This is a genomic window from Paracoccus simplex, assembly GCF_042648325.1.
GTDB classification, from domain to species: domain Bacteria; phylum Pseudomonadota; class Alphaproteobacteria; order Rhodobacterales; family Rhodobacteraceae; genus Paracoccus; species Paracoccus simplex.
The window spans coordinates 1-111,575 of record NZ_JBHRXE010000004.1 but is presented as its reverse complement, the minus strand read 5'-3'; the positions used below and the strand labels follow the sequence as shown (position 1 = coordinate 111,575).

104 protein-coding genes, 1 pseudogene and 1 riboswitch (1 of these 106 running past the window's edge) are annotated in these 111,575 nt (G+C 69.1%); of the genes and pseudogenes, 62 read left to right on the top strand and 43 right to left on the bottom strand.

The annotated features are described in order from the left end of the window. Window positions 1-804, top strand: the 3' portion of a protein-coding gene (locus ACFOMP_RS01575) for a siderophore-interacting protein (RefSeq protein ID WP_379027644.1). Its footprint begins 174 nt before the window's first position; 804 of the gene's 978 nt are visible here — the last part of the coding sequence; its start codon lies off the left edge, out of view; its stop codon occupies window positions 802-804. A 3-nt stretch (window positions 805-807) separates the two neighbouring features. Here ACFOMP_RS01575 and ACFOMP_RS01570 read toward each other — a convergent pair whose 3' ends face one another. Next, window positions 808-1,995: a multidrug effflux MFS transporter gene (locus ACFOMP_RS01570; RefSeq protein WP_379027643.1), complete on the bottom strand. Its 1,188-nt coding sequence runs from the start codon at window positions 1,993-1,995 to the stop codon at window positions 808-810. 357 nt (window positions 1,996-2,352) lie between these two features. Between ACFOMP_RS01570 and ACFOMP_RS01565 the strand changes: the two genes are divergently transcribed. The 5 genes from ACFOMP_RS01565 to ACFOMP_RS01545 all read left to right on the top strand — a co-directional run bounded on the left by ACFOMP_RS01565 (window position 2,353) and on the right by ACFOMP_RS01545 (window position 5,678). Next, window positions 2,353-3,057: a FadR/GntR family transcriptional regulator gene (locus ACFOMP_RS01565; RefSeq protein ID WP_379027642.1), complete on the top strand. Its 705-nt coding sequence runs from the start codon at window positions 2,353-2,355 to the stop codon at window positions 3,055-3,057. Between the two features lie 225 nt (window positions 3,058-3,282). Continuing rightward, window positions 3,283-3,507 (top strand): hypothetical protein, encoded by a 225-nt coding sequence (locus ACFOMP_RS01560; protein WP_379027641.1) that lies wholly within the window; start codon window positions 3,283-3,285, stop codon window positions 3,505-3,507. Beyond that, window positions 3,507-3,662: a hypothetical protein gene (locus ACFOMP_RS01555; protein ID WP_379027640.1), complete on the top strand. Its 156-nt coding sequence runs from the start codon at window positions 3,507-3,509 to the stop codon at window positions 3,660-3,662. Before ACFOMP_RS01560 ends, ACFOMP_RS01555 begins: the two co-directional genes overlap by 1 nt. Further along, window positions 3,659-4,594: an asparaginase gene (locus ACFOMP_RS01550; RefSeq protein WP_379027639.1), complete on the top strand. Its 936-nt coding sequence runs from the start codon at window positions 3,659-3,661 to the stop codon at window positions 4,592-4,594. Before ACFOMP_RS01555 ends, ACFOMP_RS01550 begins: the two co-directional genes overlap by 4 nt. A 130-nt stretch (window positions 4,595-4,724) precedes the next feature. Continuing rightward, window positions 4,725-5,678 (top strand): LysR family transcriptional regulator, encoded by a 954-nt coding sequence (locus tag ACFOMP_RS01545; RefSeq protein WP_379027638.1) that lies wholly within the window; start codon window positions 4,725-4,727, stop codon window positions 5,676-5,678. 8 nt (window positions 5,679-5,686) lie between these two features. Here the strand turns inward: ACFOMP_RS01545 and ACFOMP_RS01540 are convergent, their stop codons facing one another. Beyond that, complete coding sequence (locus ACFOMP_RS01540; protein WP_379027637.1) at window positions 5,687-7,075, bottom strand: L-cystine transporter; 1,389 nt, start codon at window positions 7,073-7,075, stop codon at window positions 5,687-5,689. A gap of 328 nt (window positions 7,076-7,403) precedes the next feature. Between ACFOMP_RS01540 and ACFOMP_RS01535 the strand changes: the two genes are divergently transcribed. The 4 genes from ACFOMP_RS01535 to ACFOMP_RS01520 all read left to right on the top strand — a co-directional run bounded on the left by ACFOMP_RS01535 (window position 7,404) and on the right by ACFOMP_RS01520 (window position 11,311). Further along, window positions 7,404-8,642, top strand: coding sequence for an MFS transporter (locus tag ACFOMP_RS01535; RefSeq protein ID WP_379027636.1), 1,239 nt, complete (start codon window positions 7,404-7,406; stop codon window positions 8,640-8,642). Window positions 8,643-8,674: 32 nt separating this feature from the next. Beyond that, a complete protein-coding gene (locus tag ACFOMP_RS01530; RefSeq protein WP_289896216.1) occupies window positions 8,675-9,100 on the top strand; it encodes a GlcG/HbpS family heme-binding protein in 426 nt (141 codons plus the stop codon). Window positions 9,101-9,260: 160 nt separating this feature from the next. Further along, window positions 9,261-9,998 (top strand): TSUP family transporter, encoded by a 738-nt coding sequence (locus tag ACFOMP_RS01525; RefSeq protein WP_379027635.1) that lies wholly within the window; start codon window positions 9,261-9,263, stop codon window positions 9,996-9,998. A gap of 68 nt (window positions 9,999-10,066) precedes the next feature. Further along, on the top strand, window positions 10,067-11,311 hold the full coding sequence (locus ACFOMP_RS01520; protein ID WP_379027634.1) for an Hsp70 family protein: 1,245 nt from the start codon (window positions 10,067-10,069) through the stop codon (window positions 11,309-11,311). On the opposite strand, the gene ACFOMP_RS01515 is transcribed toward ACFOMP_RS01520, so the two are convergent. Both ACFOMP_RS01515 and ACFOMP_RS01510 read right to left on the bottom strand, forming a co-directional pair. Then, the gene (locus ACFOMP_RS01515; RefSeq protein WP_379027633.1) at window positions 11,308-13,440 is read right to left on the bottom strand and encodes a DEAD/DEAH box helicase; all 2,133 of its coding nucleotides are present in this window, start codon (window positions 13,438-13,440) and stop codon (window positions 11,308-11,310) included. The two genes, ACFOMP_RS01520 and ACFOMP_RS01515, sit on opposite strands and share 4 nt — an antisense overlap. Before the next feature lie 297 nt (window positions 13,441-13,737). Beyond that, complete coding sequence (locus tag ACFOMP_RS01510; protein ID WP_379027632.1) at window positions 13,738-14,634, bottom strand: LysR family transcriptional regulator; 897 nt, start codon at window positions 14,632-14,634, stop codon at window positions 13,738-13,740. Window positions 14,635-14,815: 181 nt separating this feature from the next. Between ACFOMP_RS01510 and ACFOMP_RS01505 the strand changes: the two genes are divergently transcribed. After that, window positions 14,816-16,135 (top strand): C4-dicarboxylate transporter DctA, encoded by a 1,320-nt coding sequence (locus ACFOMP_RS01505; RefSeq protein ID WP_289896221.1) that lies wholly within the window; start codon window positions 14,816-14,818, stop codon window positions 16,133-16,135. 103 nt (window positions 16,136-16,238) lie between these two features. Here ACFOMP_RS01505 and ACFOMP_RS01500 read toward each other — a convergent pair whose 3' ends face one another. Next, entirely contained in the window at window positions 16,239-17,141 is a 903-nt protein-coding gene (locus ACFOMP_RS01500; protein WP_379027631.1) for a LysR substrate-binding domain-containing protein, read from the bottom strand. Window positions 17,142-17,243: 102 nt separating this feature from the next. Here ACFOMP_RS01500 and ACFOMP_RS01495 point away from each other — a divergent pair, with 102 nt between their 5' ends. The 6 genes from ACFOMP_RS01495 (at window position 17,244) to nrdF (ending at window position 23,593) form a co-directional block, all read left to right on the top strand. Then, entirely contained in the window at window positions 17,244-18,263 is a 1,020-nt protein-coding gene (locus tag ACFOMP_RS01495) for a YeiH family protein (RefSeq protein ID WP_379027630.1), read from the top strand. Between the two features lie 67 nt (window positions 18,264-18,330). Beyond that, the gene (locus tag ACFOMP_RS01490; RefSeq protein WP_379027629.1) at window positions 18,331-19,161 is read left to right on the top strand and encodes a DUF6635 family protein; all 831 of its coding nucleotides are present in this window, start codon (window positions 18,331-18,333) and stop codon (window positions 19,159-19,161) included. 344 nt (window positions 19,162-19,505) lie between these two features. After that, a riboswitch (cobalamin riboswitch) is annotated at window positions 19,506-19,690 on the top strand. A 91-nt stretch (window positions 19,691-19,781) separates the two neighbouring features. Continuing rightward, a complete protein-coding gene (gene nrdH / locus ACFOMP_RS01485; protein ID WP_019352382.1) occupies window positions 19,782-20,003 on the top strand; it encodes a glutaredoxin-like protein NrdH in 222 nt (73 codons plus the stop codon). A 26-nt stretch (window positions 20,004-20,029) separates the two neighbouring features. Further along, the gene (gene nrdI, locus ACFOMP_RS01480; protein WP_379027684.1) at window positions 20,030-20,437 is read left to right on the top strand and encodes a class Ib ribonucleoside-diphosphate reductase assembly flavoprotein NrdI; all 408 of its coding nucleotides are present in this window, start codon (window positions 20,030-20,032) and stop codon (window positions 20,435-20,437) included. Then, window positions 20,419-22,545, top strand: coding sequence for a class 1b ribonucleoside-diphosphate reductase subunit alpha (gene nrdE, locus ACFOMP_RS01475; RefSeq protein WP_379027628.1), 2,127 nt, complete (start codon window positions 20,419-20,421; stop codon window positions 22,543-22,545). The genes nrdI and nrdE overlap by 19 nt, the downstream gene beginning before the upstream one ends. 76 nt (window positions 22,546-22,621) lie before the next feature. Beyond that, window positions 22,622-23,593 (top strand): class 1b ribonucleoside-diphosphate reductase subunit beta, encoded by a 972-nt coding sequence (gene nrdF, locus ACFOMP_RS01470; RefSeq protein ID WP_289896227.1) that lies wholly within the window; start codon window positions 22,622-22,624, stop codon window positions 23,591-23,593. Here nrdF and ligD read toward each other — a convergent pair. Both ligD and cbbR read right to left on the bottom strand, forming a co-directional pair. Next, window positions 23,547-24,509, bottom strand: coding sequence for a non-homologous end-joining DNA ligase (gene ligD / locus ACFOMP_RS01465; RefSeq protein ID WP_379027627.1), 963 nt, complete (start codon window positions 24,507-24,509; stop codon window positions 23,547-23,549). The two genes, nrdF and ligD, sit on opposite strands and share 47 nt — an antisense overlap. A gap of 48 nt (window positions 24,510-24,557) precedes the next feature. Continuing rightward, on the bottom strand, window positions 24,558-25,487 hold the full coding sequence (cbbR, locus tag ACFOMP_RS01460) for a LysR family regulator CbbR (protein WP_379027626.1): 930 nt from the start codon (window positions 25,485-25,487) through the stop codon (window positions 24,558-24,560). Between the two features lie 99 nt (window positions 25,488-25,586). Between cbbR and ACFOMP_RS01455 the strand changes: the two genes are divergently transcribed. The 7 genes and pseudogenes from ACFOMP_RS01455 to ACFOMP_RS01425 all read left to right on the top strand — a co-directional run bounded on the left by ACFOMP_RS01455 (window position 25,587) and on the right by ACFOMP_RS01425 (window position 32,985). Then, a complete protein-coding gene (locus tag ACFOMP_RS01455) occupies window positions 25,587-26,579 on the top strand; it encodes a class 1 fructose-bisphosphatase (RefSeq protein WP_379027625.1) in 993 nt (330 codons plus the stop codon). A 21-nt stretch (window positions 26,580-26,600) separates the two neighbouring features. Next, a complete protein-coding gene (locus ACFOMP_RS01450) occupies window positions 26,601-27,473 on the top strand; it encodes a phosphoribulokinase (RefSeq protein ID WP_379027624.1) in 873 nt (290 codons plus the stop codon). A 25-nt stretch (window positions 27,474-27,498) separates the two neighbouring features. Continuing rightward, window positions 27,499-28,851: pseudogene (locus ACFOMP_RS01445) on the top strand (1-deoxy-D-xylulose-5-phosphate synthase N-terminal domain-containing protein); the annotation flags it as partial. An 86-nt stretch (window positions 28,852-28,937) separates the two neighbouring features. Next, entirely contained in the window at window positions 28,938-30,401 is a 1,464-nt protein-coding gene (locus ACFOMP_RS01440; protein WP_289896232.1) for a form I ribulose bisphosphate carboxylase large subunit, read from the top strand. 12 nt (window positions 30,402-30,413) lie between these two features. Continuing rightward, window positions 30,414-30,803: a ribulose bisphosphate carboxylase small subunit gene (locus ACFOMP_RS01435; protein ID WP_289896233.1), complete on the top strand. Its 390-nt coding sequence runs from the start codon at window positions 30,414-30,416 to the stop codon at window positions 30,801-30,803. An 86-nt stretch (window positions 30,804-30,889) separates the two neighbouring features. Then, window positions 30,890-31,804, top strand: coding sequence for a CbbX protein (gene cbbX / locus ACFOMP_RS01430; RefSeq protein WP_289896234.1), 915 nt, complete (start codon window positions 30,890-30,892; stop codon window positions 31,802-31,804). 62 nt (window positions 31,805-31,866) lie between these two features. Continuing rightward, window positions 31,867-32,985 carry an NAD(P)/FAD-dependent oxidoreductase gene (locus ACFOMP_RS01425; protein ID WP_379027623.1) on the top strand — a complete coding sequence of 373 codons (1,119 nt, stop codon included), beginning with the start codon at window positions 31,867-31,869 and terminating at the stop codon, window positions 32,983-32,985. Window positions 32,986-32,988: 3 nt separating this feature from the next. Here the strand turns inward: ACFOMP_RS01425 and ACFOMP_RS01420 are convergent, their stop codons facing one another. After that, entirely contained in the window at window positions 32,989-34,293 is a 1,305-nt protein-coding gene (locus ACFOMP_RS01420) for an NAD(P)/FAD-dependent oxidoreductase (protein WP_379027622.1), read from the bottom strand. Next, a complete protein-coding gene (locus ACFOMP_RS01415; RefSeq protein WP_379027683.1) occupies window positions 34,293-35,333 on the bottom strand; it encodes a glutamine synthetase family protein in 1,041 nt (346 codons plus the stop codon). The genes ACFOMP_RS01420 and ACFOMP_RS01415 overlap by 1 nt, the downstream gene beginning before the upstream one ends. A 439-nt stretch (window positions 35,334-35,772) precedes the next feature. On the opposite strand from ACFOMP_RS01415, the gene ACFOMP_RS01410 reads away from it, so the two are divergent. Together ACFOMP_RS01410 and ACFOMP_RS01405 are read left to right on the top strand one after the other, a co-directional pair. After that, window positions 35,773-36,462 (top strand): GntR family transcriptional regulator, encoded by a 690-nt coding sequence (locus ACFOMP_RS01410; RefSeq protein WP_379027621.1) that lies wholly within the window; start codon window positions 35,773-35,775, stop codon window positions 36,460-36,462. Window positions 36,463-36,584: 122 nt separating this feature from the next. After that, window positions 36,585-37,016, top strand: coding sequence for a hypothetical protein (locus ACFOMP_RS01405; RefSeq protein WP_289896239.1), 432 nt, complete (start codon window positions 36,585-36,587; stop codon window positions 37,014-37,016). 43 nt (window positions 37,017-37,059) lie between these two features. Here the strand turns inward: ACFOMP_RS01405 and ACFOMP_RS01400 are convergent, their stop codons facing one another. Then, complete coding sequence (locus ACFOMP_RS01400) at window positions 37,060-37,992, bottom strand: Hint domain-containing protein (protein WP_379027620.1); 933 nt, start codon at window positions 37,990-37,992, stop codon at window positions 37,060-37,062. Window positions 37,993-38,184: 192 nt separating this feature from the next. Then, entirely contained in the window at window positions 38,185-39,282 is a 1,098-nt protein-coding gene (gene ychF, locus ACFOMP_RS01395; RefSeq protein WP_289896241.1) for a redox-regulated ATPase YchF, read from the bottom strand. A gap of 124 nt (window positions 39,283-39,406) precedes the next feature. Here ychF and trpA point away from each other — a divergent pair, with 124 nt between their 5' ends. The 4 genes from trpA to ACFOMP_RS01375 all read left to right on the top strand — a co-directional run bounded on the left by trpA (window position 39,407) and on the right by ACFOMP_RS01375 (window position 43,321). After that, window positions 39,407-40,204: a tryptophan synthase subunit alpha gene (gene trpA, locus ACFOMP_RS01390; protein ID WP_379027619.1), complete on the top strand. Its 798-nt coding sequence runs from the start codon at window positions 39,407-39,409 to the stop codon at window positions 40,202-40,204. A gap of 113 nt (window positions 40,205-40,317) precedes the next feature. Then, the gene (locus tag ACFOMP_RS01385) at window positions 40,318-40,935 is read left to right on the top strand and encodes a glutathione S-transferase family protein (protein WP_379027618.1); all 618 of its coding nucleotides are present in this window, start codon (window positions 40,318-40,320) and stop codon (window positions 40,933-40,935) included. An 11-nt stretch (window positions 40,936-40,946) separates the two neighbouring features. Next, window positions 40,947-42,476, top strand: coding sequence for a VOC family protein (locus tag ACFOMP_RS01380; RefSeq protein ID WP_379027617.1), 1,530 nt, complete (start codon window positions 40,947-40,949; stop codon window positions 42,474-42,476). Between the two features lie 251 nt (window positions 42,477-42,727). Beyond that, complete coding sequence (locus ACFOMP_RS01375; protein WP_289896245.1) at window positions 42,728-43,321, top strand: NADPH-dependent FMN reductase; 594 nt, start codon at window positions 42,728-42,730, stop codon at window positions 43,319-43,321. A gap of 201 nt (window positions 43,322-43,522) precedes the next feature. Here ACFOMP_RS01375 and ACFOMP_RS01370 read toward each other — a convergent pair whose 3' ends face one another. Further along, window positions 43,523-44,467, bottom strand: a complete 945-nt coding sequence (locus ACFOMP_RS01370) for a ring-cleaving dioxygenase (RefSeq protein ID WP_379027616.1) — start codon at window positions 44,465-44,467, stop codon at window positions 43,523-43,525. A 120-nt stretch (window positions 44,468-44,587) separates the two neighbouring features. Between ACFOMP_RS01370 and ACFOMP_RS01365 the strand changes: the two genes are divergently transcribed. The 3 genes from ACFOMP_RS01365 to ACFOMP_RS01355 all read left to right on the top strand — a co-directional run bounded on the left by ACFOMP_RS01365 (window position 44,588) and on the right by ACFOMP_RS01355 (window position 48,460). Then, on the top strand, window positions 44,588-45,562 hold the full coding sequence (locus ACFOMP_RS01365) for a LysR family transcriptional regulator (RefSeq protein ID WP_289896247.1): 975 nt from the start codon (window positions 44,588-44,590) through the stop codon (window positions 45,560-45,562). After that, window positions 45,559-46,593, top strand: coding sequence for an LLM class flavin-dependent oxidoreductase (locus ACFOMP_RS01360; protein ID WP_379027615.1), 1,035 nt, complete (start codon window positions 45,559-45,561; stop codon window positions 46,591-46,593). Before ACFOMP_RS01365 ends, ACFOMP_RS01360 begins: the two co-directional genes overlap by 4 nt. Before the next feature lie 88 nt (window positions 46,594-46,681). Continuing rightward, window positions 46,682-48,460, top strand: coding sequence for a monovalent cation:proton antiporter-2 (CPA2) family protein (locus ACFOMP_RS01355; protein WP_379027614.1), 1,779 nt, complete (start codon window positions 46,682-46,684; stop codon window positions 48,458-48,460). Here the strand turns inward: ACFOMP_RS01355 and ACFOMP_RS01350 are convergent. Genes ACFOMP_RS01350 through ACFOMP_RS01340 form a run of 3 tightly spaced genes read right to left on the bottom strand, consistent with a single transcriptional unit; the run spans window position 48,457 to window position 51,310 of the window. Further along, entirely contained in the window at window positions 48,457-49,032 is a 576-nt protein-coding gene (locus ACFOMP_RS01350) for a HutD/Ves family protein (RefSeq protein ID WP_379027613.1), read from the bottom strand. The two genes, ACFOMP_RS01355 and ACFOMP_RS01350, sit on opposite strands and share 4 nt — an antisense overlap. Beyond that, a complete protein-coding gene (locus tag ACFOMP_RS01345) occupies window positions 49,029-49,733 on the bottom strand; it encodes a response regulator (RefSeq protein ID WP_379027612.1) in 705 nt (234 codons plus the stop codon). The genes ACFOMP_RS01350 and ACFOMP_RS01345 overlap by 4 nt, the downstream gene beginning before the upstream one ends. Continuing rightward, window positions 49,730-51,310 (bottom strand): DUF4118 domain-containing protein, encoded by a 1,581-nt coding sequence (locus ACFOMP_RS01340; RefSeq protein ID WP_379027611.1) that lies wholly within the window; start codon window positions 51,308-51,310, stop codon window positions 49,730-49,732. The genes ACFOMP_RS01345 and ACFOMP_RS01340 overlap by 4 nt, the downstream gene beginning before the upstream one ends. 113 nt (window positions 51,311-51,423) lie before the next feature. Between ACFOMP_RS01340 and ACFOMP_RS01335 the strand changes: the two genes are divergently transcribed. Beyond that, the gene (locus ACFOMP_RS01335; RefSeq protein ID WP_379027610.1) at window positions 51,424-53,325 is read left to right on the top strand and encodes a potassium transporter Kup; all 1,902 of its coding nucleotides are present in this window, start codon (window positions 51,424-51,426) and stop codon (window positions 53,323-53,325) included. A 27-nt stretch (window positions 53,326-53,352) separates the two neighbouring features. On the opposite strand, the gene ACFOMP_RS01330 is transcribed toward ACFOMP_RS01335, so the two are convergent. The 5 genes from ACFOMP_RS01330 to ACFOMP_RS01310 form a co-directional block, all read right to left on the bottom strand. Continuing rightward, window positions 53,353-55,122 carry an acetyl/propionyl/methylcrotonyl-CoA carboxylase subunit alpha gene (locus ACFOMP_RS01330; protein WP_379027609.1) on the bottom strand — a complete coding sequence of 590 codons (1,770 nt, stop codon included), beginning with the start codon at window positions 55,120-55,122 and terminating at the stop codon, window positions 53,353-53,355. Then, window positions 55,119-56,672, bottom strand: a complete 1,554-nt coding sequence (locus ACFOMP_RS01325; protein WP_379027608.1) for a 5-oxoprolinase subunit B/C family protein — start codon at window positions 56,670-56,672, stop codon at window positions 55,119-55,121. Before ACFOMP_RS01325 ends, ACFOMP_RS01330 begins: the two co-directional genes overlap by 4 nt. A 2-nt stretch (window positions 56,673-56,674) precedes the next feature. Beyond that, window positions 56,675-57,466 (bottom strand): putative hydro-lyase, encoded by a 792-nt coding sequence (locus ACFOMP_RS01320; protein WP_379027607.1) that lies wholly within the window; start codon window positions 57,464-57,466, stop codon window positions 56,675-56,677. Next, entirely contained in the window at window positions 57,463-58,236 is a 774-nt protein-coding gene (locus ACFOMP_RS01315; RefSeq protein ID WP_379027606.1) for a LamB/YcsF family protein, read from the bottom strand. Before ACFOMP_RS01315 ends, ACFOMP_RS01320 begins: the two co-directional genes overlap by 4 nt. Before the next feature lie 69 nt (window positions 58,237-58,305). After that, entirely contained in the window at window positions 58,306-59,541 is a 1,236-nt protein-coding gene (locus ACFOMP_RS01310) for an NRAMP family divalent metal transporter (protein WP_289896258.1), read from the bottom strand. 302 nt (window positions 59,542-59,843) lie between these two features. Between ACFOMP_RS01310 and ACFOMP_RS01305 the strand changes: the two genes are divergently transcribed. The 4 genes from ACFOMP_RS01305 to ACFOMP_RS01290 all read left to right on the top strand — a co-directional run bounded on the left by ACFOMP_RS01305 (window position 59,844) and on the right by ACFOMP_RS01290 (window position 64,967). Continuing rightward, window positions 59,844-60,524, top strand: coding sequence for a GntR family transcriptional regulator (locus tag ACFOMP_RS01305; RefSeq protein WP_289896259.1), 681 nt, complete (start codon window positions 59,844-59,846; stop codon window positions 60,522-60,524). A 104-nt stretch (window positions 60,525-60,628) separates the two neighbouring features. Further along, window positions 60,629-61,813 (top strand): HPP family protein, encoded by a 1,185-nt coding sequence (locus ACFOMP_RS01300; protein WP_379027605.1) that lies wholly within the window; start codon window positions 60,629-60,631, stop codon window positions 61,811-61,813. A 97-nt stretch (window positions 61,814-61,910) separates the two neighbouring features. After that, complete coding sequence (locus ACFOMP_RS01295) at window positions 61,911-62,873, top strand: glycosyltransferase family 2 protein (protein ID WP_379027604.1); 963 nt, start codon at window positions 61,911-61,913, stop codon at window positions 62,871-62,873. A gap of 9 nt (window positions 62,874-62,882) precedes the next feature. Next, window positions 62,883-64,967: an NAD-dependent epimerase/dehydratase family protein gene (locus tag ACFOMP_RS01290; protein WP_379027603.1), complete on the top strand. Its 2,085-nt coding sequence runs from the start codon at window positions 62,883-62,885 to the stop codon at window positions 64,965-64,967. On the opposite strand, the gene ACFOMP_RS01285 is transcribed toward ACFOMP_RS01290, so the two are convergent. The 3 genes from ACFOMP_RS01285 to ACFOMP_RS01275 all read right to left on the bottom strand — a co-directional run bounded on the left by ACFOMP_RS01285 (window position 64,968) and on the right by ACFOMP_RS01275 (window position 67,739). Next, window positions 64,968-65,480 (bottom strand): AmiS/UreI family transporter, encoded by a 513-nt coding sequence (locus ACFOMP_RS01285; RefSeq protein ID WP_289896263.1) that lies wholly within the window; start codon window positions 65,478-65,480, stop codon window positions 64,968-64,970. A gap of 136 nt (window positions 65,481-65,616) precedes the next feature. Continuing rightward, on the bottom strand, window positions 65,617-66,552 hold the full coding sequence (locus ACFOMP_RS01280) for a hypothetical protein (protein ID WP_289896264.1): 936 nt from the start codon (window positions 66,550-66,552) through the stop codon (window positions 65,617-65,619). Between the two features lie 89 nt (window positions 66,553-66,641). Beyond that, window positions 66,642-67,739: a DUF475 domain-containing protein gene (locus ACFOMP_RS01275; RefSeq protein WP_289896265.1), complete on the bottom strand. Its 1,098-nt coding sequence runs from the start codon at window positions 67,737-67,739 to the stop codon at window positions 66,642-66,644. A 266-nt stretch (window positions 67,740-68,005) separates the two neighbouring features. Between ACFOMP_RS01275 and ACFOMP_RS01270 the strand changes: the two genes are divergently transcribed. After that, window positions 68,006-69,022 (top strand): glycosyltransferase, encoded by a 1,017-nt coding sequence (locus ACFOMP_RS01270; protein WP_379027602.1) that lies wholly within the window; start codon window positions 68,006-68,008, stop codon window positions 69,020-69,022. Window positions 69,023-69,035: 13 nt separating this feature from the next. Here ACFOMP_RS01270 and ACFOMP_RS01265 read toward each other — a convergent pair whose 3' ends face one another. Genes ACFOMP_RS01265 through ACFOMP_RS01235 form a run of 7 tightly spaced genes read right to left on the bottom strand, consistent with a single transcriptional unit; the run spans window position 69,036 to window position 77,278 of the window. Continuing rightward, a complete protein-coding gene (locus ACFOMP_RS01265) occupies window positions 69,036-69,923 on the bottom strand; it encodes an alpha/beta hydrolase fold domain-containing protein (protein ID WP_379027601.1) in 888 nt (295 codons plus the stop codon). Beyond that, complete coding sequence (locus ACFOMP_RS01260; RefSeq protein WP_379027600.1) at window positions 69,920-71,536, bottom strand: ABC transporter ATP-binding protein; 1,617 nt, start codon at window positions 71,534-71,536, stop codon at window positions 69,920-69,922. The genes ACFOMP_RS01265 and ACFOMP_RS01260 overlap by 4 nt, the downstream gene beginning before the upstream one ends. Window positions 71,537-71,539: 3 nt before the next feature. Continuing rightward, a complete protein-coding gene (locus ACFOMP_RS01255; protein WP_379027599.1) occupies window positions 71,540-72,358 on the bottom strand; it encodes an ABC transporter permease in 819 nt (272 codons plus the stop codon). A 4-nt stretch (window positions 72,359-72,362) separates the two neighbouring features. Beyond that, on the bottom strand, window positions 72,363-73,340 hold the full coding sequence (locus tag ACFOMP_RS01250; RefSeq protein ID WP_379027598.1) for an ABC transporter permease: 978 nt from the start codon (window positions 73,338-73,340) through the stop codon (window positions 72,363-72,365). Next, window positions 73,337-74,791, bottom strand: coding sequence for a carnitine 3-dehydrogenase (locus tag ACFOMP_RS01245; protein ID WP_379027597.1), 1,455 nt, complete (start codon window positions 74,789-74,791; stop codon window positions 73,337-73,339). Before ACFOMP_RS01245 ends, ACFOMP_RS01250 begins: the two co-directional genes overlap by 4 nt. Beyond that, a complete protein-coding gene (locus ACFOMP_RS01240; protein WP_379027596.1) occupies window positions 74,788-76,347 on the bottom strand; it encodes an ABC transporter substrate-binding protein in 1,560 nt (519 codons plus the stop codon). Before ACFOMP_RS01240 ends, ACFOMP_RS01245 begins: the two co-directional genes overlap by 4 nt. 43 nt (window positions 76,348-76,390) lie before the next feature. Further along, window positions 76,391-77,278 (bottom strand): BKACE family enzyme, encoded by an 888-nt coding sequence (locus tag ACFOMP_RS01235; RefSeq protein ID WP_379027595.1) that lies wholly within the window; start codon window positions 77,276-77,278, stop codon window positions 76,391-76,393. 87 nt (window positions 77,279-77,365) lie between these two features. Here ACFOMP_RS01235 and ACFOMP_RS01230 point away from each other — a divergent pair, with 87 nt between their 5' ends. After that, window positions 77,366-78,319 carry a GlxA family transcriptional regulator gene (locus ACFOMP_RS01230; protein WP_289896274.1) on the top strand — a complete coding sequence of 318 codons (954 nt, stop codon included), beginning with the start codon at window positions 77,366-77,368 and terminating at the stop codon, window positions 78,317-78,319. A 4-nt stretch (window positions 78,320-78,323) separates the two neighbouring features. Here the strand turns inward: ACFOMP_RS01230 and ACFOMP_RS01225 are convergent, their stop codons facing one another. After that, window positions 78,324-78,584 carry a hypothetical protein gene (locus tag ACFOMP_RS01225; protein WP_379027594.1) on the bottom strand — a complete coding sequence of 87 codons (261 nt, stop codon included), beginning with the start codon at window positions 78,582-78,584 and terminating at the stop codon, window positions 78,324-78,326. Window positions 78,585-78,687: 103 nt separating this feature from the next. On the opposite strand from ACFOMP_RS01225, the gene ACFOMP_RS01220 reads away from it, so the two are divergent. Then, entirely contained in the window at window positions 78,688-79,572 is an 885-nt protein-coding gene (locus ACFOMP_RS01220) for a LysR substrate-binding domain-containing protein (RefSeq protein ID WP_379027593.1), read from the top strand. Here the strand turns inward: ACFOMP_RS01220 and ACFOMP_RS01215 are convergent. Further along, window positions 79,569-80,033, bottom strand: coding sequence for a PACE efflux transporter (locus ACFOMP_RS01215; protein WP_379027592.1), 465 nt, complete (start codon window positions 80,031-80,033; stop codon window positions 79,569-79,571). The genes ACFOMP_RS01220 and ACFOMP_RS01215 overlap by 4 nt on opposite strands. Before the next feature lie 83 nt (window positions 80,034-80,116). Here ACFOMP_RS01215 and ACFOMP_RS01210 point away from each other — a divergent pair, with 83 nt between their 5' ends. After that, window positions 80,117-81,022, top strand: a complete 906-nt coding sequence (locus tag ACFOMP_RS01210) for a LysR family transcriptional regulator (protein ID WP_289896278.1) — start codon at window positions 80,117-80,119, stop codon at window positions 81,020-81,022. Between the two features lie 33 nt (window positions 81,023-81,055). Here the strand turns inward: ACFOMP_RS01210 and tkt are convergent, their stop codons facing one another. After that, the gene (tkt, locus tag ACFOMP_RS01205) at window positions 81,056-83,098 is read right to left on the bottom strand and encodes a transketolase (protein ID WP_379027591.1); all 2,043 of its coding nucleotides are present in this window, start codon (window positions 83,096-83,098) and stop codon (window positions 81,056-81,058) included. 150 nt (window positions 83,099-83,248) lie between these two features. On the opposite strand from tkt, the gene ACFOMP_RS01200 reads away from it, so the two are divergent. From ACFOMP_RS01200 to fba, 5 genes are read left to right on the top strand one after another with little or no spacing between them, the layout of a single operon-like run. Continuing rightward, window positions 83,249-84,022 (top strand): DeoR/GlpR family DNA-binding transcription regulator, encoded by a 774-nt coding sequence (locus ACFOMP_RS01200; protein WP_379027590.1) that lies wholly within the window; start codon window positions 83,249-83,251, stop codon window positions 84,020-84,022. A 9-nt stretch (window positions 84,023-84,031) separates the two neighbouring features. After that, window positions 84,032-84,805, top strand: coding sequence for a triose-phosphate isomerase (locus tag ACFOMP_RS01195; protein ID WP_379027589.1), 774 nt, complete (start codon window positions 84,032-84,034; stop codon window positions 84,803-84,805). Next, window positions 84,802-85,266 carry a D-erythrulose-4-phosphate isomerase gene (gene derI, locus ACFOMP_RS01190; RefSeq protein WP_379027588.1) on the top strand — a complete coding sequence of 155 codons (465 nt, stop codon included), beginning with the start codon at window positions 84,802-84,804 and terminating at the stop codon, window positions 85,264-85,266. The genes ACFOMP_RS01195 and derI overlap by 4 nt, the downstream gene beginning before the upstream one ends. Before the next feature lie 21 nt (window positions 85,267-85,287). Further along, complete coding sequence (locus ACFOMP_RS01185) at window positions 85,288-86,265, top strand: class 1 fructose-bisphosphatase (RefSeq protein WP_379027587.1); 978 nt, start codon at window positions 85,288-85,290, stop codon at window positions 86,263-86,265. Between the two features lie 6 nt (window positions 86,266-86,271). Beyond that, window positions 86,272-87,312, top strand: coding sequence for a class II fructose-bisphosphate aldolase (gene fba, locus ACFOMP_RS01180; RefSeq protein ID WP_289896284.1), 1,041 nt, complete (start codon window positions 86,272-86,274; stop codon window positions 87,310-87,312). A 75-nt stretch (window positions 87,313-87,387) separates the two neighbouring features. On the opposite strand, the gene ACFOMP_RS01175 is transcribed toward fba, so the two are convergent. The 4 genes from ACFOMP_RS01175 to ACFOMP_RS01160 all read right to left on the bottom strand — a co-directional run bounded on the left by ACFOMP_RS01175 (window position 87,388) and on the right by ACFOMP_RS01160 (window position 92,430). Then, window positions 87,388-88,320, bottom strand: coding sequence for a sugar-binding transcriptional regulator (locus ACFOMP_RS01175; protein WP_379027586.1), 933 nt, complete (start codon window positions 88,318-88,320; stop codon window positions 87,388-87,390). Between the two features lie 88 nt (window positions 88,321-88,408). Then, on the bottom strand, window positions 88,409-89,341 hold the full coding sequence (locus ACFOMP_RS01170) for a sugar phosphate isomerase/epimerase family protein (protein ID WP_379027585.1): 933 nt from the start codon (window positions 89,339-89,341) through the stop codon (window positions 88,409-88,411). A 7-nt stretch (window positions 89,342-89,348) separates the two neighbouring features. Then, on the bottom strand, window positions 89,349-90,866 hold the full coding sequence (locus ACFOMP_RS01165; RefSeq protein ID WP_379027584.1) for a glycerol-3-phosphate dehydrogenase: 1,518 nt from the start codon (window positions 90,864-90,866) through the stop codon (window positions 89,349-89,351). A 1-nt stretch (window position 90,867) separates the two neighbouring features. Beyond that, window positions 90,868-92,430, bottom strand: coding sequence for an FGGY-family carbohydrate kinase (locus tag ACFOMP_RS01160; RefSeq protein WP_379027583.1), 1,563 nt, complete (start codon window positions 92,428-92,430; stop codon window positions 90,868-90,870). 385 nt (window positions 92,431-92,815) lie between these two features. Here ACFOMP_RS01160 and ACFOMP_RS01155 point away from each other — a divergent pair, with 385 nt between their 5' ends. The 7 genes from ACFOMP_RS01155 to ACFOMP_RS01125 all read left to right on the top strand — a co-directional run bounded on the left by ACFOMP_RS01155 (window position 92,816) and on the right by ACFOMP_RS01125 (window position 100,833). Beyond that, entirely contained in the window at window positions 92,816-93,481 is a 666-nt protein-coding gene (locus ACFOMP_RS01155) for a DUF2291 family protein (RefSeq protein ID WP_379027582.1), read from the top strand. After that, window positions 93,478-95,010 carry a sugar ABC transporter ATP-binding protein gene (locus ACFOMP_RS01150; protein WP_289896290.1) on the top strand — a complete coding sequence of 511 codons (1,533 nt, stop codon included), beginning with the start codon at window positions 93,478-93,480 and terminating at the stop codon, window positions 95,008-95,010. Before ACFOMP_RS01155 ends, ACFOMP_RS01150 begins: the two co-directional genes overlap by 4 nt. A 25-nt stretch (window positions 95,011-95,035) precedes the next feature. Further along, window positions 95,036-96,076, top strand: a complete 1,041-nt coding sequence (locus ACFOMP_RS01145; RefSeq protein ID WP_379027581.1) for an ABC transporter permease — start codon at window positions 95,036-95,038, stop codon at window positions 96,074-96,076. A gap of 87 nt (window positions 96,077-96,163) precedes the next feature. After that, window positions 96,164-97,111, top strand: coding sequence for a D-ribose ABC transporter substrate-binding protein (locus tag ACFOMP_RS01140; RefSeq protein ID WP_289896292.1), 948 nt, complete (start codon window positions 96,164-96,166; stop codon window positions 97,109-97,111). Between the two features lie 106 nt (window positions 97,112-97,217). Further along, window positions 97,218-98,741, top strand: coding sequence for an FGGY-family carbohydrate kinase (locus tag ACFOMP_RS01135; protein ID WP_379027580.1), 1,524 nt, complete (start codon window positions 97,218-97,220; stop codon window positions 98,739-98,741). A 3-nt stretch (window positions 98,742-98,744) separates the two neighbouring features. Further along, window positions 98,745-100,454, top strand: a complete 1,710-nt coding sequence (locus tag ACFOMP_RS01130) for a glycerol-3-phosphate dehydrogenase/oxidase (RefSeq protein WP_379027579.1) — start codon at window positions 98,745-98,747, stop codon at window positions 100,452-100,454. Then, complete coding sequence (locus ACFOMP_RS01125; RefSeq protein ID WP_379027578.1) at window positions 100,441-100,833, top strand: DUF4186 domain-containing protein; 393 nt, start codon at window positions 100,441-100,443, stop codon at window positions 100,831-100,833. Before ACFOMP_RS01130 ends, ACFOMP_RS01125 begins: the two co-directional genes overlap by 14 nt. A gap of 7 nt (window positions 100,834-100,840) precedes the next feature. Here the strand turns inward: ACFOMP_RS01125 and ACFOMP_RS01120 are convergent, their stop codons facing one another. Then, entirely contained in the window at window positions 100,841-101,737 is an 897-nt protein-coding gene (locus tag ACFOMP_RS01120; protein WP_379027577.1) for a bestrophin family protein, read from the bottom strand. A 76-nt stretch (window positions 101,738-101,813) separates the two neighbouring features. Beyond that, entirely contained in the window at window positions 101,814-102,617 is an 804-nt protein-coding gene (locus ACFOMP_RS01115) for a nitrilase-related carbon-nitrogen hydrolase (RefSeq protein WP_379027576.1), read from the bottom strand. A gap of 89 nt (window positions 102,618-102,706) precedes the next feature. Between ACFOMP_RS01115 and ACFOMP_RS01110 the strand changes: the two genes are divergently transcribed. From ACFOMP_RS01110 to ACFOMP_RS01080, 7 genes are all read left to right on the top strand, one after another. Continuing rightward, on the top strand, window positions 102,707-104,359 hold the full coding sequence (locus ACFOMP_RS01110) for a flavin monoamine oxidase family protein (protein ID WP_379027575.1): 1,653 nt from the start codon (window positions 102,707-102,709) through the stop codon (window positions 104,357-104,359). A gap of 225 nt (window positions 104,360-104,584) precedes the next feature. Next, complete coding sequence (locus ACFOMP_RS01105) at window positions 104,585-104,836, top strand: hypothetical protein (RefSeq protein ID WP_289896299.1); 252 nt, start codon at window positions 104,585-104,587, stop codon at window positions 104,834-104,836. Between the two features lie 188 nt (window positions 104,837-105,024). Further along, window positions 105,025-105,498 (top strand): sigma-70 family RNA polymerase sigma factor, encoded by a 474-nt coding sequence (locus tag ACFOMP_RS01100; RefSeq protein ID WP_289896300.1) that lies wholly within the window; start codon window positions 105,025-105,027, stop codon window positions 105,496-105,498. Window positions 105,499-105,975: 477 nt separating this feature from the next. Further along, entirely contained in the window at window positions 105,976-106,329 is a 354-nt protein-coding gene (locus ACFOMP_RS01095; RefSeq protein WP_379027574.1) for a hypothetical protein, read from the top strand. Next, on the top strand, window positions 106,329-106,691 hold the full coding sequence (locus tag ACFOMP_RS01090; protein WP_379027573.1) for a hypothetical protein: 363 nt from the start codon (window positions 106,329-106,331) through the stop codon (window positions 106,689-106,691). The genes ACFOMP_RS01095 and ACFOMP_RS01090 overlap by 1 nt, the downstream gene beginning before the upstream one ends. Further along, window positions 106,688-107,545 (top strand): glucose 1-dehydrogenase, encoded by an 858-nt coding sequence (locus ACFOMP_RS01085; RefSeq protein ID WP_379027572.1) that lies wholly within the window; start codon window positions 106,688-106,690, stop codon window positions 107,543-107,545. The genes ACFOMP_RS01090 and ACFOMP_RS01085 overlap by 4 nt, the downstream gene beginning before the upstream one ends. Window positions 107,546-107,562: 17 nt before the next feature. Next, the gene (locus tag ACFOMP_RS01080) at window positions 107,563-107,784 is read left to right on the top strand and encodes a hypothetical protein (RefSeq protein ID WP_379027571.1); all 222 of its coding nucleotides are present in this window, start codon (window positions 107,563-107,565) and stop codon (window positions 107,782-107,784) included. Window positions 107,785-107,837: 53 nt separating this feature from the next. Here the strand turns inward: ACFOMP_RS01080 and ACFOMP_RS01075 are convergent, their stop codons facing one another. The 4 genes from ACFOMP_RS01075 to ACFOMP_RS01060 all read right to left on the bottom strand — a co-directional run bounded on the left by ACFOMP_RS01075 (window position 107,838) and on the right by ACFOMP_RS01060 (window position 110,365). Next, a complete protein-coding gene (locus ACFOMP_RS01075; RefSeq protein WP_289896304.1) occupies window positions 107,838-108,020 on the bottom strand; it encodes a DUF3008 family protein in 183 nt (60 codons plus the stop codon). 48 nt (window positions 108,021-108,068) lie between these two features. After that, window positions 108,069-108,275 carry a hypothetical protein gene (locus tag ACFOMP_RS01070; RefSeq protein WP_289896305.1) on the bottom strand — a complete coding sequence of 69 codons (207 nt, stop codon included), beginning with the start codon at window positions 108,273-108,275 and terminating at the stop codon, window positions 108,069-108,071. 58 nt (window positions 108,276-108,333) lie between these two features. Next, on the bottom strand, window positions 108,334-108,630 hold the full coding sequence (locus ACFOMP_RS01065; RefSeq protein WP_379027570.1) for a PRC-barrel domain-containing protein: 297 nt from the start codon (window positions 108,628-108,630) through the stop codon (window positions 108,334-108,336). Window positions 108,631-108,736: 106 nt separating this feature from the next. Further along, on the bottom strand, window positions 108,737-110,365 hold the full coding sequence (locus tag ACFOMP_RS01060) for an acyl-CoA dehydrogenase family protein (protein ID WP_379027569.1): 1,629 nt from the start codon (window positions 110,363-110,365) through the stop codon (window positions 108,737-108,739). A gap of 164 nt (window positions 110,366-110,529) precedes the next feature. Between ACFOMP_RS01060 and ACFOMP_RS01055 the strand changes: the two genes are divergently transcribed. After that, window positions 110,530-111,492 carry an AAA family ATPase gene (locus ACFOMP_RS01055; RefSeq protein WP_379027568.1) on the top strand — a complete coding sequence of 321 codons (963 nt, stop codon included), beginning with the start codon at window positions 110,530-110,532 and terminating at the stop codon, window positions 111,490-111,492. The last annotated feature ends 83 nt before the right edge of the window (window positions 111,493-111,575 follow it).

Sequence of the window (111,575 nt, the reverse complement as noted above, 5' to 3'; positions counted from 1 at the left end):
TCGGCGCGGCTGGAACTCAGCGCCCCCGAGAAGCGGCTGATCGGCACCTTGCAGGACACCGCCACCACGCTGCTGGACAGCCTCGGCGTCGCGGTGCGCTGGGACCGGGTGGACGAGGGGGCGCTGGCCCCCGGCCTGTCGCTGCTGCGCGTGGCGCGGATCTGGCAGCGCACGCCCGGCTTCATCCGCGTGCGCCTGGCGGGCGAGGAAGCGGCCCGCTTCGGCCAGGGCGGGTTGCATTTCCGGCTGCTGCTGCCGCCGCCCGGCCGTGCGCCGCAATGGCCGCGCGTCGCCGCGAACGGCCGCACGCTCTGGCCCGAGGGCGAGGATGCGCCGCATCGCGCCGTCTATACCACCGCCGCGCAGCAGGCGGACTGGCTGGAATTCGACATCTTCCGCCATGCCGGCAGCCCCACCTGCGACTGGGCCGACCGCGCCCGCCCGGGCGAGACGGCGGGGATCATCGGCCCCGGCGGCGGCGGTTGCCCCGAAGCCTCGCGGCTGTGGCTGTTCGGAGACGAGACCGCCTTGCCCGCCATTGCCCGGACCCTGACCGAGGCGCCGGGCGAGGTCCGCGCCGTCCTGCGCTGCGCGCCCGAGGACATGGCCGATCTGGCGCCTGATCCGCGCGTGCGCCGCTGCGACGACCTGCTGGCGGCGCTGGACGGCGCCGATTTCGGCGCCCCCGAGGATCGCCATGTCTGGTTCGCCGGCCCCGCCGCCGAGGCGCGCGAGGCACGGCGGCGGCTGGTCGCCCGCGGTCTGGGCAAGCGCGAATTCACCGCCGCCGCCTATTGGGGCTAGCCCTCAGGCCAAGCGCAGGCGCGGCAACGACGCCGCCGCCGCAGTCCAGGCCAGCACCGCGCAAAGCGCGATGGCCGGCACCATGCTGGCGGCGGTGTTGTCAAGGAACGGCCCGGTCACCGCGATCATCAGCCCGCCGGTCAGCATCTGGATCGTGCCGCCCAGCGACGAGGCAAGCCCGGCGATGTCGGGATGCGGGTCCAGCGACATGACCATGGCCGTCGGCATGACCAACCCCAGGCAGGCATTGGCCAGGAACAGCCCGGCGATCACCACCGCCAGCGCATCGAAACCGGCGGCCACCACCAGCGACAGCAGCAGCGCCAGCCCGGCAAAGCCGGTGATCGCCAGCGAGATCACCCGCTCCATCCCGAAGCGCTCGGCCAGCCGGCCGGCGAATTGCGAGGCCGAGAAGAAGCCGATCGCATTCACCGCGAAGGCCAGCGAGAAGCCGGTGGGGCTAAGCCCGTATTGCCGGGTATAGACGAAGCTCGCCGAGGCCAGGAAGACGAAGAAGCTGGCCATGCCGAAGCCGCCGATCATCGTCAGCCCCAGGAAGCGCCGGTCCGAAAGCAGCCGGCGGGCCCCGGCCAGCATGGCCCCGACCCGCACCGGCCGGCGGTTGTCGGCATCCAGCGTCTCGGGCAGCACGAACAGGATCAGCGCCAGGCTCAGCAAGGCCGCGCCGGCCAGCACCGCGAAGATTTCGCGCCAACTGCCCCAGGCCATCACCGCCGAGCCGGTCAGCGGCGCCAGCATCGGCGAGACCGAGATCACGATCATGATCGCCGCCATCATCTTCGCCGCCGCCGGGCCGGTGGCCATGTCGCGGATCACCGCGCGCGGCACCACCATCAGCGTCGCGGCGCCCAGGCCCTGCACGGCGCGGGCGGCGATCAGCCAGCCGATGGTCGGCGCCAGGCTTGCCGCCACGGTGGCGGCCAGGAAGATGCCGACGCCGATCACCAGCGGCTTCTTGCGGCCGACCGCATCCGACATCGGGCCATAGATCATCTGGGCGATGCCGAAGACGATGAAATACGAGGTGAGCGTCAGCGCCGCTCCGGCCTCGGTGGTGCCCAGGTCGCTGGCCACCTGCGGCAGCGCGGGCAGATACATGTCGATCGCGAAAGGACCGACGGCGGAAAGCAGGCCAAGCAGCAGGGCCATGCGGAACAAGGGATCACGCATCGGGAAACCTGTCAGATTTTAAGATATGAAAAAAGCGGACGCAGAATCGCGCCAAAAGCTGTTCACCGCCGCCGGGCGCTGCATGCCATGGCCCGCGGACAAGCGCAAGCGCCTTCGCGCCGGCTGGTTGATAAATGTTTGACCAGCCGGATCGGGTCTTTGCCGGGGCCGGGGCGCGGCGCATGCTGGCGGGGATTGCAGGATTCTGTCGCGGAGCACGCCGATGAGGATCTACCACCTTCTCTTCATGGCGCAGATCGCCGGGCTTGTCGGGCTGATCGGTGCCGCTGTCATTTATTGGTAACAGTTTCCCAAGGGCCCGCTTGACAGGTCCGCCTGACATGTAACATTGGCGCCATGAACAAAGTGGCTGATTGGTTGTCCAACAAGAGCCCGGTCAGTCGGAAAAACGCCGCCGAGACGGTGTTCGAGGATCTGCGAGGCGCGATACTTGCCGGCAATTTGCCGGTGGGTATCCGTTTGCCGTCCGAAGCCAAGCTGGCCGAGCGCTATGGCGTCAGTCGGCCGATCATCCGCGAAGCCATGCGCTCGCTGCAGACGCTGGGGCTGACCCGCAGCCGCAGCGGCAGCGGCAGTTTCGTCATTTCCGACCGGCAGACGCCCGAATTGGCCTATGGCAGCTATTCGGCGCGCGAACTGATCGAGGCCCGCCCCTTCATCGAGATCCCCGCCGCCGGCTGGGCGGCACTGCGGCGCAGCCCGGACCAGCTGGCCCGGTTGACGCAGCTTTGCGACAGCATGGAACGGCAGGAGGACGCGCTGAAATGGGTGCGGCTGGATTCCGACTTCCATTGCCTGATCGCCGAAGCGGCCGAGAACACCGTCTTCCTTCGCGTCGTCACCGACTCGCGCGAGGCGCTGATGCGCCAGTCCGAACTGGTGAACCTGATGGCCGATCGGCGCGTGACCTCGAATCACGAGCATCGCGCCATCGCCGAGGCGATCGCCGCCGGCTCGGAAGCCGAGGCCCAGGTCGCCATGCGCAAGCACCTGAACGAGGTCGAGCTGGCGATGACCTGGATCATCAACCAACACGGCTGATTTCAGCCGGCGGTATTTCTTTCCGCTTATCCAAGATCTTGCAGACCATCTTTCGCGCTTTTTGGGGCGCGCGCCCGCCACTGCCGGCCTCTGCCTCGGCAAAGATCCTTGACGCCGCCGCGCCCCAAACCCTAAACGCAAAATCTGTCATACAGCCTTTCAGATAATCCGATCATTGCGCCGATGGCAGGAGGCGGCCGCGGCGCGATTCGGGGCGGAGGAGCCATGTCCCATCAAACCACCCCTGCCGAAGGCCGGGCGCTCGGCAAGAAGGCGTGCGGCTATCACCAGGATCTCAAGCCGCGGCAGGTCCAGGTGATCGCCATCGGCACCGGGCTTTTCCCGGGCGCGGGCGGCCGGCTGGCCAGCGCCGGACCGGCGCTGGCTCGGCATCATCACCGCCCACCGGCATCGCCACCCCGGCCCTTCTGCTGGGCGTGGTGGTGCTGATGGCTCTCGACCATCCGATCGGCACCTGGACCGTCGCCTCTTTGCTGGTGATCGTGCCCGCGCTGGTGATAGGGTGGCATCTTGCGCGCGACCGCATCCACGGCGCCGCGCAGCAGCTTGAGGAGGAGATCGCAGACATGCAGGGCGCGTCGTGACCGTCATTGCCGAAAAGCCGCTGGTGGCCGTGCTGGCCACCGGAGGCACCATCGCCAGCAGCCGCGGCGCCGACGGCTCTGCCAGTCCCAGCCTCAGCGGCCAGGACCTGCTGGGCCTGCTGCCTCCCGTGGCCGTCGAGCTGCGCCCGCAGGAGCTGCTGGCGCGCGATTCGGCCAGCCTGACGCTGGCCGACATGCAGCGCATCAGCGATGCGGTCGGCGCGCAGCTTGCGGATCCGCGGCTGGCCGGCATCGTGGTGCTGCACGGCACCGACGCGATGGAGGAAACCGCCCTGTTGGTGCAGCTTCAGCATCTGCCGTCCAAGCCCGTGGTCTTCACCGGCGCGCAATTCGCCTCGGATCACCCGCGATCCGACGGGATCGCCAACCTGGCGCTGGCGCTCGACAAGGTGCTGCAGGGCGGGGCCGGCGTGACCGTGGCCTTCGGCAGCCGGCAATTCCCGGTCTGGGGGCTCTACAAGTTCGCGACGGACTCGGCGGATGCCTTTCGCTGCGTGGCGCATGAAGGCATGGGGCCGTGTCGCACCCTGCCCGCCCCGGTCGCCGGGCTGAGGGTCGATATCGTCGCCGCCCATCCCGGCAGCGACGGCGTGCATCTGGATGCCAGCATCGCCGCCGGCGCCCGCGGCATCGTGGTCTCGGCGCTGGGGTCGGGCAACGCCTCGCCCGAGCTGGTCGCGGCCATCGCCCGCGCCCGCGCCCGCGGCATCACCGTGGTGGTGTCGAGCCGCGTCCCCGAGGGCATCCTGGCGCCGATCTATGGCGGCGGCGGCGGCGGTCACGACATGAAGCGCGCCGGTGCCATTCATGCCCGGCTGCTGCGGCCCGGTCAGGCCCGCATCCTGCTGGCCGCCATGCTGGCTAACGGCCGCCCCGAGGAAGAAATCGCCGCGATATTCGAGAAAACATAGTTTTCTTCTGAACTTACAAGAAGAACATCCACGTTTTCTAGGGCAATGTCCTTGCCTTTGGCAAGGGTCTGGCCTTTGCGTGGCATAATGATAAAGTCACCCGATCCGCAATCTGCATATCGTCGGTGACATGTCCCTGCCTCCCGCCCGCCTGATGCTGAAACCCGCCCAGCTGCGCCTGATCCAGCAGATCGCGGAGCATGGCCAGCTACAACTCGCGGCCGAGACGGTGGGTATGACCCAGCCGGCCGCCTCGCGCATGCTGGCCGAGATCGAGAACCAGGTCGGCGCCCAGCTGTTCCTGCGCCAGCCCAAGGGGATGGAGCCGACCGAGATCGGCCGCGCCGTCCTGCGCCGCGCCCGCGTCATCCTGCGCGAGATGTTCAGCATGGCCGCCGATGTGCGCGCCCTGCGCGAAGGGTTCGGCGGCTCGCTGCGGGTCGGCGCGGTGACCGGCCCGGCGGTGGGCTATCTGGTGACCGCCATCCGCGAGATCAAGCAGACGGCGCCGGACGCCGACATCACCGTGGACGTCATGCCCTCGCGCGAGTTGCTGGGCCATCTGGCCGCTGGAGAGATGGATTTCGTGCTGGCCCGCATCCTGCCGGAATTCGACAGCCAGGACTTCAACATCCTGCCGATGCGGGACGAGAAAGTGTCCTTTCTGGTGCGGTCAAGCCATCCGCTCTGCCGCTCCTCCTCGGTCACGCTGACCGAGCTGGCCGGGCAGGAATGGGTGATGCAAAGCCGTGGCGCCCCGATCCGCGAGGCGGCGCTGGCGGCCTTTGCCGATGTCGGCCTGGCCGAGCCCCGCAACATCGTCAACAGCCCCTCGCTTCTGCTGACCATCGCCTATCTGGCGCAATGCGACGCGGTGGCCCCGATGTCCGAGGAGGTGGCCGAACTCTTGATCCGGCCGCCGGTCGGGGCCGGTTTCGCGGTGCTGCAAGTCCCGCACGAGATCCGCGTCTCGCCTTATTACCTGCTCGACCTCAAGCGCCGGCCGCTGTCGCCGCTGGCGATGCGGCTGCGCGAGAAGCTGGTCGCCCTCTCGCGCAGCCCGGTCCGCGAGGCCCATGCCTGACCCGCGGGTCAGGCGTTCTGCAGCTCGCCCGCCTCGCTGTTCTGCAGGACGGACTTGTCGGTCTGTCCCAGCAATTGCGAGGTGACGGTGCCGGCGGTCATCGCACCCGAGACGTTCAGCGCCGTGCGGCCCATGTCGATCAGCGGCTCGACCGAGATCAGCAGCGCCACCAGCGTCACCGGCAGGCCCATGGCCGGCAGCACGATCAGCGCCGCCATGGTCGCGCCGCCGCCGACCCCGGCCACCCCGGCCGAGGACAGGGTGACGATGGCCAGCAGCGTGATGATCCAGCCCGGATCGGTCGGGTTGATGCCCACGGTCGGCGCCACCATCACCGCCAGCATCGCCGGATAAAGCCCGGCGCAGCCGTTCTGCCCGATCGTGGCCCCGAACGAGGCCGAGAAGCTGGCGATGGTCTGCGGGATGCCCAGCCGGCGGGTCTGGATCTCGACGTTCAGCGGAATGGTCGCGGCGCTGGAGCGGCTGGAGAAGGCGAAGCTGAGCGCCGGGATGATCTTCTTGAAGAACAGCAGCGGATTCACCCCGGTCAGGGTCAGCAACACGCCATGCACCACGAACATGATCGCCAGGCCGATATACGAGGCGATGACGAACTTGCCGAGATTCAGGATGTCGGCCGCGTTCGAGGTCGCCGCCATCTTGGTCATCAGCGCCATGACGCCGTAAGGGGTCAGCGCCATGATCAGCCGCACGAGCTGGCTGATCCAGCCCTGCAGCACGTCGATCAGGGCCAGCAGGCTGCGGCCCCGTTCCTCGTCGCGGCGCACCAGCCGGATCGCGGCGACGCCCAGGAAGGCCGCGAAGATCACCACCGAGATGATCGAGGTCGGGTTGGCCCCGGTCAGGTCGGCGAAGGGGTTCTTGGGAATGAAGGACAGGATCAGCTGCGGCACGGTCAGGTCGGCGACCTTGGGCGCATAGTTGCTTTCCAGCGCCGTCAGCCGCGCCGTCTCGGCGGCGCCCTGGGCCAGACCCTCGGCGGTCAGGTTGAAGATCAGCGACATGACCACGCCCACGAAGGCCGCGATCAGCGTGGTGAACAGCAGCGTGCCCAGCGTCAGCACCGAGATCCGCCCCAGCGCCGAGGCGTCGTGCAGCCGCGCCACGGCGCTGAGGATCGCCGCGAAGACCAGCGGCATGACCACCATCTGCAGAAGCTGCACATAGCCGTTTCCGACGATGTTGATCCAGTTGATCGTGGTCTGCAGCGCCTCGGATTCCAGGCCGTAGACCAGTTGCAGCCCGATCCCGAACACGGTGCCCAGGATCAGGCCGATGAAGACCCGCACCGACAGCGACAGCTGGCCGCCTTGCAGGCGGACCAGGGCGACGATCAGGGCGGCGAATATCGCAAGGTTGATGAGAACGGATACCATCGCGCATCTCCGGCAATTTCAGATTGTTCCGTTAAGCCATAATGCACGCCCGGCGTATAGCAGGGACCGGACAAGACCTGTGCAGCATCACGGGGTTCTGCCGATAAAGGAAGTCCCATCACCCGTCGCAAGCGCCGCAATGCCGGTATGCAGGCTCGATATCTCAGGAAATATTGCGACTGTATGCGGATATTGTCGATTATCAGCCCGGACCCGCCGGGCTATCGTTCCGCAGGATCGCATCACCGGGCAGGTTTCGCAATCAACCTCCGGCTTCGCAACAGCCCCATGGCGCCCGGCCGATCCGCGAGAAGGAGCGACAGGACCAGTGACTGCCAACAAGGCGAAACCCGCGGCCGATCCGCGGCCCTGGATGCTTGCGGTCGTGGCGCTGGTCGGCCTGGCGCTGCGCCCCTTCCTGACCGGGCTCGGCCCGGTGACGGGTCCGGTCGCGGCCGATACTGGCCTTTCCCTGCAGGGCCTGTCGCTGCTGACCCTGCTGCCGATCCTGCTGATGGGCGCCGGCGCCTTCTTCGGGCCGGGCCTGCAGGCGCGGCTGGGCGCAAAGCGCGCCACGGTCGCGGCGCTGCTGGTGCTGGCCCTGGGCTCGGCCCTGCGGCTGGTCGCGCATTCGGCGGCCCAGATGCTGGGTTCGGCCGTGCTGCTGGGGCTTGGCGCGGCGGCGGTGCAGGCGGTGTTTCCCGCCGTCATCAAGCGCGAGTTCCCGCGCCGCGTCAGCCTGGCGATGGGGCTTTATGCCTCGATGATGATGGGCGGCGGCGCCTTCGGCGCCCAGGCCGCGCCGCTGGTCGCCGGCTGGAGCGGCAGCTGGCGCCTGGCGCTGGGCTGGCTGGCTCTGCCCGCGGCGCTGACGGCCTTGCTGGTCGCCCTTGTCCTGCCTCGCGAACAGGGCGCTGGCCGCAGCGGCGGCCTGGCCTTGCGGGGCTGGCTGGGTCGGCCGCGGGTCTGGTTGCTGATGGCCTGTTTCGGCCTGATCAATGGCGGCTATTCCTCGTCGGTGGCATGGCTCGCGCCGGCCTTCCGCGACCTGGGCTGGACGGCCGGCGCCAGCGGCGGGCTACTGGCGCTGCTGGCCGTGGGCCAGGCAATCTCGGCCCTGCTGACGCCGGTGCTCGCCAGCCGCGGCAGCGACCGGCGGCCCTGGCTGCTGGGTTGCCTTGCCCTGCAGGCCCTGGGCTTCGCCCTGCTGGCGCTGCGCCCCGAGGCCGCCCCGCATCTGACCGCCTTCCTGCTGGGCGCGGGGCTTGGCGGCTGCTTCTCGCTGATGATGGTGGTGGCGCTGGACCACCTGCCCGACCCGGTCGAAGCCGGCGCCCTTGCCGCGCTGATGCAAGGCGGCGGCTTCCTGCTGGCGGCCCTGCCGCCCTGGCTGCTGGCGGCGCTGCATGACCAAACCGGCAGCTTCGCCGCCGGGTGGGAACTGCATCTGGGGGCGGTGCTGCTGGTCGGCCTGCTGGCCCTGCGCCTGTCGCCGCAAAGCTACCGGTCCGCGCTGGGTCGCGCCGCCGCGCCTGCGCCGCTGCCCGGCCGCGCCCCGGCGGAATGAACGCCTGCGCAAGATTTTCAAAGGAGGAACCCATGCTCACTATCACCCGACTGGACCAGGCGGACGCCCGCCTGCTGATCGCCGGCGCCGAGACCCATGCGCACGGGATCGGCGTGCCCATGTGCATCGCCGTCACCGACGAAAGCGGGCAGCTGCTGGCCTTTTCGCGCATGGATGGCGGCAAGGTGACCTCGGCGACCATTGCCGTCGACAAGGCCTTCACCGCCGCCGCGGCGCGCAAGGCCACGCATGAATACGGCGCCGCCAGCCAGCCGGGCGCACCGGCCTGGGGGATTTCCTCGGCCATCGGCGGGCGGCTGATGGTGGTGGGCGGCGGCCTGCCGGTCGAGCATGACGGCCACATCGTCGGCGGCATCGGCGTCTCGTCCGGCACGCCGGCGCAGGATCAGGCGGTGGCGCAGGCCGGCATCGACCATTGGCGGGCGCACCGCGCCTGACCCTTGGGCAAGGGACGGGCGATCTCGTCCGTTCCCGTCATGCCACACCCGGCGGGGCACCGGCCGGGGCCGGTCTGGACGCCAAGCGACGCGCCGGATAAGGCGGGCGCATTCCCCTGCCATCATGGCGCGGGGGCGCCTCACCTGCCTGCAAGAGATCATGCTGCTCTGGTTCCTGCCCATCGCCGCGGCCGTCTTCGGCGCAGCCATCCTGCGCGGCCTGACCGGCTTCGGCTTCGCCTTGGCGGCGGTGCCGCTGATGTCGCTGATCATCCAGCCGCGCGTGGCGGTGGCCAGCGCCATCCTGCTGCAGGTGATGATCGGCTTTCGCGACCTCATGCACCTGCATGGCAGCTATGATCGCGCGGCGGTGCTGCGGCTGTCGCTGGGCTCGCTACTGGGCATGCCCTTCGGCATCGCGGCGCTGGCGCTGTTCGACCCCGATGCCGGGCGGCTTGCCATCGCCGCGATCTCGCTGGCCGGGCTGGGCATGATGCTGCGCCAGCCGCACCGCCATCTGGCGCCCGGCCCCGGCATGACCTTGGCGGCCGGGGCGCTGTCGGGCCTGTTCGGCAGCCTCGCCGCCATGCCCGGCCCGCCCACCGTGGCCTATTTCGTCGCCAGCGGCACCCCGGCTGCGCGGGCCAGGGCCTCGATGATGATCTTCTTCTTCGCCTCGGCGCTGATCACCCTGCCGGGGCTGGCGGTCGCGGGGGCGGTGGATCTGCGCACGCTGGGGCTCAGCCTGGCGCTGCTGCCGCTGCTGGTCTCGGGCACCTGGGTCGGCGGGCAGCTGTTCCGCCGCCTCGACCCGCGGCATTATCGCGGGCTGGCGCTGGGAGTCATGGCGCTGTCGGCCGGGCTTGCCGGGGCGCGGGCGCTGGCCGGGCTGTTCTGACCCCCGGCTTGCGCTGCAACGCCGGACAGGCTATCCGCCCGGGCTTTGCGGAAACAGGGCGCAGGAAAATGCAAAACGACATGCTCGCCATCGACTTCGGAACCTCGAACTCGGCCGCGGCGATCCTGCAGGACGGCCGGCCGCGGCGCATCGCCATCGAGCCGGGGGCCGAAACCCTGCCCACCGCCGTGTTCTTCCCGGCCCGCAGCGGCGCCATGCGCATCGGCGCGGCGGCGGCCGAGGCGCTGATCGCGGGCGACGAAGGCCGCTACATGCGGGCGCTGAAAAGCGTGCTCGGAACCGGGCTTTTCCACGAATCGCGGCTGATCGCCGGCAAGCGCCGCACCTTGGCGGAAATCGTCGCCGCCTTTCTCGCCACGCTGCGCGAACGGGCCGAGGCGACGACCGGCCGCCGTTTCCGCCGCGCGCTTTCCGGCCGGCCGGTGCATTTCCACTCGAACGATCCGGCCCGCGACGCGCAGGCCAAGGCTGACCTGCGCGACTGCTATCTGGCGGCGGGTTTCGACGAGGTCGCCTTCCTGCCCGAGCCCGAGGCGGCGGCGCTGGCCAGCCATGGCCTTGGCCGGGCGGACGAGATCGGGTTGATCGTCGATATCGGCGGCGGCACCTCGGATTTCTCGGCCTTCCGCAGCCGCGGCGACAGGCTGGACATCCTCGCCAATCACGGCATCCGGCTGGGCGGCACGGATTTCGACCAGCAGGTCTCGCTGAACCATGCCATGCCGGCGCTGGGTCATGGCGGCGAACTGCGCCGCGCCATGGGGTCGGGGCTGCTTCCGGTGCCGAATGCGATCTATGTCGATCTGGCGACCTGGGCCAAGATCCCCTTCCTCTACGTGCCCGAGACGCGGCGCATGGCCGCCGAGATGGCCCGCATGGCGGTAGACCGCGCCGCCATGGACCGCCTTGTCGCGGTGCTAGACGAGGAACTGGGCCATGAACTGGCCTTCGCGGTCGAGCGCGGCAAGATCGCCGCCAATGCCGGCGAGGGCGCGCGCATCGCCATGGGCTTCGTCGAGCCGGGGCTGGCGCCGGCGATCTCGCCCGCCGCGCTCGACGCGGCGCTGGCGGGCCATCGCGCCGAACTCCACGAAGCCGCCGCCGAGACGCTGCGGCTGGCGGGCATCGCGCCGGCCCAGGTCGGCAGCGTCATCCTGGTCGGCGGCTCCAGCCTGATGGGCCTGGTCGCCGACGAAGCGCTGCGGCTCTGCCCCGGGGCGCAGTTGCTGCGCGCCGGGGCCTTCACCGCCGTGGTGGACGGGCTGGCGCTGGCAACGGCAACGAGGCGCTAGCGCTTGCCCGGCTTCGGCCCGGCGCGGAACGGCTTGTCGCCGCCCTTGCCCTGGAAGCCGCCGGCCGCCTTGTGCGACTTGAAACCCGCGGCGCGTTTCGGCCGCGCCTCGGCACCCTCGCCCCGGCCCGACCGGTCGTCGCGCGCCACGCCATGCGACTTGAAGCCCGCCGATTTCAGGCCCGCCCGCGGGCTTGGCTTGGGGGTGGTCTTCTGCGCCTGCTTCTTCTCGCTGCTCCAGCGGGCCTTGCGCGGGGCTTCCGCCGCTTCGGTTTCCGGCGCGTACTCGCCGCGGTCGCGGCCGCGATCGGCAGCGGCAGCGGTCCGGGCGGCGCGCGGCCTCACCGCGTCGGGGTCCAGCAAGGCCGGACGCCGGGCCGGCTTGGGCCGATCCTCGGCGCGCGGCTCCAGCGGCTCGGGCCGCGCGGCATGCGGCGCCTGGCCGCGATGCGGCTTCTTCTCGCGGGCGGGATGCGCCGCGCCTGCCGTTTCACCGTTTTCCAAATACCCATGGCGCACCGGCTTCCGGTCGCGCGGCGCGGGTGCGTCGAAGACCGGTTCGCCCTCGATCCGGCGCATGGTCAGGCCGGGTTCCAGCTCGATCCGCTCGCCGAAATTCGGCGCGGCGGCGGCGGCGATCTGCACGAAGGTCTGCTCGGTCTTGACCCGGATCGCGCCGATGGCATCGCGGGTGATGTTGCCCGCCTCGCAGATCTTGGGCAGCAGCCAGCGCGCCTCGGCCCGGCCGGAATGGCCGACCGAGAGCAGGAACCAGACCGCCGGCCCGAACTCGCCGCGTTCGCGCGGCGCAGCAGGCGCAGGGCCCACGCTTTCCGACAGCTCCTCGGGCGCCGGGCGCCCCTCGCGCCACAGCCGCAAGAAGGCTGCGGCGACCCGCTCGGCGCCAAACCGGTCAAGCAGCGCGGCGGCCAGCCCCGCCTCCTCGCCCGGCGCCTCGGCCAGCGCCGGATGCTCCAGCATCCGCTCGTCGTCGCGGGCCTGCACCTCATCGGCCGAAGGCGCCTTGCCCCAGTCCGCGACCAGCTTGGCGCGCTGCAACAGCCGCTGCGCCCGCTTGTATTCCGAGGACGGCACGATCAGCACCGAAGTGCCCTTGGCCCCGGCCCGGCCGGTGCGGCCGGAACGGTGCAGCAGCGTGTCGGGATTGGTGGGCAGGTCGGCATGGATCACCAGCTCCAGCCCCGGCAGGTCGATGCCGCGCGCCGCCACGTCGGTGGCGATGCAGACCCGCGCCCGACCGTCGCGCAGCGCCTGCAGGGCATGGCTGCGCTCTTGCTGGGACAGCTCGCCCGACAGCGCCACCGCCTTGAAGCCGCGATTGCCCATGCGCGCCAGCAGGTGGTTCACATTGGCCCGGGTCTTGCAGAAGATGATGGCCCGGCTGGCCTCGTAATAGCGCAGGGTGTTGAAAATCGCGTGCTCGCGGTCGCGGGTGGTCACCGACAGGGCGCGATATTCGATGTCGCCATGCTGGCGCGCCTCGCCCATGGCCTGGATGCGCAGCGCATCACGCTGGAAATCGCGGGCCAGCGCCTCGATGGCCGGCGGCACGGTGGCCGAGAACAGCAGCGTGCGGCGCTCGGCCGGCGCGCTGCCCAGGATGAATTCCAGATCCTCGCGGAAGCCCAGGTCCAGCATCTCGTCCGCCTCGTCCAGCACGCAGGCGCGCAAGGCGGTCAGATCCAGCGAGCCGCGCTCGATATGGTCGCGCAGCCGGCCGGGGGTGCCGACGACGATATGCGCCCCGCGCTCCAGCGCCCGGCGCTCGGTGCGGTAGTCCATGCCGCCGACGCAGGTGGCGATGCGCACGCCCGCCTGCTCGTAAAGCCAGCCCAGCTCGCGCGCCACCTGCAGCGCCAGTTCGCGGGTCGGCGCGATGGCCAGCGCCAGCGGCTGCCCGGCCTCGGGCAGGCCGTCGCCGTCCAGGATGTCGGCGGCCATGGCCAGGCCGAAGGCCACGGTCTTGCCCGAGCCGGTCTGGGCCGAGACCAGCACATCGCGGCCCCGCGCCTCGGGGGCCAGCGCGGCCTCTTGCACGGAAGTCAGGCTGGCATAGCCCTTGGCCGCCAGCGCCGCGGCCAGAGGCGCGGCAATATCATGTTCGTTCATTTTCTTCGCCAGAAAGGGGATGCGGGGCATCCGGGTGAAGGCACCATTCCCCTTTGCGGCCGGGCCCTCCCAACGGCCCGCCGGCCCGGAACGCGGAGCCAAGCCGCCCGCCTATCCTGTCCCGGTCCACAAGTCAAAGCCAAACTAGGACCGCATCAGCTGATCCGCGGTCCAGCCGCGCCGCCGCGCATTGGCCAGGCGGTTCATCTGCGCCCGCTGGCGCAACATTCGCAGCATCTGGGTCATCCGGCCCCTCCGGGCGCGATGATGCCGCCGCGCGCCCGCCGGGTCGAACCCTCAGCGCACCGGCCCGGCCGGATCGTGGCCCAGACTGCGGCGGATCTCGGCCAGGAACAGTTGCAACGCCGGGGCCGGGTCACGGTGGTGATAGACGATATAGACCTCGGAAACCGGCGGGTCGGGGCGAAGCGGCAGAAAGGTCAGCGGCCCGGCCGTCAGCTTGGCGATGCCCGCCGGCACGATGCTGACCCCGAAGCCCGCCACGATCAGGCTGGGGATCGACTGCGCGTCCACCACCTGCTGCGAGACCCGCGGCCGATAGCCCGAGGCGACGATGCAGGCCATGACATAGGCGGCGAAATCCGAACTGTCCGGGCGCAGCACCACGTGCTGATCCTCGCGCAGGTCGTCGATCGAGACGCAGGTGCGCCCGGCCAGCCGGTGATCGCTGCGCACCAGCGCCACCATCTCCTCGCGCCAGCCGTATTCATGGGCCAGTTCCGCGTCGCGCGGCACCGAGCGGTTGAAGCTGACATCCGTGCGTCGGCTCAGCACCTCGGTCAGCTGCGCGGCCGGGGTCTGTTCGTGGACGCGCAGGGTGATTCGCGGGTGCAGCCGGGCGAAACGCGCCAGAAGCTCGGCAAGGCCGCCGCGCAGGATCGAACCGGTGGCGCCGATTTCCAGCAGACCGTCCTGGCCCTGCTGGATTTCGCGGATCTCGTGCAGGCTGCGTTCATACTGGTCGAGCATGTTGCGCGCCCGCGGCAGGAACAGCGTCCCCGCCCGGGTCAGCGCCACCCTGCGGCTGGTGCGGCTGATGAGCTCGGCGCCGACCTCACGCTCAAGTGTCTGGATTTGCGTGCTCAGCGGCGGCTGCGACATGTTCAGCCGCCGGGCGGCGCGGGTGAAGTTCAGCTCCTCGGCCAGGACGACGAAGCAGCGAAGCTGGCGCATTCTCATAGCATCACCGTATAGGTCAGCGGCAAATCAATATTAGACACCGATATGCCATTGGCCACAATCTTCGGCATGAAGGGCCAGCCGCGACCGCGCGCCGCCGATGCGGGAGGAGACGCATCGCCAGACCGCCAGGCCGCGACCCGGCCCTTCCGTCACAGGGAGGAACGGAAAACACATGCCGAATTGGTCCAGGTCCTTGTTTGGACAGGTTTGCGTCGCGCTGGTGCTGGGGGTGATCGCCGGCTTCTTCGCGCCCGAATTCGCCGCCAAGATGAAACCGCTGGGGGACGGGTTCATCAAGCTGATCAAGATGCTGATCCCCGTCATCGTGTTCTGCGTCGTGGTGCATGGCATCGCCGGCGCGGGCGACCTGAAAAAGGTCGGCAAGGTCGGCATCCGCGCCATCATCTATTTCGAGATCATCACCACCATCGCCCTGGCGCTTGGCATCGCCATCGCCTATCTGTTCGGGCCCGGCCACGGCATGAACATCGACGTGAGCCAGCTCGACGCCTCGGCACTGTCGGCCTATGTCGACCGCGCGCATGAGGTCAGCAGCGGCGGCACCGTCGAGTTCCTGATGAAGCTGATCCCGACCACGATGATCAGCGGCTTCGCCCAGGGCGACGTGCTGCAGGTGCTGCTGGTCGCGATCCTGTTCGGCTGCGCCCTGTCGCTGGTGGGCGAGCGCGGCAAGCCGCTGCTGCACATGATCGAGCTGACGGGGGACGTCACCTTCAAGATCATGGGCTTCATCGTCCGGCTGGCGCCGCTGGGTGTCTTTGGCGCCATCGCCTTCACCGTCGGGCAATACGGCATCGGCTCGCTGGCGCAGCTGGGCTCGCTGGTCGCGTTGTTCTACGTCACCATCGCCATCTTCGTCTTCGTGGTGCTGGGCTTCGTGATGCGGCTGGCCGGCTTCAGCATCTTCAAGCTGCTGCGCTACCTGCGCACCGAGATCAGCATCGTCGCCGGCACCGCCTCGAGCGATTCGGTGCTGCCGCAGACCATGCGCAAGCTCGAGCATCTGGGCATCAAGGACTCGACCGTGGGCCTGGTGGTGCCGACGGGCTATTCCTTCAATCTCGACGCCTTCTCGATCTATCTGACACTGGCGGCGGTGTTCATCGCCCAGGCGACCAACACGCCGCTGTCCACCATGGACCTGCTGGCCATCCTGGGCGTGGCGCTGGTGACGTCCAAGGGCGCGCATGGGGTGCCGGGCTCGGCCATTGTGATCCTGGCCGCAACGCTGGCCGCGATCCCGGCCATTCCCGCCATCGGCCTGGTGCTGGTGCTGTCGGTGGACTGGTTCATGGGCATCGCCCGGGCGCTGGGGAACTACCTGGGCAATTGCGTCGCCACCGTGGTCGTCGCCTCCTGGGTGGGGGACATCGACCGCGACCGCGCCCGGCGCATCCTTGACGGCGAGGACATGCCGGCGCTGGACGTGCTGCAGCAGGACGCCCCGCTGTCGCAGCCCCAGCACGGCTGACGAAGTCGCCTCGCGGGGCGGCCGGTTCTGCGCGACAGCGCCGGCCGGCCCCGCCGAGAAGACGGCCTGCGCCTTCCCTCCCGGTGGCGCAGGTCTTTTCGCGTCAGGGCAGTCCGGCCGCGAAGCCTTCGTCGGTCAGGATGCCGATCAGCGCCTGCACCGCCCGCGTGCGATAGCGCCGCGGATTGGTCAGCAGCGAGAAGGGCCGCTCGGCCCCGTCCAGCGGCAGGGTGCGGATCCAGCCCGAGGCGGCCGGCCGCGCCACCGCGCGCTGCGACAGCGCCGCCAGGCACTGGCTGGCGGCCACGGCGCCCAGCACCGCCTCGTTCGAGGGCAATTCCAGCGCCACCGGCAGCGCGGCCACGGAAAGCCCCTGCCCGCCCAGCCAGGCCTCGAATTCCGAGCGCGTGCCCGAGCCCGGCTCGCGCAACACCCAGCTTTGCGCGGCCAGCGCGGCCGGCGGCGGCGCGTCGCGCCCGACCCAGGGATGCCCGGCGCCCATGACCAGCACCAGCCGGTCGCGCGCCACCACCTGCCGGTGCAGCTCGCCATGCGCCACCGCCCCCTCGACCAGCCCCAGATCGGCGCCGCCCTCCTGCACCGCATCGGCGACCTGGGTGGTGTTGCTGACCGTCAGGCGCAGTTCGATCCCCGGATGCATCTCGCGCAGCGCCACCAGCCGCGGCGGCAGCCAGTAGCTGGCGACGGTCTGGCTGGCATGGACCCGCAAGCGCCCGCGCGGCTCGCGCGCCAGATCCTCCAGCACCATCTCGGCGGTCTCGGCGCGGTCCAGCACGGCGCGGGCCTCGGCCATGAAGGCCTCGCCCGTCTCGGTCAGCACGATGCGCCGCCCCACCCGGTCGAAGAACCGCACGCCATGCCGCGCCTCGAGCGCCGAGACAGCGGCGCTGACCGCCGATTGCGTCAGGTTCAGCGCCTCGGCCGCGCGGGTGACATGCTGGCGCTCGGCCACGGCCAGGAAGATGCGGAGCTGTTCCAGGGTCATGCGCCATTCATAAGAAAAATCGAACGATATGGCAAATACAATGCGATGGATTGAACGTCATATCAGGATCATGTTCCGCATCACAGACAAAGGAGCGAAACCATGTCCTCGACCGATCAGGGCCAGCAAAATTCCCCTGCCATCACCGGCTGGCTGGGCGCCATCCTGCCGGGGCTGGGACTGACCTTCGCCATCGCCGTGGCGGCGACGGCGGTGCAGCGGGTCTCGGGCATCCCGGCGCTCAGCCCGCTGGTGGTGGCGATGGTGCTGGGCATGATGCTGCGCAACCTGCTGGGCACGCCCGCAGCGGCGCGACCGGGCATCGCCTTTTCGCTGCGCCGGGTGCTGCGCTTTGCCATCGTGCTGCTGGGCTTCCAACTGACGCTGGAACAGCTGCGCGCGGTCGGCCTGCCGGGGCTGGCGGTGATCTCGATGACGCTGGCCGCCACCTTCGTCTTTACCAAATGGGCCGGGCGGGCGCTGGGGGTCGAGGCGCGGCTGGCCGAGCTGATCGCGGCCGGCACCTCGGTCTGCGGCGCCTCGGCGGTGATCGCCACCAATACCGTCACCCGCGGCTCGGACGAGGACGTGGCCTATGCCATCGCCTGCGTGACGGTCTTCGGCTCGCTCTCGATGCTGGCCATGCCGGTGCTGGGCGAAATGCTGGCGATGGGCCCGGCGCATTACGGCATCTGGGTCGGCGCGACAGTGCACGAGGTGGCGCAGGTGGTCGGCACCGGTTTCCAGCACGGTGCCGAGGCCGGGCAGGCCGCCACCGTCGCCAAGCTCAGCCGGGTCATCATGCTGGCGCCGCTGATCCTGGTGCTGGGCGCGCTGGCCCGGCGGCGCGGCGGCGAGGCGCATGGCGCGGCGCCGACCCCCTGGTTCGTGCTGGGCTTCGTCGCGGTCGTGCTGCTGAACAGCGCCCTGCCGCTGCCCGAAGCGCTGCAGGCCGAGGTCGTCCGCCTGACCGCCTTCCTGCTGACCATGGCGCTGGCCGCGATGGGGCTGGAGACCGACATCCGCAAGCTGCGCGCCAAGGGCATCCGGCCGCTGGCGCTTGGCGCGCTGGCCTGGCTGTTCATCTCGACCCTGGGCCTGGGGCTGGTGACGCTGATCTGAGTCTTCGGCATTGAGCGGCCCGGCCGCGATGCCTAGATTGGGCGCGATCCTTCGAGGGACCGCGCCCATGGCCTTGCAGCCCGCCGACACCCGCCCGCTGACCCGGCGCGAGACCGAGGTCCGCCGCTTCGTCCGCGCCCGCTATGGTCTGCGCGGCACGCTGGCGCTGCATCGCCATGCCCTTGGCCCCGACCTGCTGCGCGCGCCGGTCAACGTCATGCTGTCGCCGCTGTTCCTGCTGGTGCGGCTGGTCGCGCCGCTGTTGCGGCGCATCGGGCTGGTCCGGGCCGGCGACTGGCTGGCGCGCCGGCAGATCTTCCTGACCTCCGACGTGGCGCAGCGGATCGAGGCGGATCTGGCCGGCTTCATCGGCGACCTGGCGGAACAGGACCTGGCCCCCAGGGCGCCGCCCGAGACCGTGGCCCGCGCCGTCTCGGACTATGCCGAGACCCGCAACGCGGTCTCCGAGATCACCACCTCGCTGCTGGTTCTGCTTTCGGGGCTTCTGCTGTTCCACCGCGCCACGCCCGGGGTGATCTCGCTGGCCGGGCCGATCGCGCAGCTGCGGGCGCAGACGCAGGCGGTCGAGGATTTCGCGCTGGGAAGCTGGGCCGGGCGCATGTGGTATGGCGCCTTCCCGCGCGAGCTGTCCACCGTCGAGGTGGTGCTGACCGGCGTGGTTCTGGCCATGCTCGCCTCGGTCCTGACCACCTTTGCCGGGCTGGTCGCCGATCCGGTGCAGACGATGACCGGCACCCATCGCCGCCGCATCATGCGGCTGCTGCAGCGGCTGGACCGCGCCGGCACCGCGCCGGCGCTGGAGCGCGAGCATCTTCTGGCGCGGCTGGGCGACCTGTCGGATGCGGCGATCAGCCTGTGGCGCAGCTTCCGGGGCTAGGTCTTGCAGATCGAATTGCCGCCGCCATCCGCCAGCATGGCGCTGCCGGCCACAAAGCTGGCGTGATCCGCGCGACGCGATCCCGCAACCGTTTCTCGCGCCGAGCAGCAAGGCCCAGCCGCGGCCCTGACGCGCTGGAGGCTCCGGCGTCGATGATGGTCTTGTCTTGCAGCGGCATAGGTCGTCCCTGCCGGCGATCGGCCCGGAATCCGGCGGGACAATCTCCGCCCGGAGCCCCGTTTCTTGCCGCCGAAACCCCAGGCCGGGAATCCGGTCTCTACCAGATATTTGGGGATACTTCGCCTTTCCCACTAGATATGGATTGACCGGCCCTTCCGGCCATGGCTTATTGGCGGGGTCATGGTCAACCCGGAGCGATCCGGGGGACGAAGAGGGAAGCCGGTGCGAATCCGGCACTGCCCCCGCAGCTGTAAGCGGAGAGCGACGCTGGAGCACCACTGGGCAACCGGGAAGGCCAGCCGAGCCGAGACCTGCGAGTCAGAAGACCTGCCATGACGCGACAGGACGAAACCGCGCGGCGGGCGCGGGCCGGACCGGTTCGGAGGGGCGCTGCCTTCGGCCGCGGCCTGCCTTTGCCGCGACCATGAAGGAGCAGAGGCATGACCATCACCGTTTATTCCAAGCCCGCCTGCGTGCAATGCACCGCCACCACCCGCGCCCTGGACGCGCGCGGCCTGGATTATCACCTGGTCGACCTGACCGAGGATGACGCGGCGATGGAACTGGTCACCTCGCTGGGTTATCGTCAGGCGCCGGTCGTCGTCGCCGGCGAGGCGCATTGGGCCGGTTTCCGCCCCGACATGATCGGCCGGCTGTCGTAAGGACCTTGGACGGGTCCGGGGTCAGGCTGGTCTATTATTCCTCGGCCTCGGGGAACACGGCGCGTTTCGTGGCGCGGCTCGGCTGGCCGGCCGGGCGCATCCCGCTCTCGCCCCGCGACGCGATGCCGGCGCCCGTCCTGCCCTATGTGCTGATCTGCCCGACCTATGCCGACGGTACGGGTCGGGGCGCGGTGCCGAAACAGGTGATCCGCTTTCTCAACGACCCGGGCCGCCGGGGGCTGCTGCGCGGCGTCATCGCCGCCGGCAACCGGAATTTCGGCGCCACCTATGCCTTGGCCGGTCGGGTGATTTCTGACAAGTGCAACGTTCCCGTGCTGTATCGATTCGAGCTGGCGGGGACTGATCTGGACATTTCCCGCGTTCGGGCGGGGCTGCATGAATTCTGGGGGACGGAATGCTTGACGATGGCGTAAAGGCCGAGCTGGACTATCACGCGCTGAACGCGATGCTGAACCTTTACGACGGCGAGGGGAAGATCCGCTTCGACGCCGACCGCAAGGCCGCGCGGCAGTATTTCCTGCAGCACGTCAATCAGAACACCGTCTTCTTCCACAACCTCGACGAGAAGCTGCGCTATCTGGTCGATGAGGGCTATTACGAGCCCGAGGTGCTGGACCAGTATTCCAAGAACTTTCAGCGCGCGATCTGGGATGCCGCCTATCAGAAGAAGTTCCGTTTCCCGACCTTCCTGGGCGCGTTCAAATATTACACCAGCTACACGCTGAAGACCCGCGACGGCCAGCGCTACCTGGAACGCTACGAGGACCGCGTGGTCATGGTCGCCCTGACACTGGCGCGCGGCGACGAGGGCCTCGCCATGCGGTTCATGGATGAAATGCTCTCCGGCCGTTTCCAGCCGGCGACGCCCACGTTCCTCAATGCCGGCAAGAAATCGCGCGGCGAGCTGATCTCGTGCTTCCTGCTGCGGCTTGAAGACAACATGGAGAGTATCGGCCGCTCGATCAACTCGGCGCTGCAGCTGTCGAAACGCGGCGGCGGCGTGGCGCTGATGCTGACCAACCTGCGCGAGGCCGGGGCGCCGATCAAGGGCATCGAGAGCCAGTCCTCGGGCGTCATCCCGGTGATGAAGCTCCTGGAGGATTCGTTCAGCTATGCCAACCAGCTGGGCGCGCGGCAGGGCGCCGGCGCCGTCTATCTGAACGCGCATCACCCCGACATCCTGCGCTTCCTCGACACCAAGCGCGAGAATGCCGACGAGAAGATCCGCATCAAGACGCTGAGCCTGGGCGTGGTGATCCCCGACGTGACCTTCGAACTGGCCAAGAAGAACGCCGACATGTACCTGTTTTCGCCGCACGACGTCGAGCGGGTCTATGGCATGCCCTTCTCGGAAATTTCGGTCACCGAGAAATATGCCGAGATGGTCGACGACAAACGCATCAGGAAGAAGAAGATCAACGCGCGAGAGTTCTTCCAGACCATCGCCGAGATCCAGTTCGAAAGCGGCTATCCCTATATCATGTTCGAGGACACGGTGAACCGCGCCAATCCCGTGCATGGCCGCATCAGCATGTCGAACCTGTGCAGCGAGATCCTGCAGGTGAACGAGGCGAGCGCGTTCAACGAGGATCTGAGCTATGCACACTTGGGCACTGATATTTCGTGCAATCTCGGCTCGCTGAACATCGCCGCGACCATGGACGGGCCGGATTTCGGCGCCACGGTCGAGGCGGCGATCCGGGCGCTGACCGCGGTGTCGGAAATGTCCTCGATCGACTCGGTCCCCTCGATCCGCCGCGGCAATGACGAGGCGCATGCCGTCGGTCTTGGCCAGATGAACCTGCACGGCTTCCTTGCCCGCGAGCGCATTCATTACGGCAGCCCCGAGGGTGTCGAGTTCACCAGCGTTTATTTCGCCGCCGTCGCCTATCACGCCATCCGGGCCTCGAACCTGCTGGCGCAGGAAAAGGGCCGGACCTTCAAGGATTTCGAGAAGTCGAACTATGCCGACGGCTCGTTCTTCGACACATATACCGAGCGCGACTGGCTGCCGGTCTCGGCCGATGTCGTGCGGGTGTTCGAGGGCATCACCCTGCCCACGCGTGAGGATTGGGCGGCGCTGAAGCAATCGGTGATGCAGCACGGGCTTTACAACCGCAATCTGCAGGCGGTGCCGCCCACCGGCTCGATCAGCTATATCAACAACTCGACCAGCTCGATCCACCCGATCGTGGCCAAGATCGAGATCCGCAAGGAAGGCAAGATCGGCCGGGTCTATTATCCCGCCGCCTTCATGTCGAACGAGAACATCGACTATTACCGCGACGCCTATGAGATCGGCCCCGAAGCGATCATCGACACCTATGCCGCCGCGACCGAACATGTCGACCAGGGCCTGTCGCTGACGCTGTTCTTCCCGGCCGAGGCGACGACGCGCGACATCAACCGCGCCCAGATCTACGCCTGGAAAAAGGGCATCAAGACGATCTATTACATCCGGCTGCGCCAGACCGCGCTGGAAGGCACCGAGGTGCAGGGCTGCGTGTCCTGCACGCTGTGACCGGCCTTGGCGGTGGGGGCTGTCCGCCCCCACGCCCCCGAGGGTATTTGAGAAACGATGAAAAGGGGTTCTTCGGATGAAGGATCAGGCCATGCGCACGCCCCTGCGGGCGATCAACTGGAACCGGCTGGAGGACGAGAAGGATCTGGAGGTCTGGAACCGGCTGACCGTCAACTTCTGGCTGCCCGAGAAGGTGCCGCTGTCGAATGACGTGCAGAGCTGGGCGACGCTGCGGCCGGCCGAGCGCGCGCTGACCATCCGGGTGTTCACCGGGCTGACGCTTCTGGACACGATCCAGAACACCGTCGGCGCGCCCTCGATGATGCCCGATGCGCTGACCCCGCATGAGGAGGCGGTGCTGTCGAACATCAGCTTCATGGAGGCGGTCCATGCGCGGTCCTACAGCTCGATCTTCTCGACGCTGTGCCTGACCAAGGAGGTCGACGAGGCCTTCCGCTGGGCCGAGGAGAACCCGCATCTGCAGGCCAAGGCCCGGACCATCGTCGAGAAATACCAGGCCGGCAGCGATCCCTTGAAGCGCAAGATCGCCTCGGTCTTTCTGGAGAGCTTCCTGTTCTATTCCGGCTTCTACCTGCCGATGTACTGGTCGAGCCGCGCCAAGCTGACCAATACCGCCGACCTGATCCGGCTGATCATCCGCGATGAGGCGGTGCATGGCTATTACATCGGCTACAAGTACCAGCGCGGGCTGGAGAAGCTGAGCGCCGAAAAGCAGCAGGAGCTGAAGGATTTCGCCTTTTCGCTGATCTTCGATCTCTACGACATCGAGGCGAAATACACCGCCGAGCTTTACGACGATATCGGCCTGACCGAGGACGTGAAGGCCTTCCTGCATTACAATGCCAACAAGGCGCTGCAGAACCTGGGCTACGAGGCGCTGTTCCCGCCCGCCGCCTGCGAGGTCAATCCGGCGATCATGGCGGCGCTGTCGCCCGACAGCGAAAACCACGACTTTTTCAGCGGCTCGGGATCGTCCTATGTCATCGGCAAGGCGGTCGCGACCGAGGACGAGGACTGGAACTTCTGACGCCTCGCCCCAGGCCGGCGGCCCGGCTCCGGTCGTCCAGTGCCGCGACGGTCCGGACGGTCAGCGCTTGCGGCGGCGGCGGTTCCAGATCGCCCCAGCCGCGCTCCAACGCCGCCTCGGGGCCAAAAACCGAGGCGCGGGGGATGCTTTCCAGTTCCTGCCAGGTCACCGGGCAGGCCACCGGCGCCCCCGGCCGGGCGCGGATCGAGAAGGGCGCGATGGCGGTGGCGCCGCGTTCGTTCCGCAGCCAGTCGATGAAGATCCGGCCGCTGCGCCCGGCCTTGGCCATGCCGGCGGTGAAGCGCTCGGGTTGCCGCCCGGCGGCCAGAACCGCCACACCGCGGGCGAAGTGCTTCAGCCGGTCCCAGCCCAGGATGCGGCGCAGCGGCACCACCAGGTGGATGCCCTTGCCGCCGGTCAGCAGCGGCCACGCGGCCAGCCCCAGATCCGCGAGCAGGTCGCGCAGGTCCAGCGCCGCACCGCGCACCGCGGCGAAGTCCAGCGCCTCGTCGGGATCGAGGTCCAGCACCAGCCGGTCGGGCCGGTCCAGCCGATCGCGATGCGCCGCCCAGAAGTGGAACTCGACGCTGCCCATCTGCACCGCGCCGACGATGCCGGCGGCGTCGGTGACATAGGCATAGGGCGCCGCGGCGCCGTCGCTTTCGGTGATCTCGACCGTCTTCACCGCCTTGGGGAAGCCCTTGCCGGGGTGTTTCTGGAAGAATCGCTCGCCGGTCATGCCCTCGGGCAGGCGCAGAAGCGACAGGGGACGGTCGGCCATCTCGCGCAGCATCGGTCCGGCCACCGCCTGGTAGTAACGCGCCAGATCCGCCTTGGTCAGGCGCGGCTGATCGAAGATCACCCGCTTGCCGCTGCTGACGGGGATTCCGGCGATCCGGATCGCATCCTGGGCCATGCTTCCCTCCTGGCGGGTCAACGCCGCCGGGCCGGGTCGGTTCACCGCTCAGTCGTCGAGGCGCGGCAGGAAGCCGCCTTGCTGGGCCAGGATATGGCCATGCACGCGCTGCCCGGCCGGGGACAGCACCATGTCTTCGCGCTTGAGCAGGAACCAGCTGCGCTGGATCGGCAGGCCGATGGCCCTGATCGCCACCAGCCGCCCCGAGCGCAGTTCCTCGGTCACGGTATGCTGCGAGATCAGCGCGATGCCGAGCCCGGCGATCACCGCCTGCTTGATGGTTTCGTTGGTGCCCATCTCGACCATGCGCCAGGGCGTGCCGTCGCCGATGCGGTCCAGGAAGCGCGTCATCAGGATCCGGGTGCCCGAGCCCGGCTCGCGCGCCAGAAAGGTCTCGGCCAGCAGGTCCTGGGGCATGACCGGGTCGGCCGAGACCAGCGGATGGTCTGGCGGCGCCACGATGATATGCGGATGCGGGCCGACCGGCTCGGCCTGCACGGCCGGGTTGCGCGGCGGCCGGCCCATGATCGCCAGGTCCAGGGCCCGCGACTGCAGCCACTGGATCACGCTGTCGCGGTTGCCGATGCGCAGCGTCACCTCGACCTCGGGCAGCGCCCGGCGCAGCGCGGCCACCAGTCGCGGGGCAAAATATTTCCCGGTCGAGACCACCCCCAGCGAGACATTGCCGACATGGCCGCTTTTCAGCGCCGCCACGCGGCGGGCGCAGCCTTCCAGCGCCACGGCGATCTGCGCCTCGGCCGCCAGCACCGCCCGACCCTCGTCGGTGGCCAGGAACACGCCATGTTCGCCGCGCATGACTAGCGGCGCCGCCATCAGATCCTCGAGCGCGCGCAACTGGCCATGCACCGCCGGCGGGCTGAGGCGAAGGTCGGCGGCGGCCGCGGTCAGCGAACCGTTCTCGACCACGGCGCGCAGGGCGCGCAATTGGCGCAGGGTGATGGCATCGACCCGGGTCATTCGGAATTTCCGAAACTGGTTTCTGGATTATTAAATGTTCCTTAAAGCCCAGCCATGTCAACAACGCACCGGGGACATGGACCAGGGAGAGGGGGGACGATGACCGCCGACAGGATCGACACCGGACGGATTCCGTCCGGATTGCACCCGGTGATGCAGGCGCTGGCGGAGGCGGGGGCCGCGTTGGCCCAGCTGATCCGGGGCGGCGGCGATCTGGGCGCGCCGGTCGGCACCAATGCGGATGGCGACGGGCAGAAGGCGCTGGACGTGCTGGCGGACGACCTGTTCCGCAACGCGCTGGCCGGGGCCGGCGTGCGCTGGTTCGCGTCCGAGGAGCAGGAGCAGGCCTTGCCGCTGGACCCGCAGGGCGCGCTGGCCGTTGCCCTGGACCCGCTGGACGGCTCGTCGAACATCGACACCAACCTGTCGATCGGCTCGATCTTTTCGATCTACCCGGCCGAGGCGACGGCCGAGGCCAGCTTCCTGCGCCCGGCCCGCCAGCAGATCGGCGCCGGCTACATCATCTATGGCCCGCGCTGCGCCATGATGGTCAGCTTCGGCGACGGCGTGCAGCATTACGCCCTGGATCCGGACAGCGGCCGCTTCCGGCTGGTGGACGACCGGCTGTCCATGCCGGACTGTTCGTTCGAATTCGCCATCAACGCCTCGAACTATCGACATTGGCCACGTCCGGTCCGGGCCTATATCGACGATTGCCTGGCCGGGATCGACGGCCCGCGCGAGCGCAATTTCAACATGCGCTGGCTCGCCTCGCTGGTGGCCGAGGCGCATCGCATCCTGATGCGCGGCGGCGTGTTCCTGTATCCCGCCGATGCCCGCAAGGGCTATGAGCGGGGCCGGCTGCGGCTGCTTTACGAATGCGCGCCCATCGCCTTCCTGGTCGAGCAGGCCGGCGGCCGGGCCACCGACACCGCCGAGCCGATCCTGGATCTTGTCACCACCGCGCTGCACCAGCGCACGCCCTTCGTCTTCGGCTCGGCCGAGAAGGTCGCGCGCATCGCCGCCTATCACGATCTGCCCGAACCCGAGATCTCGGCGCTGTTCGGCAATCGCGGCCTGTTCCGGGCCTGAAACGGAAACCGAGGGACCACCATGAGCAAGAAACATCCGATCATTTCCGTCACCGGCTCGTCGGGCGCTGGCACGACCACGATCAAGAACACCTTCGACCAGATCTTTCGCCGCGAGAGGATCACCGCCGTCAGCATCGAGGGCGACGCGTTTCACCGCTACGACCGCGCCGCGATGAAGGCCGAGCTGGCCCGGCGGACAGCGGCCGGCGACCACACCTTCAGCCATTTCAGCATCGAGGCCAACGAGCTGACCAAGCTGGAACAGGTGTTCCGCAGCTATGGCGAGACAGGCACCGGCAGGACCCGGCACTATGTCCACGACGACCGCGAATCCGAGCGTTACGGCGTGCCGCCCGGCCATTTCACCGAATGGTCGGAATTCGAGCCGGGCTCGGACCTGCTGTTCTACGAGGGGCTGCATGGCGCGGTCAGGACCGCCGATATCGACATCGCCGGCCAGGCAGACCTGAAGATCGGCGTGGTGCCGGTCATCAACCTGGAATGGATCCAGAAGATCCACCGCGACCAGGCCAGCCGCGGCTATTCGACCGAGGCGATCACCGACGTGATCCTGCGCCGGATGCACGCCTATGTGCATGTGATCTGCCCGCAATTCACCCAGACCGACATCAACTTCCAGCGCGTGCCGGTGGTCGATACCTCGAACCCGCTTATCGCCCGCTGGATTCCCACGCCGGACGAAAGCCTGGTCGTGATCCGCTTCAAGAACCCGCGCGGCATCGATTTCCCCTATCTGACCTCGATGATCCAGGGGTCGTGGATGAGCCGCGCCAATTCCATCGTCATTCCGGGCCCCAAGATGGACCTCGCCATGCAGCTGATCTTCACGCCGATGGTCACGCGCATGGTCAGCCAGTCGAAACGCGTCTGAAGAAGGGATCGCGCCAATGAACCAGATGGCCAGGATCGACACCGCGATGGAGGCGCAGATGGCCAATGCCATCCGCGCGCTGGCCATGGACGCGGTCGAGACGGCGAAATCCGGTCATCCCGGCGCGCCCATGGGCATGGCCGACGTGGCGGCGGTGCTGTTCAACCGCTTCATGACGCTGGACCCGGCGGATGCGGCATGGCCCGACCGCGACCGTTTCGTGATGTCGGCCGGCCATGGCTCGATGCTGGTCTATGCCATCAACCACATGCTCGGCTATGATGTCATGGACCGGGGCCAGTTGCGGAATTTCCGCCAGCCGGGCGCCCGCACCGCCGGCCATCCCGAACGCGGCCACGCCAAAGGCATCGCCACCGCCGTCGGCATGGCGCTGGCCGAGCGGATGATGAACGCCCGCTTCGGCGACGATCTGGTCGCGCACTGGACCTGTGTCCTCTGCGGCGACGGCTGCCTGATGAAGGGCATCCAGCAAGAGGCCATCGACCTCGCCGGCCATCAGCGGTTGGGACGGCTGATCGTCCTGTGGGACGACAACCGCGTCACCATCGACGGCCATACCGACCTGTGCATCTCGACCGACCGGCCGGCGCGCCTTGCCGCCGCGGGCTGGCATGTGCAGGCGGTGGACGGCCATGACCGCGAGGCGGTGGCCGCCGCCATCGAGGCCGCGCGCGAGGACGAGCGCCCCTCGCTCAACGGCTGCAGGACGGTGATCGGCTGCGGCGCGCCGAACACGCAGGGCAGTCACGACGTGCATGGCGCGCCGCCGGATGCCGCCGAAATCGCGGCGGCCCGCGCGCCTCTGGGCAGGCCGCACGAACCCTTCGACATCCCGCAAGACCTTCTGGACTCCTGGCGCCCTGTCTCCGCGCGAGGGGTAGCGGCGCGGTCGGCCTGGCAGGAACGGCTTGATCTATCCCCTCTCAAGCCCGCTTTCTCTGCCATGCTGGCCGCGCCCGATGCTGCGGCGCTGCGCCGTGCCATCCGGGACCATGTCGCGAAGCTCGTCGCCGGCCGGCCCAAGGTCGCGGCCCGCAAGGCGTCGGAAATGGCGCTGGAGGTGGTGAACGCCACGGTGCCGAACACGGTGGCCGGCTCGGCCGACCTGACCGGCCCAAACAACAGCCGCAGCACGGGCATGGCGGCGATCGTGAACGGCATCGCCCCGCATGGCGGGCTGATCCCCTATGGCGGCACCTTTCCGGCCTTCAGCGACTATTCCCGACCGGCGATCCAGCCGGGCACGCTGACGGGGGTGCCGGGGGTGCATGTCGTGCCCCATGACAGCATCGGCCTGGGCGACCGTTTCGAGCGTTTCGGCACCGCCGGCCATGCCAGCACGATCAAGGTCGTCCCGATGGACGAGATGGCCAACCGCTATGCGTCGGGGGCTTTGGACCCGGCGATCACCGGCGCGCAAGCCGCCTGAGAGGAGGAAGCCCGATGAACGAATTGAGCAAGTCCGAGATCACCGACAAGAAGAAGCGCTATGCCGCCGGCGTGCTGAAATACGCCCAGATGGGCTATTGGGACGGCGATTACCAGCCCAAGGACACCGATGTGCTGGCGCTGTTCCGTATCACCCCGCAAGACGGCGTGGACCCCATCGAGGCGGCGGCGGCCGTGGCCGGCGAAAGCTCGACCGCGACCTGGACCGTGGTCTGGACCGACCGGCTGACCGCCTGCGACCAGTATCGCGCCAAGGCCTACAAGGTCGAGCCGGTCCCGGGGCAGCCGGGCCAGTATTTCTGCTACGTCGCCTATGACCTGATCCTGTTCGAGGAAGGCTCGATCGCCAACGTCACCGCCTCGATCATCGGCAACGTGTTCTCCTTCAAGCCGCTGCTGGCCGCCCGGCTCGAGGACATGCGGTTCCCGGTCGCCTATATGAAGACCTTTGCCGGCCCCCCCACCGGCATCGTGGTCGAGCGCGAGCGGCTGGACAAGTTCGGCCGCCCGCTGCTCGGCGCCACCACCAAGCCCAAGCTGGGACTGTCGGGCAAGAATTACGGCCGCGTGGTCTATGAGGGGCTGAAGGGCGGGCTCGACTTCATGAAGGATGACGAGAACATCAACTCGCAACCCTTCATGCATTGGCGCGACCGCTTCCTTTATTGCATGGAGGCGGTGAACAAGGCCACCGCCGTCACCGGCGAGGTCAAGGGCCATTACCTGAACATCACCGCCGGCACCATGGAGGAGATGTATCGCCGCGCCGAACTGGCCAAGGAACTGGGCTCGGTCATCGTCATGGTGGATCTGATCGTCGGCTGGACGGCGATCCAGTCGATCTCGAACTGGTGCCGGCAGAACGACATGATCCTGCACATGCACCGCGCCGGGCACGGCACCTATACCCGGCAGAAGAACCACGGCATCAGCTTCCGCGTCATCGCCAAATGGCTGCGCATGGCCGGCGTCGACCACCTGCATTGCGGCACCGCCGTCGGCAAGCTGGAGGGCGATCCGCTGACCGTGCAGGGCTATTACAATGTCTGCCGCGAGATGGTGAATGCGGTCGACCTGCCGCGCGGCCTGTTCTTCGAACAGGACTGGGGCAATCTCAAGAAGGTGATGCCGGTCGCCTCGGGCGGCATCCATGCCGGGCAGATGCACCAGTTGCTGGACCTGTTCGGCGACGACGTGGTCCTGCAGTTCGGCGGCGGCACCATCGGCCACCCGATGGGCATCCAGGCCGGCGCCACCGCCAACCGCGTGGCGCTGGAGGCCATGGTGCTGGCCCGCAACGAGGGCGTGGACATCAGGGCCGAAGGCCCGGAAGTCCTGCGCAAGGCCGCCAAATGGTGCAAGCCGCTGGAGGCGGCGCTGGATACCTGGGGCAACATCACCTTCAACTATACCTCGACCGACACCTCGGATTTCGTTCCGACCGCGTCCGTCAGCTAAGGGAGAGAGACGATGCGCATCACTCAGGGCTGCTTTTCCTTCCTGCCCGACCTGACGGACGGACAGATCCGCGACCAGGTCGAATATATCCTGTCGCGCGACTGGGCGGTCGGGATCGAGTTCACCGACGAGCCGCATCCCCGCAACACCTACTGGGAGATGTGGGGCAATCCGATGTTCGACCTGAAAGACGCCAAGGGCGTGATGATGGAGCTGGACGCGTGCCGCAAGGCACATGGCGACAGCTATATCCGCATCAACGCCTTCGACAGCACCCGAGGATGGGAGACGGTGATGATGTCCTTCATCGTCAACCGGCCCCAGTCGGAGCCGAGCTTCCGCACCTGGCGGATGGAGGCCGACGGCCGGCATATCCGCTATACGCATGAGCTGGCGAGATAGGCTGCCGGGCCTGACGGCCCGGCGATGGCGGGGGGCTTGCCGCCCCCCGCACCCCCCGGGGGTATTTGGGAAACGGAGAAAGCCGGATGGATGGCGATATGGGCGAGAAGACCGCCACGGTCGATCTGAAGGCCGAGTATGAATCCTCGGGCGTGCGCGAGATCCTGGACGAGCTGGACCGCGAGCTGATCGGGCTGGCGCCGGTCAAGCAGAGGATCCGCGAGACGGCGGCGCTGCTGCTGGTGGACCGGGCACGGCGCGACCTGGGCCTGGCGCATGAGGTGCCGACCCTGCATATGAGCTTCACCGGCAATCCCGGCACCGGCAAGACCACGGTGGCGCTGAAGATGGCCGGGTTGCTGCATCGGCTCGGCTATGTACGCAAGGGCCATCTGGTCAGCGTCACCCGCGATGATCTGGTCGGGCAATATATCGGCCATACCGCGCCCAAGACCAAAGAGGTGCTGAAGAAGGCCATGGGCGGCGTGTTGTTCATCGACGAGGCCTATTACCTCTACAAGCCCGACAACGAACGCGATTACGGCCAAGAGGCCATCGAGATCCTGCTGCAGGTGATGGAGAACAACCGCGACGACCTGGTGGTGATCATGGCCGGCTATGCCGACCGGATGGACAGGTTCTTTTCCGCCAATCCGGGCTTCCGGTCGCGCATCGCCCATCACATCGAGTTTCCCGATTATACCGACGGGGAACTGGCGCGGATCTCGGCCTCGATGCTCGAGGCGCAGGGCTATGCCTTCGACAGTTCGGGCCGCGAGGCGATGGCGGACTATATCCGCCTGCGCCGGGCGCAGCCGCATTTCGCCAATGCGCGCTCGATCCGCAACGCCCTGGACCGGGCCCGGTTGCGGCAGGCCAACCGGTTGTTTTCGGGCGGTGCCCCGGTCGATGCACAGGCGCTTTCGACCATCACCGGCGCCGATCTGCGGACAAGCCGGGTGTTCTCGGGCGGGCTGGACATCGACGGCACCCGCGGCTGAGGCGCTGGAGGCCGGCGCCGCAACCCGCTATGGCTTCCGGGCAGTCAGGCACGGGGGCGCGGGTGGAACAGGTCGAATGCATCGTTGCCGGGGCCGGCGTGGTCGGCCTGGCCATCGCCCGCGCCCTGGCGCTGCGCGGCATCGAGGTGGTGATCCTGGACGCCGAGGGGGCCTTCGGCACCGCCACCTCGTCGCGCAATTCCGAGGTCATCCATGCCGGGATCTATTATCCGCCCGGCAGCCTGAAGGCCCGGCTGTGCCTGCGCGGCCGCGACCTGCTCTATGCCTATTGCGCGGACCATGCCGTGCCGCATCGGCGCTGCGGCAAGCTGATCGTCGCCACCGCCCCCGACCAGCAGGCGATGCTGGAGGCGATCCGCAGCCGCGCCATCGCCGCCGGCGCCGGGGCGCTGCGCCTGCTTCCCGGCTCCGAGGCGATGGCGATGGAGCCGGCACTGGCCTGTCATGCGGCGCTGCATTCCCCGCTGACCGGCATCGTCGACAGCCATGCGCTGATGCTGTCGCTGCTGGGCGAGGCCGAAGCGCATGGCGCGGTGCTGAGCCTTCGCAGCCCGGTCTCCGGGGTCGAGGCCAAGGCGGGGCGGTTCGTGGTCGAAAGCCGCGATCCGGCCAGCGCCGCGCATTACCGGCTGGGGGCGCGGCTGTTCGTCAACGCGGCGGGACTGGCAGCATCGGAGGTGGCGCGCTCCGTCCGGGGGCTTGACCCCGCCCGGGTGCCGCAGACGCGTTATGCCCGCGGCAGCTATTTCGGCCTGCCGGGCCGGGCGGCGTTCTCGCGGCTGATCTACCCGGTTCCCGAGCCCGGCGGGCTGGGCGTCCACCTGACGCTGGATCTGGCCGGCGCGATGCGCTTTGGGCCGGATGTCGAATGGATCCCGGACATCGACTATCGTGTCAGCGCGGCACGGCGCGCGCATTTCGAGGCCGAGATCCGCAAATACTGGCCCGCCCTGCCCCGCGACGCGCTGGCCGCCACCTATTGCGGCATCCGGCCCAAGCTGTCGGGACCGGGCGAGCCGCCGGCGGATTTCCGCATCGACAGCCCTGCCTTCCACGGCATTCCGGGGCTGGTCAACCTGTTCGGCATCGAGAGCCCCGGCCTGACCGCCGCGCTGGCGATCGCCGAGCGGGTCGCGGCGCTTTGCACCGGCCCGGCCTGATATTCAGACCCCCAGCCGGTCGCGCAGCGCATACCACCAGGAGCCGATCACCGAATAGGGCACGCGCAGCATCCGCCCCCCCGGGAAGGGGATCCAGGGAACGGCGGCGAAGGTGTCGAAGCGCGCGCTGTCGCCATGGATCGCCTCGGCGAGGATGCGGCCGAAGGTATGGCTGCCGGTGACGCCATGGCCGGAATAGCCATGCGCGAAATAGGTGTTCGCACCGATCCGGCCCATCTGCGGCACCCGGCTGAAGGACAGCGCGAAATTCCCCGACCAGGCGTGGTCGATCCGCGCCTCGGCCAGTTGCGGAAACACCTTGAGCATATTGTGCCGCAGCTTGGCCTGGATGTCGCGGGGATCGGCCCCGCCATAGACCGTGCCGCCGCCGAACAGCAGCCGGTGATCCGCCGACATGCGGAAATAGTCGAGGATGTAGCGCACGTCCTCGACGCAGGCATCCGAGGGCATCAGGGCGCGGGCCTGCGCCTCGCCCAGCGGCTCGGTCGCCATGATCTGGGTCGAAACCGGCATCACCCGCCGTTCCAGCGCCGGCACGACATGGCCCAGATAGGCATTGCCGCACAGTACCAGAACCCTGGCCCGCACCTCGCCCCCGGCGGTGCGCAGGCTGGGTGTCGCGGCCTGGTGATCGACCGAGATCGCGGGCGACATCTCGAAGATGGTCCCGCCCAGGCTTTCCAGCGCCGCCGCCTCGCCGAGCGCCAGGTTCAGCGGGTGCATGTGCCCGCCCCTGTGGTCGATCATGCCGCCGACATAGCGGTCGGTGACGATATGGTCCTGCATCCGGGCGGCATCCAGCATCTCCTGGCTGTCGATGCCGTAGCTGCGCCAGAGCCTCCAGCGCGCCTCGAGCTCGCGCATATGCGCGCCGGTCAGCGCCGCGAAGACGTTGCCGGGCTTGAGATCGCACTGGATGCCATAGGTGGCGACGCGTTCGCGGATGATGTCGCCGCCCTCCATGACCAGCCCGGCGACGAAGCGCGCCGTGTCCTGGCCGTAGCGCCGGGCGATGGTCTGCAGGCTGGCGTTCAAGCCGTTGACGATCTGCCCGCCATTGCGCCCCGAGGCGCCCCAGCCGATGCGCGCGCCCTCGACGACCGTGACCTTGTAGCCCTTTTCGGCCAGGTGCAGGGCGGTCGAAAGCCCGGTATAGCCGGCGCCCAGCACGCAGATCTCGGTCTCGTGCAGCCCGGCCAGCGCGGGGCGCAGCGGCGCGGGATTGGCCGAGGCGGCGTAATAGCTGGCGGGATAGGCGCCGCTGCCGGCATAGGAAGTCGCGGACATCAGACGGCCTCGAGATAGGAATGGTATTCGAATTCGGTGACATGGCGGGTGAAGCGGCGCAGCTCTTGTTGCTTGCATTGCACGAACATGCGCCGCAGCCGCTTGCTGAAGATGCGCTCGACCAGCGCACCGCGGGAAAAAGCCTCGATGGCCGAGGCCCAATCGGGCGGCAGCGAGTCGAGATCCAGCGAATAGGCGTCCCCGGTGATGGGCGGCGGCGGCTCCCATTGGTTCTCGATGCCGAGCAGCGCGCCGCCCAGGATCGAGGCCAGCACCAGATAGGGATTGGCGTCGGCGCCGGCGACGCGATGCTCGATCCGCCGCGCCTTGGGGCTGCCGCCGGGGATACGGATGGCGGCGGTGCGGTTCTCGTAGCCCCAGGCGATGGCCGACGGCGCATGGGCGCCGGGCAAGAGCCGGCGGAAGCTGTTCTCGTGCGGGGCGAAGACCAGCGCGTTTTCCTGCATGGTGCGGATCAGCCCGGCAACGGCATGGCGCAGGATCGCGGTCCCCGCCTCGCCGCCATCGTCGAAGACGTTCCGGCCCTCGGCATCGCTGAGCGAGAAATGCACATGCATGCCCGATCCGGCCCGCTCGCCATAGGGCTTGGCCATGAAGGTGGCGGCGAAACCGTGTTTGCGGGCGATGCCGCGCACCAGCCGCTTGAACAGCACCGCGTCGTCGGCGGCCTCCAGCGTGTCGGCGACATGCAGCAGGTTGATCTCGAACTGGCCGGCGCCGTTTTCCGAGATCGCCGCATCGGCCGGGATCCCCTGCGCGGCGCAGCAGTCATAGACCTCGTTCAGGAAGGCGTCGAAATGCTGCAGCTCGTCCAGAGACAGCGCGCCGTCCGAATCCAGCCGCTTGCCGGTGATCGGGGAACGCGGCGGCTGCGGCACCGAGCCCGAGGGGTCGACGACGTAGAATTCCAGCTCGGTCGCCACCACCGGCGTCAGGCCCCGCGCCCGGTAACGCTCGACCACCTCGGCCAGCGCCCGGCGCGGATCGCCCGGAAAGGGCGTGCCGTCCTCTTGCCGCATCCACAGCTGGGCGAAGGCGGCAGGCCGCGAGGTCCAGTCCACCGGGCTCAGCGGCCGGCCGGTGAATTCGCAGATCCCGTCCGCATCGCCGGTGTCCCAGACCAGCTCGTTGCCCTCGATATCCTCGCCCCAGATGTCCATGCCCAGCAGCGACAGCGGCATGCGCAGCGCGCCCGAGGTGATCTTGTCCAGCTGGTCGACCGGCACGCGCTTGCCGCGCATCACGCCGTTCAAGTCGCAGATGCAGGCAAAGATCGTCTCGATCTCCGGCCGGTCGGCAAGCCAGGCCGTGGCATCCACGGTGGTCATGATCGTGCTCCTACCAGATCACATCTGGAATTTTGTGATATCATTTCTTATGATGTGATGGATTATCGCCTTGAGTCAAGCCGGCGTCTGCGTCATTCTGGCCGCCCCTGCCCCAGCCCGAGCGCCTGCCATGGTCCAGCCCCTGCTTCCCGAGATCCCGCGCAGCGCGGCGATGACGACGCAGGAATATGCCTATGGCCGGCTGCGCAATGCGGTCATGGTCGGCGCGCTGCGACCCGGCACGGCGCTGACCTTCCGCGGCCTGGCCGAACAGATGGGGCTGAGCCCGACGCCGATCCGCGAAGCGGTCCGGCGGCTGAGCTCCGAACATGCCATCGAGGTGCTGGGCAACCGCCGGCTGCGGGTGCCCGAGATGACGCCGGGCCGGTTCGAGGAACTGGTGCAACTGCGCATCGCACTGGAGACCCACGCCGCCGCCCGCGCCTTCCCCTGGATCTCGGACATCGCCATCGACCGGCTGGCCGGGATCGACGCATGCATGGACGTCGCCCTGGCCGGCCATGACCTCGACGGGTTGACGCGGCTGAACCAGGACTTTCACAAGATGCTTTACGGGCTGAATCCCGACCAGGCGGCGATGCCGCTGATCGAAAGCATCTGGCTGCAGCTCGGCCCCTTCCAGCGCCGGGCGATCGAGCATCTGGCCGGGATCACCGCCGCCGACCACCACAAGGAAATGCTGGGCGCCATGCGGGGCCGCGACCTGCCCGCATTGTGCGCGGCCATCGAGGCCGATGTGCATGACGGCTCGGTCCGCGCCGGCCGGATGATGCTCGCGCAGGCCCCGAGCCATCGCTGAAACCGGGGTCGGCGGCTTGCCGCGCATGGCCGCCGCCGTCCTACAATTTCGCGGCATCACCGCTAAACCCGCGGCTGCCGGCGCGTTATTCTGCACCAGAAGCCCTGCCATGGAGATCCAGAATGAAACGCCCCTTCCGGCTTGCCCTGATCCTTGCGCTGGCCGGCAGCCTTGCCACCCCCGCACTGGCCGACCGGGATCGCGGCCGCGACCGGCATGACCGACAAGAACGCCACCACCACCAGCGCCACGACGACGACCGCCGCCACCATCACCGGCAGGAGGTCCGCTGGCACTGCCCGCCGGGCCTGATGAAAAAGGACCGGGCCTGCGTGCCGCCCGGCCAGGCCCGCAAGCATTCCCGCCACAATCCGCGGGTCGGGGAATATCTGCGCGCCGGCGATTACCGGTTCATCGGCGATCCGCGGCGCTACGCGCTGGAACAGCGCCGCGGCTGGGATTATTACCGCGACGACGACCGGATCTATCGGGTGGACAGCAGCACCCGCCGAATCCTGGCGGTGCTGGAACTGATCAACGCCTTCTCGAACTGAAAAAGGCGTATGCAGGGGCCGGGCGTGGCCCGGCCCCGCAGTTTCACATGACCAGCGACCGACGGTGCTGCAGATGCCGCATGGCCAGCTTGCGGGATCGCCGCCCGCTGGGCAGCAGCCGCGCCGCCTCGGGCCGGAAGTCCTTATCCCGCAGTTCCGGGAACAGGGCGAAGATCTCGGCGGCAGCGGCCGGTCCGACCGCCTTCAGCGCCTCGGTCCCGGTATACAGCGATTCCGTCTCGGCGCCGTTCGAGATCACCACCTCGTGCCGGTCGAACAGCATATGGTAATAGTCGACCCGATCCAGTTCGGGGGCGATGTCGATGCCGTCCAGCAGCAGCAATTGCTTGGCCGCGACCAGAACCTCGGGCGCGCCGAACATCCGCTGCGCTACGGCCGAGCGGACCAGGATCCGGTGCTGCGGCGAGACCAGCAGATCGCACACCGGCCGGCCGGCGCCAAGCGCGCCCGCCCGAATGCGGATCGGCCGCAGATGCGGGGCCTGCAGCAGTTGCGTGGCCGACAGCTGGGTGCTGCCGATCCAGCGCAGCACCTGCGCACCATTGTCGCGGGTCATGACCAGATCGCCGGCCGCCAGCGTCTCGATGGCGACGGGACCGTTCGGCGTCTCGATCAGGGTGCCGCGGCAAAAACAGGGCACACCCTGGATGTTGTTGCTGCGGATGCTCAGCGTGCCGACCTCTTGGCCTTCGCTGTTGAGGACGCGATAGGACCAGTCCTTGTAGCCCGGATCCTCGCCGTCATCCTCGGCAAGATTGTCCACCTGCAGCGACCAGCCCTCGGGCAGGTTGACGATGGTATCGTCGATTTCATTATCGGCAGGCTGCGAATCGACGGTGATGGTGCCGCTGAACGACGGCCCGATATTCACCGTCACCTGGTCGTCGGTGCCGTTGTTTCCGACATTTTCATAAAACGATCCGAATCCATTCGCATTGATCGTGAAGTCCGCCATGGTTGGCCCTTTTCTGTTGCGTTGAGACTTCTTCAGACAGCGCGTGAAGCACACCGCCCGACGTGGGCGGCGCGGCCGGCATGCTAACGGCTCTGACCGAACGGTTCAGTCACAATCGGGCGGAAAAACGCCAGATCCGGTTGTGCCGTAACGTCACTCAACCCCAAGGAGAAACCCTTGGAATCAAGGCGGTCAGGCGTTGAACAGGAAATGCAGCACGTCGCCGTCCTTGACCTCGTAGGACTTGCCCTCGACGCGGAACTTGCCGGCCTCGCGCGCGCCGGCCTCGCCCTTGAAGGCGACATAGTCGTCATAGGCGATGGTCTCGGCGCGGATGAAGCCGCGCTCGAAATCGCCATGGATCACGCCCGCCGCCTGCGGGGCCAGCGTGCCCTTGTGGATGGTCCAGGCGCGGGCCTCCTTGGGGCCGACGGTGAAATAGGTTTCCAGACCCAGCAGCTTGTAGCCCTCGCGGATCAGCCGGTCGAGCCCGGCTTCGTGCAAGCCCATCTCCTCGAGGAACATGCCTGCCTCATCGGGGGGAAGCTGGCTGATCTCTTCCTCGATCTTGGCCGAGATCACCACTTGACCGGCACCCTGCGCGGCCGCCATCTGCGCCACGCGCTCGGACTGGCTGTTGCCGGCGGCGGCCTTGTCTTCCTCGACGTTGCAGACGAACAGCACCGGCTTCGCGGTCAGCAGTTGCAGCATGTCCCAGGCCCTCCGGTCCTCGTCCGCGACCGGCACGGTGCGGGCGGGCTTGCCGGCCTCCAGCGCGGCCTGCGCGGCCTTCAGCAGCTTTTCCTGCGCCACCGCCTCCTTGTCGCCGCCCTTCAGCTTGCGCTGGATATTGGCCAGCCGCCGCTCGATGGATTCCAGGTCGGCGATCATCAACTCGGTTTCGATGGTCTCGGCATCGGCGATGGGATCGACGCGGCCTTCGACATGAGTCACGTCGCCATCCTCGAAGCAGCGCAGGACATGGGCGATGGCGTCGACCTCGCGGATATTGGCCAGGAACTGGTTGCCAAGCCCCTCGCCCTTGCTGGCGCCCTTCACCAGGCCGGCGATGTCGACGAAGGTGATGCGGGTCGGGATGATCTGCTTGCTGCCGGCGATCCCGGCCAGCGCGTCCAGCCGCGGATCGGGCACCGCGACCTCGCCCACGTTCGGCTCGATGGTGCAGAAGGGGAAGTTCGCGGCCTGCGCGGCGGCGGTTTTCGTCAGCGCGTTGAACAGCGTCGATTTGCCCACGTTCGGCAGGCCGACGATCCCCATGCGAAAGCCCATGATGCATCCCTTTCCCCGGATTTCCGCGCTTATTATGGGGCGGCGTCGCCCGAGTCCAGTGGCGGGCCGTTGATCTTGCCCCGGGCGCGGGCTAGGGCTTGGCGGAACAAGAGGGAACGGGCGCATGAGCAGAATCGACGACACTTTCGCGCGGCTGGCCGAAACCGGCGACAAGGCCTTCGTCGCCTACATGATGGGCTGCGACCCGGATTTCGACACCTCGCTGCAGATCATGCGCGGCCTGCCCGGCGCCGGCGTGGATATCATCGAGCTGGGCATGCCCTTCACCGACCCGATGGCGGACGGCGCCACCATCCAGGCGGCCGGCCAGCGGGCGCTGGCGGCCGGCGGCAGCGTGACCCGGGTGCTGGACATGGTGCGCGCCTTTCGCGAAACCGACAGCGCCACCCCCATCGTGCTGATGGGCTATTACAACCCGATCTATGCCCGCCAGGGTGGCGTCGCCCGCTTCCTGTCCGAGGCCGCCGCGGCCGGCGTGGACGGGCTGATCGTCGTCGACCTGCCGCCCGAGGAGGATGCCGAGCTGTGCCTGCCGGCACGCGAGGCCGGGCTGAACTTCATCCGCCTGGCGACGCCGACCACCGACGACCGCCGCCTGCCGGCGGTGGTGAAGAACACCTCGGGCTTCGTCTATTACGTCTCGGTCACCGGCATCACCGGCGGCCCGGCCGCCAATGCCGCCGAGGTCGCGCCCGAGGTCGCGCGCATCCGCGCCGGCGCCGAACTGCCGGTGGTGGTCGGCTTCGGCATCTCGACCCCCGAGGCGGCGCAGGCGGTGGCGGGCGTGGCCGATGGCTGCGTCGTCGGCAGCGCCATCGTCAAGCTGATCGGCGAGGGCCGGCCGGTGCCCGAGATCCTGGGCTTCGTCGCGGATCTGGCGGGCGGCGCGCACAGCGCCTGAACCGATCCTCTGCCCGGCGCGTTCGACAGTGCAGAACGCCGTGTTCCCGCCCTTGTCGGTTGGGAAAACGCGGCGCGGCGCTATCTTGAACGCATCGCAAGACGGAGGATTTCATGCCCACCCTGTTCTACCATGCCGGCGCCTGCTCGCTCGCGCCCCATATCGTGCTGGAATGGACCGGCGCCCCCTATCAGGCGGTGGCGGTCGAATTCGGCTCGGCCGAACTGCGGGCGGTGAACCCGGCCGGCGCCGTGCCGGTGCTGCGCGAGGATGACGGCTGGACCCTGACCCAGGCGGGCGCGATCCTGCACCATCTGGCCTGCAAGCACCCCGAGGCCGATCTGGCCGGCGGCGACGGCCTGCGGGCGCAGGCGGAACTGGACCGCTGGTCGAGCTTTTTCACCGGCGACCTGCATCCGGCCTTCTTCCCGCTGTTCACGCCGCAGCGCTATACCACCAGCCGCGAGCAGGCCGACCGCGAGGCGGTGCAGGAGGCCGCGCGCAAACTGGTCCGCCAGCGGCTGGCGCTGCTGGACGCGCATCTGGAGGGGCGCGACTGGATTCTCGGCCGCCGCTCGGTGATCGACGCCTATGCCTTTCCGATGCTGCGTTGGGCGGCGAAGCTGCTGCCCGAAGGCACCCAGGGCTGGGCCCATGTGCAGGCCCTGCATGACCGCATCGCGGCCGATCCGGCCGTGCAGACCGTCCTTGCCCGCGAAGAGGGCACCTGAGGAGAAAAACCATGCCCACCGGCATCCATCACGTCACCGGCATCACCCGCCGGGTGCAGGCCAATGTCGATTTCTACGCCGGCTTCCTGGGCCTGCGCCTGGTCAAGCGCACCGGCGGTTTCGAGGATGCCGAGCAATTGCACCTGTTCTATGGCGACGCGCTCGGCACGCCGGGCTCGCTCGTCACCTTCCTGGTGTGGGAGGACGGGGCGCCGGGCCGGGTCGGCCATGGCCAGGTGGCGGAAATCGCGCTGGCCGTGCCGCCCGCCAGCATCGGCGACTGGCTGACCCGCGCCATGACCGCCCGCGTGCCGGTCGAGGGACCGCTGCGCGAGAGGGGCGAGACGGTGCTGCGGCTGAAAGACCCCGACGGCGTGATCGTCAAGCTGGTGGGGGTGGACCTGCCGGCCGCCGCGCCGCTGCCCGATCCGATCGCGCCGACGCGGCTGCGCGGCGTCACCATCCTGACCGAGCAGCCGCGGGTGACGCGCGATTTCATCGCCCGCTTCGGCTATCGCCCCGGCACGGCCGAGGGCGCGGTGCAGCGCATGGAATCCGACACGGATACCGTCGACATCCGCGACGCCAGCGGCTTCTTTCCGGGCATTCCCGGCACCGGCATCCTGGATCACGTCGCCTTCCGGGCGCCGGACGAAGATGCGGTGCGCCGGATGCGGCTGGCGCTGAAGGACACCGACGCGACCAGCGTGCATGACCGGAAATACTTCCTGTCGCTCTATGTGCGCGAGCCGGCGGGAACGCTGCTGGAATATGCCACCGACGCCCCCGGCTTCACCCTGGACGAGGCGCCGGAGAACCTGGGCGAGACGCTGTTCGTCCCGCCCCATGACGCGGCCCGCGCCGAGGACCTGCGCGTGATCCTGCCGCAATTCGCCCTGCCGGGCGAGGAAAGGCACCCGATGCGCGATCTGCATTTCATCCACCGCTTCCACCGCCCCGAAAACCCGGACGGCAGCACCATCGTCCTGCTGCACGGCACCGGCGGCAACGAATCCGACCTGATGCCGCTGGCGCATCGGATCGCGCCACGCGCCACGCTGCTGGGCGTCCGCGGCCGCTCGACCGAGGAGGGCATCAACCGCTGGTTCCGTCGCTATGACGCCGTGACCTATGACCAGGCCGATATCCGCGCCGAGGCCGGGGCCTTTGCCGGTTTCATCGACGAGGCGGTGCGCGCCTATGGGCTGGACCCCAAGGCGCTGACCTATCTGGGCTATTCCAATGGCGCGAACCTGCTGGGCGCGGTGCTGCAGCTGCATCCCGGCCTGATCGGCCACGCGGTCCTGCTGCGCGCCATGCAGGTGCTGGAGGAGCCGCCGGCGCTGCAGGCGCCGGCCCTGGCCGGCAGCCGGGTGCTGATGCTGACCGGCGCCCGCGATCCCTTCGCCCGCATGGCCCCGGCACTGGAGCGTGCCTTGCGGAATGGTGGGGCGGCGCTGCAGGCACGGACCGTCGAGGCCGGGCACGAGCTTCTGCCCGAGGACGTGACGCTGGCCGCCGGGTGGCTGGGCCGCGACTGAGGGCGCAACAGGCAGCGCGGCGCCCCGCCGCGCTGCCGCATGGGTATTTGTGAAACGGTGAAGCTGGACGGGCGGGTCGCAAGGCCCGCCCGTTCTTTTCTGGACGCCGGGCAAGCTGTTTCCGATTTCCGAACGCCGCTTCCGATTCCGGTTGGCTTGTCCGTAAGCTCCGCGACGGCCAGTTTGAGGCCACGATATTCAACCCCCGCGGCCGCAACCGGCCCGCAAGACCATCACGAAGGACCTGATCCATGACCAAGAAACCGCATATCGCCATCATCATTGGTTCGACCCGCGCCGCGCGTTTCGCCGACAAGCCGGCCGCCTGGCTGCTCGAGCAGGCGCAGAAACGCGAGGACATGAGCTTCGAACTGGTGGATCTGCGCGATTACGACCTGCCGCTGTTCGACGAGGTCGCCTCGAATCTCTGGGTGCCGTCGCAAGATCCGCGCGCGGTGAAATGGCAGCAGAAGCTGGCCGAGTTCGACGGCTATGTCTTCGTGACCTCGGAATACAACCACTCGGTCAGCGGCGCGTTGAAGAACGCGCTGGACCAGGCCTACAGGGAATGGAACCGCAAGCCGGCGGCGGCCATGGGCTATGGCGGCGTCGGCGCCGCCCGTGCCATCGAGCATCTGCGCGGCATCGCCGTCGAATTGCAGATGGTGCCGCTGCGCAATGCCGTGCATCTGGGCGGCGGCGATTTCTTCAAGGTCTCGCCCCTGGGCGCCAATGGCGAGATGGCCGAGGTCGAGGCGAACCTGCTGCCGGCGCTGGACGCCATGCTGGACGAACTGGCCTGGTGGGCCGAGGCGACCATGGCGCAGCGCGCGAAAACCGCCTGAAGCCGTCCGGTCAACCAGCACAAGGGGGCGGTCGTTTCGACCGCCCTTTTCTCATGGCCCGTTTTTTTTGGCGACGGCGGGCTTTCCTGTGTCCCCTCCCCCCAGTGCGGCGGCCGGCCCAGCGGCTGCGAACGGGTTTCCCGGCGCATGGAAAAGGCCGCCGGAGCGATCCGGCGGCCTTGCCTTGGGTTTCGGCGGGGCTCAGCCCAGCGGCTTCAGCCGCGCCTCGATCTGCGCGCGCTGCCCTTCCAGGAAGGGCGGCAGCGACAGGGTTTCGCCCAGGCTCTCCAACGGTTCGTCCACGGCGAAGCCGGGATCGTCGCTGGCGATTTCGAACAGGTTGCCGCCCGGCTCGCGGAAATAGAGCGAGCGGAAATAGTAGCGTTCGACCTCGCCCGAATTGGGCACCCGCAGCTCGGCCAACCGCTGCGCCCAGGTGTGGATCGCCGGCTTGTCGGGCACGCGGAAGGCGACGTGATGCACCCCGCCCGCGCCCTGGCGTGCCGTGGGCAGATCGGGCTGGACCGCGACATGCAGCTCGGCCGCGGGGCCGCCCCGGCCCATCTCGTAGACATGGACGGTGCCGTGGCCGTCGGGGCTGGCATAGTCGCGGGTCTTGCGCAGCCCCATGACATGGGTCAGCACGATCTCGGTCGGCGCCAGATCGGGCACCGAGATGGTGATCGGCCCCAGCCCGTGGATCTGGTGCTGTGCCGGCACCGGGCTTTTCGCCCAGGGCGCGGGCTCGGCACCGGGCGCGTCCGCGGTCAGGCGGAAACGCTGGCCCTCGGGATCCTCGAAATCGAGGCTGGCGCGGGTGTCGGTGGTGGCGATCCGCCCGACGGTCAGGCCGCGATCCGCCAGCCGGCCGGCCCAATAGTCGAGGCTGTCGCGCGCGACCCGCAGCCCGGTGCGGCTGATCGAATGGGTGCCGCGCCGCTCGGGCGCCGCCGGCCAGTCGAAAAAGGTCAGATCGGTGCCGGGGCGGGCCAGCCCGTCGGCATAGAACAGGTGATAGGCGCTGGTGTCGTCCTGGTTGACGGTTTTCTTGACCAGCCGCAGCCCCAGCGTGTCGGTATAGAACCGCTTGTTGCCGGGCGCGTCGGCGGTGATTGCCGTCAGGTGGTGAATTCCGGTCAGCTCCATGATGGGCCTCCTTTCTCTTGCCTGCCAATATCGGGCATCGCAGCCGTTTCCGCCACGGCAGCGGCCACGAACATCGCGTTCTGCGATTGCGAACGGCGCGGCAGCCGCTAAACTGCCGCCATGCGCTACGACCTGAACGATCTGGAAACCTTCCTGACGGTGATGGAGCTGGGCACCGTCACCGCCGCCGCCGCGCGGCTGAACCTGTCGAAATCCGTGGTCAGCAAGCGCGTCACCGACCTGGAGGCGACGCTGGGCGCGGCGCTGTTCCGCCGCAATGCCGGCCGCATCACCCCCACCGAGGCGGCGCTGCGCCTGGCCGAGCGGCTGCGCCCGGCGCTGACCGAGCTGATCGCGGCCGCCGAAAGCACCGCCTGGGACATGGACGGCGTGGCGCCGCTGCGCGGCAGCCTGTCGATCTCGGCCCCGATGAGCTTTGGCGTGCTGCATCTGGGACCGATCATCGCCCGCTTCGCCGCCCAGAACCCCGAGCTGGAGATCACCGTCGATTACGACGACCGCACCCGCGACCTGGCGCGCGAGGGGTTCGACATCGGCATCCGCATCGGCAAGATGCGCGACAAGGCGCTGATGCAGCGCAAGCTGTGCGAGGATGAAAGCATCGCCTGCGCCAGCCCCGCCTATCTGGACCGCAGGGGCCGCCCGCAATCCCTGGCCGACCTGCGCGCGCATGAGGTGATCGGCTACAGCCACCTGCCGAACAGCCAGCTCTGGCAGTTCCAGGACCGCGACCGCTTCGTCTCGCCCTGGGTCGCGGGGCGGCTGTCGATGAACAACGGCGAAGCGATCCGCGACATGGCCATCGAGGGGCTGGGCCTGGCCATGCTGCCCGGTTTCGTCGTCGCCCCCGCATTGGCGGACGGGCGGCTGGAACGGGTGCTGACCGGCTTCGGCACCAGGCCGCTGCCCATCGTCGCGGTCTGGCCGCCGGTCCAGCCCATGCCGGCCAAGCTGCGCCGCTTCATCGACCATCTGGCGTCGGAACTGCGCCTGCCCTCGTGGCAGGCGGGCTGGGGAATCGGCCGCCGCGACGCCATGTCCCGGGAATCCACAACTCCAAAGGCCGCCCCGTGAACCAGAATGGCGTAAAGAAGGTCGGTTTCCTGTCCTTTGGCCATTGGTCGGACGAGCGCGCCTCGCAGACCCGCAGGGCCCAGGACGTGCTGCTGCAATCCATCGACCTGGCCCAGGGCGCCGAGGAACTGGGCGCGGACGGCGCCTATTTCCGCGTGCATCATTTCGCCCGCCAGCTCGCCTCGCCCTTCCCGCTGCTGGCGGCGGTCGGCGCGCGCACGAAACGCATCGAGATCGGCACCGCCGTCATCGACATGCGCTATGAAAACCCCTTTTACATGACCGAAGATGCCGGCGCCGCCGATCTGATCGCGCAGGGGCGGCTGCAGCTCGGCATCTCGCGCGGCTCGCCCGAACAGGTGATCGAGGGCTGGCGCTATTTCGGCTATCGCCCGGCCGAAGGCGAAAGCGATGCCGACATGGCCCGCCGTCATGCCGAGGTGCTGCTGCAGCTTCTTGAGGGACAGGGCTTCGCACCGCCGAACCCGCGGCCGATGTTCCCGAACCCGCCGGGCCTCTTGCGGCTCGAGCCGCATTCGCCCGGGCTGCGCGACCGCATCTGGTGGGGCGCGGCCTCGAACGCCACGGCGCAATGGGCGGCGCGGCTGGGCATGAACCTGCAAAGCTCGACGCTGAAGGATGACGAGAACGGCAAGCCCTTCCACGTCCAGCAGGCCGAGCAGATCCGCGCCTATCGCGAGGCCTGGGCGGCGGCCGGGCACAAGCGCACGCCCCGCGTCTCGGTCAGCCGTTCGATCTTCGCGCTGATGGACGATCGCGACCGGATGTATTTCGGCCGCGGCGGCAAGGAAAGCGACCAGATCGGCTTCATCGAGGAGACCCGCGCGATCTTCGGCCGCGGCTATGCGGCCGAGCCCGAGCGGCTGATCGAGGAGCTGCGCGGCGACGAGGGCATCGCCGAGGCCGACACGCTGCTGCTGACCGTGCCGAACCAGCTGGGCGTGGACTACAACCTGCATGTGATCGAGGCGATCCTGAAGCATGTCGCCCCGGCCCTGGGCTGGCGCTGAGGGCCGGAGTTGGGGCCGGCGCGGCGGGGCTTGTTCCTGTCCGGCGCCGCGCTAGGCTGGAACCGGAAACCGGCGGACTGGGGGATGGATGGCAGGTGAGGCGACGGCCGCCCTTGCGGCAGAGGCGGCGGGCCATGGCGGCGGCCCCGACCTCCTTAGCGTGGTGGTGCTGCTGGCGGCCGCGGTGATCGCGGTGCCGATCTTTCGCAAGCTGGGGCTGGGCGCGGTGCTGGGCTATCTGGCTGCCGGGCTGGCCATCGGCCCCTACGGGCTGGGGTTCTTTCACGATCCGCAGTCGATCATCCATGTCGCCGAGCTTGGCGTGGTGCTGTTCCTGTTCGTGATCGGGCTGGAGATGCAGCCCTCGCGGCTGTGGGCGATGCGGGGCGAGATCTTCGTGCTGGGCTTTGCCCAGGTGCTGCTGGCCATCGCCGTGCTGACCTGCGTCGGGCTGGCGCTGGGCTTTCCGGTCGCCGCCAGTTTCGTTTCAGGCACCGGCTTCGTGCTGACCTCGACCGCCATCGTCATGCAGATGCTGGCCGAGCGCAATGAAATGGCGCTGCCCAGGGGCCGCCGCATCATCGCCATCCTGCTGTTCGAGGACCTGGCCATCGTGCCGCTGCTGGCGCTGGTCGCCTTCCTCGCCCCGGGGGGCGAGGAGGTCACCCTGCCCGCCCGGCTGATCGCCATCGCCATCGGGCTGGCCTGCATCGGCGCGCTGGTGCTGGCGGGCCGCTACCTGCTGAACCCGATGTTCGGCCTGCTGGCGCGGTTCGGCGGGCGCGAGGTGATGGCGGCGGCGGCGCTGCTGGTGGTGCTGGGCGCGGCGCTGCTGATGCAATGGGGCGGGTTGTCGATGGCGATGGGCGCCTTCCTGGCCGGGGTTCTGCTGTCCGAGTCCAGTTTCCGCCACCAGCTCGAGGCGGATGTCGAGCCGTTCCGCGGCCTGCTGCTGGGACTGTTCTTCCTGGGCGTCGGCATGGCGCTGGACCTGCGGATCATCGCGCAGAACTGGGGGCTGATCGCCATCTGCGTGCCGGCCTATATGATCCTGAAGATGCTGGTGATCTATGGTACCGGCCGGGTGCTGGGTGCCGGCCGGTCCGAGGCACTGGAGCGCGCCGTGCTGATGGCGCAGGGCGGCGAATTCGCCTTCGTGCTCTATTCCAGCGCCCTGCAGGTCGGGATCATCAGCGGCCAGGACAACGCCGTGCTGACCGCCATCGTCATCGTCTCGATGGCGCTGACGCCGCTGCTCATCATCCTGCACGACCGGCTGGCGCCGCGACCCGCGCCTTCGCTGGAGGGCGTCGAGGCCGCGCAGGGGCTGGAGGCACGGGTGCTGATGATCGGCTTCGGCCGCATGGGCCAGATCATCAGCCAGCCGCTGATCGCGCGCGGCCATTCCATCTCGATCGTCGAAAGCGATCCGCAGACCATCCGCGACGCCGACACCATGGGCTTCAAGGTGTGGTATGGCGATGGCTCGCGGCTGGACGTGCTGCATGCCGCCGGCGCCGCCGAGGCCAAGCTGATCGTCGCCGTGGCCGGCGACAGGCAGGCGGTGACCCGGATCGTGGAACTGGCCAAGCACGAATTCCCGCTGGTGCCGGTGCTGGCCCGGGCCTTCGACCGCGAGCACGCGCTGGACCTGGTCGAGGCCGGCGCCGACTACCAGTTGCGCGAGACGCTGGAAAGCGCCTTCGCCATGGGCCGCGAGGCGCTGCTGCGGTTGGGCGACGATCCCGAGGCGGTCGAGGAGGTCATGGAGGACATCCGCGGCCGCGACATCAAGCGGTTCGAGATGGAATGCCTGGGCGGCATCTTCGCCGGCCGCGACCTGTTGCTCGGCAATCGCAAGAGCTAAAGCCGCGCGATCTCGATCAGCCACAGGCCTGCGGCCGGGGGCAAGGGCAGCGCGGCCTCTGGCCCCTCGCATAGCAGCGCGTCGAGCGGCTGCAGCGTCACGGCCTCGCCGGCGCAGTCCAGCACGACCGGCGCGGTAGCCAGCAGCAGCCGCCATTCCGGCGCGGCATCCCACGGAACGGCGGCCGTCCCGGCCAGCCGCAGCAACCGGTGGGTGAAGGCGCCGCGCCGGGTCATGACGTTCAGATCGCTGATCGGCCCCGCCAGCAACCGGGCCGAGGTCGGCACATCCGCCGGAAAAGCCAGCGGCGCGGCATCCGGCGTCAGCCGCCGGGCCGGCTGGCCCTGCACCTGCAACTCGATCCCCTCGCCGGTCAACACCGCCAGCGTGCGGTCGATCTGCGGAAAATTCGAGAAGTCGCCGTCCTCGGTCACGCCGGCCATGCTGACACGCCAGCCGAAATCGGCAAGGCCGGCGCCCTGGGGATAAACCGCGATCTCGACCGTCTCGCCACGGCCGTTCTTCCAGGGCATGCGGCGGTGATCGGCGGCGCGCAGGATGCGGCGGGTCATGCGGTCTGTCCTCCTTCGGCGGCGGGGGCCCAGCGATAGCCGATGCCGGGCTCGGTCAGGATCAATTCGGGTCTTGCGGGATCGGGTTCCAGTTTCTGGCGCAGCTGGCCGATGAAGACCCGCAGATAAGGCACGTCATCGACATGCGCCGGGCCCCAGACCAGTTGCAGCAGCCGGTGATGCGTCATCACCCGGCCGGCATTGCCGGCCAGCGCCGCCAGCAGGTCGAATTCCTTGGGCGTCAGCCGCAGCTGCTCGCCGTCGCGGCTGACCTGATGCGCGGCAAGGTCGATCACCAGCCCGGCCTGCCGGATCTGCTCCGCCCGGGCGGCCCGGCGCGGGCGCAGGCTGGCGCGCAGCCGGGCCAGCAGTTCACCGATGCCGAAGGGCTTGGCGACGAAATCATCGGCGCCGAGATCCAGCGCCATGATCTTCTCCATCTCCTGGTCATGGGCCGAGAGCACGATCACCGGCAGATCCGAGCGCAGCCGCAAGCGCTCGATCACCTCCTTGCCGTTCATGTCTGGCAGGCCGAGATCGAGGATGATCAGGTCCGGCTCCTGCGCCGCGACCTGGGCCAGCGCCTCGGTCCCGGTGGCGGCCAGACAGGTGTCATAGCCGGCGGCGACCAGCGCATGACCCAGGAAACGCTGGATCTGCGGCTCGTCATCGGCGATCAGGATCAGGCGCCTTTCCCTCATGCCGCACCCTTGCCGCCTGGATCCGGCGGCAGCGGCAGGCGGATCGCCAGAACCGCGCCGCCCGAGACGCCGCGCGCCGCCGTCATGCGCCCGCCAAGCGCCCGGGCGATACCCTTGCAGATCGGCAGGCCCAGCCCGGCGCCGGGCGGCGCGCCCACCGCCTCCTCGGAAGCCAGCCATGTCGCGATGGCGGCCGGCAGCCCTCGACCGCTGTCCGAGACCGCCAGCACCAGCTCTGGCCCCTCGACCGCGCCGGTCAGCCGGATGGGCCCGGGCGCGTATTTCACCGCGTTCTCGACCAGGTTGAACAGCGCCTGCTCCAGCAGCCCCGCCTCGGCCCGGATCATCGGCAGCGGTGCCAGCTCGGCCGCGATCTGCGCCCGCGGCCAGGACCGCCGCGCCCGCGTCACCGCCGCCAGGGCCGCGTCGCCCGCATCGACCCAGGCCATCTGCGCCGCGATCCCGGCCTGCAGCCGGGTCAGTTGCAGCAGCTTCTCGACATAGCGGGCCAGGCGCTCGGACTCCTCCTCGATCGCAGCCAGCAGGTCGGTCTGCGAGGCCGGCGGCAGCGTCGCGCCCAGCTCGCGCAGCGTCGTCACCGCACCCAGAATGGTCGCCAGCGGCGTGCGCAGGTCATGCGACAGCGAGGCCAGCAGCGCCGCCCGCGTCTCCTCGGTGACGGCGCGGCGGCGCTCGGCCTCGGCCGCCTCGGCCAGGGCAAGGCGCTGCAGCGCCTGCCCGGACTGCCCCAGCACCACCTCGATGGTCTTTTCGCGCCAGTCCTTGTCGCTGCGATCGGGGTCCAGCCGGGCATGGCCCAGCACGATGCCGCGCCTGTTCCCCGCGCCGTCCTGCACGCTCAGCGGATAGAAACTCAGCCGCGAGCCGCTCCAGCCTTTCGCCGCGGCCAGCTCGGCCCGACCGCGGCGAAAGGCGATATCGGCGGCGTCCAGATCGCTGGCCTCGGGCAGGTGGCCGTCGGGCTCGGCCGCCAGAAGCTGCAACCGCCCGCCTTCGGCGCGCAGCGCCACGGCCGGGCCCTGCGACAGGCCGTGCAGGTGGCGCAGCGCAATGCGGGCCACGTCCTCGGTGCTTCTGGCCCCGGCCAGGTCGCCGCTGACCCGCGACACCACCTCGAGCGCCGCCGCCCGGCCCTTGGCCGCGTCCACCTGTTCGCGCAGGCGCCCGGCCAGGATCCCGGTCAGCGCGGCCGCCAGCAGGAAGACGGCAAGGGTGACCAGATCCCGCGGCCGGGCGATGTGCAGGGTGAAATGCGGCTCGACGAACAGGTAGTTGAAGGCGGCGATGGCACCGACCGCACTGGCCAGTCCGACCCAGAAGCCGAAGGCGGCGGCGCTGACCAGCACCGCGGTCAGGAACAGCAGGATCGAGACGTTCTCGGGCAACAGCTCGTGCAGCCGGTCCGCCGCCAGCGTCACCGCCGCCAGCAGCAGCGCCGCGCCCAGGAATCCGCCCGGCCGCGGCGCTGTCATCCAGCGGCGATCGTCAGGCGGCAGGCGTGGCGGGTCGAACTTGTCCATGACCGGATCTGGCGCGACGACAAGCCTCTTGTCCATGGTCTTTACGAATTCCTTACACCCTTTCCGGGAATCCCTGTCGACCCCTTACGCGACGCCGAGGCATGCTGCGCCCTCTGCCGGAGGTGATTCCGGCGCTTGGGAATAAACGCATGGCAAGTCTTGATACCCATATGCCCGATGACGCGGCGCGCCGCGGCGGGCTGCTGTGGCTGTCGCTGGCCGCGATCGGGGTGGTCTATGGCGATATCGGCACCTCGCCGCTTTACGCCTTCCGCGAGGCGATGCTGGCCACCGGCGCCAGCCATGGCGGCGTGGCGCGCGAGGACGTGCTGGGCGTGCTGTCGCTGATCGTCTGGGCGCTGGTGCTGGTGGTGACGGTGAAATACGTGCTGATCCTGCTGCGCGCCGACAACCAGGGCGAAGGCGGCACGCTGTCGTTGCTGGCCTTGGCGCAGCGGGCCATGGGGCGGCAGAACCGGGTGGTGCTGGTGCTGGGGCTGATCGGCGCGGCGCTGTTCTATGGCGATGCGGCGATCACCCCGGCGATCTCGGTGCTGTCGGCCATCGAGGGGCTGAAGCTGGTCACGTCCGGCGTGGACCCGTTCATCGAACCCATCGCCATCGCCATCATCATCGCGCTGTTTTTGGTGCAGAACCGCGGCACCGAGGCGGTGGCGCGGTTCTTCGGGCCTATCACCCTGATCTGGTTCATGGTCATGGCCGCCGGCGGCATCCACTGGATGGTCCAGGACCCCGAGGTTCTGGCGGCGCTGAACCCGATCCACGCCCTGCGCTTCCTGCTGGACAACGGCAAGCTGGGCCTGGTGGTGCTGGGCGCGGTGTTCCTGGCGGTGACCGGGGCCGAGGCGCTTTATGCCGACATGGGCCATTTCGGCCGCAAGCCGATCCAGATGGCCTGGCTGTTCGTGGCTTTCCCGGCCCTGCTGCTGACCTATTTCGGCCAGGGCGCGCTGGTGCTGTCGCGGCCCGAGGCGATGGCCAATCCGTTCTTCCACATGTTCCCGGCCTGGGCGCTGCTGCCGGTGGTGATCCTGGCGACGCTGGCCACCATCATCGCCAGCCAGGCGGTCATCACCGGCGCCTATTCGCTGACCCGGCAGGCCGTGCAATTGCGCATGTTGCCGCGCATGAAGATCCGCCACACCTCGGACGAGCACCAGGGCCAGATCTACATGCCCGGCGTGAACCGCTGGCTGATGCTGGCGGTGCTGGCGCTGGTGATGATCTTCGGCTCGTCCTCGAGCCTCGCCTCGGCCTATGGCATCAGCGTCACCGGGACCATGGTCATCACCGCCATGCTGGCGATGATCGTCGCCTGGAAGCACTGGAAGCTGCCGCTGTGGCTGGCAGTGGCGATGATGCTGCCCTTCCTGGTGCTGGATGCGACATTCCTGGGTGCGAACCTCATCAAGATCGGCGAGGGCGGCTATGTGCCGCTGGGCATCGCCGCCGCGGTGCTGGTCACGATGGCCAGCTGGATGCGCGGCACCGCCATCGTGCTGGCCAAGGATCGCGAGGCCGAACTGCCGCTGGGTGCGCTGCTGGCGCAGATCGAGAAATCCGATTCCATCGCCACCGTGCCGGGCACGGCGGTGTTCCTGACCTCGACGCCGGACCTGGCGCCCTCGGCCCTGCTGCACAGCCTCAAGCATTTCAAGTCGCTGCACGAGCAGAACGTGATCCTGACCATCACCACCGCCGAGGTGCCCCACGTTCCCGCCTCGGACCGGGTGCGGATCGAGGATCTCGACGAACGCTTCCGCCGCGTCGCGCTGGTCTATGGCTATGCCGAGGAGCCCGACGTGCCGCAGGCGCTGCTGCAATGCCGCCGGCAGGGCTGGAAATTCGACATCATGGCGACCTCGTTCATCCTGTCGCGGCGGCGGCTGCGGATCTCGACCCGCTCGCGCGTGCCAAGCTGGCAGGGCAAGCTGTTCATCGCCCTGTCGCGCAACGCCGCCGCCGCCTCGGACTATTTCCGCATCCCGGCCGGACGGGTGGTCGAGATCGGCGCGCAGATGAACATCTGACCGGGGCCGGACGCGGCGCGGCGCGGGTCAGTTGATCCGCGCCAGGGCCGCGCCGAAGCCCAGCACATCGCCTTGCGCGACGATGCGGGCCAGCCTGCCCGGCCGGTGCGCCTCGATGCGGGTTTCCATCTTCATCGCCTCGATGACGGCGACGACCTGGCCCGCCTCGACCTCGGCGCCATCCTCGGCCTGCCACAATGTCAGCGTGCCGGGGACCGGGGCGGTCAGCAGCGCCTCGTCCGCCTCGGGCGCGGGTTGCGGGACGGCAGCGCCGCCCCCCGAGGGCAGCGCCGCAAGCAGGGTCGCGGGCAGGCCCAGCTCGTGCCGCTTGCCGTCGATCTCGATGGCAAGGCGCAAGAGCGGCGCCTGCGCGGCTGGCGCGACCCGGGCATGGGGCGCGACCGCCGCGGCCAGCGCCTCGGCGAAATCGGTCTCGATCCAGCGGGTATGGACGCGGAAATCCCCGTTCTCGGCGCGGAAATCCGGCTGGGCCAGCACGGCGCGGGCAAAGGGCAGGACCGAGGCCACGCCCGCGATGCGGAATTCGCGCAGTGCCCGTTCGGCGCGCTGCAAGGCTTCCTGCCGGGTGGCGCCGGTGACGATCAGCTTGGCCATCAGCGAATCGAAGCTGCCCGGCACCACCGAGCCCTGGGCCACGCCGCTATCCATGCGGATGCCCGGCCCCGAGGGCGCATCGAAGACCTCGACCGGCCCGGGAGTGGGGAGGAACCCCCGGGCCGGGTCTTCCGCATTGATGCGGAACTCGATGGCATGGCCGCGCGGTTCGGGCACCGTCTCGTCGGCCAGCCTTGCCCCTTGCGCCACGCGGATCATGCCGCGCACCAGGTCGATGCCGGTGGTTTCCTCGGTCACCGGATGCTCGACCTGCAGCCGCGTGTTCACTTCCAGAAACGAGATCGTGCCATTGGCCGAGAGCAGGTATTCCACCGTCCCAGCCCCCGAATAGCCGGCATGGGCGCAGATGGCGCGGGCGGAATCGTGGATGCGGGCGCGCTGTTCGTCGGTCAGGAAAGGGGCGGGCGCCTCCTCGACCAGCTTCTGGTTGCGGCGTTGCAGCGAACAGTCGCGGGTGCCGATCACCTTGACGGTGCCGTGCTTGTCGGCCAGCACCTGCGCCTCGACATGGCGCGGGCGGTCGAGGAACTGCTCGATGAAGCATTCGCCGCGGCCGAAGGCGGTCAGCGCCTCGCGGGTGGCGGATTCGAACAGCTCCTCGACCTCCTCCAGCCGCCAGGCGACCTTCATGCCGCGCCCGCCGCCGCCGAAAGCGGCCTTGATGGCGATGGGCAGACCGTGGTCCTTCGCGAAAGCCAGCGCCTCGGCGGCGCTTTCGACCGGACCGGGGGTGCCGGCGACCAGCGGCGCGCCCACGGCCTCGGCGATGCGGCGGGCCTCGATCTTGTCGCCAAGCGCCTCGATGACCTTAGGATCGGGGCCGATCCAGATCAGCCCGGCGTCCTGCACGGCCTGCGCGAAATCGGCGCGCTCGGACAGGAAGCCATAGCCCGGATGGACGGCATCGGCCCCGGCCGCCCGGGCGATGGCGATGATCTTGCCGGCATCCAGATAGGTTTCCGAGGGCTTGTCGCCCCCCAGCGCATGCGCCTGATCGGCCATGCGCACGAAGATCGCGTCGCGGTCGGCATCGGCATAGACGGCGACGCTTTCGATGCCCTCGTCGCGGCAGGCGCGGATCACGCGGACGGCGATCTCGCCCCGGTTGGCGATCAGCAGGCGACGGATCGGGCGGCTGGGGCCGGTGGCGAAAAGGGTCATGCGGGCCTCTCTGGCGTGATGGGGGCGAAATCGGCGCTGGCGGTAAAGCGGATGCGGGCGCCGGGCGGGATCTGCCCGGCCAGGTCCAGCGCCTCGGGGCGCAGGGTGGCGATGACCGGATAGCCGCCGGTCAGCGGATGGTCGGCCAGGAACAGCACCGGCTGGCCGGAATGCGGGATCTGGACGGCGCCGGTCTCGGTCCCTTCCGAGGGCAGCTCGGTCGCATCCGCGCGCGTCACCGCCTCGCCCTGCAGGCGGATGCCGACGCGCGAGCTTTGCGGCGTCACCAGCCATTCCTGCGTCAGGAAATGCTGGACCATCTCGGGCGTGAACCAGTCGGTGCGGGGCCCCAGCGTCACGGGCAGTTCCACCAGATCGCCGGGTTTCGGCAGCGCCGGTTCAGGCTCCGGCGCGGCCGCCGCGACGGCGGGACGGTGCGCGGCGGCCAGCACCGCGCCCGCCGCGACCGGATCGGGGCCGACATGGGCCAGCGTATCGGTGGCGGCCGAGCCCAGAACCGGCGCGACCCGGAAGCCGCCGCGCAGGGCAAGATAGCTGCGCATGCCCGCGCCGGGCGGGTCGATGGCGATCTCGTCGCCCGCATCCACCGCGAAAGCCGCGCCGCGCGGGATGGCATGGCCGGCGACGCTGGCCTGCGCCGCGCCGGTCAGGGCGAGGGTCATCGGCTGGTCGGCCCGCAGCCGCACCGGGCCCAGGGTGATCTCCAGCACCGGCGCGTCCGAAGGGTTGCCGGCGGCGCGATTGGCCCGGCGCGCCGCGCCCAGGTCCAGCGCCCCCGAGACCGAGACGCCCTGCCCGCCCTGCCCCGGCCGCCCCTCGTCCTGAAAGACGATGGGAAAGGCGGTGGCCAGCACGCGCAACCCGCTTTCGGGCTGCGGCTGCGGGATGGCGGCCGAGGGGCGAATGTCGGCCTTGCGCGCGACGAAGCGGCAGCGCATGCCGGGGCGCAGCAGCGCCGGCGGGTCGCGGGACAGGTCCCACATCGGCACCTCGGTGCGGCCGATCAGCTGCCAGCCGCCGGGGGTCTCTTGCGGATAGACGCCGCAGAAGCGCCCGGCCAGCGCCACCGACCCCGCCGGGATTCGGGTGCGCGGCGCCGGGCGGCGCGGCAGGTCGAAACGCACATCGTCGCAGGTCATATAGGCGAAACCGGGCGCGAAGCCGCAAAAGGCCACCTGCCAGGTGGTTTCCTGATGGGCGGCGATCACCTCGGCCTCGGTCAGGCCCATATGGGCGGCGACATCGGCCAGATCCTCGCCGTCATAGGTCACCGGCAGTTCGACGGTTTCGCTGGCGCGCGCATTGGGCGGGGTGCCGGGGGCGGGTTGACGGGCCAGAACCGCGTCGGCCAGCCAGCCGTCGGCGGCAGTGCCCGGCGCGGTGCGGATCATCAGCGTGCGCGCCGCCGGGACGATCTCGGAAACGCCCGGCACCGGATCGGCCAAGAGCGCGTCGAACAGCGCCAGCGTCTGGTCCAGATCGTCCAGTTCAGCCAGCAGGGTGCGGGGTCCGATAGGCAGAAACCGCATGGTCACACCTGCCAATGCGTGTCGGGCACGTCGGTGATGAACATGTAGCCCGGCGCATGGGTGATGGCGAAGGGCGGCTTCGAGGCCATCAGCGCCGCCTGCGGGGTCACGCCGCAGGCCCAGAACACCGGCACCTCGCCCGGCCGGATCTGCACCGGGTCGCCGAAATCCGGGCGCATGAGGTCGGCGATGCCCAGGGCCTCGGGCGCGCCGATATGGACCGGGGCGCCGTGGACCGCAGGCGTGCGGCCCGAGATCATCGCCGCCTCGGCCACCCGCCCGGCCGGGATCGGGCGCATGGACACCACCATCTTGCCGTGCAGCCGCCCCGCCGGCCGGCAGTCGCGGTCGGTCAGGAACATCGGCACGTTGCAGCCTTCGGCGATGTGGCGCATCTCGATCCCCGCCTGCTGCAGGGGCGTCTCGAAGGTGAAGGAGCAGCCGATCAGGAAGGTCACCAGATCGGGATGCTCGGCCCAGGCGGCGGTGGCGTCGGGGGTCTCCTCGGCCAGCACGCCATCGCGCCAGATGCGATAAAGCGGGATGTCGGTGCGCAGGTCGGCATCCGGCGCAAGCGCGCTACGATGGCTGCCGGGGTCGGTCACGTCCAGCACCGGGCAGGGTTTCGGGTTGCGTTGCGCGTAAAGCAGGAAATCCCAGGCCCAATCCTTGGGCAGCGAGATCATGTTGCACTGGGTGAAGCCCGGCGCCATGCCGGCGGTGGGGCGCGGAGCGCCTTCGCGGCAGGCCAGGCGGGCGGCGCGGGCCGATGCGGGATCGGGCAGCAGGGTCATGCCGCGCCCCCCGTGGCCGGGGCGATGGCGATGCCGCCCGCCAGCAGCGCCTCGCGGATGCGGGCGGCCATGGCGACGGCGCCGGGGCTGTCGCCATGCACGCAGATGCTGTCGGCCCGAAGCCGCAGGGTCGAGCCGTCGGCCGCCTCGATCTCGCCCTCGGTCGCCAGGCGCAGCATGCGGGCGGCGACGGCCTCGGGGTCGTGCAGCACCGCGCCGGCCTCGCGGCGCGAAACCAGTTGGCCGTCGGGACGATAGGCGCGGTCGGCGAAGGCCTCGGCGATGGTGGGCAGGCGGGCCTCGGCCGCTTGCCGCAGGATCTGCGTCCCGGCCAGGCCCATCATGGCCAGCGCGGGATCGACGGCCCTGATGCCCTCGATCACCGCCGCGCCCTGTTTCGGGTCCACGGCGATGGTGTTGTAAAGCGCGCCATGCGGCTTGACATAGCGGACGCGGGTGCCGGCGCTGGCGCAGATGCCTTGCAGCGCGCCGATCTGATAGATCACGTCCGCGACCAGCTCGGCATGGGTCACGTCCATCGGCCGACGGCCGAAGCCCACCCGGTCGGGATAGGAGACATGCGCGCCGACCGCCACGCCCCGCGCCGCCGCCTCGCGCACGGTGGCCAGGATGGTCAGCGGGTCGCCGGCATGAAAGCCGCAGGCGACATTGGCCGAGCTGACGATGCCCAGCATGGTGGCGTCGTCGCCCATCGTCCAGGCGCCATAGCCCTCGCCCAGGTCGCTGTTCAGGTCGATGTTGCGGGTCATGTGTTCCTCCGGGACGTTGGGGCGGGGATTGGGCGGCGGGCCCCGCGGGGGGCCTGCCGCGATCATGGCTCAGGCGCCCAGGAAGGCAAAGATCGGGCCGATGGAATTGATGCCCATGTACCAGGTCAGCGCACAGATCACGGCGCTGGCGATCAGCAGCGGCCGGTTGTAGACATGGCCGCCCATCAGGTCGGCCCGCGCGAAGCCGACATAGGTGAAGATGGTCAGACCGATGGGCAGGATCAGCCCGTTGAAGCCGCCGACGAAGACCAGGATGGCGGCCGGCGCCGTCCCCAGCGACAGATAGACAGCCAGCGAGATGGCGATGAAGATCACCGTCGCGATGTTGCGGTCCCGGTCGCCCATGGACCGGAAGGCGACCAGAAAGCTGACCGAGGTATAGGCCGCGCCGATGACCGAGGTGATGGCGGCGGCCCAGAAGATCAGGCCGAAGATCCGCATGCCCCATTCGCCCAGCACCACGGCAAAGGCCTGCGCGGCAGGGTTCGCGGCCTGGCCCGACAGGTCGAGCGTCACGCCCGAGGCGACAACGCCCAGGATGGCCAGGAACAGGATGAAGCGCATGACTCCGGTGACCGCGATCCCGGTCAGCGAGGCGCGGGTGACGGCGGCAAGATTGTGCTCTCCCACCAGCCCCTTGTCGAGCAGCCGATGCGCGCCGGAATAGGTGATGTAGCCGCCGACGGTGCCGCCGACGATGGTGGTGATGGTGGCGAAATCGACGATCTCGGGCAGCACCATCTGCCGCAGCGCATCCCCCACCGGCGGGTTCGAGACGAAGGCCACGACCAGCGTCATGGCGATCATCAGCAGCCCCAGCCCGATCAGCGCGCGGTCGAGCAGCAGCCCGGCCCGGCGCGACAGGAAGATGCCGATGGCCAGAGCGGCCGAAAACGCGCCGCCGATCTTGGGATCAAGCCCGAACATGGCGTTGAGGCCCAGCCCCGCGCCGGCGATGTTGCCGATGTTGAAGGCCAGCCCGCCGACCAGCACCAGCACCGCCAGCAGATAGCCGGCGCCGGGAATGGCGGCGTTGGCGGTGTCCGAGGCATTGCGCCGCGTCAGCGCGGTGATGCGCCAGATGTTGAGCTGCACCACGAAGTCGATGACGATCGAGGCCAGGATGGCAAAGGCGAATGCCGCGCCCAGCTTGGCGGTGAAGGTCGCGGTCTGGGTGATGAAGCCGGGTCCGATGGCCGAGGTCGCCATCAGGAAGATCGCCGCCATGAAACCACCGCGCGCGGCGGCCGTGGCGGCAGAGGGGGAGGTGACGGGTTCGGCCATCGATCTGCTCCTGCTGCAAGGGTGGGGTGCGTCTTGGGAATGGCTCGACTGTGAATACAACAAGACAATCCGTCAACGATAATTTGACAGAATTGCATGAATTGTTGAACAACATACCAGCAAAGAAGGGATAATCTGCTCGGATCATGGGCAATGTCGCGGCGGCCTGCGGGCTTTGCCGGCAGGACGGGCCCGTGCCAGGGGTCGGGAAAGCCGGCGAATCGGTGACGGCGCCTTGCCTGCCCCCGGCCTCTCGGCCAAGATCGCCCGACCCGACGCCCGCCCAGGAAGGAACAGCCGCAATGGCGGAAACCCGCGCCCGCGCCCCCAGCCCCGTCCCCAGCCCTGCTGCCGGCCTCGCCGAAGGCATTGCCGCCCGGCTGCGCGACCAGGTCACCGGCGGCGCGCTGGTGCCCGGCCAGCGCCTGTCCGAGGCGCGGCTGGCGGCCGAGCTGGACATTTCGCGCAACACCCTGCGCGAGGTGTTCCGCCTGCTCACGCGCGAGGGCATCCTGCGGCACGAGCCGAACCGCGGCGTTTTCGTCGCCGTGCCCTCGATGGCCTCGATCCTCGACATCTATCGGGTGCGGCGGCTGATCGAGGTGCCGGCGCTGGCGCAGGCCTGGCCCGGCCATGCCGCCACCGCGCGGATGCGCGCCGCCGTCGCCCGCGCCTCGGAATTGCAGCGCATCCCCGACTGGCGCGGCGTCGGCAGCGCCAACATGGAATTCCACGCCGCCATCGTGGCGCTGACCGACAGCCCGCGGCTGACGCAGTTCTTCACCCAGATCATCGCCGAACTGCGGCTGGCCTTCGGCCTGCTCGACAGCCCCGAGCTGCTGCACCGCCCCTATATCCCCCGCAATGCCGAGATTCTGGGCAAGCTGGAGGCCGGCGACCCGGCCGGCGCGGCCCGCATGCTCGAGGATTATCTGAACCAGTCCGAACGGGCCGTGCTGGAAGCCTTCGCCCGGCTGGGCTGAGCCCTTGGCCATCAGCCTTTCCGGGGACTTGCAACCTGTCCGTTCCTGCGACAATTAAGCGCATTGGAAGCCCGTTTTGCGGGCACGCGCGAAGGACAGACCAGATGACCAGACCGGCCGGCGCCGTGCTGCGCCAGATCACGCAGGCGCTTGGTCCGGCGATCGCGCCCGGCTCGCCGCGCGAGGCGCTGCGGGCCGGGATCGGCGCGCTGGTGGGGCTGGGCGTTTCGGGCCTGTTCCTGCTGTCGCCCTCGGCCGACCTGCGGCTGGGGCTGTATCTGATCGCACCCTTCGGCGCGACCTCGGTGCTGGTCTTCGCGGTGCCGAACAGCCCGCTGGCGCAGCCCTGGTCGGCGGTGGTCGGCAATACCATCGCCGCCACGGTCGGCGTGCTGGCTTGCCGGATGACCCCGAATTCGGCGCTTTGCGTGGCGCTGGCGGTCGCCATCACCATCGCGGCGATGATCCTGCTGCGTGCCGTGCATCCGCCGGCCGGCGCGGTCGCCATGACCGCGGCGCTGAACCCCGACGCGATCCGCGCGCTTGGCTTTCATTTCGTCCTGGCGCCGGTGCTGACCGGCACGCTGGCGCTGGTCGGCTTCGCGATGATCTATGCCCGGCTGACCGGACGCCGCTATCCCTTCCGCCAGTTCGACGAGCCTGGACCGCACGGCACCGCCGACCATCCGGCGATGGAACGGCTGGGCCTGTCCAAGGACGAGCTGACCGAGATCCTGCAGCGCTATCGCCAGTCGCTGAACCTCGGGGTCGAGGATCTGGCCCGGCTGATCGGCGCCGCCGAATTGCAGGCCGCCACCCACCGCACCGGGCCGCTGACCGCGGCGGACGTGATGTCGCGCGATCTGGTCACCGTCGGCCCGCAGTCCCGGCTGGCGCGGGTCGCCGACATCTTCCGCCGGCACGGTTTCACCTCGTTGCCGGTGGTCGAGAACGGCGACCAGTTTCTGGGCGTGATCTTCCAGCTGCACCTGATCCGCCGCGCCCGCGACGACGCCTTCCGCCATGACCGCCGCTTTTCCGTCGCCATGTCCGAGCTGCTGAACGCCAAGCCCGGCGCACCGACGCGCGCGCGCGAGATCATGCAGACCGATCCGCCGCATGTCGCGCCCGACACGCCCATCGGAGCGCTGCTGCCGATGCTGGCCTCGGGCGAATGCGACGCGGTGCCGGTGCTGGACGGGCCGCGCATCGTCGGCATCGTCACGCAGACCGACCTGCTATCGGCCCTGGCTCGGCAAAGCCTGCGGCAGGACCTGCCCACAGCCTGACCGCGCCCGGACATGCCGATAACGACAGGCTGCGCCGCATTGCAGAAAGTGCGGCCCCGGGGCTAGGCTCGCCCAACGGAACAACCCTGGGGGAATCATGACCCGTCCCACGCTCGGCGCCGTGGCGATCGGCCGCAACGAGGGCGAGCGGCTGAAAGCCTGCCTGCGCTCGCTGGTGCCGCTTTGCGCGCGGGTGGTCTACGTGGACAGCGGCTCGCGCGACGACAGCGTCGGTTTCGCCCGCAGTCTCGGCGTCACCGTGGTCGAGCTGGACACCTCGGTTCCCTTCACCGCCGCCCGCGCCCGCAATGCCGGATTCACCGCGCTGCTGGAGGGCGGCGCGCTGGATCTGGTGCAATTCGTCGACGGCGACTGCCGGGTCGAACCCGGCTGGCTGGAGGCCGGCACCGCCGCCATGCAGGCCGATCCCGGTCTGGGCCTCGTCACCGGCTGGCGGTCCGAGATCCATCCCACGGCCACGGTCTATAACCAGATGTGCGAGGTGGACTGGCACCGCCCCGCGGGGCCGATCACCGCCTGCGGCGGCGACATGATGGTGCGCGTCGCCGCTTTCGGCCAGATCGGCGGCTTCGACCCGGCGGTGATCGCCGCCGAGGATGACGAATTCTGCCTGCGCCTGGGCAAGGCCGGCTGGAAGCTGCTGCGCCTGCCGGTGCAGATGACCTGGCACGATGCCGACATGACCCGCTTTTCCCAATGGTGGCAGCGCACCATCCGCAACGGCCACGGCTTCGCGCAGGTGGGTCGCCTGCACCCGCCGCATTTCCGGCGCGAGCAGATGCGGGTCTGGCTCTATGGGCTGGCGCTGCCGTTGCTGTTCCTGCTCGGCCTGTTCGCCAGCCCGTGGATTTCCCTTGCCGTCACGGCGGTTTACACGCTCTCTTTCATCAAGACCCTCAAGGGCCTGAAGGGCCGGCCGATGGCGGGAAAACAGGCCGCGCTGCTGACGCTGGCCAAGATACCTAACCTTTTAGGAATGTTGACTTACAGCCGTCGCCGCCGCAATGGCGACGCCATGCGTATTATCGAGTATAAATAGGAGTTTGCCATGACCTCGGACCTGCGCGTCGGCATTGTCGGCGCCGGCTACATCGCCTCGTGGCATGCCGATGCGATCAAGGCCGCACCGGGCGCGCGGCTGGTCGCGGTCTGCGACCCCGCCCTTGACGCGGCCGAGGCGCTGGCTTCCAGCCATGGCGTCGCGGCCTTTGCCGATCTGGAGCAGATGATCGCCGCCGGCATCTGCGATGTCGTGCATATCCTGACGCCGCCGAACCTGCATCGCGACCTGGCGGTGACATGCCTGGGCGCCGGGCTGCATGTGCTGGTCGAGAAACCCGTCGCCCTCTCCGTCGCCGAGATCGACGAGATGGAGGCCGCGGCCCGGGCCGCCGGCCGGCAGCTCGGCGCCTGCCACAATTTCCTAGGCCTGCCCGGCTATGGCCGGCTCAAGCAGGCGGTGCAGGCCGGCGATCTGGGCCTGGTCTCGGCCGCGCAGATCAACTGGGCGCTGCCGCTGGTGCCCTTGCGCTCGGGGCCTTACGGGCTGTGGATGCTGCGGCAGACGCAGAACCTGCTGCTGGAGCTGGGCGCGCATCCCTTCTCGTTCGCGGTGGACCTGTTCGGCCCGCTGGAGGTCGAATATGTCAGCCTGGGCCAATGGATCACCCTGCCCGGCGGCGAGCAGCGGCCGCAAAGCTGGCGCATCCTCGCCCGCGCCGGCCAGGTGGACGTGACCATCGCCCTGTCGCTGGTCGAAACCTTCGACGACCGCTCGGTCAGCTTGCGCGGCTCCTCGGGCATGGCGCGGCTGGATTATGCGGCCGATGCGCTGGTGGTCACGCGCGACAATACCGCCGATCTGGTACTGAACCCGCTGATCAAGGAAATGGGCCGGGCGGGGGGGCATCTGCGCGAGGGAACGCGCAACGCCGTCCGCCAGGCCGCATCGCTGAACCAGAAAAGCCCCTATGGGCTGAGCTTTCGCGCCACCATCGCGGCCTTTTACGACGGCATCCGCGCCGGGCAACCCGACCCGCGCTTTGCGCCCGCCTCGGCCCGGGCGGTAATGCAGGGCATCGAGGATGCGCTGACCCGCCTGCCCGCCCTGCCCGCGGTCCCCGCCCGCCCCAGCGGCACGCCGCAGCCGCGGGTGATGGTGATCGGCGGCACCGGTTTCATCGGCCGCAACCTGACCCGGCGGCTGGTCGAGCGTGGCCATGACGTGCGCGTGCTGTCGCGCGGCCGCAACGGCCCCTTTCCCGACATCGCCGACCATGTCGAGACGCTGGGCGTGTCGCTGCGCGACGAGGACGGGCTGGCCCAGGCCATGCAGGGCATGGATTGCGTCTTCAACCTGGCGAAATCCACCGACAAGAGCTGGCAGGCGGCGCTGGAAAACGACGTGGCCACGACCGAGCGCATCGGCCGCGCCGCGATCCGCGCCGGCATCGGCCGGCTGGTCCATACCGGCACCATCGCCTCATACGACATGTCCGACCCGGCCCGCACCATCACCGAGGCCAGCGATTTCGGCCAGATGGACAGCCGCAACATCTATGCCCGGTCCAAGGCCGAGGGTGAAAAGCGGCTGCTCGCCCTGCAGGCGCAGGGGCTGCGGCTGGTCATCGCCCGACCCGGCATCGTGCTGGGCGACGGCGGACCGTTGCAGCATTGGGGCATCGGCCGTTGGCACGGCGCCGGGGCGGTCAGGCTTTGGGGCAACGGCCGCAACATCCTGCCTTTCGTGCTGGCCGACGACGTGTCGGACGGGCTGATCGCGATGATGGAGCGCGACGAGGCCATCGGCGAAGGTTTCAACCTGATCGGCGAGCCGATGTTTTCCGGCCGCGACTATCTCGAGGCCATCCACCGCCGCACCGGGGCACGGCTGAAGGTCAGCGGCTCGAACCTGACGGCGCTTTGGGCCGTCGATGCGGTCAAGCAGGGGCTGAAGCGCCACGCCCTGCGCCGCAAGGGGGCCGCGCCCGCCTCGCTGGCGGACTGGAAGTCGCGGGGGCATCTGTCGCCCTTCGACAACAGCAAACCCAAACGCCTACTGGGCTGGCTGCCCGAGGCCGGCCGCGACGCTTTCTGGCGCCGCGCCATCGACGAGGCGCATCTGTTCTGGTGATCAGATCAGCCCGTCCAGCAGCAGGAAACCCGGCAGCCAGCCGGTGAAGATCCCGGCCAGCAGCGTGACCCAGGCGGTCTGCCGCTGGATCGGGCGACCAAGCGCCAGCAGCAGGAAATACAGGAACCACAGCACGCCCCAGACGGCCCAGTTCGCCGCCAGCCAAAGCTCGGTCGCTGTTCCCGCTTCGGCCAGCGCGCGCAGGAACACCGGCACGGCCGTCACCGCGACGAACAGGCTGAACCAGCCCAGGCCGCGCCCATCCGCGCCGCTGAACCGGTTATAGGCGACCCAAAGATAGGTGGTGCAGAACAGCAGGCTCAGCGCGCCGTTACGGATGCTGGCGGGGCTGGCCCCGGCGCCGAAGGCATCGTGCAGCACCGCCGCGCCGGACACCAGCGCGGTGACGAGGTTGATGACGACGATCTCGCGATCGGCGATGCGGCCCATCAGCCAAAGGCCGTTCAGAAACAGCACGGCGCCGACATAGAACAGCACGAACCCGGTAAGCATTGGACCTCCTGCGCAAGCCTGGCCGCGCAGGGCGATTGCCCGGCGCGGTCACGCCTGCCAAGAGGCCAGAATCGCCGCCGGATCAACGACAATGTTTTCAATGATCCGTAAAAACAGCGTATGGGCTGCGGGCAGGTCAGAGCCCGGTCAGCGGTTCGGCGCTGACCACCTCCCAAACCAGCTCCTGCATGCGCCGCGCCAGTTCGGCCGAGGGCGCCACGGCCGGCTTGCCGTCGGCGCGCAGCAGTTCATGCGGCAGACCCACCGGACTTTTGCCGTAAAGCACCGCGTAATGCGTCAGCGCCACCAGATAGACGCCGAGGTCGCTCGGATGGATGGTGTCCAGCGAGCCGTCGGGATTGCGGGCGAACAGATCCTCGCGCGATTTCAGTTCGGCGATGCCGCCCTTGGCCTCGGCCTCGGCCACCAGCCGCGCCATGACCTGGCCGACCGGGATCAGCCAGACCGGCTTGCCGGCGGCGCGGGCGGCCGGCCAGAGCAGGTCCGGCTTCCACATCCTCTCCAGATCGTCGGGCAGGCGCGACAGCCAGTCCGGCTGATCGTCCAGCGCGTGCCAGCTTTCGTAAAGGAAGATCTGCGCCCCAGGATTGCCCGCCGCCGCCTCGGCCGCCCATTTCCCGGCATAGAGACGACTTTCCTTGTAAAGGATCGCGTCCTGCAACCGCACCATCTCGGTCATGACAAAGGCGTCGTAATCGCCGCTTGCCAGAGCCTCATGCGCCTCGCGGTGGCGGGGCGTGGCGTTTTCCTGGTCGAAGCCGTTGACTGCCTGGGGGCCCTGGAAATGCTCGCGCAGCGCGGTGCCCCAGCCCAGTTGCAGCGCATAGTCGTGCCCGGCCAGCTGCGCCAGCATCGCCGGCATGTCGCGCCCGACCAGGCTGTGGCCCAGGTGATAGACCTGCAGCGGCTGCCGGGGCAGCATGCGTTCCGCCTGATAGAGCGCCTGCACATCGGCGCCTGCATCCTGCGCGGCGCCGGCCTTTTGCACATGGCGCCAGTAGACCAGCGCCGCGACCGCGGCGACCACCAACAGGGCAAGCAGGTAACGCATAATCATCCTCGTTCAAACCACACGCCCAGAGATAGCAAAAAGGCCGCCGGCCCGAAAGGCGGCGGCCGTCTTCTGTCATGGGATGAGGCTTACGCCTCGACCGCGTGATTCTTGCGGTTCCAGCGGATCGAGGACCAGAACGATATGCCGATCAGCGTCGCGCCACCCAGGCCGGTGATGACCTCGGGAATATGCATCAGCGGCTGCACGAACATGATCACCGACAGCGCGATGATGGCATAGAAGGCGCCATGTTCCAGGAACCGGTATTCGGCCAGCGTGCCGCGCTCGACCAGCATGATGGTCATCGAACGCACATACATGGCGCCGATGCCCAGACCGATGGCGATGACGAACAGGTTGTGGGTCAGCGCGAAGGCGCCGATCACGCCGTCGAAGCTGAACGAGGCGTCCAGCACTTCGAGATAGAGGAAGGCACCGATGCCGCCCTTGGCCCCGGCCTGCAGCGTCTGCTGCGAGCTGTCGAGCAATCCGCCCAGCACCTCGACCAGCAGGAAGGTCAACAGGCCCCAGATCGCCGAGCTGAAGAAGACCTGCGATTCCGCCCCTTCCAGGAAGCGCGAGAAGATCAGCACCGTGACCAGCACCACCGCCACCTCGATGCCGCGGATGGTGGCATAGCGCTGCATGCGGTCTTCCAGCCACTTGACCCAGTGCACGTCCTTTTCGTGGTCGAAGAAGAAGCTCAGCCCCACCATCATCAGGAAGGTGCCGCCGAAGGCCGCGATCGGCAGATGCGCCTCGTGCATGATGCGCGAATATTCGTCGGGCTGGGTCGCTGCCAGCACCATCGCCTGCCACGGACCGATATTGGCGGCGATGACCACGATCAGCAGCGGGAAGACGATCCGCATGCCGAAGACGGCGATGATGATGCCCCAGGTCAGGAAGCGCCGCTGCCACTTGGGCGTCATGTCCTTGAGCTTGTTGGCGTTCACGATGGCGTTGTCGAAGCTCAGCGAGATCTCCAGCACCGCCAGCACGGCGCAGATGAAGAAGACCGAGAGCGTGCCGCCCAGGGTGCCGGTCGTCTGCCAGCCCAGCAGGCCGCCCAGGGCAAGACCAAGCACGGTGACGATGAAGGCCCAGGTGAAATAGTGCAGGGTCGAACGCCGGGCGCCATCGCCGAGACCACCTCCGGAAAGGGGACTGTTTCCTTGCGTCATGTGAATAATTGTTCCAGGCGGCTGGCCAAGTATCGATGCCGACATCACGAACGCGCCGCCACGTTCGCCAGAGGGGCCCGGCCATCAAACCGTGTTCACGATCCCCGTGAACGCCGGAAAGATGAAGAATGTCGCAGGAAATTGCAAGGGATTCGTGAAAGCCCGGCGTCTGGCCGCTTGTTCACGGGACCGCGATCCGCTAGTCAGGCGGCGCGCTGCCGTCCGGTCGGGGCCGCGGCCGGCGCATCCCTGAGCAGAGAACGGACATGCGCTCGAGCCAAGACCCGCAACAGTCGCTGCCCTTGCCCTGCCCCGCACCTGCCCGCCCGCGCATCGCCGCCCTGGTCGTGACCCATAACCGGCTGGACAAGCTGCGGGTGACTGTCGGCCGGCTGCTGGCCGAGGATATCGACCATGTGGTGGTGTTCGACAATGCCTCGGGCGACGGCACCCGCGAATATCTGGACATGATCGACGATCCCCGGCTGCTGGCGCTGCGCAGCCTGGAAAACCTGGGCGGAGCCGGCGGCTTCGCGCAGGGGATGCGGCACCTGGTGCAGGCGCTGGACCCGGACTGGCTCGTGGTCATGGACGATGACGGCCGGCCCTTTCCCGGCACCATCGCGCAGTTCCGCGCGCTGGACCTGACCGGCTGGGACGCGCTGGGGGCGGCGGTGCTGACCCCCTCGGGCGAGGTCTGCGAGATGAACCGGCCCTATCGCAACCCGTTCTGGCGCTTGCCGGAATTCCTGCGCACCCTGGCCGGCGCCGGCCGGCGCGGCTTTCACCTGGGCGATGCGACCTATGCCGGCCAGGCCGATCCCATCGAGATCGACATGACCTCCTTTGTCGGTCTGTTCCTGTCGCGCGCCAGCATCGCCCGCGCCGGCTATCCCGACGAACGGCTGTTCATCTATGGCGACGACCAGATCTACACCCTCGAGATGCGGCGCAAGGGGCTGCGCATCGGCTTCCTGCCCGAGATCCGGTTCGAGCACGACACCGTCTCGATCCAGCCCGGCGGGCATCTGGTGCTGCGGCCGATGTGGAAGGTCTATTACATGTATCGCAATGCGCTGCTGGCCTATCGCGTCGCGGCCGGGCCGTGGTTCTGGCCGCTGCTGCCGGTTCTGGCGCTGCGCTGGCGCGGCAAGGCACGGCATTACGGCCCGGATGCGGCGCGTTTCCGCAAGATCCTGCGCCGCGCCGCCCGCGACGGCCTGCGCCGCCGGCTCGACCGCCCGCATGCCGAGATCGTCGCCATGTCGGAACAGCGCGACTAGGCCCGGTCCTTGACTAGGCCCGGTCCGCGAAGCGCCGGATCGCGACCAGGATCGCCTGGAAGCTGCGCCGCGCCCGGTCGCTGTGGCGGCGGGCCCGCAGATAGCCATGCGGCAGTTCGGGCTCGTTGCGCCAATGCGCCGCGACGCCCTCGGCCCGCAGCCGCCGCGCATAGTCGCGCCCGTCGTCGCGCAGCGGATCGATATCGGCGGTGACGACGAAGGCCGGCGCCAGCCCGGCCAGGCTTGCGGCCAGCAAGGGACGCGCCAGCGGATCGGCCGGTCCCTCGCCCGCTCCCTCGCCGTGCAGCGCGGCGTGATAGCCGGCCAGGTCCTCGGTCCGCAGCAAGGGCGCCTCGGCATTCTCGCGATAAGAGGGCGCGCTGCCGTCGCCGCCGAGGCCGGGATAGACCAGCACCTGACCCAAGGGCTGCCGCGTGCCGCGCCGCGACAGGCAAAGCGCCGCCGCCAGAAGCCCGCCGGCGCTGTCGCCCACGATCACCGCCGGGCGGGCCAGCGCGTCCCAGACCGCCTGCACATCCGCGATCTGCGCCGGCCAGCGATGCTCGGGCGCCAGCCGGTAATCGACCGCGACCACCTGCAGGTCGGTGGCATCGGCGATCTCGGCGCAGACATCGTCGTGGCTGTCCAGCCCGCCGACCACGAAACCGCCGCCATGCACATAGACCACGGCGACCGGGGTTTCCGGGCCGTAGATGCGGCAGGGCACGCCGCCGATGCGGCGATCCCGAACCGGCAGGCCGGGCGGGCGCGAGGCCCGGAAGACGGCGCACATCGCATCGTAGAAGCGCCGGTTGTCGGCAGCGCTGGCGCCATTCGCCTCGGGCGGATAAGCGGCCTCGGTCCGGGCGATGAAATCCAGCACCTGCGGGTCGCGGATCATGCCGCGCCCCCGGCGATGCGGCCCTCGGCGATGCGGCGCGTCAGCCAGTCCGGGTCCATCTGCGGCACCGAAGCCAGCAATTCGCGGGTATAGGCATGGCGCGGCGGGTCCAGCACCTCGGACCTCAAGCCCTTGTCCATGACCCGGCCGCCTTTCATCACCACCACCTCGTCGGCGATGGCGCGGACGGTGGCGATGTCATGGGTGATGACCATGTAGCTGACGCCGGTTGCGTCCTGCACCTTGCTGAGCAGCCGCAGGATGCCCTCGGCCACCAATTGGTCCAGCGCGCTGGTCACCTCGTCGCAGATGATGAATTCGGGATCGGCGGCCAGCGCCCGGGCGATGCCGATGCGCTGCTTCTGCCCGCCCGACAGCTCGCCCGGCAGGCGGTCAAGGAAGCGCGCCGGCTCCAGCTCGATCTGCTCCAACAGCTCGTTGAGCCGCGTCTCGCGCGCGCGGCCGGTCAGGCCCAGGTAGAACTGCAAGGGCCGCGACAGGATCTGCCGGATGGTCTGGCGCGGGTTCAGCGCCGTGTCGGCCATCTGATAGATCATCTGCACCGCCCGCTTCTGTTCCAGCGTGCGCTGCGCCAGGCGCGGCGGCAGCGGCGTGCCGTTCAGCGCGATGCTGCCCGCGCGCGGCGGCAAAAGCCCGGTGATCGCCCGCGCCGTGGTGGACTTGCCCGAACCGGATTCGCCCACCACCGCCACGGTGGCGCCGCGCGGGATGTCGAAGCTGACCGCGCCAAGCACGTCCAGCGACGAATAGCCCGCCGTCACTTCGCGGATGCTGATCGTCGGTGCGCTGGCCCGCGGCAGGGCGCGCGGCGGCCGGCGGAACTCGCGCACCGCCCAAAGCGAGCGGGTGTAATCCTGCGCCGGCGCCTCGATCATCCGGCGGGTCGGCGCATCCTCGACCTCGCGGCCATGACGCATGACCTTGATGCGGTCGGCCATCTGCGCGACTACGGCCAGGTCATGGGTGATGTAGATCGCCGCCGTGCCGGTGGTCTCGACCGCCTGCCGGATCGCCGCCAGCACGCCGATCTGCGTGGTCACGTCCAGCGCCGTCGTCGGCTCGTCGAAGACGATCAGGTCGGGCTTGCAGGCCATGGCCATGGCGACCATGGCCCGCTGCAACTGCCCGCCCGAGACCTGATGCGGAAAGCGCAGGCCGAAATTCTTCGGGTCGGGCAGGTGCATGGCGGCGTAAAGCTGGCGCGCAAAGACCTCGGATTCGACGCGGCCGGCGGTGTGGTGGATCGCCGGCCCCTCGCAGAACTGGTCCAGAAGCCGCCATGCCGGATTGAAGCTCGCCGCCGCCGATTGCGCGACATAGGCGACGCGGCGGCCGCGAAAAGCGCGGCGCCGGTGCTCGGGCAGTTGCAGCAGGTCGGTGCCGTCGAAGATCACCCGGCCGCCGGCGAAACGCAGACCGCCCTGGGCGAAACCCAGCGCCGCAAGACCCAGCGTGGACTTCCCGGCCCCGGATTCGCCGATCAGCCCGACGACCTCGCCCCGGGCGACCTGCAAATCCACGCCATGCAGGATCGGGGTCCAGCCTTCTTCGCCCCGCGCCTCGACCTTCAGCTTCTCGATGTTCAGCAACATGGTTCAGTCCTTCAGACCCGAGGCGCGGTGCAGCATCCAGTCCACCACGAAATTGACCGAGACCGTCAGCACCGCGATGCAGGCGGCGGGCAAAAGCGGGGTGGTGTCGCCAAAGGTGATCAGCGCCGCATTGTCGCGCACCATCGCCCCCCAGTCGGCCATCGGCGGCGGCAGGCCGAGCCCCAGGAAGCTGAGCGCCGAGATGGTCAGGAATACGAAGCAGAAGCGCAGCCCGAATTCCGCGATCAAGGGCGCCGAGATGTTCGGCAGCACCTCGCGGCTGATGATCCACCAAGTGCCCTCGCCGCGCAGCTGCGCTGCCTCGACATAATCCATCACCATGACGTTCATCGCCGTGGCGCGGGCCAGGCGGAAGACGCGGGTGGAATCGAGGATCGCCACCACGACGACCAGATTCGCCACCCCCGGCCCCAGCGCCGACAGCGCCAGCAGCGTCAGGATCAGCGCCGGCACCGCCATCAGCACATCGACCAACCGCGACAGCGCCAGATCGACCCAGCCGCCAAGCGCCGCCGCCAGCAGCCCGGCAATGGCGCCGATGCCGAAGGCCAGCGCCGTGGTGGCCAGCGCCACGCCCACGGTATTGCGCGCGCCCCAGATCAGCCGCGACAGCATGTCCCGGCCCAGCGTGTCGGTGCCAAGGGGATAGGCGGCGCTCCACGGCTCGAACTGGGCGCCGACGATCTGCGCCTCGCCATGCGGGGCCAGCAGCGGCGCGAACAGCGCGATCACCGCATAGGCGGCGATGACCAGAACCCCCAGCATCGCGGTCGGCGGCATGGTTTTCAGCATCCGGATCATGGGCTTACCTCGGATGCAGCAGGCGCGGGTTCGTGGCGATCGCCAGAACGTCGGCCAGCAGGTTCAGCAGGATATAGACCGCGGCGAAGATCAGCGCGCAGGCCTGCACCACCGGAATGTCGCGGTTGGTGACGCTGTCCACCATCAACTGGCCAAGGCCGGGATAGACGAAGACCACCTCGACGATGACCACGCCGGTGATCAGCCAGGCCACGTTCAGCGCCACCACGTTGACGATGGGCGCCAAGGCGTTCGGCAGGGCGTGGCGGGTGACCACGCGCCAGCGCGACACGCCTTTCAGCCGCGCCATGGTGACATAGGACGCGCCCAGCACGTTGACCACCGCCGCCCGCGTCATCCGCATCATATGGGCGGTCACCACCAGCACCAGGGTGATCGCCGGCAGGAAGGCGCGGCCCAGCATCTCGGCCAGCCGCGGCGAGGCGCCGGGATCGGCGATCGAGGGGAACCAGCCCATCCTGACCGACAGCCAGAACATCAGGATATAGGCGATGAAGAACTCAGGGAAGGAAATCGCCGACAGCGTCGCCACATTGGCGATGCGGTCGAACCAGCTGCCGCGCCAGAGCGCGGCGAGCAGCCCCAGCCCCACCGCCAGCGGCACCGCGATCACCGCCGCATAGGCCGCCAGAAACAGGGTATTGCCCAGCCGCGCGGCCAGCAGCTCCGCCACCGGCCGGCCATTGGCCAGCGAGCGGCCGAAATCGCCCGACAGAACCCCGCCGACCCAGTCGAGATAGCGCCAGGCCAGCGGCTGATCGAGCCCAAGCTCGCGCCGGAAGGCGGCGACGGTCTCGGGCGTGGCGGACTGGCCCAGCACCTGCTGGGCGATATCGCCGGGCAGCAGGCTGACGGCCAGAAAGATCAGCACCGAGATGACGAACAGCGTGAAGACCCCGATGCCCAGCCGGCCCGCGATCATCCGCAGGATGGGCCGCCGCCGGGCATCCGGGGCGTTCATGCGGTGGCCTCCCTTTGGCGGATCGGGCGGATGCCGGCGCCGGCATGGTCGGGATGCGGCGCGCGGTCCTGCGCCGCCACCCGCTCCAGCGCCTGCAGCAGCGCCGGCGGCATCGGCATGGCGCGCCCCGCGCCGGTATCGACATGCAGCAGCATATGCTCGCCGGTCGCGGCCTCGCTGCCATCCGCGCGCAGGATGGCGTGATGCAGGCGAAAGCGCTTGGCGTCATGGCCCAGCAGCCGGGTCTCGACGGTCAGAAGCTCGCCCGCCTTCACCTCGGCCAGATGGCGGATATGGGTCTCGACCGTATAGGCCGAGCGGCCCTGCGCCCGGTAATCGGCATCCAGCCCGATATGGATCAGGAAGGCGTCGGTCGCGTCGCCCAGCACCTGCAGATAGCGGAACTCGGTCATGTGGCCGTTGTAATCGACCCAGCCGCCGCTGACGCGGGCCTGATGGAGGCGCAGCGGATAGCCTTCGGCCCGCGCGGGCTCGCGGGCATAGAAGCCGTCCTCCTGCGCGCGCACGGTCTGGCCGACGCCCCAGTCGTTGGCCTTGAGTGCCTGGAAGATGCCGACCAGGTTGTCGTCGCGGATCCGCTCCAGCGCGCGGATCGAATGCCGGCCCGACTGCGCGTCGGACTGGGCGGCGATGCGGTCGATCAGTGCCTCGTCCAGGTCGGGCACATCCATCAGCTTGGTCCAGGGCCATTTCAGCGCCGGGCCGAACTGGCCCAGGAAATGCCGCATCCCGGCCTCGCCGCCGGCGATGCGATAGGTCTCGAACAGACCCATCTGCGCCCAACGCAGGCCGAAGCCGAAGCGGATGATGTCGTCGATCTCCTCGGTGGTGGCGATGCCGTCATGCACCAGCCACAGCGCCTCGCGCCAGACGGCCTCCAACAGGCGGTCGCCGATATGGGCGTCGATCTCGCGCGCGATCCGGACCGGTTTCATGCCGATTCCGGTCAGGATCTCGCAGGCGCGCTCGGCCGCCGCGCCGCCGCCCACCACCTCGACCACCGGCAGAAGGTAGACCGGGTTGAACGGATGGGCGACGAGGATGCGGCCGGGATGCCGCGCGCCCTGCCGCAACTCGGAGGGCTTGAAGCCCGAGGTCGAGGAGCCGATCAGCGCCGTCCCGGGCGCGGCGGCCTCGATCTCGGCGATGATGCGGTGCTTCAGCTCCAGCCGCTCGGGCACGCTTTCCTGGATGTAGTCGGCGTCCCGGACCGCCTCGTCGACCGAGCCGGCCCAGAGGATGCGGCCCGGCCGGGGCAGCGGCGCCTGGAACAGCCTTTCCCAGGCGCGGGTCGCGTTCGCCAGCACCTCGCCGACGATGCGCTGCGCCTCGGGATGCGGGTCGAAAACCGCCACGTCATGCCCCGAGAGGAGGAAGCGGGCGATCCAGCCGCCGCCGATGACCCCGCCGCCGATTGCCGCGATCCTCATGCCCGCCACCACCGTTCCACGATCTTCCAGCCGTCGAGGAAGCGGTTCGACGCCACCTCGCCATGCGCCACCTTGTCATTGGCCACGTCGATATAGTTCACGAAGATCGGGATGATGGTGCCGCCGTCCTCGGAGACCAGCCCCTGCATCTCGCGATACATCTCGGCGCGCAGGCTGTCGTCCAGCTCGGCCCGCGCCTTGAGCAGCAAGTCGTTGAAGCGTTCGTTGTCCCAGTGGCTCTCGTTCCACTCGGCACCCCGGGCATAGACCAGGCTGAACATGTCGTCCTCGGTCGGGCGGCCGTTCCAGTAGCTGACGCAGAAGGGTTTCTTCAGCCAGACGTTGGACCAGTAGCCGTCGTCCGGCTCGCGCTTGACGGTCAGGTCGATGCCGGCCGCCTTGGCCGATTGCTGGAACAGCTGCACCATGTCGAGCGCCCCGACCGAGGCCGCGTCCGAGGCGGAAATCTCGACCTTCAGCCCCTCCATGCCGGCCTGCTTCAGGTAGTGCCTCGCCTTGTCCGGGTCATAGGCGCGCTGCGGCAGGTCGGCGGCATAGAAGCGGTTCGCCGGCGCGATCGGGCTGTCATTGGCGATCTGGCCATGGCCGCGCAGCACCTTGTCCAGCACCTCCTGCCGGTCGATGGCGTATTTCAGCGCCAGCCGCAGGTTCGGATCGGTGAAGGGCGCCTGGTCGCAGAACATCGGCATGGTGTAATGCGCGGTTCCCGTCACCTCGACCAGTTGCAGGCCCGGACGGCGCTGCAACAGGTGCAGCGTGGCCAGGTCGGGCGAGTTGATGACATCGACCTCGCCGGTCATCAGCGCATTCTGCCGGGCGGTGGCGTCGTTGATGGTCAGCAGCACCGCCTCGTCGAACCAGGCGCGGTCGGGTTTCCAGTAATCGTCGCGGCGCTTCAGGGTGATGCGCACGCCCGGCTCGAAATTCTCCAGCACATAGCCGCCGGTGCCCAGGCCCGATTGCCAGTCCAGCGTGCCGTCCTCGTTCGCCGGCATGATGACGAAGTGATAATCCGAGGTCAGATAGGCGAAATCGGCATTGCCCGAGCTTAGTTCGAAGACCACGACATTGTCGCCATCGGCGCGGATCTCCTTGACCTGCTCCAGCGAGCCCTTGGCGCCGGACTTGGTATCGGCGCCGCGATGGTGGTCGAAGGAGGCGATCACGTCCCTGGCCATGACCTTTCGCCCGTCCGAGAAGGTGACGCCGTCCTTCAGCCGGAAGGTCCAGACCCGGGCCTCGGCATCGGGCTCGAACTCGGCCAGCTCGGGCACGGCCCGACCCTTGGCGTCGATCTCGACCAGGTTGTTGCAGACCGCCAGCATCGCCGTCACCACCGGCCCGGCGGCATAGGTCGCCGGGTCCAGCGTGTCCGAGGTCGCGCCGCCCAGATGGCCGATGCGCAGCCGGCCGCCGCGCGTCGCCTCCTGCGCCCGCGCGCCGCGCGGCAGGATCAGCCCTGCCGCCGTCATGCCCGCCGCGCCGGCCAGCAAGCCCCGCCTTGTCAGCCCCCGCCTCGTCAGATTGATACTCATGATGGACCCCTGTCTTGCGTTATGGATTGGTTCGGCCTGCGGCTCAGCGCCGGGTCAGCTTCAGCCTGTCGCGCACCGCCTGCGGGCCGAGGATCCGGCAACCCATCGCGTTCAGGATCGTCGCCGCCCGCTCGACCAGGTCGCCGTTGCGGGCCAGCACGCCCTTGTCGAGCCAGATGTTGTCTTCCAGCCCGACGCGGACATTGCCGCCCGCCAGCGCCGCCTGCGCGACATAGGGAAGCTGCATCCGCCCGATTGAGAACATGGAATAGACCCAGCCCGGCGGGATGTTGTTCACCATCGCCATCAGGCTGTTCGGATCGGCCGGCGCGCCATAGGGGATGCCCATGCACAGCTGGATCATCACCGGATCGTCGATCAACCCCTCCTCGACCAGCGTCTTGGCCAGCCACAGATGGCCGGTGTCGAAAACCTCGATCTCGGGCCGCACCCCCGCCGCCTGGATGCGTGCCGCCATGGCGCGCAGCGTGCCGGGGGTGTTGGTCATGACGTAATCGGCCTCGGCGAAGTTCATGGTGCCGCAATCGAGGGTGCAGATCTCGGGCAGCAGTTCCTCGACATGCACCAGCCGCTCGCTGGCGCCGATCAGGTCGGATTGCGGCGACAGCGGCAGAGGCGCCTCGGCCGAGCCCAGCACGATGTCGCCGCCCATGCCCGCCGTCAGGTTCAGCACCACGTCGGTGCCGGATGACCGCACCCGCTCGACCACCTCGCGATACAGCGCCGGATCGCGCGAGGGGGCGCCGGTCTGGGGGTCGCGCACATGCACATGGGCGATGGCCGCGCCCGCCTTCACCGCCTCGATGCAGGCTTCGGCGATCTGGCGGGGCGTGATCGGCACCAGCCCGGATTTCTTGTGGCTCTGCCCCGAGCCGGTCACCGCGCAGGTGATGAAGACGTCACGGTTCATTCATGGCTCCGGCAATGGCTGCTTTCCACCGCAACCTGCCAGCAATTCCACTGGCATGATGTGCATTCTCCGCCATATATTTTGCCGATGTTGCCAAAATCGCCGCTGCACCTGACCTTCCTGCTGTTCGACGGTTTCTCGAACATGGTGCTGGCCAGCGCCATCGAGCCCCTGCGGGCGGCGCGCGACCTGTCGGGGCAGCGGCTGTTTTCCTGGCAGGTCTGCTCGCTGGAGGGCGGGGCGGTCATCAGCTCATCACGGCTGGCGATCTCGGTCGATCTGCCGCTGGCGCGGGTGGGGGCGACGGATGCGCTGATCCTGGTCTCGGGCTACGGCATGCGCGACCATCTGCAGCGCGACTCGGCCCGGGCGGTGCTGCGCAAGGCGCGCGGCCTGCCGGTGGTGGGCGGGCTCGATACCGGGGCCTGGCTGCTGGCCCGCATGGGCCTGCTGGCCGGACGCCGCGCCGCCATCCACTGGATGGAGCGCGAGGCGCTGGCCGAGGCCTTTCCGGAAATCACCGTGGTGCCGGACCCCTATGTCGCGGATGGCAATATCGTCACCTGCGGCGGCGCGCAAAGCGTGCTGAGCTGGTCGCTGGACCTGATCGGCGCGCAGGCGGGCGAGGCGCTGCGCTTCGACGTGGCGAACATGTTCGGCCGGGTGATGGGGCGCAGCACCGATCCGGTGGAATGGCAATTGCCCAGCCGCATGACCGACAGCGCGCTGCCGCCGTCGCTGCAGCGCGCCATCGTCGCCATGCGCGAGACCGCCGAACAGCCCTTGCCCCTGCCCCGCATCGCCGAGCGCGCGGCGCTGTCGCCGCGCAGCATGGACCGGCTGTTCCATGCCCATCTAGGCCTGTCGGCCGGCGGCTATTACCGGCAGATCCGGCTGTCCCATGCCCGGGCGCTGGCGCTGGAAACCCGGCTGACGCTGGGCGAGATCGCCTCGCGGACCGGGTTCTCGTCGCCCGCCACGCTGGCGCGCGCCTATCGCCGCGCCTTCGGGGAAACCGTGCGCAAAAGCGTGGCGGGCTGAGGCGCTACCACAGATGCCGGCGCAGCGCGTCGCCTTCCTGCAGCGGGGCGGCCGCGTCGCTGCGCGTGTCGGCGACACCGATGTCACGCAGCAGATGCGCGGGCAGACCGGCCAACGCCTTGCGCGTCGCCGGATGGTCCAGCGCCGCCATGCGGTCTGGGCATGGCGATAGGCTGGGCTTATCGCGGCGCAGCACACCGAAAAGCAGCCGGGTCAGGCCCGGCAGGAAGGGGCGTTGGCGGTCACATGCGGAATTGTCGGACATTTTGCCCTCCTTTCGGTGGTCATGGTTGATCCACCCTCCGATCATGCTAGGTTTCCCCGGCGATGACCAACAAAGCCTCGGCAAGCATCCATAAGGCACGCTTATGTCGATACCCCCTCTCGCCGCCCTGCGTGCCTTCGAGGCGGTGGCGCGGCATCTGAGCTTCACCCGCGCCGCCGAGGAGCTGGGCATGACCCAGGCCGCGGTCAGCTATCAGATCCGCCTGCTGGAGGAGCGGCTGGGCACGCCGCTGTTCCTGCGCAAGCCGCGCGAGATCGTGCTGACCGAGACCGGGGCGCTGTTCGCCCGCCCGACCATCGACGCCTTCGACATGCTGCGCGAAGCCTATGCCGACCCGTCGGCGGATTCGGTCTCGACCCTGTCGATCTCGACCGTGCCGACCTTTGCTGGGGCCTGGCTGTCGCCGCGGCTGGGCAAGTTCCAGATGAACCATCCGAACCTGGCGGTGCGGCTGGAGACCAGCGACAACCTGGTCGATTTCGGGCGCGAGGACATCACCGTCGCCATCCGCGCCGGCGAGGGCGGCTGGCCGGGGGTCGAGGAGCATTGTCTGATGCCCATCGAATACACCCCCATGCTGTCGCCGGCGCTGGCCAAGAAACACGCGGTGCACGAGCCGGCCGACCTGCTGAAATTGCCGCTGCTGGACCGGGTGGACCCGAACTGGGCGGTCTGGATGCGCGAGGCCGGGGTGGATTTCTGGGAAACCCCGCCCCGGCCCGGCCTGACGCTGTCGACCGACCTGCACGAGGCGCGGGCGGCTCTGGAGGGTTACGGCGTGGCGCTGCTGACGCCGCGCTTCTTCCGGTTCGAACTGGCGACCGGCAGCCTGATCCAGCCCTTTCCGCTGGTGGCGCGGAACGGCCGCAGCTTCTGGCTGGTCTATCCCAAGGGCCGGCGCAACCGTCCCGCGATCCGCAAGTTCCGCGCCTTCCTGCTGGACGAGATCGCCTGCGATCCGGGCTAGGCCGGCTGCCCGCGCCCCTGCTCCCGACCGCCGCCTTGCGGCGCGGCCGGCAGCGGGAAGATCCGGTCATAGGCGATGTTGAAGACGAAATTATAGACCAGATAGAAGGCGACGATGAACAGGTCGAGCAGCAGCGTCTGCCACAGCGTCATGCCCAGATACCAGGCCATCGGCGGCAGCAGCATGACCAGCAGGCCCAGCTCGAACAGCGCGGTATGCAGCAGCCGGTGGCGCAGCGACTTCCGGACATCGCCGACCCAGCGCCGCATGGCGTGGTCGAACCCGAGGTTGAAAACGAAGTTCCAGACCGTGGCCAGCGTCGCCGCGCCGACGCCGACGACGCCCATGTCGAATAACGGCTTGTCGTAGATCCAGGCGGCCAGCGGGGTGACGATCGCCAGGCCGATCAACTCGAAGCTCACCGCGTGGCGGACCCGGTCCGGAAAGCTGCGCATGGTCATTGTGATTCCTCATTCTTGCGTGACGCGCTTTCTATCTGTATTTCCCAGAATACAAAGTTGGATACCATCTGATTGACAGATAGATGACCGTCACGCTGGAGCAGTTGGAAGCCTTTGCCGCCGCCGCGCAGCACGGCTCGTTCTCGGCCGCCGGTCGGGCGCTGCGCAAGGCGCAGTCGGCGATCAGCACCCAGGTCTCGAATCTCGAGGACGATCTGGGCGTCGCGCTGTTCAGCCGCGAGGGGCGCAACCCGGTGCTGACGCCGGCGGGCGAGCGGCTGCTGGCCGAGGCCCGGGTGGTGCTGGACCGCCGCGAGCATCTGATCGGCGTCGCCGCCAGCCTGACCGCGCATGTCGAGCACCGGTTGGTCGTCGCCATCGACGAGCTTTATCCCGAGGAGCCGCTGGCGACGCTTTTCGCCGAGTTCGCCGCCCGCTTCCCGCATGTCGAGCTGGAGCTGCTGTTCCCGATGATGGAGGATGTCAGCCGCCTGGTGTTGGACGGCAAGGCCGATATCGGCGTGATGTGGCGGCAAGAGGTGCTGCCGACCGAGATCGCCTTTCACACGCTGGGCTGGGTGCCGCTGAAACTGGTCTGCGGCAAGAACCATCCGCTGGCCGATACGATGGTGGACTGGGAGGATCTGAAGCGCCACCGCCAGCTGATGGTCGCCGTGCGCAGCGAGGGGCCGGAAAAGCAGCGCCTGCGCAGCGCGGCCGAGGTCTGGTGGGTGGAAAGCCATTGGGTCATCCTGCAGATGGTCCGGCGCGGCATCGGCTGGGCGCTGGTGCCCGACCACATCATCGAGGAATCGCCGGTTCGCGACGATCTGGTCACGCCGGTCCTGCAGTTCGACGGCGCCGATTGGCCGGTGGCGCTGGAAATGGTCTGGCACAAGCAGCGCCCCAGCGGCCCGGCCGCCCGCTGGCTGCGCGAGCGGTTCGCGGCCATGCGGATCAACGATTGGCCCGGCCCCGTCGGGGGGTGACCGCGCCCGGATCGGTTCCGGGCGCGGCAGCTGTCACTTGCCGGCAAGCACCTTGGCCCGCGCGACGATGGCTTCTTTGGTGATGCCGAACTCCTGATAGAGCCGGTCGATCGGGGCCGAGGCGCCGAAGCCGGTCATGCCGATCACGTCGTCCTCGCTGGTGACATAGCGGGTCCAGCCGAACTTGCCCGCCGCCTCCACGGCGATGCGGGGCGCGTCGCCCAGCGTTTCCTTGCGATAGGATTCCGGCTGGGCGTCGAACAGCTCCCACGAGGGCATCGAGACCACGGCGACCGACAGCCCGTCCGCGTGCAGCGCCTGCGCCGCCTCGACGGCGATGGCGACCTCGGTGCCGGTGGCGATCAGCGTCACGTCGCGGCCCCCGTCATCCTTGGCACCGAACCGGCGCAGCACATAGGCGCCCTTGGCAGTCAGGTTCTCGGCGCCCGCGTCCAGACGCAGTTGCGGCACGTCCTGCCGCGACAGCGCCAGCAGCGAGGGCACATGCCGGTTGCGGATGGCGATGTCCCAGGCCTCCAGCGTCTCGACCGTATCGGCCGGGCGCAGCACGGTCAGGTTCGGGATGGCGCGCAGGCTGGCCAGATGCTCGATCGGCTGGTGGGTCGGGCCGTCCTCGCCCAGGCCGATGCTGTCATGGGTCATGACATAGATCGTGCCCACCCCCATCAGCGCCGACAGCCGGATGGCGTTGCGGGCATAGTCCGAGAATACCAGGAACGTGCCGCCATAGGCGATGAAGCCGCCATGCAGGTTGATGCCGTTCATCGCCGCGGCCATGCCGAATTCGCGCACGCCGTAGCCGATATAGCGGCCGGGCGCCTCGCGGGTATATTGGCTGTCCACCGCCGGCACCCGGGTCAGGTTCGAGCCGGTCAGGTCGGCCGAGCCGCCGATCATCTCGGGCAGCGCCGGGGTCAGGGCCTCCAGCGCCATCTGGCTGGCCTTGCGGGTCGCGGCCTTTTTCGGCGCGGCGAAAAGCTGGGCGCGGGCGTCCTGCAAGGTCGGCTCGTAATCGCCGGGCAAGGCGCCGGCCTGGCGGCGGTCGAACTCGGCGCGGGTCTCGGCCGGTGTCGCGGCCAGGCGGGCTTGCCAGTCGGCGCGGGCCTTTGCGCCGCGTTGGCCGATCTCGCGCCATTCTGCCGCCAGATCCCCGGGGATGACAAAGGGCTCGGCCGACCAGCCGATGGCTTCCTTGGTCAGCGCCGCCTCGTCCTTGCCCAACGGCGAGCCGTGCACGGCATAGCTGCCGGCCTTGTTGGGCGAGCCGAAGCCAATGACGGTTTTCATCGCGATCAGCGAGGGCTTGCCGGTTTCGGCCTTGGCGGCGGTGATGGCGGCGTCGAGCGCCTTGCCGTCATGGCCGTCGCAGGACTGGACGTGCCAGCCCATGGCCTCGAACCGGGCCGGGACGTTTTCCGAGAAGCTGACCGAGGTCGGCCCGTCGATGGTGATCGAGTTATCGTCGTAAAGCACGATCAGCTTGCCCAGGCCCAGATGGCCGGCAAGGCTGGCGGCCTCTTGTCCGATGCCCTCTTGCAGGCAGCCGTCGCCCAGCATGACCCAGGTGTGATGATCGACCAGGTCGGCGCCGAATTCGGCGGCCAGCCGGCGCTCGGCCAGGGCCATGCCGACGGCGGTGGCAAGCCCCTGCCCCAGCGGGCCGGTGGTGGTCTCGATCCCCTTGGCATGGCCGTATTCCGGGTGGCCCGCCGTGATCGCGCCCCATTGCCGGAAGTTGCGGATCTGCTCGATGGTCATGTCCTCGTAGCCGGTCAGGTGCAGCACGCTGTAGAGCAGCATCGAGGCATGGCCGTTCGACAGCACGAAGCGGTCGCGATCCGGCCAGTCGGGGTGTTTCGCATCGAATTTCAAGTGCTTGGAGAACAGCACCGCCGCGGCATCGGCCATGCCCATCGGCGCGCCGGGATGGCCGGAATTGGCGGCGTTCACCGCGTCGATGGACAGCGCGCGGATGCAATTCGCCAGCGCGAAATTCGCGGGGTCGAGCGCCGCCTTGGCGGCAATCGCGGGGTCTTTGGGGGTGTCAAAAGGCATGTTCGGTCCTCCGTTTGCCCCTCAGATACTGCGCGGCGGCAAAAATAACAATCAAAAATCACAAATTCACATAATTGATGTTGTGTTTGCGTGAAGTATTGTTAGAAAAGTATCGGGCCGCGGCGAATCCGGGCGCAGGGAGGGATGTTCGTGAAACGCGAAGAACGCAGGCAAGCCATCATGGATCTGCTGGTCGCGGCGCGCGCCGTCGATCTGGACGATCTGGCCGAGCGTTTCGCGGTCTCGAAGATGACCATCCACCGCGACCTGGACGACCTGGAACAGGCCGGGCTGCTGCGCAAGGTGCGCGGCGGCGCGACCATCGAGGCCGGGACGCAGTTCGAAAGCGATTTCCGCATCCGGGCCCTGCAGGATTCCGACGCCAAGACCCGCATGGCCCGCGCCGCGCTGGACCTGGTCGAGCCGGGCATGACCGTGATGGTCAATGACGGCTCGATGGCGGCGCTGCTGGGCGCCAGCCTGGCCGAGAAGGCGCCGCTGACGGTGATCACCAACAACGCGGCGGTGATCGAGCCGCTGAAGGACATGGCGCGGATCACGCTGATCGCGCTCGGCGGCATCTTCAGCGCCAAGTTCAACGGCTTCTTCGGGCTGGTGACGGAAAATGCCCTAAGCCGGCTGCGGGCGGACCTGGCCTTCATCTCGGCCCCCGCCGTGTCCGGCCTGCAGGCCTTTCACATGGACGATGCGGTGATCCGGGCCAAGCGCGCCATGATGCTTGCCGCCGGGCGCAGCGTGCTGCTGGTCAACCACCGCCGCTTCGGCCGTTCGGCGCTGCATGCGCTGGCCGATCTGTCCGAGTTCCAGGCGATCATCACCGATGCCGCCCCCGACCCCGAGGACCGCGCCGCGCTGGACCGCGCCGGCATTCCCCTGACCATTGCCAAGCATTCTGACCGTTAGGACGACGACATGACCGAATTCTGGATCGGCACCAGCTGGAAGATGAACAAGACCCTGGCCGAGGCACGCACCTTTGCCAAGGGACTGGCCGCCGCCGATGCCGCGCGCGCGCCGCGCATCCAGCGCTTCGTGATCCCGCCCTTTACCGCCGTGCGCGAGGTCAAGGCAATGCTGGCCGAAACCTCGGTCAAGGTCGGCGCGCAGAACATGCATTGGGCCGACGAAGGCGCCTGGACCGGCGAGATCAGCCCGCTGATGCTGCGCGACTGCAACCTTGACATCGTCGAGTTGGGACACAGCGAGCGCCGCGAGCATTTCGGCGAAACGGACGAGACCGTGGGCCTCAAGACCGAGGCCGCCGTGCGCCACGGCCTGATCCCGCTGATCTGCATCGGCGAGACGCTGGCCGAACGCGAATCCGGGCGCGCCCGCGCGGTGCTGGAGACCCAGGTGCGCGGCGCGCTGGCCAGGCTCTCGGCCGAGCAGAAATCGGCGCCGATCCTGCTGGCTTACGAGCCGGTCTGGGCCATCGGCGTGAACGGCATCCCCGCGACGTCGGATTATGCCGACGCGCGGCAGGCCGAGATCATCGCGGTGGCGCAGGACGTGCTGTCGCGCCGCATCCCCTGCCTCTATGGCGGCTCGGTCAACCCCGGCAATTGCGCGGAGCTGATCGCCTGCCCGCATATCGACGGGCTTTTCATCGGTCGCTCGGCCTGGAACGTCGAGGGCTATCTGGACATCCTGGCGCGCTGCGCCGCAACCATCGGAGACACGAAATGAAACTGGCAATCGCAGGCGACAGCGCGGGCGAAGGTCTGGCCAAGCTGCTGGCCGACCACCTCAAGGACAAGCACGAGGTTTCCGAGATCAGCCGCACCGAGGCCGGCGCGGATGCCTTCTACGCCGATCTCTCGGACCGCGTGGCGAACGGGGTGCTGGACGGCACCTATGACCGCGCCATCCTGGTCTGCGGCACCGGCATCGGCGTCTGCATCGCCGCGAACAAGGTGCCGGGCATCCGCGCCGCCCTGACCCATGACACCTATTCGGCGACGCGCGCGGCGCTGTCGAACAACGCCCAGATCATCACCATGGGCGCGCGGGTGATCGGCACCGAACTGGCCAAGGCCATCGCCGACGCCTGGCTGGGCGAGACGATGAACTTCGACCCGAACGGCCGCTCGGCCGGCAATGTCTGCGCCATTGACGAAGTGGACGCGAAATACAACAAGGCCGGCTGAGCCCGCACGCAAAGGCCCGCCATGCTGAAACTGCCGAACGACGGCCCCGCCACCGGCCGCCCGCTTTCCGACGTGCTGGCGGGCGACGGCCCCGCCGCCATCACCCTTGCGATTGCCCGGGCCCAGCCGGCGTTGGCCGCACGGCTGGCCGCCGGCCGGCTACATGGCGACCCCGAGGCCGTGGTCGGCACCAATGACAGCGGCGACAAGCAGAAGGCGCTGGATGTCGCCGCCCATCACCACATGCTCGACGCGCTGGCCGCCGCCGGCGTCGGCCGGGTGCTCTCCGAGGAGGCCGAGGAGGTCGTCACCCTGAACCCGGGCGGCGCCTGGGACGTGGCGATGGACCCGATCGACGGCTCGGGCAGCATCGGCATCGGCGCGCCGCTGGGCATGCTCTATTCCATCCTGCCCGCCGCGGCCGAGGGCTTTCTGCGCAAGGGCCGGGCCGTGGTCGGCGCCGGCTACGCGAGCTTCGGCCATTCGCTGGATTTCGGCTGGTCGCTGGGCGACGGCACCCATGTCGCCGGCTATGATGCCGAGGCGGACCAGTTCCGCCTGAGCCACGAGCGCGTGCAGCTGAAACCCACCGCCTCGACCATCGCCTATAACGCCTCGAACGAACGCCACTGGTCGCCGGGCCTGCAAGCCTGGGTGCAGGAACTGCGCCAGGGCAAGGACGGCCCGCGCGGGCGCGACTTCAACATGCGCTGGCTCGCCGCGGCCGTCGGCGAATTGCACCGCATCCTGCTGAAGGGCGGCGCCTTCCTCTATCCCGCCGACCGCCGCCCGGGCTACGAGAACGGCCGGCTGCGGCTAATCTACGAATGCTGCCCGATCGCCTTCCTGGTCGAGCAGGCCGGCGGCATCGCCTCGGACGGCCGCCAGCCGATCCTCGACCGCCAACCGCAGGGGCTGCACGAGATGGTGCCGCTGTTCTTCGGCGCCCGCGAGGAAGTCGAAACCATCCTGTCCCATCTCGCCATCAGCAAAGGATAACAGCCCATGGCCATGATCACGCTGCGCCAGCTTCTCGACCATGCGGCCGAGAACGGCTATGCCGTTCCCGCCTTCAACATCAACAACATGGAGCAGGGGCTCGCGGTGATGAACGCCGCCGCGGCGACCGACAGCCCGGTGATCCTGCAGGCCAGCCGCGGCGCGCGCGCCTATGCCAACGACGCCGTGCTGGCCGGGCTGATCCAGGGCCTGTCGCGCGCCTTCCCGGACATCCCGCTGTGCATGCACCTGGACCACGGCAACGGGCTTGCGACCTGCGCCACGGCGATCCAGAACGGCTTCACCAGCGTGATGATGGACGGCTCGCTGCAGGCCGACGGCAAGACGCCCGCCGACTATGCCTATAACCGCGACATCACCGCCCGCGTGGTCGAGATGGCCCATGCCTGCGGCGTCTCGGTCGAGGGCGAGCTGGGCGTGCTGGGCAGCCTGGAAACCGGCATGGGCGACCAGGAGGACGGCCACGGCGCCGAGGGTCGGCTCTCCGAGGACCAGTTGCTGACCGACCCGGCCGAGGCCGAACAATTCGTGAAGGACACCGGCGTCGATGCGCTGGCCGTCGCCATGGGCACCAGCCACGGCGCCTACAAGTTCACCCGCAAACCCGACGGCGCCATCCTCGCCATGCATGTGATCGAGGAGATCCACCGCCGCCTGCCGAACACGCATCTGGTCATGCACGGCTCAAGCTCGGTGCCCGAGGATCTGCAACAGATCATCAACGCCTATGGCGGCGACATCCGGCCAACCTGGGGCGTGCCCGTCGAGGAAATCCAGCGCGGCATCAAATCGGGCGTGCGCAAGGTCAATATCGACACCGACAACCGGCTGGCGATGACCGCCGCGATCCGCAGGAAGCTCAGCGAGGAACCGGCCGAGTTCGACCCGCGCGGCTATCTGAAACCCGCCATGGCGATGATGTCCGAGGTCTGCAAGGCGCGTTTCGAGGCCTTCGGCACCGCCGGCCATGCCGCGAAGATCCGCCCGCTGCCGCTGGCGGCGATGGCGAAACGCTACGCCGCCTGAACGGTTGCCGGGCGCGGGCGCCCGGCCCAGCGGCAGCGTTCGGGACGAGCCCCGCTCGTCCCGTTCCCCCCGCCGTCAGTCCGCCAACAGCCGCGCCGTGGCCTCGTCGGTGATCAGTCCCGACAGACGCCGGCTTTCCAGCACCGCCCGGATCGCCCGCACCTTGTCGGTGCCGCCGGCAATGGCGACGATCCGGCTGCCCTCGGGCCCGTCCAGGCTGACCGACAGCGTGCGCGCGCTCAGGGTGGTTTCCAGCACCCGGCCCCGGGCGTCGAAGAAATGGCCCAGCATCTCGCCCTGCGCGCCGGCGGCGTTGATCTCGGCGATCTCATGCGGCTCGATCATGCCCGAGGCGACCAGTTGCGCCCCGGCATCCGCCGTGCCGATGCCGACCACCTTCAGGCTGGCGCCGTTCGACAGGTCGAACAGTTCGCGCACCCCCGGCTGGGCCAGCAACACCGCCAGATCCTGTTCGGAATTGGCGAAGAACGGCACCGGCAGCACATAGGATTGCGCGCCGGTCTTCTGCGCCAGCGCATACATCACGTCATGCGGGTTGGTGGCATAGCTGCGGGTGAAGCCGCCCAGCAGCGACACGAAGCGCACCCCGTTCGCGTCGAAACGCGGCAACTGGTGCACCGCCGCCGCCAGCGTGCGGCCATGGCCAAGACCGATCACCGGATCTTCGCCGCGCTCGATCTCGCGCCGCAGGAAGCCCGCCCCGGCCAGACCCAGCGCGCGCAGCGGCATCCCCTCCTCGCCCAGTTCGGGCGCCACCTCGCAATAGTCCAGCCCGTAGCGGGCGCAAAGCCGATCCTCGAGCGCGGCGCATTCCACGATCTCGCCGTCGATCGAGACCTTGACCACGCCCTCGGCCACCGCGCGGGCGATCAGCCGATGCGCCTTGACCGAGGGCACGCCCAACCGTTTCGCCACCGCCGCCTGCGTCAGCCCGCCGGCGTAATGCAACCAGGCCGCGCGGATGGCGAGGCTTTGTTCCGGGTCCAAGGCTCCGCGCCGCGCCATCAGGCGGGCCGGCGGCAAGGGGGGCGGGGCTGGCGGGTCATGCGGGCGTCCTTTTCGGGGTGTTCCGGGGTCAGATATTCAGCGTATCCGCGCCGGTGTCGATATGCGGCGCCCAGAAGGCGACGCTTTCGGCGATCTGCGGGATCACCTGGCGGTCATTCGGCTCGCGCTCCTTGAAGCTCAGCTCCAGGCAGATCTCGTTATCGGCGGCGCCGCCTTCGGCGAAGGCCGCGAGCAGCGGTGCGGGCTGGATGCGGCCCTTGGCATTGTATTCGGCGGTAAAGGGCCGGTGGCCCGACTTGTCCATCATCGACTGCTTGATGTGGATGATGGGGCTGACCTTCGGCACCGCCCGCGCCCAGGCATAGGGGTCGGTGTCGTCGGGATTGGCGCTGGTCACGTCGCCGTGGTCGATATCGGCCATCATCCACATCGGCACCGCCATGTTCGCCGCCGTCAGCCGGTCCTGCAATGCCATGCAGGCGGCGATGGTTTCCCCGAACTCGCGCCCGACGCTCATCGGTTCCCAGAAAAGGTATCGCAGCCCGGCCGCCCTGGCGTGCTCGGCCACCTCGGCCCAGGCGTCGATGGCGATGCGGATCAGCTCCTCGCGCCGGGCGGGTTCGTCATAGTCGCGATAGGTGAAGATGGCGAATTGCGTGCCGACCGAGAGCCCGCCCAGATCGCCGATGATGTCGGCGAATGTCTTGAACCAGTCGACATAATAGCGCCGCACGTCGCGGTCGGGATGGCCGAAATGGTTCAACCGCCCGTAGGGCCCGGTCATGCCGCTGGTGACGCGCACGCCGGTGCGGGCCAGCGCCGCGGCCATGTCGCGGGTCAGGCGGCGGATCACCGGGGCGGGCCAGCTCGGGTTGATGAACTCATGCGTCAGTTGCAGGTCGCGGATCTTCAGATCGCGCGCCACGGTGTCGATCAGGTCGCCCGGCTCGGCGAAGCGGTTGACCAGCGGATTGGTGTTCAGCGACAGCGTCAGGGCCATGGTGTCCTCAGGCAGCTTGGGCCAGGTCCGAGCCGGCGAACCACTCGGCAAAGGCGCGGCGCTGGTCCTCGGTCAGGTGCAGGTAATGCTTGGTGCGGCGATAAAGGATGTCCTCGGGCGTTTGCGCCCATTCCCGCGCGACCAGGTAGCGGACCTCGGCCTCGTAGAGCGTGCCGCCGAAATGCCGGCCCAGGTCGGAAAGCGACAGCGCCCCCGCCACCACGTCGCGGGTGCGGGTGCCGTAAAGCCGGCCATAGTGATGCAGCAGCCCGCGCGGCATCCAGGGGTTCAGCTCGCGCAGCAGTTCTGCATAGCTTTCGTAATCGGCATTGGCCATGTCGCCGCCGGGCAAGGGCGCGTTTTCGGTCCAGTCCGGACCCATGGCCGGGAACACCTCGCGCAAGCGATGCATGCCGCGCTCGGCCAGTTCGCGGAAGGTGGTGATCTTGCCGCCGAACACGTTCAGCAGCGGCGCGCCGCCGGCCTGGTCCAGATCGAAGACATAGTCCCGCGTCACCGCCGAGGGGTTGCCTTTGCCGTCGTCGAACAGCGGCCTGACGCCCGAGAAGCTGTGCAGCACATCGTCGCGCCGCAGCTTCTGCTTGAAATAGCGGTTCACGGCGGCGAGCAGGTATTCGATCTCGGATTCGTCCGCCGTGACGTCCTCGGCCCGGCCCTCATAGGCGATGTCGGTGGTGCCGATCAGCGCCTTGTCGCCCTCGTAGGGGTTGATGAAGATCACCCGCTTGTCGTGGTTCTGTACCAGATAGGCATTGGCGCCCGCCCACCATTTCGGCACGATGATATGGCTGCCCTTGACCAGCCGAACGTTGCGGCTGGACTGCGAGCCCGCCACCCGGCCGATCACGTCCGACACCCAGGGGCCGGCGCAGTTCACCACGCAGCGGGCGCGGAAGCGCCGCAGCGCGCCGGTGATCTCGCTGCGGGTCTCGACGGTCCAGGCGCCGTTCTCGCGCCGGGCCGCAATGCAGGGGCTGCGGGTCAGCACCTCGGCGCCGCGCTCGGCGGCATCGACGGCGTTCAGCACCACGAGGCGGGCATCATCGACCCAGCAATCGGAATATTCGAAGCCCTTGGCGTATTGGTCCAGCAGCGGCGCGCCCTCGGGGTCGCGGCGCAGGTCCAGCGTGCGGGTGCCGGGCAGCTTCTGGCGCCCACCCAGGTGGTCGTAGAGGAACAGCCCCAGCCGCACCAGCCAGGCGGGCCGGTCCTGCGGCGAATGCGGCAGCACGAAGCGCATCGGCCAGATGATATGCGGGGCGGCGTTCATCAGCACCTCGCGCTCGATCAGCGCCTCGCGCACCAGGCGGAACTCGTAATATTCCAGATAGCGCAGCCCGCCATGCACCAGCTTGCCCGAGCGCGACGAGGTGCCCTGCGCCAGATCGTCCTTTTCGCAAAGCACCACCTTCAGGCCCCGGCCGGCAGCGTCACGGGCGACGCCGGCGCCGTTGATGCCGCCGCCGATGACGAAAAGGTCGATCATGTCTTGGTCTTGGCTCATTTCAATCTCCTTTCGGGGCGCGGGCCAGGGCCAGGGCGTCCCATGCGGGCGGCAGGGCCTGCCGCGCGGCGGAAAATGCCGGGAAGAGCCGCGCATAGGCGGCCACGAGATCGGGGTCGGGCGCCTCGGCCGCGCCCAAAAGCGGCGTGACCCATTCGGCGATGCAGGATTCCATGTCGGGATAGGCGCCGATGGCGACGGCGGCCATCATCGCGGCGCCGGCCGCGCCGGCCTCGTCGCGCTCGGACACCCGCACCGGCGCGTCCAGCGCCGCCGAGAGGATGCCGCGCAAGCCGCGCGAGCGCGCGGCGCCGCCGGTCAGCCGCAGTTCGGACGGCAGCGGGCCCATGGCGGCGTAGCAGTCGCGCATCGCCATGCCCAACCCCTCGGCCACGGCCCGGATCAGGTCGGGATAGCGGTGCCCGGCCGACAGGCCGACGAAGCCGGCGCGGGCATCGGCGTTGACGAAGGGACCACGCTCGCCCGCCTCGGAGATATAGGGGTGATAGACGATCTGGCCGGGCTTCGATTGTGCCAGCCAGCCCTCGATATGCGCCACCAAGTCGCGATGCGTGACCGGCTGGCCGACGTCCGAGAGGATGCCCGCCGCGACGCCCAGGATCCAGTCCAGGTTCAGCGTCGCTGCCATATTGGTCTGCACCTGGGTCACGATGCCGGGGATCGGCAGGCAGATGACATAGCCGGTGCCCTGCGCGTTCAGATGCACGTCCTGCGCCCGCACCGCCCGCAGATGCACCCCGGTCGAGCCCACGGTCGAGCAGGCGACATCGCCCGCCCCGCCATAGACCCCGGCACCCAGCGCGGTCATCACCATATCGACATAGCCAAGGCTGACCGGCGTGCCGGCGCGCAGCCCCGTTGCCCGCGCCGCCTCGGCGGTCAGCGGATGGGTCTGCTCGGCGCCATCGACGATCTCGGGCAGCAGGGCGCGGCGATGCTCGAGCCCCAGCGCGGCGATCACCGTGTCGTCATAGCGCCGGTCGCGGAAATTGCCGAAGGTGAAACTGGCCTCGGACGGGTCGGTCGCCCGCACCCCGGTCAGGTTCAGGTAAAGCCAGTCCTTGCAATGCAGCGCCACCTCGGCCCGGTCCAGCAGGTCCGGGCAATGCGCATCCATATGCGCCATCTGGCTGCCCTGCTGGCAGGTGTTGAGCCCGGTGCCGGTCGCCTCGAACCGGGCGCGGTTCGCCGGGCCAGCGGCCAGCCGCGCCACCGTGGGCGCAGCACGGGCGTCGAGCCACAGCCAGGCGTCGCCGACCGGCCCGTCGCGCCCGACCAGCCAGGTGCCGTCGCCCTGCGCCGTGACCGAGAGCGCGGCGGTGCGGCGGGCCAAGTCCGGCACCTTGTCACCCAGGCCCCGCAGCGCGGCCGCGCAGTCGTCCCAGGTCTGGGCCAGGGATTGCGTGGCCGAGCCGTCGCCGCCGGCCTGATAGCGATTCGGCACCGAGGCCGCGGCCAGCTGCGCCCCGCGTAGATCGAAGGCCACCGCCTTGATGACCGAGGTGCCGGCGTCGATGCCGATCAGGATGTCAGCCCCGGCCATGGCGCGCCGTCCTGCGGGGGTCGGTGGGGTGGTGATGCATGGTGCCCTCCTCCGCCCGGGTCAAGGCCCCGGCGGCAAGCCAGCCCGGACGGGCGTGGCGAACTCCTCGGTCATTTTCATACCGCAGATTTCCCGCCGCGGGAATGCATTTTTTTACGGACACAGCAAAAAATTTCAGTTACTGTTTCGAAGACGGCGGGATTCGGGCGATGCCCCGCACCCGCCGGCAGCAGGAGACTGCCAGGCATGACCAGCCAGAGGAGGGGCCGGACAATGCAAGGAAATCCCAGACATTTCCCGCGGGATGCCCGCCGCGCGCGCCGTCCGGCCGCCTGATCCGCATCCGCCCCGCCCGCGCAACATTCATCAGATCCGAGGCCCGAACATGGTCCAGAGCACTGCCCCGACCGGCTCCGCCCCCAAGGCCCCCGCGGCATCGCGGCGCGGGCTCATCCTCAGCATCGCCGCGGCGGCCGTCGTGCTGGCCGGCATCGCGCTTGACACCAAGGTCGTGCATATCGGCTCGGACGCCGACGTGCGCCAGCAGGCCTTCTCGCCCGACGGCTACGGCCAGACCGAGTTCCCGCGCATCCGCGACGCCGTGACGGCCAAGGCCGGCGACGCCGCCGAAGTCGCCGCCGCCATCGCCGCCGACAAGGATGCGGCCATCGCGAAATACGGCACTCCGGCCTCGACCGGCGCCATCATGGCGGTGCGCGTGACCGGCACGGCGGGCGAGCCCAAGGCCGGGATCTATCCGCTGGCGGCCGAGGGTCTGCCCGAAGGCGTCGCCGTCCGCGTCCAGACCGGCCCGGCGATCAACGGCACCGACCTGCGCGACGCGCCCGGCGACATCGCCTTCGGCAAGTTCAAGAACCAGATCGAGTATCAGAACGCCGGCGCCGGCATCAACCGCGCCATGAAGGCCGAGGTGCTGGACAAGATCGACGCCACGAACCTGACCGGCAAGACCGTCGAGGTCGTGGGCGCCTTCCGCCTGATCAATCCCAAGAACTGGCTGATCACCCCGGTCGAGGTCAGCGTCAAATGAGCAAGATCCTTTCCGGCAAGCCCGATACGGCCGAGGTGGTGCTGGCCGCCCGCAACGTCGCCAAGTCCTATGGCAGCGTCCATGCGCTGAAGGGCGTGAATTTCGACATCCATCGCGGCCAGGTGACGACCTTGTTCGGCGAGAACGGCGCCGGCAAGTCCACGCTGATGAAGATCCTGTCGGGCGTCATCCAGCCCACCACCGGCGAGATCATCCTGGACGGCCAGCCCGTGACCTTTGCCAGCGCCAACGAGGCGCGCGACCGCGGCATCTCGATCATCCACCAGGAGCTGAGCCTGGCCCCGAACCTGTCGGTGCGCGACAATATCTTCATGGGCCGCGAGATCATGGGCCCGACCGGCGTCGATTTCGCCGAGGAGGAACGCCAGGTCCGCCGCCTGATGGAAGAGCTGGAGGAGGACATCGACCCGCTGACCCCGGTTGAGGAGCTGCGCCTGGGCCAGCAGCAGATCGTCGAGATCGCCCGCGCGCTGTCGGTGGACAGCCGCATCCTGATCATGGACGAGCCGACCAGCGCGCTTTCGGCCAGCGAGGTCGAGGTGCTGTTCAAGGTGATCCGCGACCTGACCGCCAAGGGCGTCAGCATCGTCTATATCTCGCACCACCTGGAGGAGGCGCTGACCATCACCGACCATGCGGTGGTGCTGCGCGACGGCACCATGACCGCCTATGCGCCGCGCGCCGAGATCGACCTGGAATGGATCGTGCGCAACATGGTCGGCGACAATTACGACCTGGGCGCGCCGCCCGCGACCCGCATGGGCGAGGTGGCGCTGTCGATCCGCAATCTTTCGGTGCCCGACCCGGCCGGCTTCAACCTGGTGGACAAGCTGTCCCTGGACGTCCGCGCGGGCGAGATCGTCTGCATCTACGGCCTCATGGGCGCCGGCCGCACCGAGCTTCTGGAAACCTGCGCCGGCCGGCTGACCGCCTCGGGCGGCGAGATCGTGCTGGAGGGCCGCGAGATCTCGCACCTGTCGATCGCCGAACGCATCGCGCGCGGCCTCGCGCTGGTGCCCGAGGACCGGCAGCGCGACGGCCTCGTGCAGACCATGACCGTGGGCGAGAACCTGTCCCTGGCCTCGATCGGCCGCTTCACGCGGGGGCTGTTCACCAGCCGCAGCGCCGAGAAGAAGCTGATCCAGGACAGCATCCGCGAAGTCACCGTCAAGACCTCGGGCGGCCATGCCGCCATCGGCTCGCTCTCGGGCGGCAACCAGCAAAAGGTCGTCATCGGCAAGATGCTGGCGACCCGGCCCAGGGTCATCATGCTGGACGAGCCCTCGCGCGGCATCGACATCGGCGCCAAGGCCGAGGTGTTCCGACTGCTGGCCGAGGGCGCGAAACAGGGCCTCGCCGTGATCTATTCCACGTCCGAGGTCAGCGAATGCCTGTCCATCGCGCACCGGATCATCGTCATGCACAAGGGCCGCATCTCGGCCGAGTTCGATTCCACCGTCACCAAGGAAAAGATCATGGCCGCCTCGGGCGAGTCCGTGGCTGCCTGACGGATCATGTGAGGGAGGAAAACCCATGTCTGCCACGACCGCAACCCCGGCTCCGGCCAAGAAGGGCGACTTCAGCCTGGGCCGCATCCTGCTTCAGGGCCGGGCCTTCTTCGCGCTGATCCTCATCATCGCGGTGTTCTCGTTCCTGTCGCCCAATTATTTCACCCTGTCGAACTTCCTGATCATGTCCAGCCAGGTCGCCATCTACGGCATCCTGTCGGTCGGCATGCTGCTGGTGATCCTGAACGGCGGCATCGACCTGTCGGTCGGCTCGATCCTGGCGCTGTGCGGCGTGGTCGCCGGCGCGATGATGCAGGGGGTCGAGCTGGACTGGGCCGGGGTGATCCTTTACCCGCCGGTCTGGGCGGTGGTGGTGCTGACCGTCACCGTGGGCGCGGCGGTGGGGGCGCTGAACGGGGTGCTGATCTCGATCTTCAAGGTGCCGCCCTTCGTCGCCACGCTGGGGGTGATGTATGTCGCGCGCGGCGTCGCCCTGCTGATGACCAACGGGCTGACCTACAACAACCTGCGCGGCAATCCGGACCTCGGCAATACCGGCTTCAGCTGGCTGGGCTTCAACCGCATCGCCGGCATCCCGATCTCGGTCATCGTGCTGGCGACCGTCGCCGTGCTGGCGGGGCTGATGCTGTCGCGCTCGGCCTTCGGGCGCTGGCTCTATGCCTCGGGCGGCAACGAGCGCGCGGCCGAACTGTCGGGCGTGCCGACCCGGCGCGTCAAGATCGCCGTCTACACCATCTCGGGCGCCCTGGCGGCGATTGCCGGGCTGGTGCTCAGCTCGCAGCTGACCTCGGCCGGGCCGACCGCCGGCACCACCTATGAGCTGACCGCCATCGCGGCGGTGGTGATCGGCGGCGCTGCCCTGACCGGCGGGCGCGGCACGGTGCGCGGCACCATGCTGGGCGCCTTCGTCATCGGCTTCCTGTCGGCGGGCCTCGTCATCATCGGCGTCAGCTCCTACTGGCAGACCGTGTTCACCGGCGCGGTGATCGTGCTCGCCGTGCTGATGAACTCGATCCAATACGGGCGCGGCATCCGCAAGGGCTGACCCCGCCGGACCTTCCCGCCGGGCGGAACACCCGCCCGGCGAAAGCCTGCCGCAGGGCAGTGAACCAACCCCAAGGGAGTGAGACCCATGTTCAAAATGACCCGCCGCGCGCTGCTTGCCGCCGCTGCCTCGATTCCGCTGATGGCGGCTGCGGCATCGGCCGAGGGGCTGATCACCATCATCGTCAACGACCCCGCGAACCCCTATTGGTTCACCGAGGGCGAGGTCGCCAAGAAAACCGCCGAGGAGCTGGGCTATACCGCCAACGTGGCCGCGCATCGCGGCGACACCAACACCGAAAGCACGCTGATCGACACCGCGATCACCAACAAGTCGGTGGCGATCATCCTGGACCCGGCCAATGCCGACGGCTCGGTCGGTGCGGTGCAGAAGGCCGTAGCCGCGAACATCCCGGTGATCCTGGTCAATGCCGAGATCAACCAGGAAGGGCTGGCCAAGGCGCAGCTCGTCTCGAACAACGCGCAGGGCGCGGCTCTGGGCGCCCAGGCCTGGGTCGAGACCGTGGGCGACAAGGGCAAATATGTGGAACTGTTCGGCGCGCCCTCGGACAACAACGCCCAGACCCGCTCGAACGGCTTCGAGACCGTACTGAGCCAGTATCCGGACCTGCAGAAGGTCGGCCAGGAGGTCGCGAACTGGGACCGCACCCAAGGCTATCAGAAAATGCAGTCGCTGTTGCAGGCGAACCCGGACATCAACGGCGTGATCTCGGGCAATGACGAAATGGCGCTGGGGGCCATCGCCGCGCTGAAGGAAGCCGGCAAGCTGGACGCGGTGAAGGTCGGCGGTTTCGACGGCTCGCCCGACGCGGTCGAGGCGGTCAAGGCCGGCGAGCTGCAATACACCGTGCTGCAGCCGGTGGCGATCTTCTCGGCCGAGGCGGTCAAGCAGGCCGATGCCGTCATCAAGACCGGCAAGACCGGGGTGGATACCGAAAAGCAGCTCTTCGACTGCTTCCTGATCACCAAGGACAACGCGGACAAATACACCGCCCCCTTCGTGCTGGAACAATAAGAACAGCGGGCGCGCGGCCCTGCCGCCGCGCGCCTCCGTCCGCCTTCTGCCCCTGCCGGCCCGGCCGCGACAGCGCCGGGCGCGATCACATCATCCGGGACCGCCCATGCCCCTGCTGCTTGGCATCGACAACGGACTGACCGTCACCAAGGCGGTGATCTTCGACGAAACCGGGCGGGTGCTGGCCGTGGCGCGGCGGCGCGTGCCGCAACTGATGCCGCGCCCGCGCCATGTCGAACGCGACATGGACCTGCTCTGGACCCAGACCGCCGCCGCCATCGCCGAGGCGGTCGCCGGCTGCGGCCGGCCGGCCGGCGCCATCGCCGCCGTGGCGGCGACGGCGCATGGCGACGGCGTCTATGTGCTGGACGGCGACGCCCGCCCGCTGGGCCATGGCATCCTGTCGCTGGACAGCCGCGCCGGCGCGGTTGTCGCCGGTTGGCAGGCCGATGGCACCGCCGAACGCGCGCTGCTGCGGACCGGGCAGACGCCGCATGCCTCGGCCCCCTCGGCGCTGCTGGCCTGGATGCGCGACCACGAGCCCGAACGGTTTGCCCGCATCGCGCATGTGCTGGCCTGCAAGGACTGGCTGCGCTTTTGCCTGACCGGCCGCATCGCCACCGACCTGACCGAGGCCAGCACCTCCTTCACCGATGTCGCGACCCAGCGCTACGCGCCCGACATCCTGCCGCTGTTCGGGCTTCAGCCGCTGGCCGGGACGCTGCCGTCGATCCTGCCGCCCGGCGCCGTCGCCGGCCATGTCACCCCCGAGGCCGCCGCGGCGACTGGCCTTGTCGCCGGCACGCCCGTCGCTGCCGGTCTGCACGACGTCACCGCCTCGGCGCTTGGCGCCGGCGGCCACACGCCCGGCACCGTCGCCATCGTCGCCGGCACCTATTCGATCAACGAGACCGTCTCGGCCGTGCCCAGGGTCGATCCGCGCTGGTTCTGCCGCAACGGGCTGGAGCCCGGCGAGTGGAACGCCATGTCGATCTCGCCCGCATCGGCAGCGAATTACGACTGGTTCCTCGACACGCTCTGCGGGGCCGAGCGCCGCGCGGCCGAGGCCGAGGGCCGCGCCTTCCACGCCGAAATCATCCCCGAGATCGAGGCCGCCATGGCCCGTCCCTCGACCGCGCTTTTCCATCCGTTCCTGTTCGGCTCACCGCTGGGCCCCACGGCCAGCGCCGGCTTCTTCGGGCTGCGCGGCTGGCAGGATCGCGGCGACCTGCTGCGCGCGGTGATCGAGGGCATCGCCTTCAACCACCGCATCCATGTCGATGCCCTGCGCGAGGGGTTTCAGCCGACCGAGGCTCGACTGACCGGAGGAATATCCCGCAGTCCCTTGTTCGCACAGCTTTTTGCCGATGCTTTGGGAATGCCGGTCAGCACCTCGGACACCGACGAGGCCGCCGCCTGGGGCGCGGCGCTTTGCGCCGGCGCGGCGGTCGGGCTTTACCAGAGCCCGCGCCACGATCCGCGCGACATGGCGGCGCTGATCCGCTGCCATCGTCCCGAACCCGGGCGCAACGCCGCGCTGGCCCAGCGTTATGCGCTGTTCACCGACCTGACCCTGGCCCTCGCCCCGCTCTGGCCGCGGATCGAGGCGCTGGCCCCGAACGAAGGCTAGGACATGACCCAAGACATCGACGTGCTGATCCTGGGCGCCGGGGTGAACGGCGCCGGGCTGTTTCGCGATCTGTGCGAGCAGGGCGTGACCTGCGTGATCGCGGACAAGGGCGATTTCGGCGGCGGCACCTCGGCAGCGCCGTCGCGGCTGATCCATGGCGGCATCAAATACCTGGAAACCGGCGAATTGCGGCTGGTCGCGCAATCGACGCTGGAGCGCAACCTGCTCTTGAAGAACGCTCCGCATCTGGTGCGGCCGCTGCCGACGGTGATCCCGATCTTTTCCTGGCTCCGGGGCATTCCCGCCGCCTTGCGCACGCTTTTCGGCTCGACCACCGCGCCCCGCAGCCGCGGCGCGGTGCTGATGAAGATCGGCCTGGCCATGTATGATTTCTACGGCCGCCGCCACCGGGTCATGCCGCGCCATCAACTGTGGTCGCGGGCGCGGGCGCTGCGCGAGATCCCGCCGCTGACCCCGCGCATCGTCGCCGCCGGGCAATATTACGACGCCACGGTGACCCAGCCCGAGCGGCTGGTCTGGGAACTGATCGCCGACGGGCTGCGCGCCAACCCGGCCAGCCGTGCGCTGAACCACACGGCCATTGTCGGCACGGACGGCGACGCCGTGACGCTCGGCACGTCCCAAGGCCCGCTGGCCCTGCGCCCGCGCATCGTCGTCAATGCCGGCGGCCCCTGGATCGACCGGATCAACGCCCAGCTCGGCGCACCCTCGACGCTGATCGGCGGCACCAAGGGCTCGCATATCCTGCTGGACCACCCCGGGTTGCTGGCGGCGCTGAAGGGCCGGATGATCTATTTCGAGGCCGATGACGGTCGCATCTGCCTGGTCTTCGACTATCTGGGCCGGGCGCTGGTCGGCTCGACCGACATCCGCGCCGACGACCCGGACGAGGTCGCCTGCGAGGATGCCGAGATCGACTATTTCATCGCCGCGTTGCAGGGCCTGCTGCCGGGCCTGCAGTTCGATCGCGGCCAGATCGTCTATGCCTATTCCGGCATCCGTCCCCTGCCCGCCTCGGACGGCACCGCGCCGGGGCTGATCAGCCGCGACCATTCCGCCCCGGTGGCCGAGCCCGGGGGCGCGCGGCGCTGGCCGATCATCTCGCTGGTGGGCGGCAAATGGACCACCTTTCGCGGCTTTGCCGAAGAGGTCGCCGATACGGTGCTGGCCCGGCTGGGCCGGGCGCGGCGGATCGGCACGCAGGCGCTGCCCATCGGCGGCGGCCGCGACCTGCCGCGGGATCCGGCGGCGCGACAGGGCTGGATCGCCCGCGCCGCCGTCGCCACCGGCGCCCGTCCCGGGCGCGCCGCGCTGCTGCTGGATCGCTACGGCAGCACCGCCGGACCGATCCTGACCGCCGAAGGGCCGGCGCCGGAATTGCTGCAGGACGCGCCGGAATACAGCCTGGCCGAGTTCGACTGGCTGATCCGGCACGAAAGCGTGGTTCACCTGGCCGATCTGGTCATGCGCCGCAGCGCCATCGCCGTCACCGGGCGGCTGTCCGGGCGCGACCTGGACGCCATCGCCGGTCGATGCGCCGCCGCGCTTGGCTGGGACAGCATCCGGCAGGCGGCGGAACTGGCGCAAACCGAAGCGCTGCTGACCCGGCGGCACCGTCTCCGACTGCTGGCCGAGGCCGGGGCTTCCCCGCCTCCGCGTGCCGGGCTAGCTTGCGCGGATGGGCCAGAATGACGATATCTTCGCGCGGCTCGAGCGGTCGCGGTTTCGCAGCCGCTTCCATCTGGGCGCCAAGGAGCGCGCCTATGCCGATGCCAAGGGGCGCGCGACCATCGCCCGCCATGCCCGCGAGCTGATCGCGGCCCGACTGGCGCCCGAACAGCCGCGCAACGACGGCAAGCAGACGCCGATGCGCGGCCATCCGGTCTTTGTCGCCCAGCACGCCACGGCCTGCTGCTGCCGGGCCTGCCTGGCGAAATGGCACGGCATCCCGGCCGGTCGAGCGCTGAGCGCCGAGGAACAATCCCGCATCGCCGCCCTGCTGATGCGCTGGATCGACCGCGAGATGGGCTACCGGCCGCCGGACCGGAGCCCGGCCGGACCGGCGGGATAGCGCCGCCTCAGCTCAGCACATGGCCGCGGACCGGGACGGGCTCGGGCAGATCCTGCGCCTCGAGCGCGGCCAGCATCTCGCGCTCGACCGTGCGCGTGAGCGCGTCGAGCGGCAGGGCGTTCGGCGCGGTGCCGAACGGATCCTCGAGCTGGTGGCCAAGCGCGTCGAGCCCGAAGAAGGTATAGGCCACCAGCAACACCGGCAGCAGCGTCCACCACCCCAGCGACCCGGCCAGCGCAAAGGGCAGCGTCACGCAAAAGACCAGCGCCGTGCGGTGCAAGAGCAGCGAATAGGCAAAGGGCACCGGCGTGGTGACGATACGCTCGCAGGCCGCCTGCGCCGCCGAAAGCTGCGCCAGATAGCCCTCGAGCACCGAATAGCGGATCCCGTCGATCCGGCCGGCGGCGGCCAGCGCCAGCAGGTGCCGGCCCAGCTGCTGCAGCACCGCATCGGTCGGGTTGGGATGGCGGGCGGTTTCGGCCCCCGGACACCAGGCGGCGATGGCCGCGCCCTCGTCCTGGCGCCGCAACCGCGCCGCCAGCCCGGCGGCAAAACCGCAGGCCGGGACCAGCAGGTCGCGCCGCTCGGCCGCATCCAGATCGGCGCTGGCGCGCGCCAGCCCGCGGCAGGCGACGATTACCTGACCCCAGAGTTGCCGCCCTTCCCACCAGCGGGCATAGCAGGTGCCGTTGCGAAAGCTCATGAACACCGACAGCGCGATGCCGATCAGCGTGAAGGGGATGGCGCTGATGCGGGCGAAGATGCCGGGATGCACATTGGCCGCCAGCACCGCGATGACGCTGACCGCGCCGATCACCGCCAGCCGCCCGATGATGGCCGGCACGATTGAGCCCTGCACGGTGAACAGGATGTCGCGAAGATTGGGCTGGGAATGCAGGATCATGGCTGGTCAGGAGCTGAGAGGCATACAGCCGGCCTAAGGCCGGGGCCGCAGGAATCGGCTTGCCGCGGGCCGGGCGTCACGGTTTCGACCCAACCGGGGGGCCGGCAATCCGGGCCGGGCGGTATTCCCCCCGCACCGGCCGGCCCTCGGCAGGGACGGCATCGGCGGCCGCCAGGTCGACGACCAGCAGCGCCTCGCCCCGCGCGCCGGCCGTGGCCAGCGGCTGCCCGTCGGGCCCGGCGATGACCGAAAGGCCGCCGAAGCGCAGGCCGCCCTCGGTCCCGGCGTAATTCGCATAGGCCACCACCGCGTCGCTTTCATGGGCGCGGGCCGGCACCAGCGCCCGCGGCACATGCTCGAATCCCAGGGGATTGGCGGTCGGCACCAGCAGCAGCCGGGCACCCGCTTCCGCCAGCGCCGCGGCATGGCCGGCGAATTCGATATCGTAGCAGATCAGCAGCGCCGCCGGCCGGCCGTCCAGGGCAAAGACCGGCGCCAGCGCGGCGCCGCGCGCAAAGCCCGCCCGCTCCATCGCGCCGTAAAGCTGGACCTTGCGGTAATGCGCCAGGATCGCGCCATCCGCGCCGATGGCAGTGGCGGCGTTGTAGACCGCGCCCCCCTCGCGTTCGGCCCAGCCGAGGCAGAGGCCGCAGCCCGCCGCGCGCGCCATCGCCCGCAGCCGGCCGATCCATTCCCCGTCCAGCGTCTGGGCCAGCGCGGCGTGCAGGTCGGGACGGTTGTAGCCGGGCAGGATCAGCTCGGGCAGGACCAGAATCGCCGCGCCCGCCGCCGAGGCGGCCTGCAACTGCCGACAGATCGCCGAAAAAACCTCGTCGATCCGGCCATTTGTCGGCGCCGCTTGCCAGAGTGCAAGCTTCACTTCGGACCCCTCTCATGCCCATAATCCGCCCGCAGTCTAGACGATCCGCGGATTTTGGCCATCCGGTCCCGCCTCTTACGGAGCAGCGCATGAGCGACAGCAGGCCGGTCACCGCCTTCGGCCCCGACTTCCCCTTTGCCTATGACGACTGGCTGCGCCACCCGGCCGGGCTGGGCACCATCCCGCCCGAGCGCCTGGGCACCGAGGTCGCGGTCATCGGCGCCGGCGCCGCCGGCATCATCGCCGGGCATGAGCTGATGAAGCTGGGCCTGCGGCCGATCCTTTATGAATCGGCCCGCTTCGGCGGCCGGCTGCGTTCCGAGATCTTCGAGGGCACCGAGGACATCGTCGCGGAACTGGGCGGCATGCGCTTCCCGGTCTCCTCGACCGGTTTTTACCATTACGTCGATCTGGTCGGGCTCGACAGCGCCCCGTTTCCCAATCCGCTGACCCCGGCCGCCGGCTCGACCGTCATCGACCTGGAGGGCGAGACGCATTTCGCCCGCACCCTGGACGACCTGCCCCGGCTTTACCACGAGGTCGCGGCCGCCTATCGCGCCGCGCTCAATGAACATGCCGATTTCGCCGCGCTCCAGCAGGCGGTGCGCGAGCGCGACGTGCCGGGCCTCAAGCGGCTTTGGGATCCGCTGGTCGCGCAATGGGACGAACGGACCTTCTACGATTTCGTCGCCTCGTCGCGGGCCTTCCAGGCACTGAGCTTCCGCCACCGCGAGGTCTTCGGCCAGGTCGGTTTCGGCACCGGCGGCTGGGACAGCGACTTCCCGAACTCGATGCTGGAGATCCTGCGCGTCAACCTGCTGGAACTCGACGACAACCAGCACTTCATCCTGGGCGGGGTCGAGACCGTGCTGCATCGGCTGTGGCGCCAGCCGGCGGCCTGCGCGCATTGGCCGGCAGGCACCACCCTGGCGGGCCTGAACGGCGGCGCGACGCTGGGGCGGGCCTGCCGCATCGCACGCCGGGGCGGCGGCTTCACCGTGACCGACCAATGGGGCAATGCCCGCGACTATGCCGCGGTGCTGGCGACCTGCCAGAGCCATCTGCTGACCACCTCGGTCGCGGTCGAGGAGGCGCTTTTCGACCAGAAGCTGTGGATGGCGCTGGACCGCACCCGCTATATGCAGGCGGCGAAAAGTTTCGTGATGGTGGACCGGCCGTTCTGGAAGGACATCGACCCGGCGACCGGCCGGCCGGTCCTGTCGATGACCCTGACCGACCGGCTGACCCGAGGCAGCTATTTCTTCGACAACGGCCCCGACCGGCCGGCGGTGATCTGCCTGAGCTATTCCTGGATGACCGACGCGCTGAAGGTGCTGCCGCTGGCCCCGGAAAAGCGCATCGCGCTGGCGCTGGACGCGCTCGAGAAGGTCTATCCGGGCGTGGACATCCGCAGCCATATCCGCGGCAACCCGATCTGCGTCAGCTGGGAAAGCGACGAGAATTTCCTGGGCGCCTTCAAGGGGGCGCTGCCCGGCCATTATCGCTATAACCATCGCATGTACGGGCATTTCATGCAGGCCGACATGCCGCCCGAGCAGCGGGGCATCTTCCTGGCCGGCGACGGCATCAGCTGGACCCCGGCCTGGGTCGAGGGCGCGGTGCAGACAGCGCTCAATGCCGTCTGGGGGGTGATGGCGCATCTGGGCGGCGCCTGCCATGCCGAGAATCCGGGGCCGGGCGACCTGTGGCCGGCCATCGGCCCGGTCGCCCTGCCGGACTAGGGCCGCCGGCCAGCCAGATCGGCCTCCCGGCGGCTCCGTTCCCGTGCCGGAATAAGAGCCGCGGCCTTGCCGGCCGGCTTGCTGTCGCGCGCCATGTGACCGCCCCATGCCGTGGGGCCAAGCAACCGGCACGGCAACACTGTCGGAATATTCAGGTCGGCAAGGCTCGCCAAGCCGCGCGCTTCGATTAAGATATGTATAGTCGAAAGAGCATGGAGAGCCCTGATGGCCAACAGCGAAAGCAGCCCGGTGGTCGATCCCGAACTCGACGCGGCGCTCTGCGAGCTGCTGGCGCAGACGGCAAGGGAACCGATCTCGCCGCGGCTGCACGCCTTGGCACAGCGCCTCGAGGCGGCACTCGAGGCGGCCCGGCTGGGCCAGACCGGTCAGCGCGCCCACAGGAAAGCCGGCGGCGAAGGCGACCCGGCCGACCGCGGCGCGGATCGCCGGCGCGACGGCGGGAACGGCACCGCCTGAGGCGGTCCGCCCCCGGGGCCTCCCGGCTTCGGCCGCTTCCAGCCGCCCGGCGGCATGCGCGCGGAACCATCCCGGCGCGGCGGCATTGACTCGGCACCGGAACCGGCACCGCAGGCCCCGCCCGGGACGGCCGGCCCGCCACCGAACGAACCGCCGAACCGAACCTTCGAGGAGCGTGAAGCACTGCCATGTCGGATGACATCATCGGCCACATCCCCGCGCTTCGGGCCTATGCGCGCGCGCTCTGCCGCTCGGTCCCCGATGCCGAGGACCTGGTCCAGGAAACCCTGCTGCGCGCCATCGAGAACGCCCATCGCTACCGGCCCGGCACCAACATGCGCGCCTGGCTTTTCACCATCATGCGCAACCGCTTCTTCACCAATTGCCAGAAGGCGGCGCGCGAGCGCACCGGCGCGGCCGACTGCGCCTCGGCGTTGCCGCAGGTCCGGCCCGACCAGGAATGGCACATCCGGGCCAGCGAGATGCGCTCGGCGCTGATCGAGATGCCGCGCCACTACCGCGAGGCGATCATCCTGGTCGGCGCGCTTGGCGAAACCTATCTCGACGCCGCCCGCATCCTCGACTGCGACATCGGCACCATCAAGAGCCGCGTCAACCGCGCCCGCGCCATGCTCAGAAAAACCCTGGAACCCGCGTTGTAAGGACGGGACGGGGCTGCCGGCGCGGCCGGGGGCAAAGCCGGCCGGAACCTCGTTCGCCCCGGTCCCGGCGCCATGGCCGGATGACGGCCGCACAGGGCGCCGCGGTGCCGCCTTTGGCAATCACGCGCGGCGGGCGACGGCTATCGCCCATCCGCCCGCCTACCCTCAGGCCGCTTCGCGGTTCGCCTCGCTCTCGGCGATTTCGGTCAGTAGCTGGACGGTTCAGGTTTCCTCCTCCGGACTCTGCTCGAACAGCGCCGCCGCCTTCTTGATGAGACCGGCGATGGCCGGGCCGGTCTTGCCGCGCAGCGCCTTCGGGATCTGCCGCTCGGCACGGAATAGCGGCCCTTCAGCGCGTCATGGCACGGATCGCCAAGAAGCTGGTCAAGGTGCCCCAAACCGGCAAAGGCCAGGTTTGTTCCCGGGAACAAAGCGCCGAGGAAACGGTTCGGAAGGAAACAGGAACGGAGAAAGCCCATGTCCCGTCCCACGCCCCCTTCCGTATTCCATCCGACCCCGCGGCGGATCGCCATGGCCGGCTTCGACCGGGCCTGGCCGCTGGCCGCGCTCTGCGCCGCGCTGCTGTCCGCCTTGGTGCTGGGCGCGCTGGCCGCCGGTCGCGGCCTGCCGGTCTGGATGCCGCTGAACGCCACCAGCCACGGTCTGCACGGTCCCGAGGCCGCCGGCGTGACCGCGCTGGATCTTGCGCATACCGGCCTTGGCGCCGCCATCCATATCGCCTCGTGCTTCTTCTGGGCGGCGGTGGCGGTGCTGCTGATCCGCCGGGCGGCGCAGGGCGGCGCCTGGCTGGGCTGGTCGATTACGGGCTGATGCCCGCCCGTCTGCGCCCGGGATGGGAGCTGGTGCTGCCGCCCTGGGGCGTCGTCGCCGGGTTGGCCGCCATGGGCGTCGGCCTGTCCCTGGGGCTGATCGCGGCGCGGAGGCTTGACCGCGGCGCTGCGGGAACATCGACGACCCGCGAAGGTTATGCGCCCCTCTCCGGCATGGCCGGGACGCCGCGCGAACCGCCGCTTACGGCGGTCGAGCGGCTGCGCCATCCGGCGCCGCATGTGCTCGACCAGCGCCAGCAGCGCATGGACCCGGCCAGTGCCGTCACCGAAGACCCGAACCGCCTTGGCAACGGCAACAAGCAGCCCGGCGATCCGCATCCTGACGAAAGGCCCGACCGATGAGCGATTATCCCAAGCCACCCTTTCCGGAACAGCAGCAATCGCTGCCCGGCAGCTTCCGGAAGATGAACCCGCGTCCCGACCATGGCGAGGAAAGCTGGAAGGGCACCGGCCGGCTGGAGGGCAAGGTGGCGCTGATCACCGGCGGCGACAGCGGCATCGGCCGCGCCGTCGCCATCGCCTATGCCCGCGAGGGCGCCGATCTGGCGCTGTCCTGGCTGGACGAGACCGAGGATGCCGCCAGCACGGCGGAACTGGTGCGCGAGGCCGGGCGCGACTGCCTGTCCATCCCCGGCGACATCGCCGATCCCGGGCATTGCCGCACGCTCGTGGCCCAGGTGGTCGAGCGCTTCGGCCGCATCGACATCCTGGTCAACAACGCCGCGCATCAGAGGCTGTTCGACAAGATCGAGGAAATCCCCGACGAGGAATGGCGCCGCACCTTCGCCGTGAATATCGACGCGATCTTCTACCTGACCAAGGCGGCGGTGCCGCACATGCCGGAAGGGGCGGCGATCATCAACACCGCCTCGATCAATGCCGACAAGCCCAATCCCAAGCTGCTGGCCTATGCCACCACCAAGGGCGCGATCCAGAACTTCACCACCGGGCTGGCGCAGATGCTGGCCGAACGCCGCATCAGGGTGAATGCGGTGGCGCCGGGGCCGGTCTGGACGCCGCTGATCCCCGCCAGCATGTCGCCCGAGGACGTGTCCCGCTTCGGCGCCGACTATCCGATGCAGCGCCCGGCGCAGCCGGTCGAGCTGGCCACGGCCTATGTCATGCTGGCCGAGCCGATGTCGAGCTATGTCTCGGGCGCCACCATTGCCGTGACCGGCGGCAAACCGATGATCTGAAAGGAAAGGAGCCGATCATGAACAACCGGCAACTGGCCTTCTTCTGCGGCCTTGCGGCGGGCTTCGTGCTCAAGGGGTTTTGCGACCTGGCGATGACGCCCCGTGGCGAGCCGGCCGGCCCGCCACGGGTGCGCACCGCCGGCCGGCACGAGATGGAGGACCCGCCCCGAGACTGGGACATGGTGGACGAACAGGGCGACGAATCCTTCCCCGCCAGCGACCCGCCGGGGAATTACTAGCAGAAAGGGCGGGGGTTGGTGCCCCCGCCCGCATCCGTTCCGGTTGGTTCGTGTCAGTGCTTGTGCTCGGGTTTGCCCTTGCGCTTGGTGCTGGCAAGCTCCTCGAGCTCCTTCTCGGTCATCGATTCATACATCTGCTTCGATGATTCGTGCAGCTCGCTCTTGCTGGTCTCGCCGCGCTTGGCGGACAGCGCCGCGCCGGCGGCCTTTTGCTGCGCCTTGGACTTGGCAGGCATGTCATCATCCTCCGAAGACCGGCGGAAGCGGCCGTTCCTTGCGGAAGGTCACTCGCCGCCATTGGTTGCACGGTCGTTCTGCCGGGCCTTGCGGTCGCCCGCCTCGCGGTTCTGGCCGCCGGCATTCGGCTCGTTCGAGCGCTGCATCTGCTTGGGGTTCAGCACCGGATCGGCATTGCCCATCTTTTCCTGCTGCGCCCTTTGCTGGACATTGAACCTTTCGTTTTCCGCTTTCGGGTCGAATTTCGCGCCCATGGCGAATCCTCCTGTTTTGCCGGGGCGGCCGGTCCGAATGGCGGCCGGCCGCGCCGGATCAGTGGCGATGTTCCGGCATTTCCTTCAGCTCGTCCTTGGTCCAGCGCGAGACGGCGTGGACGCTGTTGCTGGCGTCGCGCATGAAGTCCAGCTCGGTTGCCGGGACGGAAACCGGCTTCGAGCCGATGCCGAGGAAACCGCCGACGTCGATCACCACCGTCGCTGTGTTTCCGTCGCCGTGGACATGCGAGACATGGCCGATCCTTTCGTCCTCCGGGCCATAGATGGTGGCCCCGGTCAGCGTGGCCTCGGTCAACTCGGTTTCGTTCAGACGGGTATGCGTGGCATGGTCCATTGGGAACCTCCTCTGCTTGTCCGGTTGAGGTTCTTCCAACCACCGCAGGGCCCAGATGTTCCATAACGCGGATGTGAGGCGCGGCGCAGAGCCCCGGAAACGGCGGTCATTCGCCCAAGGGCAGGCCGCCGGCAAGCACCCTTTCGGCAAGCTCGGCGGGGATCGCGCCGGACAGCCGGCCGCGCTCAGCCGTCAGCCGGGTGGCCACGAAAGCCTCGGCAACCGGGCCGGGGCCGGATTGCAGCAGGGCGGCGGCTGCCAGCAGCAGGGCGCTGCGCTCGGCGAACCAGCGCGCCTCGGCCTCGGCCACGCCCCGGCTCCAGCGCGCCCGGTGCGCCGCCAGCGCGGCGTCATAGGCCCGGTCCAGGCCGGCCGCGGCATCCAGCCGCGCGTTCAGCACCTCGGCAGCCAGAGGCTCGCGCGCCAGCGTCCGCAGCGCGTCGAGGCAGATCACGTTCCCCGCCCCCTCCCAGATGCCGTTCAGCGGCGCCTCGCGATAGAGCATCGGCAGGGACGTGTCTTCGATATAGCCCGTGCCGCCCAGCACCTCCATCGCCTCGACCACCACCAGCGGGCAAAGCTTGTTGGCCAGGTATTTCGCCAGCGCCACGCCGATGCGGGCAAAGGCGCGGTCCGCCTCGTCCGCGCCGTCGAAGGCCCGCGCCACCGACAGGCCAAGCGCCAGGCTGCCCTGCCAGTCCAGCGCCAGGTCGGCCAGCACGGCGCGCATCAGCGGCTGGTCGATCAGCCGGCGCTGGAAGGCGCTGCGCTGCGCGGTCCAGTGCCCGGCCTCGCGCAGCGCCGCCCGCATCAGCCCGACCGGCGCCATGGCGGTGTCGAGCCGGGTGTGATGCACCATCTCGACGATGGTGCGGATGCCGCAGCCCTCCTCGCCCACCTGCCAGGCCAGTGCGCGGTGATATTCGATCTCGGCCGAGGCGTTCGAGCGGTTGCCGAGCTTGTCCTTGAGGCGCTGGATACGGATGCCGTTGCGGCCGCCCTCCAGCCAGCGCGGCATCAGGAAGCAGGTCAGCCCGCCCCCGGTCTGCGCCAGCGTCAGGAAACCGTCCGACATCGGCGCCGAGCAGAACCACTTGTGCCCGGTCAGCCGCCAGGCCTCGCCGTCGCGCTCGGCCCGCGTGGTGTTGGCGCGCACGTCCGAGCCGCCCTGCTTTTCCGTCATCGCCATGCCCAGCGTCAGCCCGGCCTTCTGCGCCATCGGCCGGACCGAGGGATCGTATTGGCGCGACAGCAGTCCCGCGCGCCACTCGCCCGGCAGCGCGGCGCCCGAGATCACCGGGACGGCCGCATGGGTCATGGTCAGCGGGCAGCAATGCCCCGGCTCGACCTGGCTGGCCAGATAGACCATGGCGGCATGGGCCAGATGGCCGGCGGGGCCGCCCTCCCAGGCAACAGCGTGATAGCCGGCGGCGGTCGAAAGCCGCAAGAAGCGGTGATAGGCGGGATGAAAGCGCAACTCGTCCAGCCGCCGGCCGCCGCTGTCGAACAGCCGCAGTTCCGGCGGATTGCGGTTCGCGTCGCGCGCTGCCTCGCGCAGCTCGGCCCGGCCCAGGGCGGCACCGTAGCCGGCCAGCCCGGCCTGCGCCGCGCCGCTGCCGGCCAGGGCGGCGCGCAACGCCGGATCGTCCTGCCACAGGTCGCGGTCGCCGGGCGGCGCGGGCTGGTTCAGCACCTCATGCGTTTCCAGCTCCGCAGTCGCTTCAAGCGCTGTCATGGCGTCCTCCCTTCGACTGCTGCGCGACCAGTCTAACCCATCCCACGCCCGTCGGACGAGTCCCGCGGCCGGCGGCCCGGCTTCACCCATTCGTCTGATACCAAGAAGAATTGCTTGGAAAACGCCACCGGCCTCGGGTGAAACTTCCCGCAGGGAGAAGAAAAATGTCTCAGCTAGACCCCGTCGGGGCGGGCCCGGTCACCCGCCTTGCCGCAGATGTCGCCAGCGGCCTGGTCGGACACGAGCGCATGGCCGAGCGGTTGGTGATCGCCCTGCTGGCCGGCGGGCATGTGCTGCTGGAGGGCCCGCCCGGCATCGCCAAGACCCGCGCCGTCAAGCGGCTGGCCGCGCATCTGCCGGGCAGCCATGCGCGCATCCAGTGCACGCCCGACCTGCTGCCCTCGGACCTGACGGGGACGCAGGTGTTCCGCGCCGACAGCGGCCGGTTCGATTTCGTGCCGGGACCGATCTTCCACACGCTGGTGCTGGTGGACGAGATCAACCGCGCACCCCCCAAGGTGCAGTCGGCGCTGCTGGAGGCCATGGCCGAAAGCCAGGTGACCACCGGCGGCGTGACCCGGGCGCTGCCCGACCCGTTCATGGTCGTCGCCACCCAGAACCCGATCGAGCACGAGGGCACCTTTCCGCTGCCCGAGGCGCAGATGGACCGCTTCCTGCTGCACCTGGCGCTGGACCTGCCCGACGCCGAGACCGAGCGCGGCATCCTCGACCTGGTCGAGGCCGAGGCGATCCGGCCCCCCGCCGCGCCGGCGCCGCCGGTCGGCGCCGGCCAGATCCACGCCGCGCGCGAGGCGGTGGCCCGCGTGCATCTGGCCCCGGCGCTCAAGGATTACATCGTGCGGCTGGTGATGGCGACGCGGCCGGGCGGGGCGGTGGCGGAATGGGTCGAACATCCGGTCTCGCCCCGCGGCACGCTGGCGCTCGCGGCGGCGGTGCGGGCGCGGGCCTGGCTCGACGGCCGCGACCACGGCCTGCCCGAGGATGCCGAGGCGCTGGCCGAGGACGCGCTGGCCCATCGCCTGATCCCGAACTGGCAGGCGCTGGCCGAGGGGCGCTCGGGCCGCAGCCTGATCGCCGACGTCCTTCAGGCGGTGCGGCCGTGGTAGCGATGGCGGCGGCGCTGGACCGGCCCGGCCTGCGGCTGACCGCGGCCGAACTCATGGCGCTGCGCCCGCCGGCCCGCACGGCG

Coding starts and splice junctions, on each gene's coding strand:
- ACFOMP_RS01570 (WP_379027643.1), bottom strand. CDS start 1,995: ATGCGTGATCCCTTGTTCCGCATGGCCCTGCTGCTTGGCCTGCTTTCC.
- ACFOMP_RS01565 (WP_379027642.1), top strand. CDS start 2,353: ATGAACAAAGTGGCTGATTGGTTGTCCAACAAGAGCCCGGTCAGTCGG.
- ACFOMP_RS01560 (WP_379027641.1), top strand. CDS start 3,283: ATGTCCCATCAAACCACCCCTGCCGAAGGCCGGGCGCTCGGCAAGAAG.
- ACFOMP_RS01555 (WP_379027640.1), top strand. CDS start 3,507: ATGGCTCTCGACCATCCGATCGGCACCTGGACCGTCGCCTCTTTGCTG.
- ACFOMP_RS01545 (WP_379027638.1), top strand. CDS start 4,725: ATGTCCCTGCCTCCCGCCCGCCTGATGCTGAAACCCGCCCAGCTGCGC.
- ACFOMP_RS01540 (WP_379027637.1), bottom strand. CDS start 7,075: ATGGTATCCGTTCTCATCAACCTTGCGATATTCGCCGCCCTGATCGTC.
- ACFOMP_RS01530 (WP_289896216.1), top strand. CDS start 8,675: ATGCTCACTATCACCCGACTGGACCAGGCGGACGCCCGCCTGCTGATC.
- ACFOMP_RS01525 (WP_379027635.1), top strand. CDS start 9,261: ATGCTGCTCTGGTTCCTGCCCATCGCCGCGGCCGTCTTCGGCGCAGCC.
- ACFOMP_RS01520 (WP_379027634.1), top strand. CDS start 10,067: ATGCAAAACGACATGCTCGCCATCGACTTCGGAACCTCGAACTCGGCC.
- ACFOMP_RS01515 (WP_379027633.1), bottom strand. CDS start 13,440: ATGAACGAACATGATATTGCCGCGCCTCTGGCCGCGGCGCTGGCGGCC.
- ACFOMP_RS01510 (WP_379027632.1), bottom strand. CDS start 14,634: ATGCGCCAGCTTCGCTGCTTCGTCGTCCTGGCCGAGGAGCTGAACTTC.
- ACFOMP_RS01505 (WP_289896221.1), top strand. CDS start 14,816: ATGCCGAATTGGTCCAGGTCCTTGTTTGGACAGGTTTGCGTCGCGCTG.
- ACFOMP_RS01500 (WP_379027631.1), bottom strand. CDS start 17,141: ATGACCCTGGAACAGCTCCGCATCTTCCTGGCCGTGGCCGAGCGCCAG.
- ACFOMP_RS01495 (WP_379027630.1), top strand. CDS start 17,244: ATGTCCTCGACCGATCAGGGCCAGCAAAATTCCCCTGCCATCACCGGC.
- ACFOMP_RS01490 (WP_379027629.1), top strand. CDS start 18,331: ATGGCCTTGCAGCCCGCCGACACCCGCCCGCTGACCCGGCGCGAGACC.
- nrdH (WP_019352382.1), top strand. CDS start 19,782: ATGACCATCACCGTTTATTCCAAGCCCGCCTGCGTGCAATGCACCGCC.
- nrdE (WP_379027628.1), top strand. CDS start 20,419: ATGCTTGACGATGGCGTAAAGGCCGAGCTGGACTATCACGCGCTGAAC.
- nrdF (WP_289896227.1), top strand. CDS start 22,622: ATGAAGGATCAGGCCATGCGCACGCCCCTGCGGGCGATCAACTGGAAC.
- ligD (WP_379027627.1), bottom strand. CDS start 24,509: ATGGCCCAGGATGCGATCCGGATCGCCGGAATCCCCGTCAGCAGCGGC.
- cbbR (WP_379027626.1), bottom strand. CDS start 25,487: ATGACCCGGGTCGATGCCATCACCCTGCGCCAATTGCGCGCCCTGCGC.
- ACFOMP_RS01455 (WP_379027625.1), top strand. CDS start 25,587: ATGACCGCCGACAGGATCGACACCGGACGGATTCCGTCCGGATTGCAC.
- ACFOMP_RS01450 (WP_379027624.1), top strand. CDS start 26,601: ATGAGCAAGAAACATCCGATCATTTCCGTCACCGGCTCGTCGGGCGCT.
- ACFOMP_RS01440 (WP_289896232.1), top strand. CDS start 28,938: ATGAACGAATTGAGCAAGTCCGAGATCACCGACAAGAAGAAGCGCTAT.
- ACFOMP_RS01435 (WP_289896233.1), top strand. CDS start 30,414: ATGCGCATCACTCAGGGCTGCTTTTCCTTCCTGCCCGACCTGACGGAC.
- cbbX (WP_289896234.1), top strand. CDS start 30,890: ATGGATGGCGATATGGGCGAGAAGACCGCCACGGTCGATCTGAAGGCC.
- ACFOMP_RS01420 (WP_379027622.1), bottom strand. CDS start 34,293: ATGTCCGCGACTTCCTATGCCGGCAGCGGCGCCTATCCCGCCAGCTAT.
- ACFOMP_RS01415 (WP_379027683.1), bottom strand. CDS start 35,333: ATGCGGCAAGAGGACGGCACGCCCTTTCCGGGCGATCCGCGCCGGGCG.
- ACFOMP_RS01410 (WP_379027621.1), top strand. CDS start 35,773: ATGGTCCAGCCCCTGCTTCCCGAGATCCCGCGCAGCGCGGCGATGACG.
- ACFOMP_RS01405 (WP_289896239.1), top strand. CDS start 36,585: ATGAAACGCCCCTTCCGGCTTGCCCTGATCCTTGCGCTGGCCGGCAGC.
- ACFOMP_RS01400 (WP_379027620.1), bottom strand. CDS start 37,992: ATGGCGGACTTCACGATCAATGCGAATGGATTCGGATCGTTTTATGAA.
- ychF (WP_289896241.1), bottom strand. CDS start 39,282: ATGGGCTTTCGCATGGGGATCGTCGGCCTGCCGAACGTGGGCAAATCG.
- trpA (WP_379027619.1), top strand. CDS start 39,407: ATGAGCAGAATCGACGACACTTTCGCGCGGCTGGCCGAAACCGGCGAC.
- ACFOMP_RS01385 (WP_379027618.1), top strand. CDS start 40,318: ATGCCCACCCTGTTCTACCATGCCGGCGCCTGCTCGCTCGCGCCCCAT.
- ACFOMP_RS01380 (WP_379027617.1), top strand. CDS start 40,947: ATGCCCACCGGCATCCATCACGTCACCGGCATCACCCGCCGGGTGCAG.
- ACFOMP_RS01375 (WP_289896245.1), top strand. CDS start 42,728: ATGACCAAGAAACCGCATATCGCCATCATCATTGGTTCGACCCGCGCC.
- ACFOMP_RS01370 (WP_379027616.1), bottom strand. CDS start 44,467: ATGGAGCTGACCGGAATTCACCACCTGACGGCAATCACCGCCGACGCG.
- ACFOMP_RS01365 (WP_289896247.1), top strand. CDS start 44,588: ATGCGCTACGACCTGAACGATCTGGAAACCTTCCTGACGGTGATGGAG.
- ACFOMP_RS01355 (WP_379027614.1), top strand. CDS start 46,682: ATGGCAGGTGAGGCGACGGCCGCCCTTGCGGCAGAGGCGGCGGGCCAT.
- ACFOMP_RS01350 (WP_379027613.1), bottom strand. CDS start 49,032: ATGACCCGCCGCATCCTGCGCGCCGCCGATCACCGCCGCATGCCCTGG.
- ACFOMP_RS01345 (WP_379027612.1), bottom strand. CDS start 49,733: ATGAGGGAAAGGCGCCTGATCCTGATCGCCGATGACGAGCCGCAGATC.
- ACFOMP_RS01340 (WP_379027611.1), bottom strand. CDS start 51,310: ATGGACAAGAGGCTTGTCGTCGCGCCAGATCCGGTCATGGACAAGTTC.
- ACFOMP_RS01335 (WP_379027610.1), top strand. CDS start 51,424: ATGGCAAGTCTTGATACCCATATGCCCGATGACGCGGCGCGCCGCGGC.
- ACFOMP_RS01330 (WP_379027609.1), bottom strand. CDS start 55,122: ATGACCCTTTTCGCCACCGGCCCCAGCCGCCCGATCCGTCGCCTGCTG.
- ACFOMP_RS01325 (WP_379027608.1), bottom strand. CDS start 56,672: ATGCGGTTTCTGCCTATCGGACCCCGCACCCTGCTGGCTGAACTGGAC.
- ACFOMP_RS01320 (WP_379027607.1), bottom strand. CDS start 57,466: ATGACCCTGCTGCCCGATCCCGCATCGGCCCGCGCCGCCCGCCTGGCC.
- ACFOMP_RS01315 (WP_379027606.1), bottom strand. CDS start 58,236: ATGACCCGCAACATCGACCTGAACAGCGACCTGGGCGAGGGCTATGGC.
- ACFOMP_RS01310 (WP_289896258.1), bottom strand. CDS start 59,541: ATGGCCGAACCCGTCACCTCCCCCTCTGCCGCCACGGCCGCCGCGCGC.
- ACFOMP_RS01305 (WP_289896259.1), top strand. CDS start 59,844: ATGGCGGAAACCCGCGCCCGCGCCCCCAGCCCCGTCCCCAGCCCTGCT.
- ACFOMP_RS01300 (WP_379027605.1), top strand. CDS start 60,629: ATGACCAGACCGGCCGGCGCCGTGCTGCGCCAGATCACGCAGGCGCTT.
- ACFOMP_RS01295 (WP_379027604.1), top strand. CDS start 61,911: ATGACCCGTCCCACGCTCGGCGCCGTGGCGATCGGCCGCAACGAGGGC.
- ACFOMP_RS01290 (WP_379027603.1), top strand. CDS start 62,883: ATGACCTCGGACCTGCGCGTCGGCATTGTCGGCGCCGGCTACATCGCC.
- ACFOMP_RS01285 (WP_289896263.1), bottom strand. CDS start 65,480: ATGCTTACCGGGTTCGTGCTGTTCTATGTCGGCGCCGTGCTGTTTCTG.
- ACFOMP_RS01280 (WP_289896264.1), bottom strand. CDS start 66,552: ATGCGTTACCTGCTTGCCCTGTTGGTGGTCGCCGCGGTCGCGGCGCTG.
- ACFOMP_RS01275 (WP_289896265.1), bottom strand. CDS start 67,739: ATGACGCAAGGAAACAGTCCCCTTTCCGGAGGTGGTCTCGGCGATGGC.
- ACFOMP_RS01270 (WP_379027602.1), top strand. CDS start 68,006: ATGCGCTCGAGCCAAGACCCGCAACAGTCGCTGCCCTTGCCCTGCCCC.
- ACFOMP_RS01265 (WP_379027601.1), bottom strand. CDS start 69,923: ATGATCCGCGACCCGCAGGTGCTGGATTTCATCGCCCGGACCGAGGCC.
- ACFOMP_RS01260 (WP_379027600.1), bottom strand. CDS start 71,536: ATGTTGCTGAACATCGAGAAGCTGAAGGTCGAGGCGCGGGGCGAAGAA.
- ACFOMP_RS01255 (WP_379027599.1), bottom strand. CDS start 72,358: ATGATCCGGATGCTGAAAACCATGCCGCCGACCGCGATGCTGGGGGTT.
- ACFOMP_RS01250 (WP_379027598.1), bottom strand. CDS start 73,340: ATGAACGCCCCGGATGCCCGGCGGCGGCCCATCCTGCGGATGATCGCG.
- ACFOMP_RS01245 (WP_379027597.1), bottom strand. CDS start 74,791: ATGAGGATCGCGGCAATCGGCGGCGGGGTCATCGGCGGCGGCTGGATC.
- ACFOMP_RS01240 (WP_379027596.1), bottom strand. CDS start 76,347: ATGAGTATCAATCTGACGAGGCGGGGGCTGACAAGGCGGGGCTTGCTG.
- ACFOMP_RS01235 (WP_379027595.1), bottom strand. CDS start 77,278: ATGAACCGTGACGTCTTCATCACCTGCGCGGTGACCGGCTCGGGGCAG.
- ACFOMP_RS01230 (WP_289896274.1), top strand. CDS start 77,366: ATGTTGCCAAAATCGCCGCTGCACCTGACCTTCCTGCTGTTCGACGGT.
- ACFOMP_RS01225 (WP_379027594.1), bottom strand. CDS start 78,584: ATGTCCGACAATTCCGCATGTGACCGCCAACGCCCCTTCCTGCCGGGC.
- ACFOMP_RS01220 (WP_379027593.1), top strand. CDS start 78,688: ATGTCGATACCCCCTCTCGCCGCCCTGCGTGCCTTCGAGGCGGTGGCG.
- ACFOMP_RS01215 (WP_379027592.1), bottom strand. CDS start 80,033: ATGACCATGCGCAGCTTTCCGGACCGGGTCCGCCACGCGGTGAGCTTC.
- ACFOMP_RS01210 (WP_289896278.1), top strand. CDS start 80,117: ATGACCGTCACGCTGGAGCAGTTGGAAGCCTTTGCCGCCGCCGCGCAG.
- tkt (WP_379027591.1), bottom strand. CDS start 83,098: ATGCCTTTTGACACCCCCAAAGACCCCGCGATTGCCGCCAAGGCGGCG.
- ACFOMP_RS01195 (WP_379027589.1), top strand. CDS start 84,032: ATGACCGAATTCTGGATCGGCACCAGCTGGAAGATGAACAAGACCCTG.
- derI (WP_379027588.1), top strand. CDS start 84,802: ATGAAACTGGCAATCGCAGGCGACAGCGCGGGCGAAGGTCTGGCCAAG.
- ACFOMP_RS01185 (WP_379027587.1), top strand. CDS start 85,288: ATGCTGAAACTGCCGAACGACGGCCCCGCCACCGGCCGCCCGCTTTCC.
- fba (WP_289896284.1), top strand. CDS start 86,272: ATGGCCATGATCACGCTGCGCCAGCTTCTCGACCATGCGGCCGAGAAC.
- ACFOMP_RS01170 (WP_379027585.1), bottom strand. CDS start 89,341: ATGGCCCTGACGCTGTCGCTGAACACCAATCCGCTGGTCAACCGCTTC.
- ACFOMP_RS01165 (WP_379027584.1), bottom strand. CDS start 90,866: ATGAGCCAAGACCAAGACATGATCGACCTTTTCGTCATCGGCGGCGGC.
- ACFOMP_RS01160 (WP_379027583.1), bottom strand. CDS start 92,430: ATGGCCGGGGCTGACATCCTGATCGGCATCGACGCCGGCACCTCGGTC.
- ACFOMP_RS01155 (WP_379027582.1), top strand. CDS start 92,816: ATGGTCCAGAGCACTGCCCCGACCGGCTCCGCCCCCAAGGCCCCCGCG.
- ACFOMP_RS01150 (WP_289896290.1), top strand. CDS start 93,478: ATGAGCAAGATCCTTTCCGGCAAGCCCGATACGGCCGAGGTGGTGCTG.
- ACFOMP_RS01145 (WP_379027581.1), top strand. CDS start 95,036: ATGTCTGCCACGACCGCAACCCCGGCTCCGGCCAAGAAGGGCGACTTC.
- ACFOMP_RS01140 (WP_289896292.1), top strand. CDS start 96,164: ATGTTCAAAATGACCCGCCGCGCGCTGCTTGCCGCCGCTGCCTCGATT.
- ACFOMP_RS01135 (WP_379027580.1), top strand. CDS start 97,218: ATGCCCCTGCTGCTTGGCATCGACAACGGACTGACCGTCACCAAGGCG.
- ACFOMP_RS01130 (WP_379027579.1), top strand. CDS start 98,745: ATGACCCAAGACATCGACGTGCTGATCCTGGGCGCCGGGGTGAACGGC.
- ACFOMP_RS01125 (WP_379027578.1), top strand. CDS start 100,441: ATGGGCCAGAATGACGATATCTTCGCGCGGCTCGAGCGGTCGCGGTTT.
- ACFOMP_RS01120 (WP_379027577.1), bottom strand. CDS start 101,737: ATGATCCTGCATTCCCAGCCCAATCTTCGCGACATCCTGTTCACCGTG.
- ACFOMP_RS01110 (WP_379027575.1), top strand. CDS start 102,707: ATGAGCGACAGCAGGCCGGTCACCGCCTTCGGCCCCGACTTCCCCTTT.
- ACFOMP_RS01105 (WP_289896299.1), top strand. CDS start 104,585: ATGGCCAACAGCGAAAGCAGCCCGGTGGTCGATCCCGAACTCGACGCG.
- ACFOMP_RS01100 (WP_289896300.1), top strand. CDS start 105,025: ATGTCGGATGACATCATCGGCCACATCCCCGCGCTTCGGGCCTATGCG.
- ACFOMP_RS01095 (WP_379027574.1), top strand. CDS start 105,976: ATGTCCCGTCCCACGCCCCCTTCCGTATTCCATCCGACCCCGCGGCGG.
- ACFOMP_RS01090 (WP_379027573.1), top strand. CDS start 106,329: ATGCCCGCCCGTCTGCGCCCGGGATGGGAGCTGGTGCTGCCGCCCTGG.
- ACFOMP_RS01085 (WP_379027572.1), top strand. CDS start 106,688: ATGAGCGATTATCCCAAGCCACCCTTTCCGGAACAGCAGCAATCGCTG.
- ACFOMP_RS01080 (WP_379027571.1), top strand. CDS start 107,563: ATGAACAACCGGCAACTGGCCTTCTTCTGCGGCCTTGCGGCGGGCTTC.
- ACFOMP_RS01075 (WP_289896304.1), bottom strand. CDS start 108,020: ATGCCTGCCAAGTCCAAGGCGCAGCAAAAGGCCGCCGGCGCGGCGCTG.
- ACFOMP_RS01070 (WP_289896305.1), bottom strand. CDS start 108,275: ATGGGCGCGAAATTCGACCCGAAAGCGGAAAACGAAAGGTTCAATGTC.
- ACFOMP_RS01065 (WP_379027570.1), bottom strand. CDS start 108,630: ATGGACCATGCCACGCATACCCGTCTGAACGAAACCGAGTTGACCGAG.
- ACFOMP_RS01060 (WP_379027569.1), bottom strand. CDS start 110,365: ATGACAGCGCTTGAAGCGACTGCGGAGCTGGAAACGCATGAGGTGCTG.
- ACFOMP_RS01055 (WP_379027568.1), top strand. CDS start 110,530: ATGTCTCAGCTAGACCCCGTCGGGGCGGGCCCGGTCACCCGCCTTGCC.